The sequence below is a fragment of the Streptomyces sp. NPDC006012 genome (assembly GCF_042871185.1).
GTDB lineage: Bacteria > Actinomycetota > Actinomycetes > Streptomycetales > Streptomycetaceae > Streptomyces.
Genome location: NZ_JBIAIE010000008.1, coordinates 168962 through 280772 on the forward strand (window position 1 = coordinate 168962; position 111811 = coordinate 280772).

Genomic DNA, 111811 nt, shown 5'->3' on the forward strand with positions numbered 1-111811 from the left:
GCTCATCCGGCCGAGCAGCGCGCGCCCGCTGTAGCAGCAGTCGAGGATCACGACCGTCCGCCGGGCGCGCGCCCCGAGGTCCAGGACGGCCCGGCGCAGGTACTCGTAGCGCAGCGAGGTGTACTCGCGTTCGGGGTCGGAGTGCGTCAGCGCGAGGTACAGTTCGTCGGTGTGCGGGTCGGTCAGGCCGTGGCCCGCGTAGTACACGAGGAGGGTGTCCTCGGCCAGGCGGCCCTTCTCCCGTACGACATCCAGCACCTGATCGGTGCGCGACGGCTGCTCGATCACCGTGCAGGAGTCCTCGGGCAGCCCCCACACGGTGGGCTCCGTCAGCACCTCGCGCAGTCCCCGCAGATTGTTGGCGACCGCCGGCAGGTCTTCCAGTACGGCGTACTCGTGCACGCCCACCAGTACGGCCTGGGAAGAGGCCGGATCGGACAGCGCGACCACGACTAGGTGTCGTCTCCGTCCGCGGTGGACCCCACGGGGCCGGGGACGTCGCCGAAGCGGGCGAGAACCAGCTCGACCGTCTCCGGTGACGCGTCGTGGACCGTGACCACGACGCCGTCCCGCTCCAGGGTGATCTGCGGGGGCCGCGGGCGGGAGGACCGCCAGCCGGCCAGGGCGACGAGCAGCGAACCGAGCGCGAGGGAGTTGCTCACCACGACATTGACGACGTCCAGGCTCCCGCCGCCCATGGAGCCGGGTGCGACGGCACCGGACGTCGGAGCGAAGGTGACCTCGCCACGCAGTTCAGGATCGGCCGCGAGCCAGCGCTGCAAAGACGCCGTCAGCCCGCCGGAGGACGGTTGTTCCTCCCCGATGGTGATGCCGAACTCCATCCGCCCCGGCCCCCTTTTCCCTTGGTCGCCCGGCGTGGGCTCACCGATGCTCCATCGTAGAAGCCAACTCCGGCAAGGGTCTGCCGCTTCCTTGGCCGGCGCCCCGCGGGACGCATGCTGGGCGCCCGGACTGCTGGGCGCCTTCGAGCAACCATGAGCCGTGGTGTACATCTGCGTCACTCGGTACACTCGGACACATGACACAACCGCTGCCCATAGAGTCCATCCGCGATGTCCGGGCGCATCTGGCCGAGGTCGTGGAGCGGGCCGACCGGGACGACGTACCCACCGTCATCACCCGGCGCGGCAAGCAGGTCGCCGCCGTGGTGTCCATCGAGGTGCTGCGCAAGTATCAGCAGTGGGAAGAGCGCGAGATCAACCGGATCATCGACGAGCGCATGGCCGACCCCGCACCCGGCATCCCGATCGAGGACATCATGAGGGAGACGCTGGCGCGCAGTGAGTGAATACCGCACCGTCTTCCGACCCGAGGCTCAGGCCGAACTCCGCAAGGTCCCGCGAGACATGGCCCTCCGTATTCTGGCCAAGCTGACCGAGCTGGAAACCGACCCGCTGGGGTTCGACACCACCGCCCTCGTCTCACAGCCCGACCGCCGCCGCCTGCGGGTGGGCGACTACCGCGTGATCTACACGATCGACAACGGCGAGCTGGTGGTGTGGGTGGTGACCGTCGGGCATCGCTCCACCGTCTACGACGCCTGAACGCCCCTGGAGTCAGGTCAGAACATCTGGCGCGGGGTCGACGCGCGTGCCGTCGGACGAGGTGTTCCCGGAGTCGAAGCCGGAGCCGGAGTAGGAGGGTGAAGCGCCCGCGGGAAAAGCGGTTGCAGCCGCCTTCCGCACCCGGGCAGGGTGCGGTGGTGATCGTGACAGCGATCGTTCACGACCTGGTACGAGTCCGAGTCAGGGCATCGTCCGGGAACAGGACCTGAGGCCCGTCCCAGCGAGGAGTTTCTGTGCGCCCTTGCGACGCCCGGGCCGTCCGGGAGATCCCCGTGGCGGACCAGGAGGCCGGGCCTTACGGCATCGCGGCCGGCCCTGACGGGGCCCTGTGGCTCACCTTCGTGCACAGCGGTCGCATCGCGCGGCTCACCCTCGACGGCGAACTCAAGGAATTCCCCCTGGACTCGCCCGGCTGTCGTCCGTCGGTCATCGCCCCCGGGCCGGACGGGGCGCTGTGGTTCTCCCGGTCCCTGGACCACCGGATCGGCCGGATCACCACGGACGGCGAGACGGAATCCTGGCGCGTGCCGACGCCGGACAGCGGACCGTTCGGGGTCACCGACGGGCCGGACGGTGCGGTGTGGTTCACGCAGATGAACACCGACCGCATCGGCCGTATCACCACCGCCGGAGAGATCACCGAGTTCGCCCTTCCCGTCGAGGGCGCGTTTCCCTCGGCGATCACCGCGGGTCCCGACGGAGCCCTGTGGTTCACCCTCAACCAGGCGAACGCCATCGGCCGCATCACCACCGACGGCGACACCACCGTCCATCCGTTGCCCACCCCGGGCGCCGCTCCGGTGGGCATCACCAGTGACGGCGCCGACCTGTGGTTCGTCGAGATCGCGGCGGGCCAGGTCGGCAGGATCTCGACGGACGGTGACATCAAGGAATTCCCGCTCCCCGACCGCACGGCCAGACCCCACGCCATCGTCGCCGCCTCCACCGGGGACTGCTGGTTCACCGAATGGGGCGCGAACCGCATCGGCCACATCACCGCGAGCGGCGAGATCACCGAGTACGACCTGCCGACGCCGTCATCCGAACCGCATGGCATCACACTGGGCCCGGACGGTGCCCTCTGGGCGGCCCTGGAGACGGGAGCGGTGGCCCGCGTGGCACTGTGAGGGACACCGGGCCGGACGCCGCCTTGCCACCTTTATCGGTGGTGGCTTGGTTTTCCCTTCGGGTCACGCAGGAACGAATTGACCGGTCGGTTCTCCGGGTGGGACAAACCGGCCCGGAAATCGCCGTACACGGCGGGCAGATGATGGTACGCGAGCACCTGGCCGGCCACCACGGACCGCACATACTGATCCTGCGCATCGCTGTGGGCGTACGGCACGGATGAGAAATCCGGCTGATAAGCCTGCAGGTACGGGGCGACGGAGCCGGCCGCGTTCAAGCCTCCGCACGCTGTCGCTGGTCCCGCACCCGGGGACTCAGCCGGGCCGGACAGACCGGGAGGCTCAGTCCGGCCCGCAACCGGCGGCCCTGGAGGCAAAATCTCCAGGGAATCCTGGAGCCCGAGCCTGAACGCCTCCCGTCTGTTCTGCACGGCGAGATCCACCAGCTTCTGATTCAGGCCGTACCTCGCCGCGTTACGCAACCATTCTGCGAGATTTTGAGGCAGGACACCCACAGTCAGAGCATATCCACTTACCGTGTCCCTCTGCCTGAGAAAGCCAAGTATATAGCCCTTCTTCTGGTCATCCTCATATGACTTCGGAGGGTTCTTTCTCTTTCGAACCTTCTTACATTCATCCACTTCCTTCTGCGACACACCATACTTTTCCGCCCCACTCCCCCATCTGTCGATTGTTGGAGAAGGGATGGGTCTGGACTGCGCGGCACCAAAATCGGCCAACGTACGCTCAAGCGGGTCCTTCAACCATTCTTCAAGGATCCGCGTGATGTCACTTGGCGAAACTCGCCTACGGCCTTTCATGATCTCGGGATCAACGAGGTATCTCTCCGAGTTGGTCACCCATTTACTGAACGTCGGCAATTTCACCCCCTTTTCACTCCCGAACCGTTTCCGGCTCTTACCACTTTTATAAAACTCCTCCAGGAGGGCCTTCTTTCGGGCTTTGGAGTTTGGCATGTCCTCTCCTTACCGGTGCGCTTCATTCGTGCACGACAGGCACGAGACGGCGGCAGGCCGGGAAACCCCGCCGGCGTGATCATTATCGATCGGCGCGGGATGACAGCAGGCCGGATTCCGCCAAGGCGTCGCTCCCACTGCCACAACGGGTAGGCGCAGGTACTGATTCACCGGGAGCCACGGCCAGAAACGACGCAGGCGTCACGGTGGGCGGCGAGGCAAGAGGGCCAGCTTCCGCGCGCCACGTGCGTACGGACCCGGTTCACGATCATGGAAAAGCCTGGGCACCCATGGGACCCGCCCCCAGGGGAACCGCGTCCAAGGGACCTAAAAAATCACGGAAATTGGTCTAGCCCTTTCCTGGCTCGCCCGCCAGGGACGGGAGGTCGGCATGGCGAGAAGTACGCGCGATTGGTCCAGTCCAATCCTGTTCGACGCTCATTGACGTGGATGCGACAACGGGCTTTCTCTGGGACTGCACAGTCCAGCGCACCTGTCCGATGCCGACCACGGCGCCTCGGACAGGTACGCGCCCTACGACCGTCCCGTCATCGGGCGTCGGTGCACGGACACGCGACGCGGGATCCCGCTCCCGCCTCCCCACACCAAGGAGAACCGTGTTCACCAGATCCAGGTCGATCAGACCCAAGCCGGCCAGACCCCTGGCGTCTCCGCGACGGCGGTTCGTCGCCGCGCTCACCACTCTCGCCCTCGCTCTGGGCGGGCTGCTGGGCATCGCCACGCCGTCACAGGCGGCGGGCGCTCTCACCGCCTCGTTCACCAGCGCCGACAACGGCCCCTGGTGGAAAGGCACGTTCGTCGTCAAGAACAACAGTGGCGCACCGGTGACCGGATGGACCCTGGAGTTCGACCTGCCGGCCGGGGTCGCCATCAGCCAGCACTACAACGGGACCGCGACCGTGAACGGCTCCCACGTCACCGTCAGCAACGCCCAGTACAACGCCACTGTCCCGGCGAACGGCAGCACCGAGCCGTACAGCTACTGGTTCGTCGCCACCGGTCCGATCACCGCGCCGACCGGCTGCCTGATCAACGGCGACAAGTGCGACGGCAGCCCCGCCGCGCCCCCGTCCGCACCGGCCGGTGTGTCCGTGACCGGCACCACGGCCCGGACGGTGAGCCTGAAGTGGAACGCCTCGGTCCGCGGTGACTTCCCCGTGGCCGGGTACGAAGTGCTGCGCGGTGACGCCGTCGTGGCGGCCACGGCCACCACCTCCGCCACCGTCAGCGACCTGACCCCGGCGACCGGCTACAGCTTCACCGTCCGTGCCAAGGACACCCGCGGCAACCTCGGTACGCCGAGCGCACCCGTCACCGCCACCACCGTGGACCCGGCGACCGACCCCGTCCCGCCGACCGCCCCCGGCGGCCTGCGCGCCACCGCCGTCACCTCCAGCACCGTCGCCCTGGCCTGGAACGCGGCGACCGACAACAAGGGCATCGCCGCCTACGACGTGTACCAGGGCACCACGAAGGTCGCCACGGTGCCGGCGGACACCCTCACCACCACGGTCACCGGACTGTCCCCCGCCACGGCCTACGGGTTCACCGTCAAGGCACGCGACGCCGCCGACAACGCCTCCCCGGCGAGCAGCACCCTCACGGTCACCACCCGGGAGGCCGTCGGCGACGGCGGTTACGCGACCGTCGGCTACTTCGTCCAGTGGGGCATCTACGGCCGCCAGTACAACGTCAAGAACCTGGACACCTCCGGCGCCGCCGCCAAACTCGACGTGGTCAACTACGCCTTCGGCAACATCGACCCCGTCAACCTCACCTGCCTCAACGGCGTGGTCAAGGGTGTCTCCGGCAACCCCCAGGACCCCAACGAGGGCGAGGGGGCAGGGGACGCCGAGGCCGACTACGGCCGTGCCTTCGCCGCCTCCCAGTCCGTGGACGGCGTGGCCGACGACGGCTGGGGCAAGCTGCGCGGCAACTTCAACCAGCTCAAGAAGCTCAAGGCCAAGTACCCGAACCTGAAGGTCGTCATCTCCCTCGGCGGGTGGACGTTCTCCAAGTACTTCTCCGACGTCGCCGCGACCGACGCGTCCCGCAAGAAGTTCGTGAAGTCCTGCGTGGACATGTACATCAAGGGCGACCTGCCCGCGTACAACGGCGCCGGAGGACCGGGGGCCGCCGCCGGGATCTTCGACGGAATCGATCTGGACTGGGAGTGGCCCGGATCCCCCGACGGTCACCCCGGCAACCACTGGAGCACCGCCGACAAGGCCAACAACACCGCCCTGATCGCGGAGTTCCGCAAGCAGCTCGACGCGCTCGGCGGCGACCACAAGCTGCTCACCGCGTTCACCCCGGCCGACCCGAAGAAGATCGACACCGGCTGGGACACCTCGAAGATCTTCAGCGATCTGGACTACGCCAACGTCCAGGGCTACGACTTCCACGGCGCCGGCAGCGACAACTCCTGGGAGCCGAACCGCACCGGCCACCAGGCCAACCTGTACACCGACGCCCAGTCGCCCTACCCGAACGACTTCAGCATCGACGGTGCCGTGAAGGCGTACACCGACGCCGGTGTCAGCCCGCGCAAGCTCACCATCGGCTTCCCCTTCTACGGCCGAGGCTGGAAGGAGGTCGCCGACGGAGGGGCCGGCGGCGAGTGGCAGACCGCGAACGGCGCGGCCCCCGGCCAGTTCGCGGAGGAGGCGGGCACCCGCGGCTACCAGAACCTGATCACCAGCTACCCGGGCATGACCGTCGTCCACGACCCCCAGTCGATCGCCACCTACGGCTACACGGGCAACGGCGGCCAGTGGTGGTCCTTCGACGACACCTGGTCAATCGGAAAGAAAACGGAGTACATCAAGTCGAAGGGGCTGCTCGGCGGCATGATCTGGGAGATGTCCGGTGACACTCCGAGCGGCACCCTGATGAACGCCCTGGACTCCGGGCTCCGATAACACCCCGCCCCACCCGTTCATCGACACAGCGCCCGGCGGAGTCCCGCCGGGCGCCCTCGTCCTACGCGACCCCAAGGACACGGCAACGCAGCGAGGACGTCAGGCACGCCCCTGCTTCACCGCCGCCCCAGAGGCCCTGCACGCGCGAACGATGTGGTGCCCGTCGGTCTGCGATTGGGGCACGGTGGCCGTGAAGGGTCGGTGAGGTTGAACTGTTTCGGCGCCTCCTCCGTTGTGAGGCCAGGGGGATGGGGGATGGTCGGCCGAGGAGAGGCTCGCCCAGCATCATGTGCGGTTCCGATGTGAAGACCGGTGTCGCCACACCGCTGCCGAACCCGCTCGTCCGTTCTCGCTTGTTCCTTGCCTCGCCCACTCCCAGCCGGTTGCCGGCCTGAACTGCATTGTTTCGAGCAAAGGATGGAAAATGGCACCGACCTCCGCGCCCAGGGATTCCGGCTCGCAGCCAGAACCCCAGCCTCACCAAGGCTCCGCTGCCGCGCACTCTCAGGAGGAGAATTATAACTTTGCGAATTTTGTGCGTAGTTCGGGTGTGCTTAATGTTCCGCCGTCAAGGGCCGAGTCGGCTCACTCTCAGGCTGATCTGAGGGCCATACGGCAGTCCATGGATGTACCTGATGGCACCGGCCCTGGCTATCGGCTCGCCGACAACATACGATCCACACTGCCGAGCGCGCAGCCCGATGGGAGTGCGCACGCGGAATCCCGCACTCCCAGCACCGGCCCCGGCTACAACCTCGCCGACCTCATACGAGCCAGTTTGCTCAGGGAACAGAGCGGTATGAGTTCGGTCCGGGCTTCCCGTACGGATTCCGGTCCAGCCGCCGCCGACAAGACGTATGCAGCGCCGGCCCCGTCCAAGAAGGCGCGTGGGCGCTGACGGGAGTGTCCGGCAGACGGCCGCGCCCGGCGGTGTACCGCCGGGCGCCCTGCGTCGTGCCTGATCCCTACGCGAACTGGCGTATGAACGCCTGCCAGGTCTCGCGGGAGACGGTGAGGAGGGGACCGTGCTGGTGCTTGCTGTCGCGGATGGCTCGGCCGTTGCCGGTTGTGTCGGCGACCTCCACGCAGTTACTCTCCGGCTGGGAATACGACGACTTACGGAAGGGACTTTCGACCTCGGTCACGATGCGTCTTCCTTCAAGCTCCGCAGAATGCTCCGGATGAGCTTCGCGCTCGGCTCCGGTGCCAGTGCCGACGATCGTAGTAGGTCGTACATATTGGCGTAAGCAGTGAGGTCTTCGGGATCTTCGAGGACCGAGGTCCCTCTCAGGTTCTCCAGGGTCACCGCCTCGACCACCGGCTCGGAATCAAAGCTGAAGGCGGAGAAGTCCGAGGTCACAGCTCCAAGAACACCTGCACTGAACGGCAGTACCTGCACCGTGACGTTCTTCCGCCTGCCAACCTCAAGAATCGCGGCAAGCTGTTCGCGGTGAATCTCGACATCCACCAACGGGTGGGCGATGACTGATTCTCCAAGGACGGTGGAGTACGTTGCCCCACCCTCTTGGATCTTCGCCTGCCGACTTTCGCGTACCTTTCCCAACTGGGCGATCCGCTCCGGGGCGATGTGGTGAGGGTTTCCCCTGGCGATCGCCTCAGCGTAGGACAGAGTTTGCAGAAGCCCGGGGACCAGGACCGGCTGCCACTCCCGGATATAGGTCGCGTCGTCCTCCAGCGCGATGTGGTCGAGATAGTCCGCCCGCAGGTGTGCGGCATGCTCCAGCCACCAGCCCCGTCGCTTCGACTGACGTGCCAGATCCTCAAGCTTCTGCCGGACTCCCGAGTCATGCACCTCGTACGCATCCAGTAGCGCTCTGATTTCGAGCGGGCGAGCTGACACATGCCCGGTCTCGATGCGACTGACCCTGGTCTGATGGGCGGCGATCACCTCGGCGGCCTGGAGTTGGTCCAGCTTCGCCGCCAGTCGGTACGTCTTGAGCGCAGATCCAAGTCGCCTGCTGCGCACGGTCGGTCGTCCACTCACCGGCATTCCGGCCCCCTCTCAGTCGCAACGAAACTGTAGAGCATGCCGTCATCGAACATATATCCAACAGCATGCATGCACCTCATTCGATTGTGATTCGCCCACTTTCTAACTTAGCCTCATGGGCGCAAGGAGCTTGCAATTCTGCATCTTGACGGTCAGTCAGGAGGTACAGCACCCCCATGCCCGAAACCCAAACCTTCCGCGTCCCCAACCGCAGTGAGCACGTCCCCACCGCCCGCCACCGCATCCGCGAGACCCTCGCGGACTGGGGAATCACCGGCGCCGTCGCCGACGCCGTCACCCTCTCCGCGAACGAACTCTTCACCAACGCCGTGGCCCACTGCCGCACTTCCTGCACGGACGTCGAAATCACGCTCGCCCTCGATGGCCCGGTGCTGATGCTGGAGGTCTCGGACCCGGACCGGGATCTACTCCCCCGGCAGCACGACTCCGGGCCGGACGAGGAGTGCGGACGCGGGCTCGCGCTCGTAGCCGGGCTGGCGGCGGAGTGGGGCCACCGGCAAGAGGCACACGCCAAGTGCGTGTGGGCCCGGTTCACCGACGTGGAAAGGCTGGAAGGCGCCCATGTTCCGGCGGATGTATGACGCGCTCGCCCGCCTCCTCGGCCGACCACGCACCGATTGCCCCACGGCCGATCTCGTGGACCTCGCACAGGAGGTCAGAACCCCGGACCCGTACGTCTGGCAGCTGCCGAACCCGTACGACGCCCGCTGGCGCCGCTGGGCCAAACGCAGCCGCGCGGCCGGCCGGTATCTGCCAATCCCGCGCGAGGAAGAATGCTGGCAGGCGCCGGCCCGTACCCGTCCGCCGCTTTCCTGGCCGACCGACGACGACGTGGTACGGCCGTACATCCTCAGACCCTGATGCTCCGGCGACCGTCAACCACTGCCAACGGAACAGCGCCGCCACCGGGCCGCCGGCCAAAACCGCCCGGCGACCATGTCACGGCGGACACCCCACACCTCACGAACGACCGAATGGGCGACCCGCGCCCTGTCCGGACGGATTAGTCGACCAATTCCCCCACCGAGACGAATGGTCCGGGGACTGGCCGGATCCGGTGGACAGATAGTGGGACGCGACCCCAGGGTCACCGGTAAGGGACAGCAAATACTGGTTGTACGCATCGCTGTCGAGGGCCGGAGCGGATGAGGAATCCGGTAGGAACTCCTGTGGGAAGCCGACAGCGGATGAGGAATCCGGTAGGAACTTTTGTGGGAAGCCGGCAGCGTAGGCAGCCACGCCCGACGAGCCCAAACCGAACCCCGCGACGCCATCCTGCTGCGAATGTCCCTGCAATGCGCCGTAATCGACGTACTGATCCCAACCCCAATCTACCGGAGGAGGCGGAATGACCCACTCTGCCACCTGGGACGGACCGGCCTGGGATGCATCGGTATGACCGGATGCAGCGGGAAACTGAGCCGGCCCTGGGGCCAGGATCCCTTGACGCAAAATATCCAGGGAATCCTGGGCCCCGCGCTCTTGCGCCGCCCGCTTTTTCAGCCAATACTTGAGCGTGTCACGCGGGACGCGTTCAGCTCGCGCAAATTCTTCCAGCGAGCCACTTTGACCAAAAAACTTATCCAAATATTCCTTCTTCTCATCGTCTGTATATAACTTGACGGAGTGACCCCTGGCCCGCCTCTCCCGGCAATCATCCACCGCCTGCTGCGACAGACCATACTTACTTGCATTCTTCGCCCAACGCTGCACGGTCCTTTCAGTGATGGGATCGGGCTGCCCAGTGACGGGATCGCAATGATCGCGACCGAACTCGGCCAACGTTCGCTCCTCCAAGTCCGCCATCCACGCCTCAAGAATTCGCCTGATCTCGTCTGACGAAATTCTCTTATAGCGACTCCGGACCTTGAGGCCCGCACCACGTTTATTCGAGTTGGTTACCCCATAGTTGAAAGTTGACGGTACCAGTCCATTTTCTTCGGCAAATTCCCCCTGACCGCCTTTACCGCTGTCCACGGAACTCCTTGTGCTGCTCCAGGTAGACCTTCTCTTCTTCATCGGAATGTTCCATTTCTTCTCCTTGTTGGTGTGCGTGAAGGGCGCGCGACCCAGGAGGACGGGTCGCGAGGTCGTGTCGCTCACGACTTCAACGGGAGGGCGCCCGGTCTGGTTCACCGGGAGGCCGGGGCGGGGACGACGTCGGCATCGCGATCGGCAGCGAGGCCGGAGGACCACGACGACGTGGTACGGCCGTACGTCCTCAGACCTTGATGCTCCGGCGGACGCGCGCGATCACCTGCTGGGCGTCGGCCCCGAAGACGGCCGACTCCGCGAGGGTGTCCCAGACCCGACGGTAGAGAGCGATCGTTTCGGCATCGTCGAGCCAGAGTTCGGCGTGCCAGTCCTCTACGGTGACCAGGCGGTCGTCCAGCATGCAGAAGGAGTTGCCCAACATTAGATCCAGGTTGGCGTCCAAGGGCAGGATCCCCATGTGCACGGTGTCCATGCCCACCACGCCAAGCAGGCGGTCCAGTTGCGCCGCCAGTACTTCGGGTGGGCAGAGCCGGGCCCGCAGCACACTCTCATGCATGAGCAGGTTCAGCCGCTTGCCCGGACGGTACAGCCACTCCTGCCGTTTCATACGGGTCCGCACCGCGGTTTCCGTGTCCCGTGGGGAATTCAGCAACGCAGAGTGGCCCTCGAAGACGTGCCGAGCGTAGTCGGCCGTCTGAAGCATCCCGTTGATAGCGGCGTTGCTCAACGCGTGCATGGTCTGGGTATCAGAAACGAGGGAGTTCCAGGTTTCCTGGACCGGGCCGTGCCCTCTCGACAACTGGCGCCGCCAGGACCGGATGTGGCTCTCGAACCCCTTGAGACGACCCCGTAGTTCCGAAAAAACCACGGGCTGTCCCACAGCCTCTGCCCACGCCCGGAGGTCGTCGTCCGTCGGCGTCTGCCTGCCGTTCTCCAGCTTGCTGACCTTCGACTGCGGCCACCCCAGACGCTGGGCCAGGTCGGTACCGGTGAGCCGACCATCAGGACTCTCGACACGTAGTTCTCTGAGCCTTCGGCCCAGTTCCTCACGCGCTCTCTGGTAGTCCGTGCTCACCGGTACCCAATCTGGCTCCTACGCGTCACCGCTCATCTCAGCCGTGAACTGCTTCCACGGTACGGCGTGATGCCAAGCAGCATCCCGGATCATGGCGCAGCGCACCACCTCTGCCGGCTCCGTGATGAGGTCCACGTGCGTGAGCTGGTCGTCGTCATCGAACCGCAGGAGCGCGATGAGGCGGCTGTCGAACAGCCAGAAGTCCTCGACTGGGAGCCGGAGCTGGTCCGCGTCGGTGCGCCACATGTTGCGGATGTCTTCCCCGCTTGCGATGTTCCACCGGGCGCCCTCAAGGAGGTAGCGCTGACCGGTGGTGGCGGGACGGTCCACGATGCGTACCCGCTCGACCCGCTTCCCTTGCGCGGTCTGCGTACGCATCGTGTCGCGGAACGCCCTGGTAGCAGCGCCCACCTGCCAGTCCTCGATGACCTTCCCGGTCTCGATGAAACTCTCCCAGCGGTCGCTGGCCTCATCACTCGCGTACCGCCGACGGGTCTCCAACCGCCACGCGGTGTGCTCGAACTTGGTGAACAAGTTCCCGAACTCGTCCAGATCGATGGTGCGCACCTGCCGCCTCCGCTCCTTCGGAGTCCAGTCCACGAGCAGGTCCCTGGGGACCACGATCGCGATCTCTCCCTCCGAGCGGTGGTGAAGCTGTGCGATGTCCTCCGGGTCCGTGAGCGGAGGGCCATGCACGATCACCTCTCCGCTGTCCAAGTCCTCGTGCACGGAGGGGCATCCACCGCCATCACTCCCGGTCCCGTTGAACCGCAACCTGCGTGCCATATACGACCACCCCTGGATGTTGACGAAGTTCGCGCCCCCAGCATGTCGGTACCTCTGAGTGAAAGTTCATGCATCCAGAGTGACCGGAGAAGAATAATCGAGAATATTCCACACCTTGCGCACTTCCCCCCGCCTACGGTCATCACCCCAAGCCGAACCACTCGGCGAGCCCCCGGGAGACACCGTGACACCCATGGCGAACGCACAGCAGACGCACCCGCAGCACAAGCGCTCAGCACAGCTCCCCCGCGGCTTCGACGCATGGCTGTTGGACTGCGTACCCGCCCCCGGCTGCGACGTGTGTACCGCGAACTGGCGGCAGCTCCCCCGCAAGGAGTCCGGTGATCTCACCCTGGCCGCCCGCCACGCCACCGAGATCCGGGACCACACCTCGGGCGTGCACGGGCAGCCGTAGACCTGGCGGATCGCCCGACTCCCCCTCATGGACTCCCGCCTGTCACGGGCGGCGGCGGTCGGCCACGGCCGCGACAGCAGAGCAGGAAGGCACAGCGATGGTGAACGGAACCGACCTGTACGCGCTCGACATCGGCACGGCCTCGTTCGTGAAGGCTTGCGGCGGCCCCTGCACCGACGGGTGCGTGACGCTGGCCCGGATCGGCGAGGGCATCTGGGCCCTCGGCGACAGCAAGCGGCCCGAGGCCCAGCCCCTGAGGTTCACCCAGGCGGAACTGGACGCGGCCGGAATCGACCTGGCGCGGTTCGGCCTGCACGTCTGAGCCGACTCCGCCCTCCCCAACTGGTCCTGGCGTGCCCTCGGCAGGCCAGGACCAGCCGACTCCCCGATCCGCCGACGCCCCGAACTGGACGCCCCGTGCACCACCACGGCTACCTGTGGACCGGCCCGAAGGCCCGCTTCGACCAGGAGGCGCTGCGCCGCCCGCCGCATCCCGAGCCGCCGCCGGCCGGGAGCAGACCCGAGCTGATTCAGCGGTACCGCGAGGTGGTGGCGGAGTTCCCCAGGTCGGACCTGCCGCCGCTGGAGACGGCCTATTGGCTCGTCAAACCCGGTTCTCTGGTGCGGGGCAGCTGGCCGGAGCCCACGGCAGCGGCCGGGTGGCTGCGTGAGCGGCTGGCCGAGTACGCGTCCCGCTTCGCCGCCGAGGCCCAGCGCGACGACACGTACCGCGCCGCCCTCGTCGCCTCCGCCGTTCAGCGGCTGGCCTCGGGCGGTGACGTGTCGCTCGGCTTCTACCTCGAACGTCCCGCGTTTCTTTCCCTGGCCCTGGTCACCTGCGGCCCGAACCGAGCCAGAGCCGAACTACGGTGCCCGCTGGGCGAGTAGTCCCCTGTGCCCGTCGGCGCGCAGTCCCCGGGCCGGCGGGGGCGCGACCCGCGGTGTTCTCAGTGCTGCTCCGCCTGCCCGCGACGGGGATCGGGGCGGGGCAGCAGGCAGCCGGTGCGGTCCAGGTCCAGCTTGTTCCCCGGGGCGACGCACGTGGCCAGCCAGTACGTCTGTGTGGCGTAGCCGATTCCCTTGTGCGTGCTGATCGTGCCGTTCCGCGCCATCTCGCAGGGGTTGTCCAGCGTGCACTGGCCGCCGTCGTGGTTGCTGGTGTTGTTGATGCCCACGATCTGGCCGCCGGAGATCACGGGAGATCCCGAGGTGCCGGAACTGGTGTCGCATGCGGGCGTGTACCGCAGGACGTCCTCGGTGGAGTTGCCCGTCTCCAGGACCCGGTAGGCGAACTGGTCGAGCTTGCAGCTGAACTCCTGCTTCCAGCTCGCCGACACGACCCGGAGGTCCGCGCCGCGGGTCGGCCGCCGGTCGGAGACCGTCAGCGCTTTGACCCCGTGGTCCCGTTCCAGTTGCCGGTAGGTGGTCTCGACCTGGTAGAGGGCCATGTCCGTGCCGGTCATCGTGACGTAGAGGGCCTTGCTCGCGTGCAGTTGCACCGCGGTGTCACCGGTGCGGCCGAGCACGTTGAACAGGCGGTGGGAGGGTTGGTCCACCAGGACCTCGCCCGGCACCGGCCAGGCCCCTTCGTAGCAGTGGCCGTTGGTCATCACCATCGCCCGGTCATCGGGCTGTGAGGCGGGCATCCGGACGACCGCACCCGAACAGCCGTTGACCTCGGCCGTGCCGGTGAAGCCCGGTTCGTCACTCTGTGCGGCCGAACTCGTCGACCGTGCCGACGCGGTCACCGTCGTGGTCCCGGCGGAAGCGGCCAAGGGGCCGGACGGCGCGGCGGAGCCGGTCGGTGCGAGCAGCAGGAGACCGAAAAGTGCCGCGCCGAGCGGGGCGCCGATCTTGAAGCGACGTTGCATGGTGGCTCCTTGTCGTACGGGGGCGCTCATTGCACGCCGGGGCAGGTGCCGTTGGTCGTCCTGCCGTTCCGGAAGAACTCCAGGACCTTCGACACACAGGGAAGATGGGAAAGGGAGGAGTGCACGTCGTCCTGGACGGTCAGCAACCCGCCGCCGATCGCCTTCTGGGTTTCCTGGGCCTCGTTGAAGGGCGTGACAGTCTCATAGGTGTGGCCGGACAGCTGGAGCGGGCTGGTTCCCCGTTTCACCGGGGTGGGGGGAACCTTCAGGGGCCAGTCGGCACACCACGGGCTGAAGTAGGAACCCTTGAGGGGATCCGCGGTGCGACGCGCCTGCAGGGCACCCCACAGTCCGGAGAAGTCGGTGGGACTGGTGGCGCCGTTGCACAGCATCGCGTTGTACTGCAGGCCGTTCATGCCACCATGCGGAGTCTCGTAGCCGAAGGGGCGCCGCTTCGCATCCCCCGTGGTCTTCGGCAGGGCTTCGGGCAGTCCGCCCTCCAGCACGGTCACCAGGTCGATCGCCGACGTCACCCAGCCACTGGGAGTGCTGGAGGCGAGGCCGACCACCCAGTCGCCGTTCATCACCTCGTCGCCGACGACCCGGGGCTTGCGGTCCAGTTCGTCGCGGAGATCGGCCAGTTTCCGCGTGAGGGCGGCGGGGTCCGTGCCCAGGTGGTATTCCACATCGTGCCGGGCCAGCCACTGGGCGAAGCTGCCGTAGGGCGACCCGACCGCCTCGATTGCCGCGTCCATGGCGGAGTGGTCGAACACCGGCGGCAACACCGAGTCCAGCCACATGTGGCTGACCCGGTCGTCGAAGAGCGACCGGTAGGCGATGCCGACGGCGGTGCTGAACGACACACCGTAGTAGTCGATCTTCGGGGCGCCGAGTGCCTGCCGGAAGGAGTCGAGGTCCCGGGCGGCGTTCGCGGGGGTGAGCTGGCGCACGAACTCGGGGTCCTTCGCCACGCACCGCTGGTTGAACTCGGACTGCGCGTCGAACTCCGCCTTGATGCGCTCCCGCGGGCCGGCCGTGGGCGGTGCGTCCGGGGACTCTCCCGGATCGCACTCGATCTTGTCGCTGTAGCTGGCGCCCCGGTCGTCCATGCTGACGATGTCGTGGTCGACGGCGAGCGGGCTCAGGCCGGTCTCCAGCACGCCGGCCGGTGCCGAGACCTTGAGCAGGCCCGGTCCGCCCGTGCCGTACACCAGGGGAATGGTGTTCGACCCCGGCTTGCCGGCCTTGAGCCGGCTGACCGCGACGTTGATCTTGCGTCCCTGTGGTGTGGAGTAGTCCAGGGGGACAGTCAGTTGTGCGCACTCCGTACGGTCGTCCGGAATGGGCCAGTCCTTGGCGACGGTTGTGCAAGGACGCCAGTCCAGTGCTCCGGCGCCCTTCGAGGACGCCGGCGCGTCCTTCGGGACGGCGGACGCCGACGGGAGCAGCAGTCCGCTGAGCAGCACCGTCGACGCAAGCAGGGTGCCGCGGCGCAGCATGACAGGGGGTGGCATGGGAGAAGACCCTCCATGGGATGAGTCGTTCGCCTTCGATGGCGTACGGGGCCAATGTGGTGGGACCCCGTCTCCATGCCGTGGCTGTCAGGCATCGGGTACCGCTTCAATACGCCTCTGTCATGTATCAGTTGGGTGCGCGGCGGGGCGGCAGGCGCGGGCCGCCGCGCCCGACCGGGTCAGTCCCGCCGCCGCAACCGCCGAAACCACAGCAGCGCCGCCACGACCAGTGCGATCACGGCGGCGGTCTTCAGGCCGGAACTCGTGCTCAGGCCCGCGCCCGTACTGCCGGACGAGGAGTCGCCGGTGCTGGAGGGCGAGGCGGATCCGCCCCCGGCCGGTGCGGGCGCGTCCTGCACCGTCACCTCGCTCTGCTCGCCCTCGGTGCCGTACAGGAGCTTGGTGCCGTCGGCGGAGTAGGTCACGGACTCGCCCTGCCGCTGCAACGGCACGTCGAGCCGCTGCCGGCGCTTGATGCCGCCGTCCTTCCAGTCGTACAGGATGCCGCCGAGGTAGCCGCGCACCGCGAGTTGCGAGCCGTCCGGCGAGAACGCGGCGTCCGTCGCCCACAGGTCGACGGGTGCGACCGGCTTGAAGACGTTGGTGCCGGACGGCGACAGCTGCGCGGGGCCCTCGTAGAGGTGCCCGCCGTCCTCCTTCTTGTCGATGATGTAGACGCGCCCCGTCTTGGGGTGCACGGCCAGCGACTCGGCGTTGCGGGCGCCGTCCGAGTACGTCACCACGTACTGCGTGGCGCGGATCGTCTGGTCCTTCAGCTCCTTGGGCTCGGGCAGCCGGTAGATCCAGACGTGCGGCCACTTGCCGTCGAGGTTGTCGCCGATGTCACCGACGTAGATCTGGTTGCCGGGTCCGATGGAGATCGCCTCGACGTCGCGCGGGGAGCCGATGCCGCTGAGGCTCACCGTGGCGACGGTCTTCCCGGTGGCGCTGTCCACGGCGTAGATGTACGGCCCGTCGTCGCTGTCGTTGTGCGTCCAGTAGATGCCCGGGTGGAGGCGGGAGGCGGCGAGGCCGCTGGACTCGGTGATCCGCGGGTCCTTGATGGTGAACCCGTGGTCGCCGTCGGCCGCGGCGGCGGGCGGTGCCACGAGGGCACCCGTGAGCAGAGCCCCGGCGATGAGGGCCAACGAGAGACGCATGCCCCAAGCCTGCCATCCCGCCCCGGGGACGGCCCGGCGTGGTGGGCCTCACACCCCGTCGGGCACCGTGATCGACCATCATGATCGGATGCTCAGGCTCATGCCCGTCGGTGATTCCACCACGATCGGAAGTGCGGGCGAACACACATGGCGCTACCGGCTCTGGCGCCACCTGTGCGCGACCTACGGCGGCCCGTTCACCCTGGTCGGCCCGCGCGAGACGCTCTACGACAAGGCCGCGGACGCACCGGTCTCCCTCGCCTACGCCGACCCCGGTTTCCCCCGCGGCCACCTGGCCGGCTGGGGCGAGGGCTTTGTGCACCTGGCCCCGCTGATCGGCGAGGCGATACGGGAGGGGCGGCCGGACATACTCCTGGTGTCGCTCGGCCTGATCGACCTCGGCTTCTACACGGACGCCGAGCAGACGGACCGCAACGCCCGCGCCTTCATCACCGCGGCACGCGAGGCCGACCCGCGCATCCGGATGGTGCTGCTGCCGGTCGTCCCCAACATCCGCGCGCAGGCGGACGACCTCTTCGCGGACCAGGTGGCCCACTTCAACGTCCTGCTCGCGAAGACGGTCGCCGACCTCGACCGACCCGGCTCCCCCCTGCTGCTGGCCGAGCCGCCGCCGACGTTCGACATCCACTGCGACACCTACGACGGCACCCACCCGAGTCCCGACGGCGAGCACAAGATCGCGTCGGCGTTCGCGGAGGCGATGTGGCTGGGGTGGGGGGTGGGTGAGCGGTACGCGGGGGCATGAGCCCGGGCCCCGGCCGCGGTGGACACGGCGAGACCCCGCCCCGGTGTGGCGGCACCGGGACGGGGTCGGCGGGGTCGAACCGACGACTGCCGGTTCTACGGCTGCAGGATCTACGGCTGCAGGATCTACGGCTGTCAGTTCTGCGGCGTCGCGGGCCGCGGGTGCACCCGGACCCGGTGGGCGGTGACGTCCGCGGCGTCGACCAGCGCCACGCGGTGGTTGTACTGGATCGTGTAGAGCTTTCCGGCACCCTTGACCACGGTGTCGCCGGCCTTGAAGAAGTCGTCCGTGGAGACCGGCTTCCGGGTGGCGACGTACGCCTGGCCCGCGGGGATCGAGTACGCGCTCAGCGGGGCCACGGTGGAGGGCTTCAGGTCCGCCGGGTACTCGGACGGCTTCGGGTAGCCGGAGCCGTACACGTCGACCGGGGCGTCACCCGCCGCGCTGACCACCTTCACGCCGGTGGCGGGAGAGGTGTTGACGCCGCCCGGGTTGTAGAACCACACCTTCGCACCGGCGTACCAGATGGCCGTCCAGTCGCCGTTGACGTCCGCGACCACGAACTGCTGGCCCTGGGAGACGGTGCTGCCCCAGTCGCTGATCTCGTTCGTGCCCTTGGCGTCGCCCTTGTGCAGGCCGGGGTCGGTGAACACCGGCGCGTCCGTGCTCGGCCCGGTGCGTACGTACAGGAAGTTCGACGGCTCGGTCTGATCGGTGCACTCGGTGATCGCACCGGTCGGGTCGTCGTACGGGCAGACCTTGGTGGTCTGCTTGTTGGTGTCGAACTCGGGGTTGATCGTCACGGCGGAGCCGACCTGGCCGACCCCGTGCGGGGTGTCGTCGACCGGGGCGTCGAGCATGGCCATGAAGGAGTTCCAGTTCCAGTACGGACCCGGGTCCCAGTGCACGCCGGCGACGTAGTCGTCCAGCGGGCCGGGCACGTTGTCGTGGCCGACGATGTGCTCGCGGTCCAGCGGGATGTCGTACTTGTCGGCGAGGTACTTCACCAGGTTGGCCGTGTCCTGGTACACGCTCTGGGTGTACCAGGTGGCGCCGTGGGCGGCGAAGCCCTCGTGCTCGATGCCGAGGGAGTGCATGTTGAACCAGAAGTTGCCCGCGTGCAGGGGGACGCCCTGGTTGGGCACCATCTGGGTGACCCTGCCGTCGGCGGCCATGATGTAGTTCGCCGCATCGCCGTTGCCCGCCTTCTGGAAGGCGCTGACGGCGGAGTCGTAGGACGACTCCGTGTCGTGGATGACGATGTACTTGATGTCCAGGCCGTCGGAGGGGCGGTCGGCCGCCTGGTAGTTCGACGCGTCGGCCGGCAGGAACGTGCACGGCAGGTCGGACGGGCACTCGGCCTGCGGGGTGGTCGACGTGGCGTTCAGTTTCAGCCCTTGCAGCTGGCCGGAACTGGTCTTCAGCGACGGGTCGGAGTCCAGGTTGACCTTGTCGCCCTCCGCGGTCGTCCGCTTGGCGCCCTTCTTCATCTGCGCGAACACCCGGTCGGCGAACGCACCGGCCACCGCCTGGTCCGAGGAGCCGCTGTAGCGGGCGACCGCGCCGTACCAGGCGGCCGGGTCCGAGGACGTCTCGCCGGTCAACTCCTTCTGGTACGAGGCGAGCAGCGCCGCGCCGCCGAGGATGTTCGTCCGGGAGTCCTTCCGGAGCTTCTCGGGCGCGACGTCGAGGAGCTTCGCCGCCTTCGTCAGGGTGTGCATGGACGGGTTCGAGGCGGCTTCGCTGAGCCCGGCGCGACCGGCCTGGCCCGCCCCGCCGCCCGCCAGCATCTTGGGGGTCACGTCGGTGAGGCTCATGGGCCCGTATCCACCGGAGGTGTTGTACTGCCCCTCGTGCTGGTCCCACTGGGACTGCGCATAGGCGACGCCGAGCAGGACCGACTCGGGGACGTGGAATGTCGACGCGGCATCGGCGTAATCGGCTTGTTGGCCGGAATCGCCCGAATCGTCGGGGCCGGATGCCTGGGCTATGGCGGGCAGGGCGAACCCGGCCGCAGCCACCGCGACAACGGCTGCGAGCAGCTTCTTTCGCGATTTCCTTTTATGCAAGAAATTTTCCCCTTCGTGCTGGCGCGTCAATGGGTCCGGAACGTCTCACGCCGCCCTGCGAGAACACGCCCATCGCAGCGAAATTGATTAGACACCACTGGCCTCACAACGGGTCAACTGCCCCTTGGGTTCAGCTCTCCAGGGCATCCACACGGTTACTCACGCGCCGGAAAATGGGGCTGCCCAGCCCGTATGCAGCACTTGCGACAAAAATCTGCGTGGCCGGTGAATGGATCCCGACAGATTCTTCGCACGATGACCTGACGGCGACCACAGGAACGTAAACTCACCCACCCCGGATCTTCACAAAAGACCCGCAATTCGCTCCGCGTTCACATTCACGGACGCCGACCACCGGATTCCCACGGCCACCCGCCGGTCAGGTGCGGTTCCCTCCGTGTCCGGATCACCGTACGTATCGTTGTTCCGCGCGGCAGCCCCGCTCGTGGGGCGGCCGGGGAGGACCGCCACGATGACCGTCCTTGAAGACAGGATCGAGATGGCCGAGGAAAACTGCGGACTGACTCTGGACGGCATGTTCGAGTCGCTTGAGCGGACCACCCCCGAGGGCTACAAGGTCGAGATCGTCGAGGGCGCGGTCTTCATGTCGCCGCAGCGGGACACGCACTGGGAGATCATCCTGGACATCATCGAGCAGCTACGCGCCAAGTACCCCCGCATGCGCGTGAAGTCGGACGTCCGCATCGACTATCCGGGCCACCTCAACGGCTTCGCCTCCGATGTCACGCTGGTCGCGGAGGCGGCGGAGCAGACGCCCGGGGGCCTGTGGCGCTGCGGTGACGTCGAGTTCGTGGCCGAGGTCATCTCGAAGGGCACGGCCCACAACGACTACGGCCCCAAGAAGGCCGCGTACGCCGTCGCCGAAGTTCCCGTGTACCTGATCGCCGACCCGTACCAGGGCAAGTGCCACCTGTACACGCAGCCCAAGGACGGCGAGTACGTCAGTGAGCTGACCGTCTCCTTCGGAACGGACGTGGACATGACCGCCACGCCCCTCGGTCTCACCCTCGCCACGGACGAATTCCCCCGCGACCAGCGCCATCGCCCCTGACACCGCGGCACATCCACTTCCACGTGCTTGCATTGAGCGCACTCGAAGTCGTTGGCTTGGATGCCATGGAGTACACGCAGCTCGGACGCACTGGACTCAAGGTCAGCCGACTCGTCCTCGGCACCATGAACTTCGGCCCGCTCACCAATGAAGCCGACAGTCACGCGATCATGGACGCGGCGCTGGACGCGGGCATCAACTTCATCGACACCGCGAACGTCTACGGATGGGGCCCGAACAAGGGCCGCACCGAGGAGATCATCGGCAACTGGTTCGCGAAGGGCGCAGAGCGGCGCGACAAAGTGGTGCTCGCCACCAAGGTGAACGGCAACATGGCCGCGGAAGACCCGGCCTGGCCCAACCACGACAAGCTCTCCGCGGTGAACATCCGGCGGGCGGTGGAGGCCAGTCTGAAGCGGCTCCGGACCGACTACATCGACCTCTACCAGTTCCACCACATCGACCGGAACACTCCCTTCGAGGAGATCTGGCAGGCGATCGACGTCCTCGTCCAGCAGGGCAAGATCCTCTACGCCGGGTCCAGCAACTTCCCCGGTTACAAGATCGCCCAGGCCAACGAGATCGCCGAGCGGCGCGGCGGGACCATCGGGCTGGTCAGCGAGCAGTGCCTGTACAACCTCGCCGAGCGACGCGCCGAGATGGAGGTCATCCCGGCCGCCCAGGAATACGGCCTGGGCGTCATCCCGTGGTCGCCGCTCCAGGGCGGACTGCTCGGCGGTGTGATCAAGAAGGAGACCGAGGGCGGCAGACGAGCCACCGGGCGCACCGCGGACGTCCTCGCCAACACGGCCCAACGCGCGCAGATCCAGGCGTACGAGGACCTGCTCGACAAGCACGGCGTCGAACCGGGCGAGGCGGCGCTCGCCTGGCTGCTCACCCGGCCCGGCGTGACCGGCCCGATCGTCGGCCCGCGCACCATGGAGCAGTTGGAGTCGGCCCTGCGCGCCCTGGAGCTTGAGCTGTCCCGGGAACTGCTGGACGGGCTCGAAGAGATCTTCCCCGGTCCGGGTCCGTCCCCGGAGGCGTTCGCCTGGTGACGGGTCCCGGCGCCGAGCCGTAGGGCAGGCCGCAGGACAGTACGTCGCGGGCCGCGTCGCGGTGGCCGGCCGCGTGGGCGGTGGCCGGCCGTTCGCGCCGGCGGGCCGCGTCGCGCCGGCGGGCCGTTCCCGGTGCACGGCCGCGTCGCGGTGCCCGGCCGCGTCGCGGTGGCGGGCTACCTGCCGAGGGCCGCCGTCAGCGCCACCACCACGAACATCAGCACGAGCGCAACGGCCATGATCCGGTTCCGGGTTTTCGGGTCCACGCAGTCGAGATTAACCGGCCCCGCCGAGCGCCCAGCGGGCGACCGTCTCGTAGCGGGGCTGCTCACCGGCGACGCCGGACCTCGGCAGGTTGCTGCGGACCAGGACGAGGTCGGCCACCGTCCAGGTGCGACTGGTGAAGGCGGCGAGCGAGTCCAGGTACGGCTGGACGTCCGCGCCCGCCCGGTCCCGGGCGCGGGCCAGCGTCAGATGGGCCCGGTAGCGCCGGTGCTCCTCCATCGGCACGCCCGCCCTGCGCGCCGCGGCCTCCGCCCGCTCGGCCAGCAGGCGCAGCGCCGCCAGGTCGCCCCGGACCCCGGTCCACAGGGCCCGGCCGCCGCCGAACTGCCCGCCGCCCGCGAGGGCGAGCGGGAAGGGGGCGCCGCGGTGGGCCGCGCGCGCCAGGCGGGCCGAGAGGTCCGGTACGAGCGTGTCGTCGACCTCGCCGTAGAAGGCGAGGGTGAGGTGCCAGCCGGGGCGGCCGGTCCAGCGCAGTCCGTCCGCGCCGGGCAGTCCGCGCAGCCCGTCGGCCTCGACGGCCAGTTCACCGACGACGTCCGGAGGGGGCAGCACGGCGGCGAAGAGTCTCATGGCCTCACCCTCCCAGACGGGCGGGCGGGCGGGCGGGCGGGAGCATCATGGCGGCCATGGAACAGAGCGAGAAGATCACGATCAGGGCCGGACTGCCCGCCGACGTCCCGCTGATCCTCGGCATGTTCGACAGCGGCGTGGCCTGGCTGGCCGCCCGGGGCCGCACCGCGCAGTGGGGGCGGACCCCCTGGTCGGCAGATCCCCGGTCGGTGGCGATGGTCGAACGGTACGTCGCCGAGGGCGCTCCGTACATCGCGGAGTACGCGGGGGTCCCGGCGGCCACGCTCACCCTCACCGACGGGCCCGGGCCGTACGTCCGGCCCGCGGACGAACCCGAGCGCTACATCCACATCCTGGCCTCCGACCGCCGTTTCCAGGGCCTCGGCGTCGGGTCCGCCCTGCTGGCGCACGCGGCGGCGGAGACTCGACGCAGCGGGGTGTCGCTGCTCCGGGTGGACTGCTACGCGGGCGGTGACCGCAAGCTGGTCGCCTACTACGAGCGCCACGGCTTCACCCCGACCGAGTCCTTCACGGTCGGCCGGGACGCCTGGCCGGGGCAGACCGAGGCGGCCTGGCCGGGACAGGTGCTGGCCCGCAGGGTGACAGCGGCGGGCGGCGAGGCACGACCTCCAAGGACATGAGCGGGGCGGGCGGCAGGGGACCTCGAAAGACATGAGCGGGTACGAGTCGGCCCGTCCCCGGCGGGAGGTCACCCCGCCGGTGACAGTTCCGGCTCGGGCTCCGGCTCGGGGCGGACGAACCGCACGTGCGGATGGCCGTGGTTCCAGCCCATCGACAGGCGCAGCCCGCCCATCCGGACCAGCACCAGTCCGATGGCGGCGGCCGACAGCGTCGAGACGACGCCGCCGAAGAGGAAGCCGATCCGCGGTCCGTAGGCGTCGGTGATCCAGCCGACGATCGGGGCGCCCAGCGGCGTACCGCCCATGAAGACCATCATGAACAGGGCCATCACCCGGCCGCGCATCGCCGGGTCGCTGGCCATCTGGACCGAGGTGTTCGCGGTGACGTTGGTGGTCATGCCGAAGATCCCGATCGGGACCATGAGCAGCGCGAACAGCCAGTACGACGGGGCGAGCGCGGCCACCGTCTCCAGGGCGCCGAAGGCCACCGCGGCGGCGATCAGCAGCCGCAGCCGGGACGTGCCACGGCGGGCGGCGAGCAGCGCGCCGGCCACCGAGCCGACCGCCATCAGCGTGTTGAGGAGGCTGTAGCCGCCGGCACCGGCGTGGAAGACGTCGTCCGCGTAGGCCGAGAGCCAGACCGGGAAGTTGAAGCCGAAGGTGCCGATGAAGCCGACCAGGACGATCGGCCAGATCAGCTCGGGGCGTCCGGCGACATGGCGCAGGCCCTCCCGCAGCTGGCCCTTGCCCCGCGGGGTCCGCCGGGCGACGTGCAGTTCACGGCCGCGCATCAGCAGCAGTCCGGAGACGGGGGCGACGAAGGACAGTCCGTTGAAGAGGAACGCCCAGCCGGTGCCGACTCCGGTGATGAGGACACCCGCGACGGCGGGGCCGATCAGCCGGGCCGACTGGAAGTTCGCGGAGTTCAGGCTGACCGCGTTCTGCAACTGGTCCGGGCCGACCATCTCGGAGACGAAGGACTGGCGGGCCGGGTTGTCGACGACCGTGGCGAGGCCGGTGGCGAAGGCGGCGACGTAGACGTGCCACACCTGGACGTGGCCGGAGAGGGTCAGCGCGGCGAGGACGAGACCGGCGAGGCCCATCCAGGTCTGGGTGACGAGGAGGACGGGCCGCTTGGGCAGGCGGTCGACGAGGACCCCGCCGTAGAGACCGAACAGCAGCATCGGCAGGAACTGGAGGGCCGTGGTGACGCCGACGGCGGTCGAGGAGCCGGTGATGCTGAGCACCAGCCAGTCCTGGGCGATGCGCTGCATCCAGGTGCCGGTGTTGGATATGACCTGGCCGGCGAAGAAGAAGCGGTAGTTCCTGATTCCCAGGGAACTGAACATCGAGGACCGGCGGGCGGCGCCGCCGGCGGTGGAAGTGGTAGGTGCGGGGGCGGAAGCTGCTCCGGGTCCCGAACTCAAAGGTGTCCCCTCCTTACGACGAGCGTCACGCGGGTGCGCGGCACGCGATTACAGATTGGCGAGCTTCTCCAGTACGGGGGCGGCGGCGCGGACTTTCGCCCACTCGTCGTCGTCGAGTCCGTCGACCAGTCCGGCCAGGAAGGCGTTGCGCTTGCGGCGGCTTTCCTCCAGCATCGCTTCGGCCTGTTCGGTTCTGGTGACGACCTTCTGGCGCCGGTCCTCGGGGTGCGGCTCAAGCCGGACCAGCCCCTTGGCCTCCAGCAGGGCCACGATGCGGGTCATCGAGGGCGGCTGGACATGTTCCTTGCGGGCGAGTTCGCCCGGGGTCGCCTTGCCGCAGACGGACAGGGTGCCGAGCACCGACATCTCGGTCGGGCTCAGCGACTCGTCGACCCGCTGGTGCTTGAGCCGACGGGACAGCCGCATCACGGCGGAGCGGAGGGAGTTCACGGCGGCAGCGTCGTCGCCATGGGTAAGGTCCGGCATGTTCCTTAGAGTAACTCATTACTCTGACTAAAGACCAATGCCCGTGCACAGGATGCCCGTGACTCCGGCCACTAATCCAGGAGATCACTCATATGGGTGATGTGGATGCGGAACGTGACACACCACGCGCACGGCTGCAGCGACCCTCGACTGCATGGGGACCAGCGTGCTCAGCCTGCGGATAGACCACGACCTGCTGGAACGGCTCCGTCACCATGCCGCCAGGAGGGGAATGAGCGTCCAGGACTATGTGATTCGGACGCTCATCCGGGACGACTTCGACGAACGGTTCCAGACCGCCGTCGAGGAGACGGAGAAGTTCTACGGGGTCACCTGAGCCCGGACCGCCCGGGACCGGACTGTCCGAAAACGGGCCGGCATCCGGCCCGACCCGCCCGAGACCCGACCGCCCGGGCCCGACCCGCCCGAGCCGGGAGCGCCCGCGGCCGGCTCAGGTCAGGCCGAGCGCCGGCATCAGGTAGTAGAAGGCGAAGACCACCGAGACGACGTACATCGGTACGGGGATCTCCCGGCCGCGGCCGGCCGCCAGGCGCAGCACCACGAAGGTGAGGAAGCCCATGCCGATGCCGTTGGTGATCGAGTACGTGAACGGCATCATCAGCATGGTGACGAAGGCCGGGATCGCGATGGTGTGATCGGCCCAGTCGATCTCCTTGACCGAGCCCGACAGGATCAGGAAGCCGACCGCGAGCAGCGCGGGCGTGGCCGCCTGGGACGGCACCATCGTGGCGACCGGCGTCAGGAACAGGGCCAGCGCGAACAGCGCGCCGGTGACGACGTTGGCGAAGCCGGTGCGCGCCCCCTCGCCGACCCCCGCCGTGGACTCGACGAAGCAGGTGGTGGCCGAGGAGGAGCTGGCCCCGCCGGCGGCCACGGCGATGCCGTCCACGAAGAGGACCTTGTTGATGCCGGGCAGCTGACCCTGGGCGTCGGTCAGCTTCGCCTCGTCGCCGACGCCCATGATCGTGCCCATGGCGTCGAAGAAGCAGGACAGCAGGACGGTGAAGACGAAGAGGACGCCGGTCAGGACGCCGACCTTGCCGAACCCGCCGAACAGACTGACCTTGCCGAGGAGCCCGAAGTCCGGGGTGGAGACCGGGTTGCCCGGCCACTTCGGGGTGGTCAGGCCCCAGGAGGGCACCTTGGCGACGGCGTTGATGATCAGCGCGAGCACGGTCATCGAGACGATGGAGATGAGGATCGCGCCGGACACCTTGCGCACGATCAGCGCCAGGGTGAGCAGCGAGCCGAGCACGAAGACCAGCACCGGCCAGCCGTTGAGGTGCCCGTCCCCGCCGAGCTGGAGCGGGACGGTGGTCTGCGCGACGTCCGGGATGCGGCTGACGAAGCCGGAGTCGACGAGCCCGATCAGCATGATGAACAGGCCGATGCCGATGGAGATGGCCTTGCGCAGGCCGTAGGGCACCGCGTTCATCACGCGTTCGCGCAGGCCGGTGGCGACGAGCAGCATGACGACGAATCCGGCGAGGACGACCATGCCCATGGCGTCCGGCCAGGACATCCGGGGCGCGAGCTGGAGCGCGACGACGGAGTTCACGCCGAGGCCGGCGGCGAGGGCGATCGGCACGTTGCCGATCACGCCCATCAGCAGGGTGGTGAAGGCGGCGGTCACCGCGGTCGCCGTCACCAGCTGGCCGTGATCGAGGTGATGCCCGTACATGTCCTTCGCGCTGCCGAGGATGATCGGGTTCAGCACGATGATGTACGCCATGGCGAAGAACGTGGCGAAGCCGCCACGGACCTCGCGCGCCAGGCTGCTGCCGCGCTCGGAGATCTTGAAGTACCGGTCGAGGGCGCCGAGGACCGGCGCCCCGCCCGGCCCTTCCGGGGCCGGGACCTTGGCAGCTGCCGAGGTGGACATACGAGACCTCTTCACCAACGGACTCCCCCCACCACGTTGGAGTTTCCTACGAAAAGATACGGCCGGAGACAAACGGGTTCAGTATGAACGTATGAGGTTCTAGATCGCTATCCTCGCGCGTAGACCCGTGTGGCGACAGGCCACGGCGGAATGCGGCAGGCCACGGCGGAGTCCCCCGCGGGCTGCTCGTAAGCTGTGCGCATGGCCGCTCTCGATTCGGGAACCCCCAAGCACGAGGCACCGGAGCCCCTGGAAGGCCCCGTGGTCGCCACCATCACCGGCGGCACGATCATCTGGTTCGTCCTCTTCCTCGTCCAGCTCCCCTTCTACGGCTGGTTCGCCGACCACGGCCACACCTGGTGGCTGTGGACCTGCCTGACCGGCGGCGGCCTCGGCCTGATCGGCGTCTGGTACGTCCGCAGGCGGGACGCGGCGATCAAGCGGGGGGCGGGGCAGACGGCCGAGGCGGCCCCTACGGAGTGACCCAGGGGGCGACCCCAGGGAGTGAGTCAGGGAGCGGCCCACGGATGACCGAGTCCGGCCGCGGATGACGGGTCCGGCCACGGATGGCGGGTCCGGCCACGGATGGCGGGTCCGGCCACGGATGGCGGGTCCGGGCCCATCCCCGGGGCCGACCCCGCGAACCGGTCCGATCGACACGGCCCCGGAGTCCCGGCTTCAGCGCCGACGACCGTACCGCCGCGCCGAGGCCGGATCAGCCCCGCGGTTGGCTGTCAGCCCGCACCGCCCGGTCGAACCGGGCCGCCCAGTCGCGGAGCCGGTCGACCAGTTCGGCCGGTTCGAGCACCCGGAACTCGGTGCCGAGAGCGCCCAGGGCCAGGGCCGGCCAGTCCAGCGAGTCGGTGGTCATGCGGACCCGGCAGTGTTCGGCGTCCACCTCCTCGACCGTGGCCCACCGCCCGATCCGTTCCCGTACGGTCGCGGCCGGGGCATCCACCAGGGCCGCCACCCGGTACGGGCGCGGCAGGTTGCCGATCCCCGCGCGGACGAACTCCGCGGCGTCGGCGGCGGGCAGGGTGCGCGGGCGGAACGGAGCGCCGGTGCCCTGCGGCACCGTGAGCCGGTCGACCCGGAAGCTGCGCCAGTCCTGCCGGGTGAGGTCGTACGCGACCAGATACCAGCGGCGCTCCAGGCGGACCAGGCGGTGCGGCTCGACGTGCCGGTCGGTGCGGCGGCCGTCGGCGGGCGTGTAGACGAAGCGCAGTTGTTCGCTGTCCCGGCAGGTCAGCGCGAGTGTGGTGAGCACGCCCGGGTCGACGCCCGTCGGGGCCGGGGTGCCCCAGCCGGCCGGTACGGTCATCGCGCGCAGCGCCTCGACCCGGCGACGCAGCCGGGTGGGCATCACCTGCACCACCTTGGCCAGCACCCGGACCGAGGACTCGGCGATGCCCTCGACCGCGCCCTCCGCGGCGGTGTGCAACCCGAGGGCCAGGGCGACCGCCTCGTCGTCGTCGATCACCAGTGGCGGCAGCGCGGCGCCCGCGGCGAGCTGGTAGCCGCCGTCGACGCCGCGCTGCGCCTCCACCGGGTAGCCCAGCTCGCGCAGCCGGTCGATGTCCCGGCGCAGCGTGCGGACCGAGACGGCGAGCCGGTCGGCCAGTTCGGCGCCCGGCCAGTAGCGGTGGGTCTGCAAGAGGGACAGCAGTCGCAGCGTCCGGGTGCTGGTGTTCGCCATGCCTCCGATTCTCCCCTGGATTCAGGACAGAAACTGTCCGCTGTGGCCCCTACCGTCGTTGTCGACCGAGGAACACGGGACCAACCGAAGGCGGAAGACCATGACCGAGACCCTGAACCCGAGCGAGTCGGCGAGCCTCACCGGCGAGCGCGCCGACCTGCTGCGGACGCTGAACAAGCACCGGCACTTCCTGCGCTTCACCACCCGCGACCTCACCGACGAGCAGGCCGGACGGCGGAGCACCGTCAGCGCGCTGTGCCTGGGCGGCCTGATCAAACACGTCACCGCGGTGGAGCGGAGCTGGGTGAACTTCATCCTGGACGGCCCGTCGGCCATGCCCGACTTCTCCGCCATGACCGAGGCCGACTTCGCCGCGCGGGCCGACGAGTTCCGGCTGCTGCCCGGCGAGACGCTGGCCGGCGTGCTGGCCGAGTACGCGGCGGTGGCCGACCGGACCGACGAGCTGATCGCCCTCCTGCCCGACCTGGACGCGACCCAGCCGCTGCCGAACGCCCCGTGGTTCGAGCCCGGCGTCCGCTGGTCGGCCCGCCAGGTGCTGCTGCACCTCATCGCCGAGACCGCGCAGCACGCCGGGCACGCCGACATCATCCGCGAGGGCCTGGACGGCGCCAAGTCGATGGGCTGAACGGGGAGCGGGAGGGGGACACGATGAACGCCGCTGCGCCGATCCCGCCGGTCCTGGAGGCCGACCGCGGGATCGGCCGGGCGAGTGTCCGCCGGCTCGTGGATCCCCGGCACCCGGTGCTCCTACCACCGCACGACCCCGGGTCCTCCTCAGGTCGGATCTTCCGGCCCCCCGGCGGGTGAAGCCGCAAAACCGCACGTACCGTCGATTGCATGACGCACATCGACGCGGGCGCCGAACTCGACCCGGTGCACCCGGTACCCGTCCCGTCGACCCCCTCGACCGGTCTGACCAGTGCCGCAGTCGCCGAGCGGGTCGAGCGCGGCCAGGTCAACGACGTACCGGTCCGTTCCAGCCGTTCCCTGGCCGAGATCGTCCGCGCGAACGTCTTCACCCGCTTCAACGCGATCATCGGCGTCCTGTGGCTGATCATGCTGTTCGTCGCCCCGATCCAGGACGGCCTCTTCGGCTTCGTGATCCTGGCCAACACCGGCATCGGCATCATCCAGGAATGGCGTGCCAAGCAGACCCTCGACTCGCTCGCGGTCATCGGCGAGACCCGCCCGACCGTCCGCCGCGACGGCGCCGCCGTCGAGATCAGCACCTCCGAGATCGTCCTCGACGACCTCATCGAGATCGGCCCCGGGGACAAGGTCGTCGTCGACGGCAGGTGCGCCGAGGCCGACGGGCTGGAGGTCGACGAGTCCCTGCTGACCGGCGAGGCCGACCCCGTCGTCAAACACCCCGGCGACCCGGTCAGGTCCGGCAGCTTCGTCGTCGCCGGCGGCGGCGCCTTCGTCGCCACCAAGGTCGGCCGCGAGGCGTACGCCGCCCAGCTCGCCGAGGAGGCCTCCCGCTTCACCCTCGTCCACTCCGAGCTGCGCAGCGGCATCTCGACCATCCTCAAGTACGTCACCTGGATGATGGTCCCGGCCGCCGTCGGCCTGGTGATCACCCAGCTCGTCGTCAAGAACAACAACCTGAAGGACGCCGTCGCCCGCACCGTCGGCGGCATCGTCCCGATGGTCCCGGAGGGCCTGGTCCTGCTCACCTCCGTCGCCTTCGCGATCGGCGTGATCCGGCTCGGCCGCAAGCAGTGCCTCGTCCAGGAGCTGCCCGCCATCGAGGGCCTCGCCCGCATCGACACCGTCTGCCTCGACAAGACCGGCACGCTCACCGAGGGCGGCATGGACGTCACCGAGCTGCGCCCGCTCGGCGACAGCGACGAGACGTACGTACGCAAGGTGCTCGGCGCGCTCGGCGAATCGGATCCCCGGCCCAATGCCTCCCTCCAGGCGATCATCGACGCCTACCCGGACAGCGAGGACTGGCGCTGCGTGGAGTCGCTGCCCTTCTCCTCCGCCCGCAAGTACAGCGGGGCCTCCTTCAGCGAGGGCGGCGGCGAGAACAGCACCTGGCTGCTCGGCGCCCCGGACGTGCTGCTCACCGACGGCGACCCGGCGCTGGCCGAGACCGAACGGCTCAACGAGCAGGGCCTGAGGGTCCTGCTGCTGGCCCGCGCGGTGCGGGACCTGGACGACACCGACGTCGCCAAGGGCGCCCACGCCGCCGCCCTGGTCGTCCTGGAGCAGCGGCTGCGGCCCGACGCCGCCGACACCCTGCGCTACTTCGCCGACCAGAACGTCCGCGCCAAGGTCATCTCCGGCGACAACGCGGTGTCGGTCGGGGCGGTCGCCGCCAAGATCGGGCTCAGCGGGGCGACGGTGGACGCGCGCCGGCTGCCCGCCGAGCGGACCGAGATGGCCGACGCGCTCGACCGGGCGACCGTCTTCGGCCGGGTCACCCCGCAGCAGAAACGGGACATGGTCGGCGCGCTCCAGTTCCACGGGCACACGGTGGCGATGACCGGCGACGGCGTGAACGACGTCCTCGCCCTCAAGGACGCCGACATCGGCGTCGCGATGGGCTCCGGCTCCGAGGCGACCCGCGCGGTCGCCCAGATCGTGCTGCTCGACAACAGCTTCGCCACGCTGCCGTCGGTGGTCGCCGAGGGCCGCCGGGTCATCGGCAACATCACCCGGGTGGCCACGCTGTTCCTGGTGAAGACCGTCTACTCGGTCCTGCTGGCGCTGCTGGTGGTGTGCTGGCAGGTCGAGTACCCCTTCCTGCCCCGGCACCTGACCCTGCTGTCCACCCTGACCATCGGCGTCCCGGCCTTCTTCCTGGCGCTCGCCCCCAACCACGAACGGGCCCAGCCCCACTTCGTACGGCGGGTGATGCGCTACTCGATCCCCGGCGGGGTGGTCGCCGGTCTCGCGACCTTCGCTACGTACCTGCTCGCCCGGCACTACTACACCGGCCCGGACGCGCTGCCCGCGCAGACCAGCGCGGCGACCCTCACGCTGTTCCTGATCTCGATGTGGGTGCTGGCGATCATCGCCCGCCCCTACACCTGGTGGCGGGTGGCCCTGGTCGCCGCGATGGGCGTGGCCTTCCTGTTCGTCCTGGCGGTGCCCGCCCTGCAGAGTTTCTTCGCGCTGAAGCTGGTCGGGGTCACCATGCCGTGGACGGCGGTGGGCGTCGCGGTGATCGCCTGCGCGGTCCTGGAGTTCCTGTGGCGGTGGGTGGACCGCCGGGCCCGGGTCTGACCGTACCTCCCGGGCCGGACGGGGCCGGACGGGGCCGGAACGGAACGGGCCGCGCCCGGCCGATGACACCGACCGGACACGGCCCGAACCGCCGCTGCTACTGCACGTCGACCACTGCTTCAGACTTCAGGTCGACCACTGCTGCAGGTCGACTACTACCTCACGTCGACGTAGTCACCGGCGGCGCTGACCGCGGCGGTGTTCGTGGTGCCCGCGAAGCTGTAACGGTAGTAACCGTCGGCGGACGCCGTGACCGTGGTCTTCAGCGTGCCCGTGGAGCTGGTCTTGATGGTCTTCAGCGTGGTGTAGGTGCTGGAGCCCGCCTTGCGGAACTGGAGCTTGACCGGCTGCGAGGCGTAGCCCTGGTAGATGCTCCGGTCCCAGTTGGCCCGGGTCAGCTTGCCGGTGACCGTGAGGGTCCGGCCCTTCTTCACCGGCTCGGGCGAGGCGTCGGTCGTCAGCATGGCGTTGTGCAGCACCTGAGTGCTGGCGAGGTTGCCCTTGTCCGCCACGCCGACCTTGCTGATGTCGAAGGTGCTGGAGCCCGGGTTCTGGCCGTTGTACGCGATGGCCAGCGCCGCGCCCTTCCAGGTGCCCGCTTCCGTGTTCGCCAGGTCGCCCTCGCCGGGGTACACGTCGATCTTGCCGGTGCAGGCGGCGGTGGTGGTGGAGGTCACCTTGCACGTGGCGGGGTTGTCGCCGAACAGCATGTTGGTCGGCGTGTCGAACGAGCCGCGGTAGATGTAGGGGCCGGTGGCGAAGTCGGTGGCCGTGATGTCGACGTCCGCGCCGTGGGTCATCGTGTAGGTGGCCGTGAAGACGACGTGGCCGCCGATACCGAACTTGACCGACTTGGCGACCTTGAAGTTGGAGAAGGAGGCGTTCAGGGCGTACGGAGCGTCGGCGGCGGTCGTGGCGGCACGGAACGCGGCCTTGCCGGGGGTCGCCGAGTGCGCGGCCCGCAGGACCGCGGCGGCGTCCGCCTTGTACGACGAGTCGGCCGTGGCGGCGTGCGCGCCCGGCATGGCGAACGCGGACAGGGCCAGGGCGCCGGAGACGGCGGCCACGGTGGCACGAATACGCATGTGTGTTTCCCCAGTGGAGAAAAGGGCCCGGCGCCGGTGGTCCCTCGCGGTCCGACGTCGGCGCTGGGCGCAGTGATGGTGGAGTCTGCTGACTCCACGTCGTGAGATCAGCGAGCGGGGCGAAGGGTTGTAGGGGTAGATGAAGATTTTGTAAGCGCCTTACCCGCGCGCCCCGCCCTGCGCCCCACCTGTGCGTACCACCTCTGCGCTCGCCCGGCGCCCTCAGTCGAACCAGCGGTCCCGGGCCAACTCCTCCGTACGGGACGGGTCTTCCAGCAGCGCCGCCACCTCGAAGCGGCGCGGCCACTGCCCGGCCGCCCAGGCGAGACCCGCGGCCACGCCCTCCAGGGTGGCGGCGTGCAGCACGCCGTCGGCGGTGCGGCGCCAGTCGATCTCGACGCCGTCCACGACGAGTTCGTCGTGCTCGACGTAGGTGTCCGGGGTACGCGGGCCGAGCAGCACCCGCACCGGGTCCGGCACCTCGTGCTCGGTGCCCGCCGAGTCCACCTGCCCGGTGACGGACTCGCTCAGTCGCCGCACCTGGAAGAGGTCGGCCAGCTCCTCGGCCCGGGCGGGCCGCACCGGCAGCAGCGGGACACCGGAGGTGAAAGGCAGCAGATCGGGCGAGTCGACGACCACGGCGTCGGCCGCGTCCACCACCTCGGTCCGGCCGTCGACGACCGCCCGCAGCTCGTCCGGCAGGGTCACCTGTTCCGGGTCCAGCTCGGCCAGCGCGCTGTACAGGCCGTGCAGTTGGGCCGGGGTGACGGGCCGCTCCGGGTCGGCGAGCCGGTCCAGCAGCTCGGCCGCGCCGCCGGGCTCGTCGAGCAGCGCGGCGACGGAGGTCCGCACGCCCAGTGCCCGCAGCACCTGCTCGTCCTCGAAGCCGGTCGCGTCGGCCTCGTCGTACAGCCCGCGCAGCAGCGGGTCGCCGCCCGCGGCGAGCAGCCCGGCGGGCCGCCGGCCGGCCAGCACCGGGTGCCCGCGCAGCCACCAGGCGGTATAGGGCCGTACGACCTCGTGGGTGCCGTCGGGCAGCAGGATCCGCACCGGCTGGGTGAGCGCGTCGCGCAGCGGCGGGCGGGCGAGCAGGGCGAGGGCCTGCGGCCACTGGTCGTCGTCGACGAGGTCGAGGTCGCGCACGGCGACCAGTTCGGTGGCCACCGGCGGGACCGGGGTGTCCGGGAAGCGGTCGAGGATGTCCTCGCACCACACGTCCACGGCGTCCAGCAGGCCCGCGTCGTCCGGTTCGGCATAGTCGCCCTCGCGGGGCTCAAGCTCGTCCGGGTCGAGGACCACGTCCGTGGCCCGCACCAGCGCGAAGTCGGCCAGTACGCCGCAGGCGGCCAACGGCTGCCCGCCCCACTTCTCGGCCAGTTCCGCGTCCACGGCGGCCAGTTCGTCCGCGCGGACGACCCGGGCGAACGGGCTGCCGGGCAGCACCAGTTCACCGGCGGGGGCGAGTTCGCCGTCCTCGTCGGGCAGCGCCAGGGCGCCCAGCCAGGGCTCGTCGCCCGGTTCCAGGCCGGCGTCCCGGACCAGGGCGAGGACGGTGTCCGCCAGTTCCTCGGCGTCGAGGGCGTCCTCCTCCCAGGCGATGCCGCCGTCGTCGTCCAGGGAGGCGGCGACCGCGGCCCGTACCTGGGGCGTGGTCAGCACCGCGCGCGGGGTCGCGGGCAGCGCGCCGAGCTTCTCCAGGATCGGGTGCGCGGCGTCCGGATGGGCGACCTTCAGACCGAGCCGGGCGAGCGTGCCCGGGTCGATGCGGGCGGCGTCCGGGGTGGGCAGCAGCACCTGGCGGGGGCCGATGGTGGTACGTCCGCCCCCGAAGCCCTGGGCGGCGTCCCCGGCGAGCGGGACGGGCAGCCCGGACAGCCGGTCCGGGTCCACCCCGGCGAGGCTGTCGTAGAGCCGCCGCCACCAGTCGGGCTCCTTCTCCAGACCGGCCAGCCGGTCGATCGCCTCGGCGAGCGGGAGCCGGGCGACGCCCAGCGTGCGCAGTTCGACGCGGCGTTCGAGACCGGCGGGCAGCAGGGTCGGCAGCACCTCGGCCAGCACCCGTACGGTGTCGGCGCCCGCGCCCTCGACGATCTCGGCGTCCCGGGGCCGCAGCGCCTCGGACAGCGCCTCCGGCAGTTCCTCGGGCAGCGCCCCGGGCAGCTCGGCGTCCTGCTCGGCAAAGAGTGCGGCGGGCGGTACGGCGGGCGGCAGGAACGGCGTGCGCGGCAGCCGGTCGAGGATCGCCTGCCGCAGCCTGCCGTCGAGTTCGCCCTTGCCGAGGGGTCCCGGCACCAGGTCGATGACGCCTTCGGTCACCGGCCACCAGCCGGCGAGGAGTTCGGCGTACGCGTCCGCCGCGCGCTCGGCCAGGAAGTCGGTGAGCGGGCCCGGGGCGGCGTGCCGGCGGGTGGTGTCCAGCGGGAACGAGGCGATGAGCAGGGCGGGTACGCCGAGCGGTTCGTCGCTGGGGGTGGGCGCGTGCACGACGGGCGCAGTGCGCGGCCGGACCGGCCGCTGGTCCTCGTCCACGGGGACGGCCCAGGTCACCGACCAGTGCGGGCGCAGCCGTTCCTCCACCGGGCGGTCGGCGAGCAGGTCGGGGGTGAGCGGGCCGTGCGCTTCGGCGGTACGCCAGCGGGTCGTGCCCTCGCGGGAGTCCTCCACGACGGTGACGGTGCCCTCGTCGCGCCGGCGCAGGGTGCGCACGGTGTCCGTCTCGACGACGACTTCGGCCAGGCCGGGCAGGGCGAGCAGCAGGGCGTCGTCGACGGCGTTCAGGAGGCGTTCGGCGAGATCGGTGGCGGCGGCGTCGCGCAGCGGCAGGATCACGACCGTGTCGTACGGGTCGGGGGCGGTGCCCTCGGCGGGGAACGGGAGACGCAGCAGGGGCACGTGGCCGTCGCGGCGGCGGATCTCGTCGCCGAGGCCGGGGCTGCGCCCGGCGGTCTCGGCGGCCAGTTCGCGGGCCTCGGCGAGGGACCAGCGGACGCCGCCGTGGCGGCCCACGACGGCGGGCTCGTCGGTGACGGCGAGCACGGAGGCGAAGCCGACGCCGAACCGGCCGACGGCGCCGTGGGCGGCGTCGGCGGCAGCGGCGTCGGCGTCGCGTTTCGCGGAGGCGCGGAGGGTGGCGAGGGATTCGACGCCGGGTGCGTCCAGCGGGGCGCCGGTGTTGGCGGCGAACAGGACGCCGTCGCGCAGGGTGAGCCGGAGCCGGCCGGGCACCCGGGCGCGGGCCGCGGCGTCGGCGGCGTTCTGGGCGAGTTCGATCACGAGCCGGTCGCGGTAGCCGCCGAGGACGAGGTCTTCCTCCGCGTTGGCGTCCTCGCGGAAGCGGGCGGGGCTGGTGGCCCAGGCGTCGAGTACACCGCGGCGCAGACGGGCCGTGCCGAAGGGATCGGCACCCTCGGCCGCGGGCCGCACGAACTTGCTCACGTTAACTCTCCATCGTCGGCGTGACGACGAAGGTACCGCCTGCCGGGTACGGCTGCGCCATCTGTCCGGCGGCGGGCCACCGCCCGGCACCGGCCCGCCGCCGTCGGCCACTGCCGGGGAGCGCACCGGTCGCCGAGCCGTCCCTGAACCTCAGTACCCCGACGACGTGCGGGGGACGGACGGGAGCATCGGGGTACTGAGGGAACGGCCGATTCCCCGCCCTCCCCGACCGGGCGCGGCATGACCGCTACGAATGACCGAGTTCCGCTGTCTCCTCGTCGGGGACCGCCGGGACCGAACCCGAGTCCGGGGCCGGGCGCAGCGGGAAGGCGTCGACCCGCGTCTCGTCGATCACCGGGGCCGGCGGCTGGGGCGGCTTCGGCATGACCGCCGCCTCCGAGTGGCCGCCGCAGCCGTAGGAGAGGGCGACGATCCGGCCGTCCGCCGGGGAGAACTCGTTCGCGCACAGGCCGAACGCCTGGCCCAGGGAGCCGCCGATCGGAACCAGGAAGCCACAGCTGACGCAGGCCGCGGGCGCCGCCTGGGCCATGGGGGTCTGCGCGCCGAACGCCTCCTCCCAGCGGTCGGCGGCGACGTGCAGGCCGTAGCGGGACAGGACCCGGGCGCGGCGCATGCCCAGTTCCTCGGCGACGGACGCGATGGAACCCCGGCTGGGCGCCGTCGGGAGGTTCGCCGGGGCGCCCGCGGTGACCTCGGCGTCCTCCGCCTCCGCCAGTTCCGCCAGTTCCTGCGACACGGCGGAGTCCGCCGGCGGCTGGTCCTCGCCGGAGTAGCCGGGCTCCAGGCGCGGGTCCTCGGCCTCGGTCGGCAGGAGATCGCCGGGGCCCAGGTCGCCGGGGCGCAGGCGTTCGCTCCAGGGCACCCACTCGGGGGCGAGCAGCGCGTCGGAACCGGGCAGCAGGACCGCCTCGTCGAGCGTGACCACCTTGGCGCGGGAGGCGCGGGCCACGGTCACCGCCCAGCGCCAGCCGCGATAGCCCAGTTCCTTGCACTCGAAGAAGTGCGTGACAACACGGTCGCCCTCGGACACCAGTCCCGAGTGCTCGCCGACCACGCCGGGCGCGGCGGCCTCCTCGGCTGCGGCGCGGGCGAGGTCGACGGCCTCGGCGCACAGGCGGTCGGGGGTGCGGCTTCGCGTTGTCGCTGCGCTCACAGGTATCGCTTCTCTCCTACGCCGTCTCATGGGTGCGCTGCCGGAAGGCGGTGGAGCGGACGGAGCGGACCTGTGGGCCGCATCGACGCCCGCGTCCGATCGCGCTCGGACGCACCTCTGCCATCCATTCTGCGGGATGGCTGAGATACGCACGCTACCTGTTCGCGTGCCTTCGGCCTACACCGACGGCCGCTTCCCGGCCCCGCCGTGCCGTTTCCGGCCTGTCGGGCGGGGCCGGGAACCTCTGAGAAGCCCGTGAAACCCCGGGTGACTCCGGGAATCGCCGAGGAATCCCGGGGAGCACCGGGGAGCAGAGAAGGAATCGCGACGAATCCCGACGGACTTCGTGGAACTTCGGGCAAACACCGGGAAACAGCGAGGAGCCCCGGCGGGTCCCGGCCGCACCCCGCCGTCCGGGCGGCTCACCGACTGTGACGTCCCCGACTCGCGAGGGCGACCAGTGCTCGGGAAACGGATTCTCGGGGCACTATGAACGTCGTGGCAGCCGCGAGGTCGTCCCCGGGCACCACCCGCGTCGGCGGGGTCAAGGGGAGCAGGCGAGGTGGCGGTGCGGGCCGGATGGGCGGTGCCGCCCGCGTGGTCGGCCATGTCCTGCACGGCCCGGCCCGCTCCATCCGCAGGGCCACGAACGCGAACGGCGCCGGCGAGTCCGGGCTCGGCAAGCTGATCGAGTTGCACGCCGTCAACGGCGCCGGCGACGTGATGATCACCGTGGCGCTCGCCTCCACGGTGTTCTTCTCGGTGCCGACGGACGAGGCCCGCGGCCGGGTCGCGCTCTACCTCGCGATCACCATGGCCCCCTTCACCGTCCTGGCGCCGGTGATCGGCCCGCTCCTGGACCGGCTGCCGCACGGCCGGCGTGCCGCGATGGCCGCCGCGATGCTGGCCCGCGCCCTGCTGGCGCTGATCATCGCCGGGTCGGTGGCGACCGGCAGCCTGGAGCTGTACCCGGCCGCGCTCGGCGTGCTCGTGGCGTCGAAGGCGTACGGCGTGGTCCGCAGCGCCGTCGTGCCCCGGCTGCTGCCGCCCCGTTTCTCCCTGGTGAAGGCGAACTCGCGGGTCACCCTCGGCGGTCTGCTGGCCACCGGGGCGGCCGCGCCGATCGGCGCGGGACTGCACGCCATCGGCGACCCCTGGCCGCTGTACGGCGCCTTCGTGATCTTCGTGGCGGGTACGGTCCTGTCGTTCTCCCTGCCCCGGAAGGTGGACTCCGCCCGGGGCGAGGACACCGCGCTGCTCGCCGCGGGCGAGGAGCGCCTGCGCGGTCCGCGCCGCACCCGGGCGAGGCGTCCGGGGCTGCGCACGGTCGGCCCGGCGGTCACCCACGCGCTGGCCGCGAACGCCGCCCTGCGCTGCCTCTCCGGCTTTCTGATCTTCTTCCTCGCCTTCCTGCTGCGCGAGCATCCGCTGACCGGCGGGAGCGCGGCGGTGTCGCTCGGCATAGTGGGCGTCGCGGCCGGCGCGGGCAACGCGCTCGGCACGGCGGTCGGGGCCTGGCTGCGGAACCGGGCACCGGAGATCATCATCGTGACCGTGGTCGCGGTGGCGCTCGGCACGGTGGTGGTCACCACGGTCTTCTTCGGTGCGTTCCTGGTGGCCTGCCTGGCCGCGGTCGCCGGGTTCGCCCAGGCGCTGGCCAAGCTGTGCCTGGACGCGCTGATCCAGCGGGACGTGCCGGAGCCGGTGCGCACCTCGGCGTTCGCGCGCTCGGAGACGCTGCTGCAGATGGCCTGGGTGTTCGGCGGCGCCGTCGGCATCGTGATGCCGCTGAACGGCACCCTCGGCCTGGCGGTGGCCGCGGCCCTGGTCGCCGCGGGCTGGCTCACCACGCTGCGGGGCCTGCTCGACTCGGCCCGGCACGGCGGGGCGTCCCGGCCGCGAGTGGCGTAACGAAGCGGCGTAACGAAGCGGGCACGCCGCACCCCACATGGAAAGTCGGCCGAGGGCGCCCGATAGCCTTCGGCCATGACCATGCAATCCGCTCCGCGACGCCGCCGCGCCGTCGCCGCCGCCGGCGCCGTCTGCGCCGGACTGCTTGTCCTCACGGCGTGCGAGAAGCCGACCCCGATCGCCACGATCAGTGTCGGCACCAACTCGGTCAACTCCGAAGCCACCTGCTACAACGACGGCAAGGTCCTGGACCAGAGCACCCTCACCAAGTGCCTCCAGGCCACCGACATCAAGTCCATCACCGTGGACCCCGACGACACGGTCCGCCTCGGCGTCGACCCGAAGATCGCGGACAACAAGTGGACGATCCTGATGAACGGCCAGCCCCTCACCGACGCCAGCACCAAGACGTACCGCACGGTCCCCGGCAGCGTCTTCTTCAACGCCCAGTACGGCGCGCAGGGCAACTCGACCCTGGTGTCGATCAAGGAGGGCGACAAGGACGTCACGGGGCTGTGGAACTTCAAGCTGAAGAAGGCCTCCTGACCACGTCCGGGACACGCATCCTGGTGGCCACCGCGGTCCCCGCCGAACGGGACGCGGTGGCCCGGGCGCTGCACGGCACCGCCCGCGAGGTACACCTGCCGGGCGCCACGCTCCAGCGGATCGCCGGCCGCCACCCGTACGACCTGCTCGCCGCGGGCGTCGGACCCGGCCGCGCCGCCGCCTCCACCGCCGCCGCCCTCACCGCCGCGGCCCTGGACGGCACCCCGTACACCCTGGTCGTGTGCGCCGGGATCGCGGGCGGCTTCGGGTCCGCGGCCCCCGTCGGATCGCTCGTCGTCGCCGACGAGATCACCACGGCCGACCTGGGCGCCGAGACCGCCGACGGCTTCCTCCCGATCACCGGACTCGGCTTCGGAACCGTCAGCCACCGTCCACCAAATTCACTCGTACGGGCCGTGACCGCCGCGCTCGAAGCGCCCGCCGGGGCCGTGCTCACCGTCTCGACCATCACCGGCAGCACCGCCCGCGCCGACGCGCTGCGCGCCCGTCACCCCCGGGCGCTGGCCGAGGCCATGGAGGGCTTCGGGGTCGCCGAGGCCGCCGCCGCGCACGGGGTGCCCGTCCTCGAAGTACGCGCGGTGTCCAACCCGGTCGGTCCGCGCGACCGCGCCGCCTGGCGCATCGGCGAGGCCCTCGCCGCCCTCACCGAGGGCTTCGGGAAGCTCGCGCCCGTACTGGAGAGTTGGAACCCACATGAGCCCTGAGAGCCGACCGCTGCAGATCGCCTACTCCCCCTGCCCGAACGACACCTTCGTCTTCGACGCCCTCGCCCACGGCCGGGTCCCCGGCGCACCCGCCCTCGACGTCACCTTCGCCGACATCGACGTCACCAACGGCATGGCCGAGCGCGGCGAGTTCGACGTGCTGAAGGTGTCGTACGCGGTGCTGCCGTACATCCTCGGCGAGTACGCGCTGCTGCCCTCCGGCGGCGCGCTGGGCCGGGGCTGCGGGCCCCTGGTCCTCACCCGCGAAGCCGCTGACGGCGGGCTCACCGGCCGCACGGTCGCCGTGCCCAGCGAGAAGTCGACCGCGTACCTGCTGTTCCGGCTGTGGGCCGCGGACACCCAGCCGGACGGCGTCGGCGAGATCGTCGTGATGCCGTTCCACGAGATCATGCCGGCCGTCCGGGACGGCAAGGTCGACGCCGGACTCGTCATCCACGAGGCGCGGTTCACCTACCAGAACTACGGGCTGCACAAGCTCGCGGACCTGGGCGAACACTGGGAGGCCGGCACCGGCCTGCCGATCCCGCTGGGCGCCATCGTCGCCAAACGGTCGCTGGGCGCGGACACGCTGCGGCTGCTCGCCGAGTCGATCCACACCTCCGTGCACGCCGCCTGGCAGGACCCCGAGGCTTCCCGGCCGTACGTCATGGAGCACGCCCAGGAAATGGACCCGGCCGTCGCCGACCAGCACATCGGGCTGTACGTCAACGAGTTCACGTCCGGCCTCGGCGAGGACGGATACGCGGCGGTCCGGGGCCTGCTCACCCGCGCGGCGGCCGAAGGGCTCGTCCCGCCCCTCGGCCCGACCGCGCTCGCTTTCCCCTGACGCGCCCGATTTCCCCGGCCCGCCCGGTTTTCCCCGGGGGCGCCGCTATACGTCCAGCTGATCGGCGACCGCGCGCAGCAGCCCGCCGATCTGCTTACCGGCGGCCTTGTCGGGGTAACGGCCCTTCTCCAGCATCGGCGTGATGTTCTCCAGAAGGGTCGTCAGGTCCTGCACGATGGAGGCCAATTCGTCCGGCTTCTTGCGCTGGGCCGCCGCGACCGACGGGGTCGGATCGAGGATGACCACCGAGAGCGCCTGGTCACCGCGTTGACCGGCGACCACGCCGAACTCCACGCGTTGTCCCGGCTTGAGCGAATCGACTCCGGCGGGGAGAACCGAGGAATGGACGAAGACATCACCGCCGTCGTCACGGGAGAGAAAGCCGAAGCCCTTCTCGCTGTTGAACCACTTGACCTTGCCAGTCGGCAAAGCACACACTCCCTCGTTCGCTCCCGGACTGACCCCGGACGCCCTTGAACTGCCGTCGGACCACCTTACCGGGGGTCTCTCCAGCGGAACATGCCTTAAAACGGCACTGAGCCCCCATGCTCCGTGTGTGGCGCGATAGCGGCTCGGAGAAAACCCCTGGACGCCGTATCCAGGGGTGCCCGACTCCTCGTACGCACACTCGCACGCGCACGCGTACTCGCCGGAAAGCCACTTCGGAAAACAGCCCGTGAGAGCACTCGGGCGGGCCCGTCCGCGACCCGCCCGATACCAGGGCCAATGGGTCTTCGGGCGGGTGTCAGGACGTCGCCCGGCTGTTCCTTGGCACCGGGAACTACCCTGGTCCTGTGCGTGACAAAACCCAAGCGAATTCCGCCGCGCCCGGTGACGGACTGATCCGCGCCGGCGCCGTGGTCTTCTTCCTCGGCGCCGTGGCCACTCTCGTCACCGTGGCCCCGCTGTTCCTGGGCGCGAAGCCTTTTCCGCCGTACATGTACGGCTTGTGCATGCTCATGGGCGTCGGATTCCTGGTGGCCGGCGCGGGCGTCCTGCGGTCGGTCGCCGCGGGACGGCGTCAGGCGCGGGGCGCCTCGCGGTAACCGGCCAGCCAGCGCGGGAACGCGGACAGGTCGTCCAGGACGACGTCCGCGCCCGCGGTGTGCAGTTCGTCCGCGCCGCACGGACCGGTGGCCACCGCCACGGAGACCGCGCCTGCGGTGCGCGCGCCGCGTACGTCGCCGACGTGATCGCCCACGTAGACGCTCGCCCCGTGCTCGCGCAGCGCCTCCGCCTTGCGCTCCGCCCACAGGTCGCCGACGACCGCGTCGGGCTCGATGCCGAGGTGACTCAGGTGCAGCTTGGCGTTGGGCTCGTACTTCGCGGTGACCACGATCGCTCGCCCACCCACCGCACGCACCGCCTCCACCGCCTCGCGAGCACCGGGCATCGCGGGGGTCGCGGTGATGGCGATCGACGGGTACATCTCGCGGTACAGGTCGGACACCGAAACAATCTGCTCGGCCGGAAACCAGTTGATCAGCTCATCGGCAAGCGGCGGACCCAGCCGGGTGACGGCCAGATCGGCATCGATGAAGACCCCCGTCCGCTCCGCCAACGCCATGTAGCAGGCGTGGATGCCGGGCCGCGAGTCGATCAGGGTCATGTCGAGGTCGAATCCAACGGTGAGCACACGAGAAGTCATATGCGCCATTGTGCCCACCCCCCACATCCCACCCCCCGAAGGGGCGCGAGGAACTGCGCGACCAGCCACGACCCACCCGCACCGACAAACAACACAAGCCACCCCACGGCCCACGACCTCCGTCCCACCCCGCCACCCAACCCCGACAACCCCAACCCACACAGGGGCGCGAGGAACTGCGCGACCAGCCACGACACACCCGCACCCGACGAACAACACAAACCCCCCGAACCCAATCCCACCTCGCAACCCCACCCCGCAACCCCAACCCCCCAAAGGGGCGCGGGGAACTGCGCACCCAGCCACAACCCACCCGCACCCAAAAAACAGCACAAACCCCCAAAAACCAAACCCGCCCAAGCCCAGCGCTCAGCGAACCCGTTGGGAACGCCACACCACATACAACGCCGACCCCAAAGCCGCCGCCCGCACGACCCACGGCCACGTCTCGCCCAGCGCGTCGCTCATGTGCCCCTGCGCGATGGGAGCGCCCCAGCGGCCCTCGTTCCGGCCCCACAGCCAGACAAGCCCGCCCGTCAACGCCAGGCCGGGCACCACCATGACGGCCCATTTGCTCTCCGCCGGAGTGAGCCGACGGGAGCCGTAGGCGATGAGCCAGCCGAGGATCAGTGCGAACCAGTTGCCGAGCACCGCGCCGACGACGAGGGCCACGGCGGCGAGCAGGAGCAGCGGGTTGGTCCAGCCCCCGGCCGGACCGGGCAGGGACAGCCGGCGACGCGCCGACGAGCCGGCGGCCTCGGCGGCGGGCTCGGGCTCCGCTTCTCCGGTCTTCCGCTGCCCGGCCTTCCCGCCGGCTCCCTTCCCGGACTTGCCGCCGGCCTTCCCGGCCGTCTTGCCTCCGGCCTTCCCCTCGGCCCCCGGCCCCCCTTCCCCCTCTTCCTCTTCCGCTTCCTCTTCCTTCGGCGGCAGCTTGAGCAGTTCGGGGATCTCCACGCCCCCGACGAACCCGGGCACCTCGTCACCGGGCCCGAACGGGCTGTCGCCCACCCTCCACCAGTCGGGCCGGAGCGCGCCGTCGCCGAAGCCGCCCACCCCGGGGAACGGGATCGGCGCGGGAACGTCGGGGCGGTCCGGTGCCTCCGGTTCGGCCGGACGCGGCCGGGGCACGACCCGGCGCAGCCCCCGGCCCTTCTCCTTCTCCTTGGGCCCCCGCTCCCCCGCCCTGCCGTCGCGCGCGCCCTTGTCGCGGCCGAGCAGCCCCTTCGGCTCGGGGTCGCGCGGCGCGGGCTGCACGGGCACGGACGCGGGCGGCGGCTGCGGAACCCCGGTGTCCCCGCCCGCCGCCGCGACGACCTCGTCCGGCGTGCCCAGCCGGTCGAGGATGCGGCGGACGGCGGCGGGACTGTCCACGGAGGCTCTGGCCCGGTGCTGGTCGATCTCGTTGCGCAGCCCCGAGACCAGCCTCATCCGGGTGGCGGACGACAACTGCTGCTGCTGCGCCACGTCGCCGACCCGGCTCAGATACTCGAAGACGACCTGGTCGCTCTCGATCCCCACGAAGCCCCTCCGGGGGTTGGCGTAGTGAACCCCGACGGTTGACGTTACCGCGAGCCCCGCGCCGCCCGGGACGGCGGCCGGGTCACGGCGCACACCGACCCGCACCGTACGGCCGCGACCGGGGGCGACGCCGGTAACGTAAGTCAGATGAGCACCGAGGACCGTCCGGCGCCCCGTTCGCTCGCGGAAGCGCTCCGCGTGCGCGACGACGCCTCCCTGGCCGCGCTGCTGCGCAGCCGACCCGACCTCATCACCCCCGTGCCCACCGACCTCACCCAGCTCGCCACCCGGGCGGGCACCCGGGCCTCGGTCCTGCGCGCCCTGGAACGCCTGGACCTCTTCACCCTCCAGACGGCGCAGGCCCTGGCCGTGGCGCCGGACCCGGCGGGCTACGGCGAACTGCTGGGCCTGATGGCCGGCGACAGCGGTGACCGGGCCGTCGCCGCCGTCCTGCCCGGCGCCCTCGCCGTCCTGCGCGAACAGGCCCTGGTGTGGGGCGACGACGACCGGCTGCGCCTGGTGCGCACGGCCCGCGAGGTGCTCGCCCCGTCGGCGCAGCATCCGTCGCCGACCGGTCTCGGGCCGACCGTGCAGGAGGCCACCGCGGGCATGTCGCCCGGCCGGATCCAGGAGATCGTGGCGGCGGCGGGCCTGCCCTCGACCCATGACTCGGTCTCCGCCGTGGCCGCGCTGGCCGGCCTGTTCACCGACCGCGGGCGGCTGACCGCCGTGCTCGACCAGGCGCCGGAGGGCTCCCGCGAGGTGCTGGCCCGGCTCGTCTGGGGGCCGCCGTACGGGCAGGTCACCGCCGAGCCGGGCGGCCATCTGCGCTGGCTGCTGGACCGGGGCCTGCTGCTGCCGACGGCGCCCGGCACGGTCGTCCTGCCCCGCGAGGTAGCCCTGCACCTGCGGGCGGGCCTGGCCCACCGCACGCCCGCGGCGGCACCGCCGCCCGTGGAGCCGGCCGCGACGCATCCCGCGCAGACCGTGGACGCGACGGCGGCCGGGCAGGCGTACACCGCGCTGGCGACCGTCGAGGAGTTGCTGACGTACTGGGACGAGGGCGGCCCGGCGGTGCTGCGGGCCGGCGGGCTCAGCGTCCGGGACCTGAAGCGGACGGCCGTCGCCCTCGACGTGTCCGAACCGGTCGCCGCCCACTGGGTCGAACTCGCCTACGCCGCGGGCCTGCTGGCCTGCGACGGTGAGGCCGACGAGCGGTACGCGGCGACCCCGGCCTACGACGAGTGGCTGGAGCGGTCCCCGGCCGAGCGCTGGGCACGGCTCGCACAGGCGTGGCTGACGGCGACCCGGACGCCGGGGCTGGTCGGCGGGCGGGACGCGAAGGACCGTACGTTGTCGGCGCTGGGCCCGGGCCTGGACCGCTCCGCGACGCCCGAGGTGCGGCACCGGGTGCTGGGGCTGCTGGCCTGGCTGCCGGAGGGCGCCGCCCCGGCGCACGACGCGGTGCTGGCGCGGCTGCGATGGGAGCGTCCGCTGCGGGGCGCGACGGCGGCTGGGGCGCGGGACGGCGCCCGGCCGCAGAACGGTGACGACGACCTGCGCTCCCGGATCGCCCGCTGGACGCTGACGGAGGCGGAGCTGCTGGGCATCACGGGCCGCGGCGCCCTGTCGTCCCACGGCCGCGCGCTGCTCGGCACGCCCGCATTCGCCCACGGACCCGCGCCCGCTGTGAAGGGCAGCCGCACAGCCGACGGTGATCGGGCCGACGGGCCCGGGGACAAGCTGCCCGCCCACCACCGGCGGCGCCCGCCCGGCCCCCGCGACCTCCTCTCCCCGGCCGAGCAGTCGGCCGCGTACGCCGCCGCCGTCGGGCTGCTCGCCCCGCTGCTGCCCGAGCCGCTGGACCACGTCCTGCTCCAGGCGGACCTGACCGCGGTGGCGCCGGGGCCGCTGGAGAGACCGCTGGCCGCGACGCTGGGCGTGCTCGCGGACGTGGAGTCAAAGGGCGGCGCGACGGTCTACCGCTTCACGCCCGAGACCGTGCGCCGCGCCCTGGACGCCGGGCGGACCGCCGCCGACCTGCACGCCTTCCTCACCACGCACTCCCGTACGCCGGTCCCGCAGCCGCTGGCGTACCTGATCGACGACGTGGCGCGCAAACACGGCCGGCTGCGGGTGGGCGCGGCATCCGCGTACGTCCGCTGCGACGACGACGCCCTGCTGAACGAGATCCTCGCCGACAAGCGGTCGGCCGCGCTGCGCCTGCGCCGCCTGGCCCCGACCGTGCTGGCCACGCCGGCCGACCCGGCGACGCTCCTGGAGGGCCTGCGCGCGATGGGCTACGCCCCCGCCGCCGAGTCCGCCGAGGGCGATGTGCTGATCGCCCGCGCGCACGCGCACCGCACCCCGCCCAGGGCCGCCCCCGAGCCGGTCCCGGACGGGCCGCCCACCCCCGATCCGACCCTGCTGTCCGCGGCGATCCGCGCGATCCGCGCGGGCGACCTGGCCGCCACGGCTCCGCGCAAGCCCGCGGGCACCCCCGAGGCGGGCGGCGACCTGCCCCGCACCGGCCCGGCCGACACCCTGGCCACCATGCAGGCCGCCGTGCTGACCGGCGAGTCCCTGTGGATCGGGTACGTGAACGCCGAGGGCGCCGCCAGCCAGCGGGTCATCGCGCCCATCCGGGTCGAGGGCGGCTTCGTGACGGCGTACGACCACACGGCGGACGAGGTACGCACCTACCCGCTGCACCGGGTGACCGGGGTCGCGGAGCTGGCGGACGGCTGACCCGGCGGGCCCCGCGATCACCGGGCACTAGGGCACACTGGACGTTTGGCCGAGAATGAGGCCGTACGAAAGGGTGCCGCGCGTGAATGGTCCGCTGATCGTCCAGTCCGACAAAACCCTGCTGCTCGAAGTCGACCACGAGCAGGCCGACGCCTGCCGCCGCGCCATCGCGCCGTTCGCCGAGCTGGAGCGGGCACCGGAGCACATCCACACCTACCGGGTGACCCCGCTGGGACTGTGGAACGCGCGGGCCGCCGGGCACGACGCCGAGCAGGTCGTCGACGCACTCGTGCAGTACAGCCGCTACCCCGTGCCGCACGCGCTGCTCGTGGACATCGCCGAGACCATGGACCGGTACGGGCGGCTGACCCTGAGCAAGCACCCGGCGCACGGTCTCGTGCTCACCACCACCGACCGGCCGGTCCTGGAGGAGGTGCTGCGGTCCAAGCGGATCGCGCCGCTGGTCGGGACCCGGATCGACCCGGACACCGTCGCCGTGCACCCCTCCGAGCGCGGCCAGATCAAGCAGACGCTGCTGAAGCTGGGCTGGCCGGCCGAGGACCTCGCCGGGTACGTGGACGGCGAGGCGCACCCGATCGAGCTGCGCGAGGACGGCTGGGCGCTGCGCGCCTACCAGAAGCAGGCCGTGGAGAACTTCTGGCACGGCGGCAGCGGGGTCGTGGTGCTGCCCTGCGGCGCGGGCAAGACGCTGGTCGGGGCCGGTTCGATGGCGCAGGCCAAGTCCACCACCCTGATCCTGGTCACCAACACCGTCTCGGCCCGGCAGTGGAAGCACGAGCTGGTGAAGCGGACCACGCTGACCGAGGACGAGATCGGCGAGTACAGCGGCACGAGGAAGGAGATCCGCCCGGTCACCATCGCCACGTACCAGGTGCTGACCACGAAGCGGAAGGGGATCTACCCCCATCTGGAGCTGTTCGACTCCCGGGACTGGGGGCTCATCGTCTACGACGAGGTGCATCTGCTGCCGGCCCCGGTGTTCAAGTTCACCGCCGACCTCCAGGCCCGTCGGCGGCTCGGGCTGACCGCGACGCTGGTGCGCGAGGACGGCCGCGAGTCGGACGTGTTCTCGCTGATCGGGCCCAAGCGGTTCGACGCGCCGTGGAAGGAGATCGAGGCGCAGGGCTACATCGCGCCCGCCGACTGCGTGGAGGTCCGGGTGAACCTGACCGACACCGAACGGCTCGCGTACGCGACCGCGGAGACGGAGGAGAAGTACCGCTTCTGCGCCACCACCGACACCAAGCGGAAGGTCACTCAGGCGCTGGTGCGCCGGTTCGCCGGGCAGCAGATCCTCGTCATCGGCCAGTACATCGACCAGCTCGACGAGCTGGGCGAGCACCTGGACGCGCCCGTGATCAAGGGCGAGACGTCCAACGCGCAGCGCGAGAAGCTGTTCGACGCCTTCCGTGAGGGCGAGATCAGCGTGCTCGTCGTGTCCAAGGTGGCGAACTTCTCCATCGACCTGCCGGAGGCGACGGTCGCCATCCAGGTGTCGGGCACCTTCGGCTCCCGGCAGGAGGAGGCGCAGCGGCTCGGCCGGGTGCTGCGCCCCAAGGCCGACGGCCACCAGGCGCACTTCTACTCCGTGGTCGCCCGCGACACCATCGACCAGGACTTCGCCGCGCACCGCCAGCGGTTCCTGGCGGAGCAGGGCTACGCCTACCGGATCATCGACGCGGACGAGCTCCTCGCGGAGAGCTGAGCGGGACGGCTCCGGGGCGCGGGGCCACGTTCAGCACCGTGCGCGGCGCCGGACCCGTCAGCACCAGAACCAGCAGCGCCAGCCCCAGCAGCGGGTACGGCGCCGCCAACGGCTGTTGCCACCAGGGCAGCCGGAGGTCCAGGTCGCCCTCGTGCGGCAGCAGCCACATGGTGCGGGCGGTGAACACGGCCACCGTCAGCGCCGCGAGCCGGGTACGGCCCTCGGCGAGGAGCACGGCGGTCAGTGGCACGCACCACACCCAGTGGTGGGACCAGCTGACCGGCGAGACGAGCAGGGCGGTGCCCGCCGCCAGCAGGATCCCGTGCCGCTCGCGCGGCGCCCGCGCCGCCGCCCACAGCCCGGCGACGGCCACGGCGGCGGCCGGGAGCGCCCACGCCGGGCCCGGTGCCGGGTCGCCGGTCGCCCGCGCGATCAGGCCCAGCAGCGACTGGTTGTCGACGATCCAGCCCTTGCCGACGCGGCCGGTCTCGAAGATCCGCCCGGTCCAGAAGTCGACGCTGGCCGCCGGGAGCAGGACCGTCCCGAGGGCGACGGTCCCGGCGAAGGCGGCCGTCGCCGTCGCCGCCTCCCGCCGCCGGCCGGTCAGCAGGAGGTAGCCGACGAAGATCGCCGGGGTCAGTTTGATCCCGGCCGCCACGCCCAGGGCGAGCCCGCGGCCCCGGGCGCCCGGCGGGCGGGTGAGGTCCCACAGGACGAGGCAGGCGAGCGCCAGGTTGATCTGGCCGAACAGGACCGTCTGGAAGACCGGTTCGAGCCACAGGGCCAGCGCGGTGGCCGTGCACACCACCGGCAGGCGGACCGTGCGGCCCGCGAGGCGGACGGAGAGGGCGACGAGACCGGCGAGCAGGAGCGCGTTGCCCGCGAGGAAGGTCGCCTTCATGGCCGGGACGGGGATCCAGGTCGTCGGCACGAACAGGACCGCCGCGAAGGGCGGATACGTCGCCGGGAGCCGCCACTCGGTGACGGTGAAGCCGTACAGGTCGCCGCCGTGCAGGACGGCCTCGCCCTCGGCCCGGTAGACCAGCGCGTCGGCCATCGGGGCCCGTTGCACGATGCAGAGGGCGGCGAACGAGAGGAGGGACAGGGTCAGGAGGAGGTAAGGCGTCGCCGTCCGTTGTGCCACGGAGGCGAACCTAGGGGTTACTTACGGCGAACGCCCGCTTCCTCGCCGTATTCACCGAGGATGACGACGCCTATCGCCGCCTCGGCGAACACCTTGATGGCCCGCAGGGCACTGCCCAGGAGGTGGTGGTGGTCGCCGCCCGCCACGGCAGTGGCGCCGGCCGGGACGGCTGATGCTGGGTGGATGGTTGCTGCGCTCATGTCTCCATGGTTGCTCGTCCGGCCTAAGACCGGCATCGGTCCGCAGAGCCAATTCCAAAGCTTCTCGCATACCTCTCTGGAGGGACCCGCTCCCCTATGCCGGGTGGACGCGAACCCCTAGGGGACGTCCGTGAACGCCCAGAGGACCTTCACGAGACAGGTGAAGAACACGTAGAGGAGCCGTAGAGAACGAGGGGAAGGCGGAGAAGCCGAGCGGCAGACACACCTCGGTGTTCGGTTTTTTTCGGCCAGCCATGCAACGTTCTGGCGCGAATCTGCGTATGGACTATGGGGACAGTTGTACCGGACACATACAGATGTCCGACAACCCTTCCCCTGCGTCGGCGAGATTCCGGCGCGGAGGCTCGGACTCGTATCGGTACCCGCTGCGATGTCCGGACCGGCTGGGATCACTGCCCGTACGCAGAAGAGGGGTTGTCCGTGGTGCAGCAGCGCAGGTCTCCGTCACGGGGAGGGGGCAAGGGCCGCCGACGCGCCGGCCGACACAGCTCGCGCGTGCCGCGCACGCTGTTGCTCGGCGCACTCTTCGCCGTGCTGCTGACCACAGTGAGCGCGGTCCACTTCCGCTGGTTCGGCACGGGTCCCACCACGTCGTATGCCGAATCCGCCGGCAAGGGAGCGCACTCCGGCAGGTCTCCGTCCCCGAACCCGTCGCCCCGTGCCACGCCCCGGCGGACTCCGTCTCCGTCACCTTCTCGGTCGGCTTCCGCTTCCGTGTCGCCCAGCCACTCCCCGTCGCCCAGCGCCACCGTGATCAAGGTCCCCGCGACCGGCTCCGGCACCTTCGTCACCGCGCAGGCGGGCGGCTCGGTGGTCGGCCACGGTCCGAACCTGGTCCGTTACATGGTGCAGGTCGAAAAGGGGATAGACGTGTCCCCGATCCAAGCGGCGAACGAGATCGCCGACATCCTCGCCGATCCGCGGGGCTGGACCGCGGGCGGCTCGGCCTCGTTCCAGCTGGTGAGTTCGGAGCCCGCCCTCAAGATCAAGATCGCGACTCCGGGGACGACGGACTCGCTGTGCTGGGCAGGCATCCACCAGGACACCCAAGGCGAATACGACTGCGAGGTGCCCGGCGGGGTGATGGTGAATCTCAAGCGCTGGGTCCAGGGCTCGCCCACGTTCGACGGTCCGATCCACGATTACCGGGCGCTGATCATCAATCATGAGATGGGACACTCGCTGGGCCACCAGCACGAGACCTGCCCGGGTCCCGGGAAACCGGCCCCCGTGATGATGCAGCAGATAAAGGGCCTGAAGGGTTGCGTCGCCAACGCCTGGCCCTATGACAAGTACGGGCACTACATCGCCGGACCGCCCGGGTAGCGAGGCTCGACGCGCGCAGGGAGGCTCGACGCGAGGACGGCAGGGCGAAGCACCCGGAACCGGACGGTTAATCATTGGCGTCCGGCCATGCCTCCTGGCTAGGATCGCGCTCTTGCCCGCCTCCCGCCCGGAGTGCTGCCGCCCGGCCGGAAACCGGACGGCGCCCACAGTCACGCAGTCGCGCCGCCCGCGCACTGTCCGTGCAGCCGACCATGCAGCAGCCGACCGGAGGCACCGCATTGTCCACGCCCGCCCACGACCCCCTCGACACCCCCGCCGCGACCCCCGCAGGCGCCGCCACCGACACCCCCGCCGGTGACCCCCTCGCCCGGGAGAGCGCCCACCTGGCCGAGTCCCGCGCGGCCCTGCGCGCCATGCGCGAGGACGTCGAGTCCCTCGACATCAGTGACGTCACCGCGAACTGGGTCAACGCCGAGGTGCTCGCCGCGCAGATCGACGAGCGCATCAAGTCGCTGGCCGACCTCAGCGGCACCCCGCTGTTCTTCGGCCGCCTCGACTACCTGCACGCTCCGGGCGCTCAGGAGGCCGAGGGCGCGGCGGGCGAGCGGTTCTACATCGGGCGGCGGCACGTGCACGACGCCGAGGGCGACCCGATGGTCATCGACTGGCGGGCACCGGTCTCGCAGCCGTTCTACCGGGCGTCCAAGAAGGACCCGATGGACGTCGGGCTGCGCCGCCGCTTCGGCTACACCGGCGGTGACCTCACGGCGTACGAGGACGAGCGTCTGTCGGACCCCGCGGAGGCGGCGCGCACCAGCAAGCTGCTCCAGCAGGAGATCGAGCGCCCGCGCGTGGGTCCGATGCGGGACATCGTCGCCACCATCCAGCCCGAGCAGGACGAGATCGTACGGTCCGATCTGACCGGTACGGTCTGCGTCCAGGGCGGCCCCGGCACCGGGAAGACCGCCGTCGGCCTGCACCGTGTCGCCTATCTCCTCTACGCGCACCGCGAGCGGCTGGCCCGCACCGGCACCCTGGTCATCGGGCCGAACCGGTCCTTCCTCCACTACATCGAGCAAGTGCTGCCCGCGCTCGGTGAGTTGGCGGTGCGGCAGGCCACCGTGGACGACCTGGTCTCACACGTGGAGGTCCGCGGCACGGACGAGGCGACGGCCGCGCTGGTCAAGGGCGACGCACGGCTGGCCCAGGTGCTCAAGCGGGCCCTGTACGCGCACGTGACCCTGCCGACCGAGCCGGTCGTGGTGGTGCGCGGCTCGCGCCGCTGGCGGGTCGCGGCGTACGAACTTCAGGACATCGTGCGCGAGCTGCTGGCCCGCGACATCCGCTACGGGGCCGCCCGCGAGGCCCTGCCGCAGCGCATCGCGCACACCGTGCTGGTGCAGATGGAGCGCTCGGGCGAGGCACCGGACGACCGGGTGCAGGACGCGGTGGCCCGGAACAGCGCGGTGAAGGCGGCGGTCAAGGCCATCTGGCCGCCGGTCGAACCGGCCAAGCTGGTGCTGCGGCTGCTGACCGACGCGGACTTCCTCGCGGAGCACGCGGACGGACTGCTGTCTCAGGACGAGCAGAAGATCCTGCTGTGGACGAAGCCGGTGCGCAGCGTGAAGTCCGCCACGTGGTCGGCGGCGGACGCCGTGCTGATCGACGAGGCCACCGACCTCGTGCAGCGCACCCACTCGCTGGGGCACGTGGTGCTGGACGAGGCGCAGGACCTGTCGCCGATGCAGTACCGGGCGGTGGGCCGCCGCTGTACGACGGGCAGCGCGACCGTCCTCGGCGACCTGGCCCAGGGCACCACCCCGTGGGCGACCCGCAGTTGGGACGAGGCGCTGGCGCACCTGGGCAAGGCGGAGGGCGTGGTGGAGGAGCTGACCGCCGGTTTCCGCGTCCCCACGGACGTCATCGCGTACGCCTCCCGGCTGCTCCCGCACATCGCCCCGGGCCTCACCCCGGTCGCGTCGGTCCGGGAGAACCCGGGCTTCTTCGACCTGCGCACGGCCGACGGCACCGGTGAGGTGGTCGCGGCCTGCGAGGAGTTGCTGCGCAACGCGGGCTCGACGGGTCTGATCGCGGCCGACGCCCGGGTCCCGGCACTGGCCGAGGCGCTCACGGCGGCCGGGATCACCTACCTGGGACCGGGCGAGGAGACGACCCGGGAGACCCGGCTGACCCTGGTCCCGGCGTCACTGGCCAAGGGCCTGGAGTACGACTACGTGGTCCTCGACGAGCCGCAGGCGGTGGTCGACGGCGAACCCGACGAGCGCACCGGCCTGCGCCGCCTCTACGTGGCCCTCACCCGGGCCGTGTCGGGCCTGATCGTCACCCACACCGCACCGCTGCCGCCCCAGCTGGCCTGAACCCCAGCTACACACTGCACCTCGAACCAGACACTGTGCCGCTGCCTCCAATAGCTCCACAGCACGGGCAGCATGCGCACACACGCCTGCGACAGCGCGCTGTGAACCGTTCTCAGTCGAAAGACGTTGTTACACCTGGCGGAGGAGCCATCTGCGAAATCGATTCCAGGAGATTTTATGCCCGCAACGGACAGTCCCCTCGATCCTCGAATTCAAGAATTCCTTGACAGTTTCAATGAGCAAGTTCGGTCACTGACCGAGGCCGGCGATCTGGATCGACGGGGAGCGGAAAATCTCACGACCAGGTATCAAACGGTGGCCCGGGAGAGGCACAATGAGATTGTGGAGCTGATCCCGCAGATGGGTGTCAGTGACGCAATCTTCGAGGCCGGGAAGCGCTATGATGCCGACAATGTCGATAATCCCCACCTCAGAGGGCTTATGGCCCAGTTCTCGGATATGCGCGATCAAATCGTGTCGGGCCAGGAAGAAATAATCCAGCACATGGATCGAGGCCTGACGGCACAGGACGCTCTCTACGAGACGGAAATCACGCGCGTCGGCCGCGATCGATCCGCTGGATTTCGGGAGGATGTTGAGGCTGCGTTTTCTGCAGGCCTATATGAGACCAGAATCGATGCAGCGATTGCTCTCGATCACGCGCGTGATGCGGCATGGGTACGATCACTGGGAAACAACGCCCGTGCTGCTCGCGAGGATTCACCTCCTGACTACGTTCAGGACCGTCAGCAGGATCGGCGCTCCGATACACCCTGGGGGGCTCCCGCTCAGCCACCCACCTATGCTCCACCGCAACAGCCCCCTGCATACCAGCCCGATAACGCCAACGTGGCCCGTCATGCTGCAGGCCAGGGGCAGAACGACCAGCAGTCGGGGAATCGGTCCTCTCTTCGCCGATCGGCGAGAATCAGCTCCCATGGCACCGCCGGAGCCGGCACACCTCAATATGATCCGCAAAGCAGCAGTGCGTCTCGGTCATATCGGCAGGCCCCTTCGGGGCAGGGGCGTGGTCGCTGACAACCACATACGGCCGCCGTATACTTCAGCTGGATCGCGCAATTTTCCTCCTTCATGCCGACCATTCACTCAAGGTACCTGCCGGCGCAAATTGCCATTCCCGAGAATTACCTTCTCAGGAATGGTGACGGAGGTGAATGCTGGCCTCAATGATCACAACCGCCCTGCCGACTGCGCCGACCACACAAGGTCGCCCGGCTGCGGCGGGCCCTGGCCGGGGTGCCGCTGCCGCGGGCGGCCGAGGGCCGGCTGGTCACCCGGCCCCGGACGCCCGCCGGGCTCGAAGAACCGGCGGGTGGACTCCGCTGCCGAAGCCGATGTGCTCATTGTCCGGGCGCGACCCGCCACGACGTGGGACGAGTCCTCACCGGCAGCGAGGCATACCGACGACCGGCCCACCACAAGGCCGGCACCAAACCCCGGCGAACTGGTTGAAAAGCAAGCTCAGCCCCGTCGCAGAACCCGTCGGTGCCGCCTCAGAACCCGACAGCCCCATCGGTTTCGCCGGGTTCGTCCAGCGTCCTCCGCCATTCGGTCACCAGGCGGGTCGACACCGGGCCCGACCAGCCGGACCGGCGGGCCGCGCCGCCGATGTGGAAGGCGGTGATGCCGGCGGTGCGCAGGGCCGGGACGTGGTCGAGGCGCAGGCCGCCGCCGACCATGACCGTCGGCCCGTACCCCGGTTCCTGCTCGCGCCCGGCCTCCGCCACCAGGGTGGAGAGCCCGTCGTCGACACCGGCCGCCGAACCGGCGGTCAGGTAGGCGTCAAGACCGGGCAGGTCCGCGAGCTGCTTGCGCAGGGCGTCGCGGTCGGCGGCCCGGTCGATCGCGCGGTGGAAGGTCCACCGGCAGCCGTCCAGTGCGGCGACGATCCGCTCCACCGCCGCCAGGTCCGGTCCCCCGTCCGCGTCCAGGAAGCCGAGCACGAACTGGTCGGCCCCGGCACCGCGCAGTTCCCGGGCCACCCCGACCAGCCGGTCGACGCCCTGGGGCCCACCGGCCGCGAACCCGTCGGAGAGCCGCAGCATCACGCGCAGGTCGATGTCGACGGCGGCGCGGATCCCGACGAAGGTCGGCACCGACGGGGTCAGCCCGTCGGCCGCCATGTCAGTGACCAGTTCGAGGCGGTCCGCGCCTCCGGCCTGGGCGGCGACCGCGTCCTCGACCCCGAGGGCGAGCACCTCCAGGACTGCACGCGTGCTCATAGGACCCCTTTCCGACAGTGCTCCTTGGAACGACTACAGGTCTAGTCCAATTGAGGGTACGCCCGCCCGCCCCGGCCCCGCGAGATCACCCCCGCCGACCGGGACCGCGGGCCGCACCGGCGCGGGAGAATGCCCCCATGGCCGACCCCGAGATCCCCGAAGCCCCCGACGCCCTCGCCGCCCTCCGGATCCGCTGGACCCGCGCCCTGGAAGGAGCCCGCGGCACCGGCGGCGGCCCCGACCCGTTGCCGTACGCCGACGACCTCCTGGCCCGCTGGCAGGAGCCGCAGCGCCGCTACCACACGCTCGCGCACCTCACCGCGGTCCTGGACCACGTCGACGTCCTCGCGGAGCACGCCGTCGACATCGATGTCGTACGCCTGGCGGCCTGGTTCCACGACGCCGTCTACCGCCCCGACCACTCCGAGAACGAGGAGCGCTCGGCCCGCCTGGCCGAACGGGCCCTGCCGGAGGCCGGCGTCCCGGCGGAGGGGACCGCCGAGGTCGCCCGGCTGGTCCGGCTCACCGTCACCCACGACCCGGCCGCGAACGACCCCGACGGACAGGTGCTGTGCGACGCCGACCTCGCGATACTCGCCGCGCCGCCGGCCAAGTACGCCGCCTACACCGCGGCCGTCCGCGAGGAGTACCACTTCGTCCCGAACGACGCCTTCCGTCCGGGACGTGCCGCGATCCTGCGGCAGCTGCTGGAGCTGCCCCGCCTGTTCCGGACGCCGTACGGGCAGCGCACCTGGGAGGCGACCGCGCGCTACAACCTCACCGCGGAGCTCCAGCTGCTCACCGAGTGATGCCGGGTACCGGGAATGGCCCGAGCGGGGCGGGCGTTCTCCCCTGTTATGCCCGCACCGTCATACACCGCTCCCGTATGCCCCTCGCCGTACGCGTCCTCGGGCTGTCCGTCTTCGCCCTCGGCACCAGCGAATTCATGCTCTCCGGCCTGCTGCCGGCCGTCGCCGACGACATGCAGGTGTCGATCCCCCGGGCCGGGCTGCTGATCTCGGCCTTCGCCGTCGGCATGGTGGTCGGTGCGCCGCTGCTCGCCGTGGCCACGCTCCGGCTGCCCCGCCGCACCACCCTCATCGGACTGCTCGCCGTCTTCGGACTCGGCCAGGTCGCGGGCGCGCTCGCACCGTCGTACGGGGTGCTGTTCGCCTCCCGGGTGATCAGCGCGCTGGCCTGCGCCGGGTTCTGGGCGGTGGGGGCGGCGGTGGCCGTCGCCATGGTCGACGAGGGCGTACGGGCCCGTGCGCTCGCCGTGATGATCGGCGGGCTGTCCGTCGCGAACGTCCTCGGTGTCCCGGCCGGCGCGCTCCTCGGTGAACACCTGGGCTGGCGCTCGGCGTTCTGGGCGGTGGCGCTCGCCACCGTCGTCGCGCTCGTGGGCGTCTCGACGCTCGTGCCGCGCATTCCGCGGCCCGCCGAACGGCCGCGGCTGAGGCAGGAGTTGAAGATCTACGCGGACCGCCAGGTGCAGTTCGGCATCGCGCTGATCGCGCTCGCCGCGGGCGGGGTGTTCTGCGCGTTCAGCTATCTCGCGCCGCTGCTCACGGACGTGGCCGGGCTCGCCGACGGCTGGGTGCCGATCGTGCTCGCGCTGTTCGGGATCGGCGCCCTGGCCGGTACGACGCTGGGCGGCCGGATCGGCGACGCGCACCTCTTCGGGGTGCTGCTCACCGGGACCGCGGCCTCCACGGTGTTCCTCGTCCTCCTCGCGCTCCTCGGTCACGTCGCGGCGGCGGCCGTCGTCCTCTCCTTCCTCCTCGGCTGGTCCGCCTTCTACACCGCGCCCGCCCTCAACGCCCGGCTGTTCGACGTCGCCGCGGCGGCCCCCACGCTGGCCGGTGCCACCACCACGGCCGCGTTCAACGTCGGCAACACGGGCGGTCCGTGGCTCGGCGGCACCGTCATCGACGCCGGCTACGGGTACGCGTCCCCCGCCTGGGCGGGCGCCGCGCTCACGCTCACGGCGGTCGGCGCGGCCGGCGTGTCCCTGCGGCTGCACCGCCGTGCGTCCCTCTCCCGCGTCCTGTCCGCGTCCCGCGTCGTCACCGGCTACGACGCCGCCCGGCCGGAAAAACAGGTTTGTCCGCGGAGCCGATGACCTAGTCTGCGCGCATGCGTGAACTGGGTGGGGATCAGGTGGTCGAGGCCGTCGCGGGTTGCGTGGCGACGCTGCGCGCGGCGGTGGACCGGGACTGGACGGCGGTCAAGGCGGGGCCGCTGGACTGGAACTGCCGGCAGACCGCCGTGCACGTCGCGAGCGATCTCATCGCGTACGCCGGACAGTTGGCCGGGCGCGCGCAGGAGGCGTACGTGCCGTTCGACATCACGCTGGACGGCGAGGGCGACGAAGGCATGCCCGCCGCCGACAACGCCGGTGTCCTCCAGGTCATCGAGACCACCGGCGCGCTGCTCGCCGGCACCGTGCGCACCACACCGCGCGAGGTGCGCGCCTTCCACCCGTTTCCCTTCCGCAGCGCGGACCGCCAGGGCTTCGCCGCGATGGGCATCGCCGAGGTACTGCTGCACACGCATGACATGGCCACGGGTCTCGGGCTGGCCTACGAGCCGTCGGCGGACCTCGCCGAGTCCGTCCTGACCTGCATCTTCCCGCAGGTCCGGCCCGGCCCGGAGCCTTGGCCGACCCTGCTGTGGGCGACCGGCCGCGGCGAGTTGCCCGGGCGGGCCCCGGTCACCGGCTGGCGCTGGTGCAACAACCTCGTCATCCCCACCCCGCGGCTCACTCTCCAGGGCGTACGGCCCGCCGCCGCCCGCGATCTGCGGCTGGGCGGCGACGGCGGCTTCGACTGGATCGACGGCGGCCCGTACGAGGGCACCCGGGACGCCGCCGGAATGATGGCCAAGTCCTATGAATCCGGCGTCCACCGGCCGGAGTTCGGGCTGTTCGTCCTGGTCCGGCGGGAGGACGGCCGGGCACTGGGCGGCCTGGGTTTCCACTCCGCCCCGGACGAGGACGGCCGCGTGGAGATCGGCTACGACCTCGCCGAGGCCGCCCGCGGCCAGGGGTACGCGACCGAGGCGCTGACCGCGCTGGCCGCCTGGGCACTGGCCAGGGACGACGTGAACCTGCTGGTCGCCTGCGCGGAGCAGGACAATCTGCCGTCGCAGGGCGTGCTGAACCGGACCGGGTTCGTCCGCGCCGACACGGCGGAGGAGGAGACCGCACACACGGAGCACGGCATGGCCCGTTCGCTCCGGCTGTACCTCCGCCGCGGGACTGCCGGCCGGTCCGGCGGGTCGATGTAGACGGTCACGGCTGCCTCACGAGGACGGCACCCCGCCCGTGGCCCGTCCCAGCGAGCCGACCGCCGCGACCTTCACGCCCGCCTGGTGGCACACCCAGTGCGGGTCGGGTCCGAGTTCCGGTTCGACGTCCAGCGCGTGCGGATCGCCGGAGCCGCACACCGGGCACAGCGGCCAGCGCCCGTACCGTTCCAGGAGCGCGTCCTGCACGTCCTGCGCGACCAGCCCGGCGACGTAGGCCGCCCCGTCCGGCCACTGCTCGACCCACCAACGGCGCTGCACGACCGACTCCTCGACCAGCGAGACCACGTCCGAGTCGGCGACCTCACCCGCGACCAGATCGGCGAGCACCCGTGCCCGGGCCGTGTGCAGGGCACGTTCCAGTGGGCTGATGGGATCCATGGCGCCATTGTGCGGGGTCCCGCCCCCGCCACCAAGCGATACCGCGCCGCACGTCTCTCATCTCACGCCGCGCGCCTCACGACGCCCGTGCCTCCGACCAAGCACCTCCCGGCGCTCCCCACCCACGACTCCCGTCGCCCACCTCCACCCCTCATTCCCCATACGTCACTTCCCTCCCGCTGCCCATCACCGATCACCCATCTCCGGCGAGACGGGCGCTGCCGCAGTCTTGACCCCACCCACGAGCCGAAAATATCTTTCACGAGTGACCCAGGATGTGAAGGAAATTTTCGGCAGCCCTGGCAGCCCTGGAACCGCGCCGCCCGCCCCGGCCGTCCTCACCGCCAAGGTGCGCACCCTCGCCCCGTCCATGACCCGTTCGATGCAGCGGGTCGCCGAGGCCGTCGCGGGCGACCCGGCCGGCTGCGCCGCCCTCACGGTCACCGGCCTGGCCGAACTCACCGGCACCAGCGAGGCCACGGTCGTACGCACCGCCCGCCTGCTCGGCTACCCCGGCTACCGCGACCTGCGCCTCGCCCTCGCGGGCCTGGCCGCCCAGCAGCAGTCCGGCCGCGCGCCCGCCCTCACCACCGACATCGCGGTCGACGACCCGATCGCCGACGTCGTCGCCAAACTCGCCTACGACGAGCAGCAGACCCTCGCCGACACGGCCGCCGGCCTCGACACCGTGCAGCTGGGCGCGGCGGTCGCCGCGCTCGCCGCCGCACGGCGCACCGACGTGTACGGGATCGGCGCGTCGGGACTGGTCGCCCAGGACCTCACCCAGAAGCTGCTGCGCATAGGCCAGATAGCCCACGCCCACAGCGATCCGCACCTCGCCGTGACCAACGCGGTGCAGCTGCGCTCCGGTGACGTGGCCATCGCCATCACCCACTCCGGCTCGACGGGGGACGTCATCGAGCCGCTGCGGACCGCCTTCGAGCACGGCGCCACCACGATCGCCGTCACCGGCCGGCCGGACGGCCCGGTCACCCAGTACGCCGACCACGTGCTCACCACCTCCACGGCCCGGGAGAGCGAGCTGCGACCCGCCGCGATGTCCTCGCGAACCAGTCAACTCCTCGTGGTGGACTGCCTGTTCATCGGAGTGGCGCAGCGTACGTACGAGACGGCCGCGCCCGCACTGGCCGCTTCCTACGAGGCACTGGCCCACCGGCACCGCTGAGCGCCGGGTGCCCCGCGGGTTCCCCGGCAAGGACCGCGCCGTCGTCGGCTCGCGGGCGGCTCAGGGGCCGCCCGCTGCGCCGAGTTCTCGCTTCTCTGCTGCGCTCGCACACCCGAACAGGGGACCCCCGTTCCGCGCGCCCCTCGCACGGGGAATGCCGAACCACAGCCCGAACCGCAGCCCGAACCGCAGCCCGAGCCACAGCCGACTTCGCTCGCTCCACCCGCACCGCGCCGCCCGCCCGAAAAGCCCCGAACAGCGCACCGCACCACATGCCCGAAAAGCCCAGAACTGCGCCGCACCGCACGCCCCAAAGCACGGAAAGAGCCGCTCGCCATGACCTCCACGTCCAACCCCCGCCAGCTCCGCACCCAACTCGAAACGCTCACCACCGAAGCCTTCCGGCCGGAACTCGCGGACATCGACCGGCTGCCCACCCTGGAGATCACCCGGCTGATGAACGGCGAGGACAACGCCGTACCCGCCGCCGTGGCCGCCTGCCTCCCGCGGATCGCCGCCGCCATCGACGCGATCGCCGCGCGCATGGCCCGCGGCGGGCGGCTGATCTACGCGGGCGCCGGCACCGCGGGCCGCCTCGGCGTGCTGGACGCCTCCGAGTGCCCGCCCACCTTCAACACCGACCCCGCCCGGGTCGTCGGTCTGATCGCGGGCGGCCCCGCGGCCATGGTCACCTCCGTGGAGGGCGCGGAGGACTCGCCGGAACTGGCCCGCAGGGACCTGGACGCACTCGCGCTCACCCCCGACGACACGGTGGTCGGCGTCTCCGCCTCCGGCCGCACCCCCTACGCCGTCGGCGCGGTCACGCACGCCCGCGCCCTGGGCGCCCTGACCGTCGGCCTGGCCTGCAACGCGGACAGCGCGCTCGCGGCGGCGGCCGAACACGGCATCGAGGTCGTCACCGGCCCCGAACTGCTCACCGGCTCCACCCGGCTGAAGGCCGGCACGGCGCAGAAGCTGGTCCTCAACATGCTGTCGACGATCACGATGATCCGGCTCGGCAAGACGTACGGGAACCTGATGGTCGACGTCCGCGCCTCCAACGACAAGCTGCGCGCCCGCTCCCGCCGTATCGTCGCGCTGGCCACCGGCGCCGCGGACGAGGAGATCGAGCGGGCGCTGACCGAGACCGGCGGTGAGACGAAGAACGCGATCCTGGCCGTCCTGGCCGGTGTCGACGGCCCGACGGCCGCCCGCCTTCTGGAGGAGTCGGACGGCCATCTGCGTGCCGCGCTGGCGATCGCGGGCGACTGACCCGCAGGCTCGGGGGGTGCGCAACGACCCCGCCTCCACCGCCGCCATGCTGCTCCCCCTGGTCGGCGGCCCCGCCAACGTCACCTCCGTCGCCCACTGCATGACCCGGCTACGGCTGGATCTGGCCGACGCCTCGGCCGCCGACGAGGCCGGGCTGCGCGCGCTGCCCGGGGTGCTGGGCGTGGTGGTGGACGGGCCGTCGTACCAGGTGGTGCTGGGCCCGGCGGCGGTGACCGGCGTCACGACCGAGGTCGAACGCCTGATCACCGCCGCAACCCCGGCCACCGCACCGGGACCCGAACCCGCCGCCCCCACACCCGCCCCCACACCCGCACCCACCGGACTGGCCGCCCCGGACAGGACGACCGCCGCCGAACTGGCCGCGCGGGGCGCCGTACTGCGGGAGGAACGGCGCCGCCGCAACGCGACCCCGGTCAAATCCGCGCTGCGCCGCATCGCCGCCGTCTTCGTACCGCTGATCCCGGCCCTGATCGGCTGCGGCATCCTCGCCGGGCTGGCCGGACTGCTGGCCAACACGGGGGCGCTGCCCGGCCTGACCCCTGCCCTCACCGCCGTGGCCTCCGCCTTCATGGCGCTGATCGCGGTGTTCGTCGGATACAACACGGCGAAGGAGTTCGGCGGCACGCCGGTGCTCGGCGGGGCGGTGGCGGCCGTGGTGGTCTATCCGGGCGTGGCGCAGGTGACGGCGTTCGGCGTGCACCTGGCGCCCGGCCAGGGCGGGGTGCTGGGCGCGCTCGCGGCGGCGTTGCTCGGCACGTACGTGGAGAAGTGGTGCCGCGGCCGGGTCCCGGGCGCGCTGGACGTCCTGCTCACCCCGACGGTCACGGTCCTCACCGCGGGCCTGGTGACGCTGTACGGCCTCATGTACGCGGCCGGCGCCGTGGCCACCGCCATCGGCACGGCGGCGGACTGGCTCCTGGCCACCACCGGCGCGTTCGCCGGGCTGGTGCTCGGCGGCCTGTTCCTGCCCCTCGTCATGCTGGGCCTGCACCAGGCGCTGATCCCCATCCACACCACGCTGATCGAGCAGCAGGGCTACACCGTCCTGCTGCCCCTGCTGGCCATGGCGGGCGCCGGCCAGGTGGGCGCGGCCCTCGCGGTGTACGTCCGGCTGCGCCACGACGCCTCCCTCCGTACGACGATCAGGTCGGCGCTCCCGGCGGGACTGCTGGGCGTCGGGGAACCGCTGATCTACGGGGTGTCGCTCCCGCTGGGCAGGCCGTTCCTGACCGCCTGTGCGGGCGGTGCGGCGGGCGGGGCCTTCGTCGGCTTCTTCGCGATGCTCGGCGACAAGGTGGGCGCGACGGCCATCGGCCCGTCCGGCTGGGCCCTGTTCCCGCTCCTGGCGGGCAACCGGCCGCCGGCCCTGACGGCGGCGATCTACGCGGGCGGCCTGCTGACCGCGTATGTGACGGGCTTCGCCGCCACCTACGCGACGCTCCCGGTCCCGGCCCTCCGACCGGAACCGGACGGAACACCGCAACCGGACCGAGTAGCAGAACCGCACCGAGCAGCGGAACCGGACGGAGCGCCGGTCCCGAGCGGGGAACCCGGACCGAACGGGGAACCGGTCCCGAGCAGCGAACCGGCCCCCAGCAGCGAACCCGGACGACCGAGCGGCGTCAGCTGAGTGACCTCGCCGCCGCCGCGTCGTACGGCTTCAGCTCGTCGAACCGACCCGAGAGGACCTTCGCGGCCCATTCCGGGTCCTGGAGCAGGGCGCGGCCGACGGCCACCAGGTCGAATTCCTCCGCCTCCAGGCGGTCCAGCAGATCATCGATGGCCCTGACCGGCGCACCTTCGCCCACGAAAGCCCGGTTGAAGTCGCCGTGGAGGCCGACCGAGCCCACGGTGAGGGCCGGGCGGCCGGTGAGCTTCTTGGTCCAGCCGGCCAGGTTGAGGTCGGAGCCCTCGAACTCGGGGAGCCAGTAGCGGCGGGTGGAGGCGTGGAAGGCGTCCGCACCGGCCGCCGCCAGCGGGGTCAGCAGGGCCTCCAGTTCCTCGGGGGTCTCGGCGAGCCGTGCGTCGTACTGGTTGGACTTCCACTGCGAGTAGCGCAGGACGACGGGGAACTCCGCGGAGACGGACGCACGCACCGCGGCCACCACCTCCGCCGCGAACCGGGTACGGGCCACCAGGTCCCCGCCGTACGCGTCGGTACGCCGGTTGGTGCCCGCCCACAGGAACTGGTCGAGCAGATAGCCGTGGGCGCCGTGCAGTTCCACCCCGTCGAAGCCGATGCGCTCCGCGTCGGCCGCCGCCTCGGCGAAGGCGCCGATCACGGCGTCCAGGTCGGCCCGCGTCATCGCCTTGCCGGTGCCCTCGGTGCCGTCGAGCCGCAGCCCCGAGGGGCCGATCGCGGGGGCGTCCGGAAACGGCGGCCGGCCCGCCTCGCGGACCATCCCGATGTGCCACAGCTGGGGGAAGATCCTGCCGCCCGCCGCGTGCACCGCCTCGGCGACCCGGGACCAGCCCGCCAGTTGCTCCGCACCGTGGAACCGCGGGATACGGTCGCTCTCCCCGGCCGACTCGTGACCGACGTAGGTGCCTTCGGTGACGATCAGTCCGACCCCGGCGGCGGCGCGGCGGGCGTAGTACGACGCGACGTCCTCGCCCGGGATGCCGCCCGGGGAGAACGAGCGGGTCATCGGGGCCATCGCGATCCGGTTGGGCAAGGTGAGACCGTTGATCGCGATCGGACGGGAGAGAATCTGAGCCGCGCGGGAGGCGGACGTCGTGCTGACGGTCACGGGGGGCTCCTGGTGGGTTCGCGCGCTCAGCAGCCGCTCAACAGCCAGTGTGTGCGCACGCATTGTTAAAGTAACTGAAGTAACTGCCGTGCGCTGCACCACATTCCGACCGGACCACTCTGTGATCCGAAACACACCCCGCCTCAACGGGGCGGCTCGATCGCCCCCAGCAGACGGGCTTCCCGGTTCAACCGCCGCACCCGCTCCCGCAGCACCTCACCCGGCGCCGCCACCTCGGCGGACTCCGGCGGACAGTCCCACTCCCGCCCACCGCCCACGGGCCGCAACTGCACTGCGCCGCCCACGTGGTCCATGACCTCGCCGAGCCGCCCGTTCCGTACGTCGACGACAAACCCGCCGACCGCGGGCCGCTCCCCGCTCACGCCCCACCGCCCCGAGCCGCCCCCCGTAGCGCAGCCACCAGCCGCGCGGCCACCCCCAGATTGCAACGCCCCAGATCCACCAGGGCGTACGGCTCCTCCTGCCCGGCCGACAGCGGATCCACCCCGAGCCCCGGCAGGATGATGCCGACATCGCGCAGAGCCGAGCGCAGTTGCACCACCGCCTCCTCGGCCGACCGAGCCGCCCGCCACCCCTCCGCCGCACCCTTGGCACCCTTGGCACCCTGCGCCTCTTCCATCCCACGCCTCCACGCTGAGTTGGTGATTCGCAACACAGCGTGGCCGCCGGACTCCTAACCTGGCGAGACACCACACCTCAACAAGATCGGGTGTCGGACGGGGAGGAAATGCCATGCCCGGACCGAAGGACCTCGACCCGTCGTCGTCACCGCGCGCCCTGCTGGGCGCGGAGTTGCGGCACGCACGGGAGAGGCAGGGCCTCAGTCAGGCGCAGTTGGGCCAACGGCTGTTCGTGAGCGGATCGTTCATCGGACAGCTGGAGACGGGATCGCGGCGGATGCAGCAGGAGTACGCGGTGCTGCTGGACGAAGTCCTGGGAACGGCGGACTTCTTCACCCGCAACTGCGCGGCGTCGGCCAAGTCGAAATACCCGGAACACTTCGCGGAGGCGGCGGAGGCGGAAGCGAGCGCCACAGCGATCAGGCAGTACGCGCCTTTGCTCATCCCCGGACTGCTCCAGACGCCCTCTTACGCGGCTGCCGTCTGCCGGGCCTACCAGCCCACGGCGTCCGAGGAGACGATCGACAAACTGGTGGCCGCCCGGATGGAGCGGGCCCACATCCTCGACGATCCAACAGACCTCCTGTTGTGGGCGGTGATCGACGAGGCCGCGTTGCGCCGAGCGACGGGCGGGCGGGCGGTGATGGCGGAGGCCCTGCGGCACATCGCCGGCCTGGCCCGCCGGGGGCGCGTGATCGCGCAAGTGCTGCCCTTCGACGCGGGAGCGCACGCGGCGATGGAGGGGGCCATCAAGCTGATGGACTTCGAGGAAGCCCCTCCGCTGGTGTATTTCGAGGGAGTCGGCACCGGACGCCTGGAGGACGACCCGGCCATCGTCCGGCACCAGCGGTTCACGTACGAACTCCTCACGGCCTGCGCGCTCTCCCCGGAGAACTCCCTGGTCCTCATCGAGGCGATGGCGCAGGATTACGCGCATGAGGACCATCCCTGAGTACGACCTGACCGGGGCCGCCTGGTACAAGTCCAGCTACAGCGGCGGCAGCGGCGGCGACTGCCTCGAAGTCGCCCGCTGGCGCAAGTCGACGTACAGCGGCGGCGACGGCGGTGACTGCCTCGAAGTCGCGGACGGCAACCCCGCCCTCGTCCCCGTCCGCGACTCCAAGAACCCCCACGGCCCGAAGCTCGCGTTCCGGGCGGAAGCCTGGTCGGCGTTCATCGAAAACGTCAGCAGCCTGGGCGCTTGAGCCTCGGGCACCGAGCACCGAGCCCTCTTTGCAAGGAACGGGTGGAGGGACTCAACCCGCCCTCCCACCCTTGGAGTTGACTTGCAGCGACCGACTTGCAACGGACGGTGACAACGGTCTAGCGTCCCGCATAACGAATCAGCCCCCGCCAGGTGCGCCAACACCTGCGGGGGCTTAACCGACGAGATCGAACCACCAAAGAAAGCGATCCCGTGGCTGAAGCCAATGCTAGTGCTGCCCTCCTGTTCGCGCATCCGACCCCGCCCCCGATGGCCAATCCGGGTTACGGAAAGCGTGCGACTACCGACCAACTCCCGCGCACCAACCACGACTTCACGCACCTCCCGCCCCGCGAAGCGGCCATCGCCGCGTACGTCGACCGGCTCCCCGACGGCGCCGACATCTCCGTGAAGACGCTGGCCAACACGACGCCGTACGGCCAATGCGCACTCCGTACCGCGCTCAACCACCTTGTGGCGGCAGGCCACTTGAGGCGCGGCCGGGAACGGCTGGAGACCACCGCCGGCGGAACCCGCTGGATCACCCGAACGTGGTGGTCCAGGACCGCGCGCGACGACACCTGGTGGACGGCGTTCACCCGCGGCGACGTACCCGAACCCGGACAGCCCCCAGGACACCCACCGGCCCGGCCACCAGCAGACCCCCGCGGCCCCGTCCGGACCCGCGCCCACACCCTCCTCGCCGCCCTGGGCCGCACGGCCCCCGTGCTGTCGCTCTCCGCCGCCGACTGCGCGACGCTCGCGCCGCTCCTGGCGGACTGGTTCACCCGGGGCGCCACCGACGAGTCCGTACTCCGCGCCCTGACCGAGGGCCTGCCCACCCCGGTCCACCACCCCGCCGCCCTGGTCCGCCGCCGCCTGCTGGACAAACTCCCGCCCGAACCCGTACGACAGCCACCCCGCCCACCCCTCCGCCTCCTGGAATGCGCGGAGTGCGGGGTACCGGGACGCCCGGAGGCACTGCCGGGAGGCGTGTGCGGCGGCTGCCGCGGCGAACGCGCCCCCGCACAACCCCGTACGCCCCTGCCCGTTCCCACAGTCCACGCCCGCGCGGACGAGATCCGCGCTGCGATGTCCCCGAAGCAACGAGAGAGGACACCTGTATGACCGCTCCTACGGTCCGCCGGCTCCCCCCAGGGGCACGATGGAGGAGAGGAGGCAACACCATGACCCCCAGCACCACCCCCGAACACCCTCAAATGCCCGTCGAGGACTTCCAGGAACTGGCCGACGCAGCCCCCGACGGCGTACGCCTCGAACTCGTCGACGGCCGAGTCCACACCAAAGACCCCCTCAGCGTCGAAGAATTCGAGGAACTGGAACGCCGGGCACCGGAAACCGTCCGACTGGAGTACATCAACGGAAAACTAGAGGTCAAGGCAGTGCCGGACGGCAACCACGGCGAGATCTTCATGTGGCTGCTCCGCCAGTGCATGCAGCAGCGCCCCGAGCTGAACCTCATGCCCGAACGGGGCGTCAAGGCCGAGGCATACCGCAAGGGCCGCGCCCGCACGGACGGGTTCCTGGCACCGGTGGGCCACTTCAGGAGTCACGGCGAATGGTCCGCCCCCGAAGGCGCTCTCATGACCGTGGAGATCACCTCCCACGACCGCGACACCGACCAGCGCGACCGCATCGACAAGCCCGTCGGCTACGCGGCGGCCGAGATCCCCGTCTACCTCCTCATCGACCGCGACAACAACACCGTCGTCGTCTACAGCGAACCCAAGGACGGCCGCTACCAGCAGACCCAGTCGTACCCCTGGGGCACGACCGTCGAACTCCCCGCCCCGGTGGGCATCACCCTCGACACCGAAAAGCTCAGGGACTACGCCGACTGAAACGACGCACGGGCACGATCCGGGTCGCAATGTCCCTGAAGCAACGAGAGAGGACACCTGTATGACCGCTCCTACGGTCCGCCGACTCCCCCCAGGGGCACGATGGAGGAGAGGAGGCAACACCATGACCCCCAGCACCACCCCCGAACACCCTCAGATGCACGTCGAGGACTTCCAGGAGCTGGCCGACGCAGCTCCCGACGGCGTACGCCTCGAACTCGTCGACGGCCGAGTCCACACCAAAGACCCCCTCAGCGTCGAAGAATTCGAGGAACTGGAACGCCGGGCACCGGAAACCGTCCGACTGGAGTACATCAACGGAAAACTAGAGGTCAAGGCAGTGCCAGACGGCAACCACCGGGAGATTCTCATCTGGTTGCAGGAGCAGTGCATGCAGCACCGCCCCGACCTGCGCGTCTACGGCGAATCCGGCGTCAGAACCGAGGCATACCGCAAGGGCCGCGCCCGCACGGACGCAGCCGTCGCCCTCAAGGGCCATTTCAAAGGGCACGGCGAGTGGTCCGCGTCCGAGGGCATCCTCATGGCTGTCGAAATCACCTCCCACGACCGCGACACCCACCAGCGAGACAGAGTCGACAAGCCCGTGGGATACGCAGCGGTCAGCATCCCCGTCTACTTGCTCATCGACCGTGACCACACCACCACCGTCGTCGTCTACAGCGAACCCAAGGACGGCCGCTACCGGCAGACCCAGTCGTACCCCTGGGGCACGACCGTCGAACTCCCCGCCCCGGTGAGCCTCACCCTCGACACCGAAGAACTCAAGGAGTACGCGGGCTGACGCCATGCCCGTCGAGAGCTGGTGGCGGTGGAGCATGAGCCAGCCGTAGGTTCGCTCGACCGGCTGTCGTGAACCGTGGGACGACCTGATCCGTTGTGTCTTGGAACGCCGCAGAAGACTCGACCAGGAGGGACCACCGTGCCACGACCAACAGCCGCCGAACTCCCTGAAGAAGAAAAGGAGTTCTGGGAGGAAACGAGAGATGTCGTTTACAAAAATGATCAACGGAATGCGACAAGAAAGAATACACACGAGCTGGCGGAAGCATGGGAACGCGGATACCGTTCCGGACTTAAAAATCACCGGGCCACATACTCCGAGATTCATGGCTACGACAGGTCCGTGCAGGCGTTGGCCAATACGGCACTTAAGAATCACGAGATCTACTGGAATCCCGATCTTTGGGTCCATCACATGCACCGGGCGGGCTACGAGTTCGGCGCTCTGGAGAAGGAATACGGATCGCGGGACGCTGCCCTGCAGGAGAAGATAGACAGGTTGTGGCAGCCAGTTGATCGTCCTGCGCGGCCTGAGAGTGATGCGACCCTGGCCGTGCGGCGTACCGCGAACCGCTTCGCCACGTGGCTCAGCGAGATAAAAGGGATCGCCCAGAACCGCGATACCCGCGACGCTCGTGCCGCCGGAGCGCCGCTGGGCAGCGGCGGTGCTGCCGCGGAATCGACCGAACGGCTGTTGCCGTCGGCCGCCTCAGTGGCTTCCCTCCTCCCGGAGGGAACCGGCACGCAGTGGTCGCGGCCTGCTCCGCCCACTCAGGGGCAGTCGGCGGCCACCCCGCGCCACATTGCCCTCGATCTCGGACGCGCCCGTAATACGAGATCCGCCCGCTGAAGGGGCAGGAAAGAAACCCACCCACCGCTAGCGTGCCGGGCCCCCCGCGCCGCGCCCCCGCCCCGAAGGCTGGGAGTTACCCCGGTGGACCGGGGTAAGGTTACCCCTTTCCACCTGGCCCTCCGGCCGCGGCGGAGCGCACTGATAAGGCGACATGGTGACGGGTGGCCGAGGCGCGGCGGCCATATGACTCTGCTGGCTCTGCCGCACATCAGCACCCCGATGCAATTCTTGATACCTCTGATACATCTTCGTGTAATTTTGCCATCGAGCGGGATCCTGCCTGACGGAATCTCTCGCCCGCCTTGCCTCGTTGTAAAGATCCTGCGTCGCAGGCGGCGGCTCCGGGGGCGACGCGTCGTTCCAGGACGGGTAAGGACTGCTGTTCCAGTCCTGGGAAAATTTCCGAAAATTCTCTGAGTCCGTCTTCTTATTCCTGGCCCACCACTCGGCATAAGACCAGAGATTTCCGTCTGCCCCTGCGTGTTCGGTGTGCCGCCCGGACCGCGCGTACCACTCGGCATACTGGTGACGAAACTGCTCATATTCCGATGCCCGGCCTTCTCTGGCATTCTGCGTCGCCGCACGGACTTTCTCCGGCGTCAGCGCCCATTCCAGTCTCCGCCCCACTTCCCGTACTTCCGGCGCCGCCAGCAGATTGTCCGCAGACCCGATCAGCCGGTCGTGCGCATCGGGCCCGTCCGGCATGCTGAACACGTCCGCACCGCCGATGTACAGGGTGGATATCCCTTTGTAGTGGATGATTTCCTGCTGATCGCGGAACGCCACCTCGCGGAGAGTGGCCAGGACGTCGATCCCTCCGGGTACGTTCGGCATGGAGTACCGCGCGTATTCCCCCTCATCGACCCAGAGAGGTTTGGGTCCTGCCGGATCCCTGTCCCGGCTGGAACTGACATACACCGTGTCTCTGTGGTTGTTCTGGTAGTACTGGATACTGGAGGGAACTTTATCGCTTTTATTCTCGAACCCGTCCCTGAAGACAATTCCGAGGCCGCGCTCCCTCGTGTGAGTCTCGAAGCGGTACAGCGGATCGCGGTCCAGCCTGTGAGCGATCTGATAGTCGGCAGCCGGTCCGCTGTTGGCCACCGTGAGATATATCGGAGCGACGCCATATCTGGATTCCCCGGAACCCACCGTATCCACCGGGTTCGACCCGACCATCCTCCCGGGAAAGGCGTCCCATGCCCTCCGGAAGTCCTCCGGGGTACTCTCGAAGCCCTCATAGGAACCCCCGGAATCGCTGTCTGCCGCCGAGCCGAAAGATCTGGCCGGGGAGTAATCGTCCCGCGCCCGCTCCACCATCCGAGAGTCACTCCTCCTGTGTTCGGGCAGGTGACAGCGCAGAAGTCACCACTGAGTCCGACCGGCCCTACGTCCAGCTTCCACTTGCTTCCAGTTTCTTCCACCTTCTGAAACGGCTGAAAATCACGACCGGTTCACCAGCCCCAAGCCCTGGCTAGGGCGTCTCAAGCGGCGACGACAATGATCACGAGGGGGTTCCAGGTTCGGTTTCGGCCTCGCGCCGTACCGCGTCGGCGACCGTGTCACGGACCTCGCCCTTGCACGGGGTCCGCCCCGGACCCTCGAAGGTGCGCGAGAACAGGGGCTCGTCCCAGACCCTGTTCGTCATGGCCGCGAGGTGGATGCCCTGGCGGATGATCTCGGCCGCGCTGATCCCCCGCCGTTTGGCGGCCTCGTTGATGATGGCCAGATCCTCGGAGTCGGCGTGGACGTTGGTGCGCTTCATGGACATGCACCAACGTTAGCCATGTACCGGATTGACCCAGGTCGTGGCGGTCGCATGGCCGCTTGCTGCCGGGCGGGCCGCCGGAAACGCCCGAGGGCGGCACCCCTGTCGTCGACAGGAGTGCCGCCCTCGGAACGGAAAGGACAGGCTGATCCGGAGGATCAGAAGTCCATGTCACCGCCCGGCATGCCGCCCGGAGCGGCCGCGGCGGCCTTCTCCGGCTTGTCGGCGATGACGGCCTCGGTGGTGAGGAACAGCGCGGCGATGGAGGCGGCGTTCTGCAGAGCGGAACGCGTGACCTTCGCCGGGTCGATGATGCCCTCGGCGACCAGGTCGACGTACTCACCGGTCGCGGCGTTCAGGCCGTGACCCGGGGTGAGGTTGCGGACCTTCTCCACCACGACGCCGCCCTCAAGGCCGGCGTTGACGGCGATCTGCTTGAGCGGGGCCTCCAGGGCGAGCTTGACGGCCTGCGCGCCGGTCGCCTCGTCGCCGTCCAGCTCCAGCTTCTCGAAGACGTTGGTGGTCTGCAGCAGGGCCACGCCACCACCGGCGACGATGCCCTCCTCGACGGCCGCCTTGGCGTTGCGCACGGCGTCCTCGATGCGGTGCTTGCGCTCCTTCAGCTCCACCTCGGTGGCGGCACCGGCCTTGATGACGGCCACGCCGCCCGCGAGCTTGGCCAGGCGCTCCTGGAGCTTCTCGCGGTCGTAGTCGGAGTCGCTGTTCTCGATCTCGGCGCGGATCTGGTTGACCCGGCCGTTGACCTGCTCGGAGGAGCCGGCACCGTCGACGATGGTGGTCTCGTCCTTGGTGATGACGACCTTGCGGGCGCGGCCCAGGAGGTCCAGGGTCGCGTTCTCCAGCTTGAGGCCGACCTCCTCGGAGATGACCTCGCCGCCCGTGAGGATGGCGATGTCGCCGAGCATGGCCTTGCGGCGGTCGCCGAAGCCCGGGGCCTTGACGGCGACGGACTTGAAGGTGCCGCGGATCTTGTTGACGACCAGGGTCGACAGGGCCTCGCCCTCGACGTCCTCGGCGATGATCAGCAGCGGCTTGCCCGACTGCATGACCTTCTCCAGGAGCGGGAGCAGGTCCTTGACGGAGCTGATCTTGGAGTTGGCGATCAGGATGTACGGGTCGTCCAGGGACGCCTCCATACGCTCCATGTCGGTCGCGAAGTACGCGGAGATGTAGCCCTTGTCGAAGCGCATGCCCTCGGTGAGCTCAAGCTCAAGACCGAAGGTCTGCGACTCCTCGACGGTGATGACGCCTTCCTTGCCGACCTTGTCCATGGCCTCGGCGATCAGCTCGCCGATCTGGGTGTCGGCGGCGGAGATGGAGGCCGTGGAGGCGATCTGCTCCTTGGTCTCGACGTCCTTCGCCTGCTCCAGCAGGGCGGCGGAGACGGCCTCGACGGCCTTCTCGATACCGCGCTTCAGGGCCATCGGGTTGGCGCCGGCGGCGACGTTGCGCAGGCCTTCCTTGACCAGGGCCTGGGCGAGGACGGTCGCGGTGGTCGTACCGTCACCGGCGACGTCGTCCGTCTTCTTGGCGACTTCCTTGACCAGCTCAGCGCCGATCTTCTCGTACGGGTCCTCCAGCTCGATCTCCTTGGCGATGGAGACACCATCGTTGGTGATCGTGGGGGCGCCCCACTTCTTCTCAAGGACGACGTTGCGGCCCTTGGGGCCGAGGGTGACCTTGACGGCGTCGGCGAGCTGGTTCATACCGCGCTCAAGGCCGCGCCGCGCCTCCTCGTCGAACGCGATGATCTTGGCCATGTGAAGTGGTCCCTCCAGGACTGGGGGTGATTCCAACGGACCGCGCCCGCGCCCGCGACGGACGGCTCGCCAGCCTCGTGGTTCCTTGCCCCACTTGGCCTGCGGGCCTCACCGACCCGGTCCTTCGTTGTCACTCTCACCTTCAGAGTGCTAACGCCAATGATTAGCACTCGGGTGGGTCGAGTGCAAGACGCGCCCGCGACTCGGGCACCAAGGGGTGGTGGTCGGGTGACAGATGGAGGTGGGCACGCCCGCGTGGCGGGGACCAAGGCGTGGTGGTCGGGTGACGGGTGGGACGGACGGCTTCCGGATGAAAGCGGACGGCTTCCGGCATGTCGGGGGGACGCTCAGCCGTGCGCGAACACGCGTCGGCGCGCCCGGGCGGCGACGGGAACGGGCGGTAAGGCGGTAAGGCGGTAACCGGAACGACGGCAACCGGAACAACGACGGGAACGGGTGACGGAACGACACGGGGAACGGGTGACGGAACGACACCGGAAACGGGTGACGGAACGACACGACACCGGGAACAGGTGACGGAGCCTGCGCAGGACATAAGGACATAAGCAAACGCAGGACATAAGGACATGGCGAAGGGCCCGCACCCGTAAGGTGCGAGCCCTTCGCGACAAGAAAATTCAGGCGGTGACGCGAACCATGTCGGCCTGCGGGCCCTTCTGACCCTGCGAGATCTCGAACTCGACCCGCTGGCCCTCTTCCAGGGTGCGGTAGCCGTCCATCTGAATGGCGCTGTAATGGACGAAGACGTCCGCACCACCGTCGACCGCGATGAAGCCGTACCCCTTCTCCGCGTTGAACCACTTGACGGTGCCCTGAGCCATGCCTAACTCCCCTATTACTGGCCCTTGCACAGATCCGCACTTCGCGGACCCGGGTCAGACCTCACCCCCCAAGGTTGGGGGCGTGCGCCGGAACGCGTCGACCGCGGCTGAATGTATCTGTCCAACTGCCGTCTGCAACAGGTCAATCGGACGAGAAATCTGGACGTACCCGGTCGGGAATCTCCCGAGAATTCCGCAGAATTCCGGGCAAGTCGGGCTCCATGAAAGGAGTAAAAGCCACAAAAAACGCGCACAGATTGGCGACTTCTTGCGGGGCGCGCGGAATGATTCCGGGGCCCGTGCCCCGGGCGTGGGGCTCGCGTTCCCCAACTCTACCGCGCTCAACCCCACTGAATTGTCCCCTCCGCTTCTCTCACGGAGGGGGCAATCCGATGAACAGCCGGTGATATGCGTTACCGAAAGTAATGAGGGGTCAGCCGCCGGCCACGGCCGGGATGATGGAGACGCCCGCGCCGTCCGGGGTGACGGTCTGCAGGCCCTGCTCGAAGCGGACGTCGTCGTCGTTCACGTACACGTTGACGAAGCGGCGCAGCTGGCCCTGGTCGTCCAGGACCCGGGCGGCGATGCCCGTGTGGTTCTTCTCCAGGTCGGCGATCACTTCGCCGAGGTTGGCGCCGTCGGCGCTCACCTCGGCCTGACCGCCGGTGTAGGTACGCAGGATGGTGGGGATTCGAACGGTGACGCTCATGCGGTGTGACCTCCGGTCGGGTGCACAGGTGGTACGGCGAGGAAGGGAAGAGGGAGGGTGAGGCGGAAGGGGCGTGACGGGCTCCGGACGGTGCCTGGGGCGCGGCCTCGGCCAGGATCGGCCGACGACGCGCCGCCAGTCACACGCAGCCGGCCAGTCGTACGGAGGCGTCCGGTCGTACGGAGGCGTCCGGCCCTGCGGAGCCGTCCGGCCGTACGGAGCCGCCGGTCATCCGAGGCCGGCCTCTCGGAAGGAGTCCAGGTTCGGACGGATGGTGGCGGTCAGGCCGGTGTCGGCCACCGCGTCGAGGGTCTTGAGGCCGTCGCCGGTGTTGAGGACGACCGTGGTGAGCGCGGGGTCGAGGACGCCGTTCTCGATCAGCTTCTTCGCCACGCCCACGGTCACCCCGCCGGCCGTCTCCGCGAAGATGCCCTCGGTCTGCGCCAGCAGCCTGATCGCGTCGACGATCTGCTCGTCCGTGACGTCCTCCACGGTGCCGCCGGTGCGGCGGGCGATGTCGAGGACGTAGGGGCCGTCGGCCGGGTTGCCGATCGCCAGCGACTTGGCGATGGTGTTCGGCTTCTGCGGCCTGACCACCTCGTGCCCGGCCTTGAACGCGGCCGACACCGGCGAGCAGCCCTCGGCCTGCGCGCCGAAGATCTTGTACGGCCGGTCCTCGACGAGGCCCAGCGCGATCAGCTCCTTCAGCCCCTTGTCGATCTTGGTGAGCTGGGAGCCGGAGGCGATCGGGACGACGATCTGGTCGGGCAGCCGCCAGCCGAGCTGCTCGCAGATCTCGTAGGCCAGGGTCTTGGAGCCCTCCGCGTAGTACGGCCGCAGGTTGACGTTGACGAAGCCCCAGCCCTCGCCGGCCGGGTCGCCGATCAGCTCGGAGCAGAAACGGTTCACGTCGTCGTAGGTGCCCTCGATGCCGACGAGGTCACCGCCGTAGACCGCGGCCATGACGACCTTGCCCTGCTCCAGGTCGTGCGGGATGAACACGCAGGAGCGCAGGCCCGCGCGGGCGGCGGCGGCGCCGACGGCTCCGGCCAGGTTGCCGGTCGAGGAGCAGGAGAGGGTCGTGAAGCCGAAGGCGCGCGCCGCCTCCAGCGCCTGGGCGACCACCCGGTCCTTGAAGGAGTGCGTCGGGTTGCCGGAGTCGTCCTTGACGTACAGACCGCCGGTGACGCCCAGTTCGCGGGCCAGGTTGTCGGCCTGGACCAGCTTGGTCCAGCCGGGGTTCAGGTTGGGCTTTTCGGCCACGTCCGCGGGGACGGGCAGCAGCGGCGCGTAGCGCCAGATGTTCGCGGGTCCCGCTTCGATCGTGCGGCGCAGTTCCTCGGTGTCGTACGCCGAGTAGTCGTACGCGATCTCCAGCGGGCCGAAACACTCCTCGCAGGCGAACACCGGGCCGAGGGGCACCCGGTGACCGCATTCGCGGCAGCTCAGGGCAGCGGCGGGACCGAGATCGACAGACGGATTCGCGGTGCTTGCAACGGTCTGCACAGCCATGTGAGGCGAGGCCCTTTCTCCTCATCTTCCCCACGACGCATCTCGCCGTGAGACGGAATTGGCACCTTCCCAAGCCGGGAGCCTCGCGAAGACGATCGGATTGCGCTGCGATCAGTACGAGTACCGACTGGAGGGTTGCCGGGGCTTCATCGGGCCGTATCCCTCTGCCCCTCTGGATGAGCTGTATGCGGTTGTGTACACCGATGACCCCCGACATGCGATGGTCATCCGCGTTGTTCAAGACTGTAACCGAAGGCCAGGACAGTTGAGATAGTCGTCCGAACCGCGAGACGTATCACACACGCACCGGGTGTGATCACGACAGTGAGGAGCCGCCGACCGTGCTGGAAGAAGTGGAACGCTGGCTGGCCACCCGCTCCTGGTCCGTGACCGACCGCCCACTGCACAAAATACTCGCCGCGAAACAGCGCACGGGCCAGTCGGTGTCCGTGGTGCTCCCCGCGCTCGACGAGGAGGAGACGGTCGGCGCCATCGTCGCCGCCGTCCGGCGCGACCTCATGCTGCGGGACGTCCCGCTGGTCGACGAGATCGTCGTCGTCGACTCGGGGTCCACCGACCGCACCTCCGAGGTGGCCGCCGCGGCGGGCGCCCGGGTGGTCCACCGCGACGACATCCTGCCCCGGCTGCGCGCCGTCCCCGGAAAGGGCGAGGTGCTGTGGCGCTCGCTGCTGGTCACCGGCGGGGACATCGTCTGCTTCGTCGACGCCGACCTGCGGGACTTCTCCTCCGACTTCGTCACCGGGATCGTCGGCCCGCTGCTCACCGAGCCGGACGTCGACCTGGTCAAGGCCATGTACGACCGCCCGCTGGCCGGCGCGGCCGGACAGGGCGGCCGGGTCACCGAGCTGATGGCCCGCCCGCTGCTCAACATGCACTGGCCGCAGCTGGCCGGTTTCGTGCAGCCGCTCGGCGGTGAGTACGCGGCCCGCCGCTCGCTGCTGGAGCAGCTGCCGTTCCCGGTCGGGTACGGCGTCGAGCTGGGCATGCTGGTCGACGCCCTGCATTTGGTGGGCCTGGACGCGCTCGCCCAGGTCGACGTGGGCGTGCGCAAGCACCGGCACCAGGACGGGCAGGCGCTCGGCCGGATGGCCGCGGCGATCTACCGGACCGCGCAGCTGCGGCTGGCCCGCGGACACCTCGTACGGCCCCGCCTCACCCAGTTCGAGCGGGGCGAGGACGGTTTCGAGCCGCGCACCCACTCGGTGGACACCGAGGAACGGCCGCCGATGGTGGAGATCGCCGAGTACGCACGACGCCAGGTCGCGTGAGCGGGAAAAACTGACCGTATACGGTCGCTGACTGACCGCAACCGTACGTTTGAGCGTTTCCGGGCCGGGCTAGGTTGAGGCTTATGGCTTCCACACAGGGTGCTGCCCAAGTGCTGGTCGCGTCCAACCGCGGCCCGGTCTCGTACGACGTCCGGGAGGACGGCACGCTGACCGCCAGGCGGGGCGGCGGCGGGCTGGTCTCCGGGCTCTCGGCGATCGGACCCGAGGCGGGCGCGCTGTGGGTGTGCTCGGCGCTGTCCGACGGCGACCGGGAGGCGGTGCGGCGCGGGGTGGGCGAGGACGGCGTGCGGATGCTCGCCGTCCCGGCCGACGTGCACGCGGACGCGTACAACGGCATCGCGAACTCGGTCCTCTGGTTCGTCCACCACATGCTGTACCAGACCCCGCTGGAGCCCGTCTTCGACGCGGAGTTCCGCCGTCAGTGGGCGTCGTACGAGACCTACAACCGCGCGTTCGCCGAGGCGCTGGCCCAGGAGGCGGCCGAGGGCGCCGCGGTGCTGGTGCAGGACTACCACCTGTGCCTGGTGCCGGGCATGCTGCGCGAGTTGCGGCCGGACCTCAGGATCGGGCACTTCTCGCACACGCCGTGGGCGCCCGCGGAGTACTTCCGGATGCTGCCGGACGACATCAGGGCACAGCTGGTGCGGGGGATGCTGGGCGCGGACCGGCTCGGCTTCCTGACCTGGCGCTGGGCGCGGGCGTTCATGGAGTGCGCGCAGGCGTCGGACCCCGGCGTCCGGCGGTTCGGGGCCGAGGCGGGGCCGCGGGGTCTTGAGCACGCGGCCGGCCCCCAGGTGTCCGCCCGCAGGACCGTCGTCGACGTGCACGGCCTCGGTGCCGACCCCGAATTCCTGCGCGCCCGTTCGCACGAGGCGGACGTCGAGGAGCGGATGGCGGCCCTGCGCGCCGAGATCGGCGCGGGGCGCCGGACGATCGTGCGGGTCGACCGCACCGAGCTGTCGAAGAACATCGTGCGCGGGCTGCTGGCGTACCGGCAGCTCCTCGACGACCGCCCCGACTGGCGCGAGCGGGTCGTGCACGTGGCCTTCGCCTACCCCTCCCGGCAGGACCTCGCCGTCTACCGGGACTACACGGCCGAGGTGCGGCGGCTCGCCGAGGAGATCAACTCCCGCTACGGCACGCCGGGCTGGACTCCGGTCGTGCTGCACGTCAAGGACGACTTCGCCCGCTCGCTGGCCGCCTACCGGCTCGCCGACGTGGCCCTGGTGAACCCCATCCGGGACGGCATGAACCTGGTCGCGAAGGAGGTGCCGGTCGTCTCCGACAGGGGCTGCGCACTGGTGCTCTCCCGGGAGGCCGGGGCCTACGAGGAGCTGGGCGAGGACGCGCTCGCCGTCAACCCGTACGACATCGGGGACACGGCGGACGCCCTGCACCGGGCGCTCACGCTGCCGGCGGATGAGCGGGCGGAACGGACGAAGCGGCTTGCCGCGGCGGCTACGGCGTTGCCGCCGGCGCGATGGTTCTTGGAGCAGTTGCATGCCCTCCAGGCCGGGGGGCCTGGCCGGGCCGGCTGAGTGGTGCGGTGCGCTGCCGCTGCGGGGGCGGGTCGGGCGTGGTGGGGTGTGCCGTCGTGCTTCGGGTGCGGGCCGGATGTGGCTGGGCGCGCAGTTCCCCGCGCCCCTTACGGGGGCGCTGCCACCGGCCCGGCGGGTCACGGGCCGCCGCCTTCCCGTGCCGGGGCGCGTCGTCGTTTTTCGGGCGCGGGCCGGCCGTGGCTGGTCGCGCAGTTCCCCGCGCCCCTTGCCGGGGCGGTCGTGCGGGTTTTCTTGCGGCTGTCGGGGGGTGATCGGTCAGGGCAGGTGTGTGGACAGTGCCCTCAGGAGTCGTACGACGCCCGCCGGGCCGTCCACCACCAGGTCGGCGCGTTCGGCGAGTTCGGTCACCTCGGTGCTGCCGCTGCACACCAGCAGACCGGGCACGCCCTCTGAGCGGAGCTTGTCGACGGCCGCGAAGGCGGGCAGGTCGCCGAGGTCGTCGCCGCCGTACAGGACGGACCGGGCGCCGATCTCGCGGACGTACTCCAGCAGGGCCACGCCCTTGTCCATGCCGGGCGGGCGGAGTTCGAGGACCAGACGGCCGGGTTCGACGATCAGGCCGTGCCGGGCGGCGAGTTCGGCGAGCGGTCCGCGCAGGGCCTCGAACGCGGCCTGCGGGTCCGCGGCGCGTCGCGTGTGCACGGCGACGGCTCGCCCCTTCTCCTCGATCCAGGTGCCCTGCCAGGCGCCGATCCGGTCGAGGAAGCCGGGCAGTTCGGCGCGGACGGCGGCCACGCCGGGGTGCGGGGCGGGGGCGCTGACGGTGCCGCTGACCCCTTCCCAGCGTTCGGCGCCGTAGTGGCCGAGTACGACGAGGTGTTCCAGGCCCGGTACGCCCGCGAAGCCGCCGTGCCGGACCGCCACCCCGGCGGGCCGTCCGGTGACCACCGCGACGGCGGCCACCTTCGGGGCGAGGGCGGCGAGCGCGGGCACGGCATCCGGGTGGGCGCGGGCCCGCTCGGGGTCGGCGACGATCGGCGAGAGCGTCCCGTCGAAGTCGAGCCCGATCACCGCGGAGCGCGGCCGGGCGAGCAGTGCCGCGAGCCCGTCCCGCCCGGCCGGGGTCACTGGCGTGGGAAGCGCGTCCTGCGGGTCGGTCGAGTCCGTCGAATCCGTTCGGTTGCCCATACGGCGTACCTATCCCGGGAAGGCTGTGCGCACGCATGCCGGGCGCGGGCGGTCCGCACACACGGCACCCCCGAGGCCGGAACTCACCGGGGTGTGGCAGCGCCCCCGCAAGGGGCGCGGGGAACTGCGCGACCAGCCACGACCGCCCCGCACCCGAAGAACGACGATGCGCCCCGGCACGGGAGGGCGTGGGTCCGTGACCCGCCGGGCCGGTGACAGCGCCCCTTTAAGGGGCGCGGGGAACTGCGCGACCAGCCACGACCGCCCCGCACCCGAAGAACGGCGACACCCCCCGGCCTAGGAGGGACGTGGGTTCGAAACCCACTGGGTCGGCGGCAACGTTCCGCACACGCGCCCGCGAGGGCAACCGGTCTCAGCGCTGAGCGCGGCGCGTCTCGCGGATCCGGCGCAGGCGGTTGACCGTGACCGGGTCGTGGGCGAGGGCGCGGGCGTCGTCCAGCAGGGCGTTCAGGAGCTGGTAGTAGCGGACCGGGGCCAGGCCCAGTTCCTCGCGTATCGCCCGCTCCTTGGCGCCGGGTCCCGGAAAGCCCCGGCGTTCCAACGCGAGGATGGCCACTTCGCGTCGGCCCAGTTCATGGCGGCCCAGTTCGTGGCGGTCGTCCGGTTCCATGGGGGAAAGGTAGCGCCAGGCACCGACAGCGGCCCGGCCGCAGGCCCCGTACCGGCGCTTTTTCTAAAGGTCTGGACCACGTAAGTGGACTAGACCTCTTGCGGGTCCGAGGTCCACACTGTTCCCCGTGAGACATGTCATCGCCCTCGACGTGGGCGGCACCGGGATGAAGGCCGCCCTGGTCGGGGACGGCGGCGAACTGCTCTACCAGGACCGCCGCGCGACCGGCCGCGACCGCGGGCCCGAAGCGGTGGTCGAGGGTCTCCTCGGCTTCGCCGAGGAGCTGCGCGCGGAGGGCGTCGGGCGGTTCGGGGAGCCCGCGGTCGCCGCGGGCATCGCGGTCCCCGGCATCGTCGACGAGGCGGGCGGCGTCGCCGTCTACTCGGCCAACCTGGGCTGGCGCGACGTACCGCTGCGCGACCTGCTCGCCGCCCGGCTCGGCGTCCCGGTCGCGCTCGGCCACGACGTGCGCACCGGCGGCCTCGCCGAGGGCCGGATCGGCGCCGGCCGGGGCGCGGACCGCTTCCTGTTCGTGCCGCTGGGCACCGGCATCGCGGGCGCCATCGGCATCGACGGCCGGGTGGAGGCGGGCGCGCACGGCTTCGCCGGCGAGATCGGCCACATCGTCGTACGGCCCGGCGGCACCCCGTGTCCCTGCGGGCAGCGCGGCTGCCTGGAGCGGTACGCCTCCGCGGCGGCCGTGAGCGACGCGTGGGCGGCGGCGAGCGGCCGGCCCGGCGCGGACGCCGCCGACTGCGCGAAGGCCGTCGCGTCCGGCGACCCGGACGCCGTACGGATCTGGCAGGAGGCGGTGGACGCGCTGGCCGACGGGCTGGTCACCGCGCTCACCCTGCTGGACCCGCGCACGCTGATCATCGGTGGCGGGCTCGCCGAAGCCGGGGAAACGTTGTTCTCGCCGCTGCGGGACGCCGTCCGGCGCCGCGTCACCTTCCAGAAAGTCCCCTCGCTCGTCCCCGCCGCGCTCGGCGACACCGCCGGCTGCCTCGGCGCGGGGCTCCTCGCCCGGGATCTCCTCGAAACCGCTGACCCTTCGGAGGTAACCGCCTGATGGCCCTCAGTACCGTTCTTGCCGGTGCCCGGGTGGTACTGCCCACCGGGATCGTGACCGACGGCCGCGTGGCCGTCGAGGGCACGCGGATCGCGGCCGCCTCCCCCGCGGACGCCGAAGTGATCGACGTACGGGGCCACTGGGTGGTGCCCGGCTTCGTCGATCTCCACAACCACGGCGGCGGGGGCGCCTCGTTCGCCGGCACGGCCGACGAGATCCTCACCGCCGTCCGCACCCACCGGCTGCACGGCACCACCACGCTCGTCGCCTCCACCGTCACCGACGACATGGACTTCCTGGTCAAGCAGGCCGGGCTGCTGGCCGAACTGGCCGAGCAGGGCGATCTGGCCGGGATCCACTTCGAGGGCCCGTTCATCTCGCCGTGCCGCAAGGGCGCGCACTCCGAGGAACTGCTGCGCGATCCGGACCCGGCCGAGGTGCTGCGGCTGGTCGAGGCGGGCCGCGGCTGGACCCGGATGATCACCCTGGCCGCCGAGCTGCCGGGCGGCATCGACTCCGTACGGCTGCTGGCGGAGCACGGCGTGATCGCCGCCGTCGGCCACACGGACGCGACGTACGAGCAGACGAAGGAGGCGATCGACGCGGGCGCGACGGTCGCCACCCACCTGTTCAACGCGATGCCGCCGCTCGGCCACCGCTCCCCCGGCCCGGTCGCCGCCCTGCTGGAGGACGAACGGGTCACGGTCGAGCTGATCAACGACGGCACCCATCTGCACCCGGCCGCGCTGGAGCTGGCGTTCCGGCACGCGGGCGCCGGGCGGGTCGCGTTCATCACCGACGCGATGGACGCGGCCGGGAGCGGCGACGGCCGCTACCTGCTCGGCCCGCTGGAGGTCGAGGTCAGCGAGGGGGTGGCCCGGCTGGTGCAGGGCGGCTCCATCGCGGGCTCGACCCTGACCCTGGACCGCGCCTTCAAGCGGGCGGTGACGGTCGACCGGCTGCCGGTCGAGGACGCGGTGACGGCGCTGTCCGCGAACCCGGCCCGGCTGCTGGGCCTGGCCGACCGGGTGGGGTCCCTGGAGCCCGGCAAGGACGCCGACCTCGTCCTCCTCGACGACAACTTCGATCTCAAGGGCGTGATGCGGCGGGGCGAGTGGGTGGTCGCTCCCCAACTGCCCTGATCCGTCCACCGGTCAGCGCGTCGGCGAGGTGCCCGGGACCGTCCGCGGTCTGGGCCCCTCGCCTTCTGTTTGGCATGATCGTGACGAGACGCACCGCACACGTCAGCACCTCAGCACGTCAGCACGTCAGCACGTCAGCACGTCAGCAGGGCGGACGTCGGCACGGCACAGGTCAGCACGGCACGAGGGAGGTCGGCCCGGGTGATCCTCACGGTCACGCTCAACACCGCTCTCGACCTCACCTATCGCGTGCGCTCACTGCGTCCGCACGCGACGCACCGGGTGTCCGCGGTCGACGAGCGGCCGGGCGGCAAGGGCGTGAACGTGGCCAGGGTGCTCGCGGCCCTCGGCCACGAGGTGACGGTCACCGGGTTCGCCGGCGGCGGCACCGGCCGGGAGGTCCGCGAACGGCTCGCCGACACCCCCGGCGTGCTGGACGCGCTGGTCCCGATCGCGGGCGCGACCCGGCGCACAGTCGCCGTGGTCGACGAGCGCAGCGGCGACACGACCCAGCTGAACGAGCCAGGCCCGCAGGTCACCGCCACCGAGTGGGCCGCGTTCCAGGAGGCGTACGCCGGTCTGCTCGGGCCGGCGTCGGCGGTGGCGCTGTGCGGCAGCCTGCCGCCCGGGGTGCCGGTGGGGGCCTACGCGGGCCTCATACGGGCCGCCCGGTCGGCCGGTGTGCCGGTGCTGCTCGACACCAGCGGGGAGCCGCTGCGGCGCGGGGTGGCGGCCCGTCCGGACATCGCCAAGCCCAACGCCGGGGAACTGGCCGAGCTCACCGGCTTCCACGAGCCGTTGCGCGCGGCCCAGGACGCCCGGCGGCGCGGCGCCCACGCGGTGGTCGCCTCGCTCGGCCCGCAGGGTCTGCTCGCCCACACCGCGGACGGCCACTGGCGGGCCGCCCCGCCCGCCACCGTGACCGGCAATCCCACCGGCGCCGGCGACTCGGCGGTGGCGGGCCTGCTGTCGGGCCTGGTGGAGAACCTCCCCTGGCCGGACCGGCTGGCCCGCGCGGTCGCCCTGTCGGCGGCCACGGTGGCGGCGCCGGTGGCGGGGGAGTTCGACCGGCCGACGTATGAGGAGATGCTGTCGCAGACCGACGTCAGCGTGTCGGCGTGAGGTCCGTGGCAACGGCAAGAACGGAAGAAACAGCGAAGGCCGTGTGAGCCCGCTCGCGCGGACTTACACGGCCTTGGCGTCCTGCGTTCTCGGTTCAGTGGAAAGCCGCAAGGCACACACAGCCGCACTCGCACTCGCGTACGACGTACCGCCCTGCCGACGCATCCGCCTACCAGTCGGGCTTCTGCCCCTCCTGGAACAGCGCCAGCTGGTCCAGATTGAAATGGCAGGCGTCTCCCTGACCGCAGGTGACGGCCACCGTGTTCGACCCCTTGTCGAGCTGGACCGAGACGTAGGAGCGGTACCAGGCGTTCCAGTCGCCTTCTTTGCCGTAGTTCTTCAGGTCCGCCTTGTAGCTCATCGGCTTGCCGTTCACGACGGTCGTCGCGCTCGCGGCGCCCTTCTCGGCGTTGGCGTAGCGGATCCACAGGTCGTACGTGCCGGCCTTGGGCACGTCGACCTTCCAGCTCACCGAGGCCCCGGGCTGCGTCATCTGTTCGACGTACTTGCCGCCGGCTGCCTTGGCCCCGGTGTACTGGGTGCCGACCTGGGCACCGCCCGCGAGCGCCAAGGCCGCCGCGTCCTGCACGCCCGGCTCGGTGCCGGCGCTCTCCGAGGGACCGGACGAAGCCGACTCCCCGGAGCCGGAGCCGTCCGTCGCGGCGGAGGCCGAGGGCGTGTCGCCGCCCTTGGCGTCGTTCGAGTTGCCGTTGAACATGGCGATGCTGATGCCGATGACCACCGCGGCGACCACCGCGATCGCGCCGATCAGCAGCCCCCTGGTGTTCGGGCCGCGGCCGTTTCGGCCACCGCCGCCGTACGTGGGCTGCCGGGTGGCCGGGCCGCCGCCGGGGAAGGTCTCCGGGGCCTGGTAGTGGGCGTTCGACTGACCGTAGGCACCCTGCTGCTGCACGGGCGCGGTCTGGTCCCCGTAGCCGGCCGGGGGCTGCTGGCCGTAGGGGGCCTGCTGGCCGTACTGGCGCTCCCCCACCGAGCGCACCCTGTTGACCGAGTTCGGGTAGCCGTAGCCACCGGACGGCGGCTGGGCGCCCCTGGCCTGCCCGTCGGCGTACAGATAGCCGAACGGGTCGTCGTCCTCGGGCGTGCTCGCGCCGTTGTCGCCGGGCGTCATGCCTAGTACTCCTCAACAGGTGCGGGCGGATGCGGTACGGGTAGTTGGAGACGGGTGGTGAACAGCGAGCCTACCCGCTCTCACTGGGCCGAACGGGTGGCCCGATCTGCTTCAACCCACTGACCTGCACTCATCCGGCTCGCCTGTGTTGTTTGGGACGAGATCGTTTCTCGACGTACATCCGCTCGTCAGCGGATTTCAACACCTCGTCCGCAGTCATGCCGCAGTGCGCCCAGCCGATTCCGAAGCTCGCGCCGACCCGCACGGCCCGGCCCTCGGCCCGGATCGGCTGGATGATCTCGTTGCGCAGGCGTACGGCGAGGTCCTGGGCGTCGGCCTTGCCGAGGCCGTCGGCCAGGATGACGAACTCGTCGCCGCCGAGCCGGGCCACCGTGTCGCCGTCGCGCACGCCGCGCGACAGCCGCCGCGCCACCTCGATGAGGACGGCGTCGCCCGCGTTGTGCCCGAACCGGTCGTTGATCGACTTGAAGCCGTCGAGGTCGCAGAAGAGGACCGCGAGTCCCTTGGTGCCGTCGTCGCGGTCGCCCTCGGGCGCGACGACGTGCACATGGTGGTCGAAGCCGTCGTAGCCCGCCGCGCCGGAGGGAAAGTCGAAGCCGTGACCGTTCACGTCGTAGGCAGGATGGCCGTACGCGGCGTCCAGCGACTCCAGGTCGTCGACGTGCGTGGGGCGGCGGCACAGGCGGGAGGAGAGCCGCGCACGCAGCTCGGCGGAGTTCGGCAGGCCGGTGAGGGAGTCGTGCGAGGCGCGGTGGGCGAGCTGCAGCTCGCGGCGCTTGCGTTCCTCTATGTCCTCGACGTGGGTGAGCAGGAAGCGGGGGCCGTCGGCGGCGTCCGCGACGACGGAGTTGCGCAGCGACACCCAGACGTAGGTACCGTCCCGGCGGCCCAGCCGCAGCTCCGCCCGGCCGCCCTCGGCGGAGGTGCGCAGCAGCGTGCCTATGTCCTCGGGGTGGACGAGGTCGGAGAAGGAGTAGCGGCGCATCGCGGAGGCCGGGCGGCCCAGCAGCCGGCACAGCGCGTCGTTGGTGCGCAGGATGCGGCCGTGCTGGTCCCCGCCCAGCTCGGCGATCGCCATCCCGGAGGGCGCGTACTCGAACGCCTGCCGGAAGCTCTCCTCGCTCGCGCGCAGCGCCTGCTGCTCCCGCTCCAGGCGGACCAGGGCGCGCTGCATGTTCGCCCGCAGCCGGGCGTTGCTGATCGCGATGGCCGCCTGGAACGCGTACATCTGGAGGGCCTCGCGGCCCCAGGCGCCCGGGTGCCGTCCGTTGCGCGGCCGGTCCACGGAGATCACGCCGAGCAGTTCACCGGAGCCGCCGCCCTGCGCGCCGGGCGTGTTCATGGGCGCGAACAGCCGGTCGGCGGGGTGCCACTCGTCCTCGAAGCGGGGCTCGGGCCCGTCGGTGAACCACTGCGGGACGTCGTCGTCGTCGAGGACCCAGCCCTCGGTGTGCGGTATGAACCGCAGGTCGCCCCAGGACTCGCCCATGCGCAGCCGGCGCTCCCAGGACTCCCGGGAGCCGACCCGGCCGGTGATCAGGGCCTCGGCGGCAGCGTTGCCGGAGAAGGCGGCGACCACCAGGTCGCCGTCGGTACGTACGAGGTTGACGCAGGCCATTTCGTACCCGAGGGCGGCGACGGCCCCGTCGGCGACGGTCTGGAGGGTGTCCGCCAGGCTGCGGGCCGTGTTCATGTCGGCCATGGCCTGGTGCAGTTGCCGGAGGGAGGCAAGGCGGACGTAGGGCTCCGACTCGGTCTCCATGCTCGCCCTCCCCCCGAGACCTCGCAGTGAATCAAGGGTTCTGTTCGGCGTTATCTCTTCCGTGGTGCCCTTGCAGCTTCACCGCCACTGAATCACAGCGCGCTGCCCACTCGGTACACAGGGTCAACAATTCATGGCCCTTGTGACTCAAGTCACAGAAGATCATCAACCGTCGGGAAGAGTCCCGGTGTTCTTCGTCCCCTGGTCCTAGGACCAGGCTCGGGCGCAGGCCCGATGCGACGGACCCGGAGCGAAGATTAGCGTTTCCACCGTGCTGAACACTCCTTCGCCGCGCTCCACCGCCGTCCCCGGGCATGCTGAGGGGGTGAGCAACGACGAGTTCCGGGCTGCCATGTCCCAGCTGGCCGCGGGCGTGGTCCTGGTCACCGCGCAGGAACCGCCGCTCGACCCGGACGACCCGACGGCGCCGGCCGGCGAGGACGCCGGAATGACGGCCACGGCCTTCCTGTCCGTGTCCCTGGACCCGCCGCTGGTCCTGGTCAGCCTGCGCGCGGGCTCACGCATGGACGACCTGCTGGCCGAGCAGCCCCTGTGGGCGGTCTCCGTGCTCTCCGAGAGCCAGCGGCACATCGCCGGCCGGTTCGCCATGAAGGGGCGCATCAGCGACCGGCTGCTGTTCGAGGACATTCCCTACGCCCGCGGCGCGGTCTCCGACGCGCCCCTGGTGCGCGGCGCCCTCGCGACCCTGGAGTGCCGCACGCAACAGGTGGTCCCGGCCGGGGACCACACGCTGGTGGTCGGCCGCGTACTGACCGCGGAGGTGCCCAGCGCGGACGGGGGGCCGCTGTTGTACTTCCGGGGGCGGTACCGGCGACTGGGCTGAGAACAGGGCCGCGGGTAGCACCGCCACCGGCCCGCCGGACCTCACAGCGGTGCGATGCTCAGCCGGGACAGGCGGTCGTCGGGGGCGATGACGATGTCGATGGCCGCGATCCGGTCGCGTACGAAGGTGAAGGTCAGGACCCGTTCCGGACGGCCGTCCACCAGCATCACCAGGCCGGGGGCCCCGTCGACCAGGGCCACGCGGGTGAGATGGGACAGGTGCGAGAAGCGCGTCGCCCCGGCGACGACCCGCGCCGTGCCCGTCGTCACCCCGGCCGCGCTGCGGGCCACCACGTCCGGGTCGAGCACCGCGAGCAGCCCCTCGAAGTCGCCGCCGCGCGCCGCGGCCAGGAACGCCTCCACGACCTTCCGCTGCCGGGTCAGGTCGGTGCCCGGCGCCGGGGCGCCCTGCACCCGCCGGCGGGCCCGGCTGGCGAGCTGACGGGCGGCGGCCGGGGTGCGGCCGAGAATGCCCGCGACCTCCTCGAACGGCACCGCGAACAGGTCGTGCAGCACGAAGGCCAGGCGTTCGGCGGGCGTGAGGGTTTCGAGGACGACGAGGAGGGCGACGCCGACCGAGTCGGCGAGCACGGCGTCCTGTTCGGGTCCCGCGTCCGCGACGGCGACCGGCGGGCCGGACTCCAGGGGCTCCTCGGCGCGGGACCTGCGGGAGCGGAGCATGTCCAGGCAGACCCGGCCGACCACGGTCGTCAGCCAGCTGCCCAGGTTCTCCACCCGGCCGGCGTCGGTACGGCTCAGCCGGAACCACGCCTCCTGCACCGCGTCCTCGGCCTCGGCGGCCGACCCGAGCACGCGGTGGGCGACGGCCCGCAGCCGGGGCCGGTACACCTCGAAACTCCGGGCCAGGGCATCGGCCTCACCCACGCCGGCACCTGCGCCCGTGCCCACGCCCGCGTGCCCGTGCCCCGTCCCGTGTTCGCTCATCCCTGGCCACAGCCCCTCGTGCGTCGTCCGTCGTCCGTCATTCGTCATCCGGCGTGAAGATCGCCTCGCCCGTCATGGAGAGGGCGTACCTGCCGTCATGGAGACGGCGTACAGAGAGGTGACGTACGGCGGGACGGAGATGTGACACGGGGGCCCGGCTCAGTTCGTCCAGTCCCGGCCGGACCTGCCGCGCTTGGTCTGGGAGCGTTCCTTCTTCTCCCGCAGCCGCCGCTCGTTGATCCCGCGCGGGATCCGGGTCGGTTTCCGGGGCTTGGGCGGCGGCGCGGTCGCCTGGGCGAGCAGGGCCGCGAGGCGCACCGCGGCGGCCTCGCGGTTGCGCCACTGGGACCGGTGCTCGGACGCCCGGACGGTGAGCACGCCGTCGCTGAGCCGGTCGGCCAGGCGCCGCAGCGCGCGGTCCTTCCACACCTGGGGGAACGCCTCGGTCCGGGCCAGGTCGAAGCGCAACTCGACCTGCGTGTCGCTGGTGTTGACGTGCTGCCCGCCGGGCCCCGACGAGCGTGAGAAACGCCACATCAGCTCGGCCTCGGGGAGCGAGACGGAGCCACGGATGAGGTAAGGACCGGACATGCTCTCCATGGTCGCCTCATCGTCCGCCCCGCGTCACCCCAATTTGCCGGAGCCGGCGACTGGGCCAAGGAGGGTAAAAAAGGTAAAGGGATGCGGAACCTCCTGGACCCCCCTTGGCGTTCTTCCCGGTGAGGGTAGCTTCGTCCCCAGTACGAAGCCGTAGGTAAGCAACGAGGGAAGGGACTCCCAAACCATGGCTGTAAGCCTGTCCAAGGGTGGCAACGTCTCGCTCACCAAGGAGGCTCCGGGCCTGACCGCCGTCACCGTGGGCCTCGGCTGGGACGTCCGCACCACCACCGGCACGGACTTCGACCTGGACGCCTCCGCGATCGCGGTCAACACGCAGGGCAAGGTCTACTCGGACGCCCACTTCGTCTTCTTCAACAACAAGCAGACCCCGGACAACTCGATCGTCCACACGGGCGACAACCGCACCGGCGAGGGCGCGGGCGACGACGAGGCGATCAACGTCAACCTCGCCGCCCTGCCGGCCGACATCGACAAGATCGTCTTCCCGGTCTCCATCTACGACGCCGAGAACCGCGGCCAGAACTTCGGCCAGGTCCGCAACGCCTACATCCGCATCGTCAACCAGGCCGGCGGCGCCGAGATCGCCCGCTACGACCTCTCCGAGGACGCCGCCACCGAGACGGCCATGGTCTTCGGCGAGCTGTACCGCAACGGCGCGGAGTGGAAGTTCCGTGCGGTCGGCCAGGGCTACGCGTCCGGTCTGGTCGGCATCGCCCAGGACTTCGGCGTCAACGTCTGAGCCACACCGTGCCCGGCCGGTCCCGACCGCGTTGTTCCGCGGTCCGGGACCGGCCGCGCCCGTTCCGGGGGGAAGCCCATCAGGGCCCGGCTCCCCTCTGACCCCGCACTCACGCCTGCGCCGTGACCGGAGCCCGGCCGGACACCCCGGCACCGGGCCATCGATCCATCACCGGCCCACCCGACCGTCGACCCGTCGCTGGGCCGCCCGCCCGTCGAGCGACCCGCCACCGACCCCACCCGACCGTCGAGGGCCCCGTCACCGACCCCACTCGGCCGTCGAGCGACCCGTCACTGCCCCACCCGGCCGTCGACGCGCTCGCGCAACAGGTCGGCGTGCCCGCAGTGCCGGGCGTACTCCTCGATCCTGTGCACCATCAGCTCCCGTACCGCGAACCCGTCCTTCCCCAGTCGCTCGCCCAGATCCGGGTGCTCGGCCAGCGCGGCGTCGGTCGCGGCCTGTTCGCGCGCCAGGGCGGCGTACGCGGCATCCACCTCGGCCTGCTCGGCGACGGCCCCGTCGAAGTCCCCGCCGCCCGCACCGCCCGCATCACCCTCGCCACCAGGGCCACCCTCGCCGTCATCGCCACCAGGGCTGGCATTTCCGGCATTTCCGTCAGGGCCATACAGTTTCGGCAGCGGCTCGCCGTCGCCGATCCAGTTGCGCCAGTCCCGCTCCACCTCGGCGAGATGCCGGACCAGGCCGAGCAGCGACATCGTCGACGGCGGCACCGACCGCCGGGCCAGCTGCTCCGCGTCCAGACCCTCGCACTTCATCAGCAGGGTCATGCGGTAATTCGCCAGAAAGTCCTGAAGTGTGGCGAGTTCGCCGTCCGGACTGACACCATCGCCGCCGCGAGGGTCTTTGTCCGGATCAACCCACATGTCCGGATAGGTGGTCGCCTCGCTCCAGCGTGCGCTTCGGTCATCCATGCACCCCATGGTCGTGCGTGCGGACGCGCGCCCACCAGCCCCCGGACGACGTCCGCCGACGGCGCCGACCTGCGCGATGACGGGTACCACTGCAGGTAATGAGAAAGTTATGTGCATCATTAATGTTCGGCGAAATCTTGCACAACCTTCCGCCTGCGATGTGCGTCTGGTTAACGCAAGCCCATCAAGAGGTTAATGAACAGGAGTCCAGAACGTGACCGTGCGTTCCTTTGCCCGCCGGATTCGGCCGCGAGTCGAGCGGGAGGCGGCCGAGCGGGTGTGGCAGCTGCGCACCATGCGGCGGCGCCGGAGAGCAGCGGTCACGGACCCGGTGCTGCGCCCGGTCGCGGTCCGCGGCCAGCGGCTCTACGGACGGGTGGTGACCCGGTTCAGCGCGGCCGAGGCCGCCGCCGAAAACCTCGGGCTGGTCGTCGCCGCGCTGGAGAGCGAAGGCATCCCGTACTTCCTGGTGCCGGCCTCCCGCACCCGGCACACCGTCGGGGTGAACGCCGTCGACCGGGAGCGCTTCCTCACCGCCCTGGAGACGCAGAACGCGGGCAAGGCGGTGTTCATCGGCAGGCCACTGCCCGGCGGGAAGCTCAAGTATCCCGCGCTGTTCCTGGACGGCGTGCTGCCTGCCCCGCTGCGTACGTCGCCCGCGCTGCGGATCGGTGAGAACCATCTCGGGCCCGCGGGCCAGCTGCTCGCCGGGCCGGAACTCGCCTGCGACGTCGAGTTCTGGGAGGACGGGGCCGCGCTCCTCGCCTCCGACGACGGGCCCCGGCGGCTGGCCAAGGTGCAGCCGCAGGCGTCCGAGGACGTCTTCGCCGAGTCGCTGATCGCGCCGCGCAACAACGGCCTCACGGACGTCCTGCCGGCGTCCGAGCAGCAGCCGGCCACGGTCCGCGTCGGCGACCGGGAACTGCCCACCTTCGCCGCGCTCACCCTGCCGGCCGTGAACGAGGTGACCTTCCCCGTCGACGTCGTCTACACCTGGGTGGACGGCGAGGAACCGGCGATGCGCGCCAAGCGGGCCCAGTACCAGGACCGCGGCACCGTCGAGATCCTGGACAAGGAGACCAACGCCTCCCGCTACACCAGCCATGACGAGCTGAAGTACTCGCTGCGCTCACTGGCGATGTACGCCGACTTCGTCCGCCACATCTACCTCGTCACCGACGGCCAGAAGCCGCACTGGCTCGACGACCGGGCCGAGGGGATCACGGTCGTCGACCACCGCGACATCTTCCCCGAAGGCGTCCTGCCGGTGTTCAACTCGCACGCGATCGAGACCCGGCTGCACCACATACCGGGTCTTTCGGAGCACTACCTGTACTTCAACGACGACGTGTTCGTCGGCCGCCGGGTCACCCCGGAGCACTTCTTCCACGGCAGCGGCCTCATGAAGATCCCGGTGTCCCCGCTCAAGATCGGCATCGGCAAGCCGCACGCCGAGGAGACGGCCACCAACTCCGCCAGCAAGAACGTCCGGCGGCTGCTCCTCGAAAAGTTCGGCCGGATGACGACGAACAACTTCATGCACACCCCGCTGCCGCAGCGGCGCGACGTGCTCCAGTCGCTGGAGGGACTCTTCCCCGAGGACCTCCGCCGCACCACGGCGTCCCGGTTCCGCGCGCCGCAGGACATCGCCCTGACGGCCCCGCTGCTCTACCAGTACTCGCTGATGACCGGCCACGGCGTGCCGGGCAAGTTCGGTTTCCGGTACGTCAACATCAGCCGTCCGGACGCCGAAGCGCGCCTGGCCGACCTGCGCCGTACCCGCCGCTTCGACTTCTTCTGCCTCAACGACGTCGACGTACCGCCCGAGGAGCGGGAGCAGGTCGGCATCCGCATGGGCGAGTTCCTGGAGGACTACTTCCCGTTCCCGAGCCCCTACGAGAAGCAGAGCTGACCGGAACATGCCCATGGATATCCGCCACCGCCTCGCGGCGCCCGGCGGCCTGCGGGCCGTCCGGGACGTGCTGCTCCGCCTCCGGCTCAGGCTGGCGGCACGGCTGTGGACCCTGCGCGCGGCCCGGGCCCGCAGGCGCCTGCGCCGCGCCGTCCCCGGGCTGCGCCGGATCACCTGCGGGACGGCACGGCTGTACGGACAGACGGTCGCCGGCTACACCACCACCGAGGCCGCCGAAGCCGACCGCGAACGGGTCTGCGCCCTGCTGGAGGCGATCGGCGTCCCGTACTTCCTCGTCCCCGCCGAGCACGGGTACGGGTACGGCACGCCGCGGCAGGTGATCGGCGTCGAGGAAACCCACCGCGGCCAAGTCCTCGCCCGGGCCGCGCAGCACTTCGCCCGCACCGCCGCATACGTCGGCCCCGTCGGTCCGGACGACGAGGTGACGACCGCGGTGCTGTGGGCCGACGGAAAGCTGCCCAAGGCGCTGAGGCGGGCCAGGGTGCTCCGTACCGGCGTGGTGCGGCTCGGCCCGGCCGGGCAGGTCCTCAGCGGTCTTGAGGCGGGGTGCGACATCGAGTTCTGGCGTCACGGCCGGGACCTGGGCACCGCCCCGGACGCGGATCCCTCCTGGGTCACCGTGCCCGGCGGCCGGCTGACGGACGTCTTCGGCCCGGCCCTCGTCGCGCCGCGCCGCAACCGGGTGTCCGAGGTGCTGCCGGTGGCGGCGCAGCAGCCGGCCTCGGTGGCGACCGGCCGCGGTCGCGTGCCGACGTTCGCGCCGTTCGCCGAGCCGGGCATCGACGAGGTGCCCTTCCCCGTCGACGCCGTGTACACCTGGGTCGACGGGGACGACCCGGTGCTGGACGCGAAGCGCCGTGCCCACCAGGCGGTCTCCGACAACTCCATCGCCCCGCGCGAGACCGGCGCCTCCCGCTACACCAGCCACGACGAACTGAAGTACGCGCTGCGCTCGCTGGAGATGTACGCCGGGTTCATCCGGCACGTCTACCTGGTCACCGACTCCCAGGTCCCCGCCTGGCTGGACCCGGACGCGGAGGGCCTGACCGTGGTCGACCACCGGGACATCCTCCCGGCCGACGCCCTTCCCGTCTTCAACTCGCACGCGATCGAGAGCCGACTGCACCACATACCGGGTCTTTCGGAGCACTACCTCTACTTCAACGACGACGTCTTCATCAACCGCCCGGTGCGCGCCGAGCACTTCTTCCACGGCAACGGCATCGCCCGGATCCCGCTGTCCCCGCTGAAACTCGGCGTCGGCGCCCCGCACCCGCTGGAGCCCGCGCCGAACTCCGCGGGCAAGAACACCCGCGAGGTCATCCGGCGCTTCCACGGCAGATACATCACGCACAAGTCGCTGCACACCCCGCACCCCCAACTGCTGTCGGTCATGAACGAGATGGAGGGCCTGGCCATCGAGGAGTTGCAGCGGACCTCTTACTCCCGCTTCCGCTCCACCACCGACGTGGCTCCGGCGTCCACGCTGCACCACCACTGGGCGATCGCGACCGGCCGGGCGGTCCCGGCCGACTACCGCTTCCGCTACGTACAGTTGGGCACCCCGGACATGCGGCGGCGCCTGGCCCGCCTCGCGGCCGGGGAGGACGTCGACTTCTTCTGCCTCAACGACGTGGACACCGCCCCGGAGGCACGGACCGCGGCCCGCGCCGCCATCCGCGGCTTCCTGGAACGCAAGTACCCCTTCCCGAGCCGCTTCGAGTCAGAGCGCGGGACCGTACCGCGCCCGTCCGCGGCGCCGTCCGCGGAGCGCCTCCCGCAGCCCCCGGGCATCGCGTCCCGGACATAGGGTTTTGCGTATGCCGCTGACCTACATCACCCTCTCGTCCCACCGTGGTATCGCCCTCACCTCGCTGCGGCTCGACTCGACTTACGCCGGTCTGCTCGAAGGCGCACCGACCAAGCACGTCAACGACCGCATCATCGAATACCGTCTGCGCGAGGCCCGGGACGCCTACCCGGGCCGGCCCGTCCACCTCGTACCTCCCCCACGCACCCAAGGCGACAGGACCGCACTCCGTGGCGAGCCCGTGGAGAACCTGCCCGCCGTCGTCTGCATCGGCGCCTTCGACTCGAAGGAGATCGATCCCGCGCACAATTCGGGCTGGTACTCCTCCGCCCTGGTCGTCGTATGGTTCCAGGACACTCCGGACATTCCGTCCAACGACAACGCTCCCGCGGCCCTGCGTGACATCCCCTGGGACGAAGTGGCCCAGGATTTCGAGGACTGAGCCGGGGAGGCGGCCAGGCACCTGGGAAGCGGTCACGGCACCGGGAAGTGGCCACGGCAGGGAATCGGCCACGGCTCTGTCCGGGCCCGGAGTCCGGTAGGACGACAGCCTCCAGCACGACCACCCCGGGCCCGAAGTCCAGCCGGACGACCGCCTCTGACACGATCACCCCGTGCTCGACATCGGCTACGCCCTCTCCAACCGCTTCCCGGACCCGCCGCAGACGGACTACCGGCGGGCGGACGTCCACGCGCTGCGGTACGACCTGTTCTGCGGCGACGTCTATCTCGCGGACACCGAGACCGACCGCGAGTTGTCCACAGCCTGGGGATGGGTGCCGGTGCTCGACTTCGCCTGGGCACTGTGCGACATCGCGGAACGACTCGACCGGGACCCGGCGGGCTCACGGGCCGCGCGGCCACAGCGGGCGGAACTGGACTTCACCGAGTCGACCGACCGCATGTTCTTCGAGCGCCGCTTCGGCTGGGTGGACATCGCGGCCGACTGGATGCCGGCCGAGGAGTCCCCGCTGTCCTTCTCCCACACCGAACTGCGCCGCGAGGCACGGGACTTCCTGCACGACCTGATCGCCGACCTGACCGACCTGCACGAGTCCCTGGCGGAGAACCCGGCCGTCTGGACGCTGCAGGCCCGCTACCCCCGGGTGCCCTGAGCCCGGCGACGGGGCCCGCCGGTCCGTACTACCCCGACCGGGGTACCAAGCAGGCCGAGCGGCGTCGGCCGCGGTTCGACAGTGCCCCGAAGGGGCACGGGGAACCGCGGCCGACCACGACTCAGCCGCAGCCGCAGCCGCAGCCGGACGACGACGCTTCGTGCCCCTCCAACGGAGCGCTCGGCTCAGTCCAGCACCCGGATGCCCAGTTCCGCCGCCAGCAGCGGGGCCAGGTCCAGCAGCTGACCGGTGTCGAGCACCGCGCCGGACATGCGGTCCACCCCGCGGGCGATCTCCAGCGGAGCGGCGCCCCGCAGGTCCACGTCCGTGAGGGTCGCCCCGCTGAGGTCCGCCCCCTTCAGCGCGCAGTCGACGAACTCGACCCGCTCCAGACGCGCTCCCCCGAAGTCCGGTTCGACCAGGACACAGCTCTCGAAGACGACGTCCTTGAGTCTGGCCGTCCGCAGATTCAGGTAGTCGATCTTGCCGCCGCGGATCAGCACCCGTTCCAGCACGGCGCCGTGCAGCTGGGTGCCGCCGAGGCGGGCGTCGCGCAGCTCGACATCGCGCAGCGTCGCCTCGGCGAGGTCCGTGCCCACGCCCCGGATGCCGGTGAGGGAGCTGTCGAGGATCCGGGCCTTGCGCAACCGCGTCTCGTCCAGCGCGCACCCCGATAGCGCGCAGTCCATGAAGCGGGCACCCGCGCCGTCCTGGCCGACCAGGTCCGCCTCCCGGAACGCGACGCCGTCATAGTCCCCGTCCGGCTCCAACTCCTGTCCGTCGTACGGCTCCAGCGGCGGCAGCCGCAACTCGGGGCGGCGGGCCGCCCGTACCTCGCCGCTCCGGCCCGGCCCACCGGACCCACCGCCGTCTCCAGTCGCTCTCCTAGCCATCCGCCCATGCTGCACCACACCTCTGACAAACCGCCCTGACCTGCGACGACACCACCGATGTCACATTCCGGCCGACTCGCCCAGTCCTATGTCCACGAGTACTCGCAACACCGTCGCGGGCCGCCGGGCCCGAGGGAGGACACCAGCCATGCAGCCCATGCGGCGCATCACCGTCGTCGGCGGCGGCTTCGCCGGTCTCACCGCGGCCATCACCGCCGCGGAGGCAGGCGCCAAGGTCACCGTCCACGAAGCGCACCACACCCTCGGCGGCCGGGCGCGCACCGCCGAGGGCCCGTACCGGACGAACGAGGGCCCGCACGCCCTGTACAGCGGCGGCCCGCACTGGACCTGGCTCAAGCGGCGCGGACTGCTCGGCCCGCTCGCTCCCCTCCCGGCGCGGGAGGCGGCCCGGCTGCGGCTGCGCCACCACGGGGTGCTGCGCCGTACCCCGCCGTTCGCGATGCTCAAGCTGCTGCGCCCCGGTGCCCCGGCGGCCCCCGTCGACCGGGACTTCCTGAGCTGGGCGACGAAGGTGGCGGGCGAGGAGGGCGCACTGGCCGCCGCGCACTACTCCGCCGTCGCCCTCTTCCACCACGATCCGGGCGCGCTGTCGGCCGCCTTCGTGCAGGAGCGCCTGCGCCGGGCCGCCCGGCTGCCGCCGGAGGCGCACTATCCGCGCGGCGGCTGGGCGAACGTCGTCGACCGGATGGCCGCGCGGGCCTGGAACCTGGGGGTACGGATGGAGACGCTGTCCCGCGTCGACACCCTGCCCACCGACACACCGGTGATCGTCGCCACGTCGCTCGCCGCCGCCCGCCGGCTGCTCGGCGACGACACGCTGGTCTGGCCCGGCGGGTGCACGGTCCTCGTCGACGTGGCGGTGCGCACCCGGCGCGGTGACGCCTTCGCGGTGTCGGATCTCGACGCGCCCGGCTGGCTGGAACGGTGCACCGCCGCGGACCGCTCCCTCGCCCCCGCCGGTGAGCAGTTGGTCCAGGGGCAGATCCCGATCGGGCCGGGCGCGTCCCGGGCGGACGGCGTGGCCCGCGCCGAGGAACTGCTCGACCTTGGCTTCGGGGGCTGGCGCGGGCGGGTGACCTGGCGGCGGGAGGCGGTCGCGAGGGGCCGTACCGGGGCCCTCGACGTGCCGGGCACCAGCTGGCGCGACCGGCCCGGCATCGACCGCGGCGACGGCGTGTACCTCGCCGGGGACCAGGTCGCGGCGCCCGGCGTCCTGTCGGAGGTGTCCTTCAACAGCGCACTCGCCGCCGCGTCACTGGCCCTCGGCCACCGCGCGCTCGGCCTCCGGCGGGCTTGACCTCAAGCGTGCTTGAGGTCGAAGAGTGGGTCCGCGCACGGAAACCGGTGCACGTGGGGCAGCGCAACGAAAGAAACCCCCGTAAAGCCCTCGAACCACCAAAACCGCTGAACCCTCTGCACCCACTGCACCCACTGCACCCACTGAAACCACCGGATCAACGATGGGGAGCCCATGCACGCCATCCGCCTGCACGCCTTCGGCCCGGCCGAGAACCTGGTCCACGAGGAGGTCGCCGACCCAGCCCCCGGACCGGGCCAGGTCCGCATCGCCGTGGCCGCCGCGGGGGTCCACCTCCTCGACACCTTCCTGCGCCAGGGGCACCGGGGCCCGCTGCCCGAGCCGCCCGCCCTGCCGACCGTCCCGGGCCGTGAGGTGGCCGGTGTCGTGGACGCGCTCGGCGAGGGAGTGGCCGGGCTCTGGCTCGGCCGGCGCGTGGTGGCCCATCTCGGATCCGTCCCCGGGGGCTACGCCGAGCTGGCCGTCACCGAGGTCGACCGGGTCCACGACATTCCGGAGAACCTGGACTGCGCCGAAGCGGTCGCCCTGATCGGCACGGGCCGTACGGCGATGGGGATCGTGCAGTTCGCCGAGCTGGACCCGGACTCGGTGGTCGTCGTCCCGGCGGCGGCGGGCGGCATCGGCACGCTGCTGGTGCAGTACGCGCGGCACGCCGGAGCCACGGTGGTCGGGCTGGCGGGCGGACCCGAGAAGGTCGCGCGGGTACGGGCGAACGGCGCCGACATCGCCGTCGACTACACGGATCCCGGCTGGCCGGCCCTGGTCCGCGCCCAGTTGGGCGGGCGACGGGCGACGGTTGTCTTCGACGGGGTGGGCGGGGACGTGGCCCGGGAGTCGGTCGCGCTCCTCGGTGACGGCGGCCGGCACATCGTCTTCGGCTGGTCGGCGGAGGGCATCGGCGCGGGCCGCGGCCACCTCGTCGAGGGCGTCTCCGATCAGATACTCGGCCCGGTGATGCTGGGCCGCGCGGGCGGCGCCAACCCGGTGCGCACACTGGAACTGCGCGCCCTCGCCGAGGCCGCCGCGGGACGGCTGCGCCCCGCCGTCACCCGATTCCCGCTCGCCGCGGCGGCCACCGCCCACCGGGCGCTGGAGACACGCGGGACGGTTGGCAAGGTGGTCCTGGAACCGTGACCGGCCCGAGGCCGTGCCTGCCACAAGGCCCTACCGGGTCAGTCTTCCGGCCGACCCGCGTTGCCGCTACCTCCTCTTCGCCTTGGTCGTCCCCCCTCGCTGAGCAGCAAGAATTCGGGTTATGGTCTGCTCGGAATCGACCGTTAGATCAACCTGGCCCGTCGGCCGCGGCCCCTGCGGGAGAGTCTGGTGAGCGGCCCGCGCAACTGCCGCGTTGGCGTCGACGCTCGGCAGAGTCTGGTGAGCGGCCCGTGCAACTGCCGCGTTGGCATCGACGGCAGGGGAGGACACCGGGGCGGGCGGCCTGGGTTTCGGGGGGTTGTCGAGCGTGCTGATCAATGCGGTGCTCAATTGCCGCGCCCGATTCGCATCACCTGCTTGAGCCGCTTTTGTCAGCTCCTCGGCCAGACTCGCTACCGACCGCCCGTCCCTCCACTCCGGCCTGGGCTCGTTCGCATGGGTGCCGAGCCTGCTGTTCGACGCCGTGCTCAATTGCCCAGCCGGATCGGATACCGAGCCTTCGTCCTGCGGCATCGACCGCGACGGTTTCAGGCGACCTTGGGGATCCTGGTCTCTCATCTGCTTCACCCCTCCTTTTCTCTGCTGCCGACGGTATGGAAGGGGAAACGGCGCTGCGTTGCAGGAGGTTCAATACCTGCGACGGTGCCCATGCACTCCTGAGCACGAGCCCCACTCTTGGATCCGTCCGGGTCGTCCAGCAACTGGAGGAGTTGCGCCGGCTGCTTGAGCGGCACAGGGAGTATCCACCGGTACGGGAATACCTGGTGCGCTTCGATGACACGCGCAGAGCGAGAATGCTGCTCCTGGCCGATCTGATCCCGTCGTCATCGGGAGGCACCTCCGCATAAGGCCCACCACCCCCACCCCCGCCGACCCTGAAGCGTGGAACGCCTACCTCGCGGAGGGCAACGCCAAGCAGGCCCGCAAGCGCGTGGCCGCCGACGTGCTGTTGCGTGATGCCGCCGGGCGCGTCCTCCTGGTGAACCCGAACTACAAGCCCGGCTGGGACCTGCCCGGAGGGATGGCGGAGGCGAACGAGCCCCCGGAGGATGCGGCAAACCGGGAACTGATCGAAGAACTCGGCTTGCGGGTGACCGTGCGGGGGCTGCTGGTGGTCGACTGGGTCGCCCCGCACGGCCCCTGGGACGATCAGCTCGCGTTCATCTTCGACGGCGGCACCCTCGATGGCAGTACGGCTCCCGCGTTGCGGCCCCGGGACGAGGAACTGTCCGAGGCTGTTTTCATCGAGCCCCATGAGGCGTTGCGCCGGGTCGGTGACCGTATGCGGCGACGGCTCACGGCCGCTCTGGACGCGGTGACGGATGGCCGCCCCCGCTACCTCCGCGACGGCGTACCCGTGGCATAGACCCGTCGGCGACGTATCAACCCCGTGCGGCCCTCCATCACGGTCGCCCCCGGGACCCGCCATCGGCCTGGGACTCCGTCGTCGCCGGACCTATCACCCCGCCCCCAGCCCGCCCAACGCCCCGTCCGTGAGCCGATACACCGTCCACCCGTCCCGCGCGGACGCGCCGAGCGCGGGTCCTCCAGGTGGATGCCGTGGACGCCGCGCGGCGCCCTGTTGGTCGGTGTTTCCAGTAAGGCGGTCATGATGTGCTGTCCTCCTCGTGGTTGGGGTGGGTCGACCCACGGGCGCCCGGACTTTCCCGGGCTGAGGACCGGGGTCGGGGCAGGTCGCCGGTCCGGGTCCTGCCCGTACCAGCAGTCTTCGCAGTAGCCCCTCTCGTGAAGATGCGTGGACACCTGCGCCTGCCGCTCCTTCGGGCTTTCCGCTCCGGCTGCCGACCGCCATCAGTCGCCGTCATAGCAGAGCAGCGAGACGAAGAAGGCCGTGACCGCAAGGACGTAAAGCAGTTGCCCTGCGACCATCCGCCGTCCGATCCGGGAGCGTCGGCGGGACGGACGGGTGGCGTCCTTCAACGCCTCGTCCAAGTCGTCAAGGATCACCGGTCCGCCCGCTTCACGGTGAGTTCGGCCCAGCAGCGTTTCCCCCACGGGCGGGATGCCGGGCCGAGCCGGTCGTAGCCCCATCGGTCGCTCAGTGCCTCGATGAGCAGGAGCCCGCGCCCGCTCTGTTCTTCAGCGGACGGCGTGAGCAACTCGGGAAGGCGGTGGGGGGTGCGGTCGACGACCGCCAGATACACCCGCTCGTCGCTGGGCCGGTCGATGATGATCCGCACGGTGGGACCCCGGGCATGGCGGACCGCGTTGGAGACGAGTTCGGCCATCACCAGTGCTGCGGCCCTGGTCACTTCGTCCCCAAGGCCCCACGCGGCGCACGCGGTGCGGACCAGGCCACGGGCCAGGGGTGCCGTCTGTCCGGTGCGGGGATGGGTTTCGCTGTAGCCGGGATGCCCGTTCGGGCGGGGTCTGGTCGTCGTCATCGTCATGGATCACGCCTTGGGCAGGGGTCGGGGGCACCGCGCCGGTACCCCCGGGAGTCGAGAGCAGAAGGGACCGGCACACGGTCGTCAACCGTCGGCTGCGGATCACCGAACGGCCGGTAATCACTCAACTCCTCTGCGCACAGCGGGGTAAGGGAGCAGAGTGGAGGCAGGGTTGAACTGGTTGAACACAGCTCGGGGGTTTCGATGGCACGACGATCGCGCACGCCGAACACAGCCCTCGCGGGCCTGATGCAATCGGAGGAGATCGGAAACGCGCAGCTGGCGCGGCGCACGAACACCGTCGGGAAAGAACTCGGGATTGTTCTGCACTACGACAAGTCGAGCGTGTCGCAGTGGCTCGCCGGCAGCACGCCGAAACCGCGAGCGAGGCCCGCGATCCTCGAAGCGCTCTCCCGGCTCGCCGGCCGCCCGGTGACTTCCGCCGAAGTCGGCTGGGGGGACGATACGGCCGAGGAGCGCGACGTAGTTTCCGGAGTGATGGCGCTGAGCCGTGCGGACATGGACCCGGGCCGCCGCAACGTGCTGACCGCGGGCATGTACGCCGCCACGCTGGTGGTGCCCTCCTACAACCAGGTGACCGGGGAGCTCGACCAGCGGGTGAAAGAAGCCAGTGCGGGGCGTGCTCTCCGGATCGGAATGAGCGACGTCGAGACCGTGCGGAAGATGACGGACAAAGTCGCCGACATCCTGGACGAGATCGGCGCCGGTCATGCCCGGCCGATGGCGGCGGCGTTCATCACGAACACCATCGGCACGTACCTGCGCGCGGATGCCACGGACCAGGTGCGCAAAGCGATGCTGGCAGCTGTCTCGGACTTCGTGTACCTCACGGGGTGGATGGCGATGTACGAGACGAAGCAGGGGCTCGGGCAGAAGTACTACCTGCGGGCCCTCGACCTGGCCGGCGCGGGCGAGGACCACGTCACCTACTGCCGCACGCTGCGCGGCATGTCGTTGCAGGCGTCCCACCTCGGTTACGGCCCGAAGGCGCTGGAGCTGGCGGACGCCGCTGCCGAAGCCGCCCCGGCGTCGGGGCCGCGCCTGACGGCGTTCCTGCGCGGGCAGCAGGCCGCCGCCGCCGCGATGACCGGCGACCGGCACACCGCCCTCACCCGGCTCCGCGAGACCGAGACGGCACTCGCCCAGGCGGACAACCGGCGGGACGCCGTGGGCGGCTACGACGAGGCGGCCTACCACTTCCACGAGGCCCATGTCCGATGGTCGCTCAAGGACGGGCCGGGCAGCGTCAAGGCCCTGCGCCGCTCGAACACCGCACGCAACCCGCAGGAGCGTCAGGGCCGCGTGCACTGCCTCGGGGTGATCGCTCAACGGCAGATGTCCCTGCGGCACGTTGAGGCCGCGTGTGCCACCTGGCACGAGTTCCTGGACGAGTACCAGATGATCAGCTCCGCGCGAGGGGACGAGCACCTGCGCACCCTGCGCACCGGTCTCAAGCCGTACGCCTCGCTGCCGGCCGTGCGCACCCTCGACGAGCGGGCACGCGAGGTCTCCCGGTTGAAGGCGGCCTGACCCGGTTACAGGTTCAACGACAGCCGGCCTTCCGCTTGTGCACGGCTTCGACGAGCGGTTGCACGGTGTCTGTCTGCAGGAGGACAGGATGCGTGTGGGAATCACCGGTCACCGCGGACTGAGCACAGAAGTCAAGGAGCGCGTGCGGGTGCTCCTGGCGGATGCGGTGCGCGGGTACGACGCTGCGGAGCTGGTGGCGGTCTCCTGTATCGCGGACGGACCCGATGCGTGGTTCGCCGAAGCGGTTCTGTCCGCCGGTGGACGCCTTGAGGTCGTCGTCCCGGCCACCGAGTACCGCGACAACTTGCCGGAGTGGCACCACTCCACGTACGACGCGCTGATCTCCCGCGCGAGCGAGGTGCACGAGACCGGCATGACCGCGTCCGACTCCCAGGCGCATATGCACGGCTCCGAAATCCTCGTCGGGCTCGCTGACGAGCTGGTGGCCGTGTGGGACGGGAAACCTGCATGGGGGCACGGCGGCACCGCGGACGTCGTGGCGTACGCCGAGCGGAACGGTGTCCCCGTCCGGGTGATGTGGCCGGAGGGTGCATCGCGCTGATCGGCACTCGACCGAGGGTGCTGCTCGGCGACTTCTACCGCTCTCTGCTCACCCGCGCGCCATCCGCTCAGGTGACACGCGTGTGGAGCGACCGTTTCCGATCCGAATGGAGCACCCCTTGACCGCGGCAACCGACCTGCGCCTCTACGGTCACGCCGACCTCCCCGACATCCGGCAAACCCTCCTCCACGTGCACGCCGACGCCTATGCCGACCGGATTCACGAGGAGTTCGTACAGCGTTTCCCGTGGTTCGTGGACCACTGGGGCGGCCGTGCGGGGTTCGCCTGCGTGATCGCCTACGAAGGCGGTGAGCCGGTGGGCTTCACCTACGGGTCTCCGGCCGAGCCAGGCCGGGAGTGGTGGCGTGAGTACCTCGATCCCGCGCCGGCGGACGCGTCGACGTTCGCCGTGTCGGAGCTGATGGTGCGGCCGAAGTGGCGCAAGAGGGGCTTGGGCGAGCGGCTGCACACCGCCCTGTTCGACGGCCGTGGCGAGGCCATGGCCGTGCTCACCGTCGACACGAAGCGGCCTCGTCTGCAAGCGATGTACGAAGGGTGGGGGTGAAAGCTGCTACAGATTTTCTAGTCATTCATAGTCACTTATGGTCGTGTATCTCGAATATCTTGGTCTGGTGAAGCTTTCGGAGTGGGCGCGGCAGCAGGGCGTGAGCTACCAGACGGCTTGGCGGTGGGTGAAGGACGGGAAGATGCCCGTCCCTGTTCGTCAGGCGCCGTCCGGGACGTGGCTGGTCGACGAGGTCGCCGTCCAGCCGTCCGGGCGGGTGGTGGCGTACTGCCGCGTGTCGTCCGCCGATCAGAAGACCGACCTCGATCGGCAGGCGGCCCGGGTGGTGGCCGGCGCGAAGGGGCTGGGTCTGGCCGTCGCCGAGGTCGTCACCGAGGTCGGCTCGGGACTGGACGGGCGGCGCCGCAAGCTGCACCGCCTGCTGTGCGACCCGGACGCCACGGTGGTCGTGGTCGAGCATCGTGACCGGCTGGCCCGGTTCGGCGTCGAGCACCTCGAAGCCGTCCTGTCCGCTTCCGGGCGGCGCCTGGTCGTCCTCGACCCCACCGAGACCACCGATGACCTGGTGCGGGACATCACCGAGGTACTGACGTCGATGTCCGCCCGCCTGTACGGGCCTCGTGCGGCGAAGAACCGTGCCGCCCGCGCGCTGGCCGTGGCGACCGGCGAGGACGCCGAGTGAAGAAGTTCCGGCCGCAGCCCGGTTTCGTGGTCCAGGCTTACCGGTTCGCCCTGGACCCGAACACCACCCAGGAGCACGCGCTGCGCTCACACTGCGGCGCCGCGCGTGCCGCGTACAACTGGGCTGTCGGCTGGGTGACCGCCTCCTGGTGGCAGCGCCGCGCGGAGAAGAGCTACGGCATCCCTGAGGAGCAGCTGACCCAGTGGCGGCCATGGTCGCTGCCGTCGCTGCGGAAGGCGTTCAACCAGGCCAAACACACCGACCTGAGGTTCGCCTCCTGGTGGGGAGAGAACTCCAAGGAGGCATACAACACCGGCCTGGCGAACGCTGCTGCCGCGTTCGACAACTACGCGAAGTCCAGACAGGGCAAGCGGCGCGGCCGTGCGATGGGCATGCCGTGTTTCAAGTCTAAGCGGAAGGCACGCCTGTCCTGCCGGTTCACGACCGGCACGATCCGCCCGGACGCCGACGGCCGGCACGTGACGCTGCCGAGGCTGGGCACGATCCGTACGCACGAGCCCACGGTGAAACTCCTCGCGCGCGTCCAGACCGGGACGGCCCGGATCCTGTCCGCGACCGTGCGGCACGAGCGGGGGCGCTGGTTCGTGTCGTTGCAGACCGAGGTGAAGCGCGACCTCGAACACGTGGCGCGACCAGACGTGGCGGTCGGCATCGACCTGGGGGTGAAGACCCTCGCGGTGATGGCCGACAGCACCGGCGAGATCCGCACCGTGCCCAATCCCGGGCACTACGACCGGGCGCGTCAGCAGCTGCGCCGCGCGTCCCGCGTTGTCTCCCGCCGCCAGGGCCCCGACCAGCGCACCGGACAGAAGCCCTCGAAGCGGTGGGAGAAGGCCAACGCGACCCGCAACCGGGTTCACCACCGGGTGGCGAACCTCCGCGAAGACGCCCTGCACAAACTCACCACCGCCGTGACCGCCGACTACGGCACCGTCGTGGTCGAGGACCTCAACGTCGCCGGGATACTCCGCAACCGGCGCCTCGCCCGCAGGATCGCCGACGCCGGATTCGGTGAGATCCGCCGCCAGCTCACCTACAAGACCCGCCAGCGCCACGCCACCCGCATCATGGTCGCCGACCGCTGGTACCCCTCCTCCAAGACCTGTTCCGGGTGCAGCACGGTGAAAGCCAAGCTGCCGCTGCACATCCGGACATACAAATGCGACGCCTGCGGCCTGGTCGCCGACCGGGACGACAACGCCGCGCTCAACCTCGCCGCCCTCGCAGCAGCCGCAGCAACTGGTACCGGAGTGGCCGGAGACCAGGACACCGCCCCGGCGGTGCCGAAGCCTCGTGGAGCCGACCACAAGACCCGCACCACCCGCCCCCGCCGCAAGGCGGAGGCGGGGCGGGCAGGTGGCGCAACCCTGCCGCACCAGCGGCAGACGGAAACGAGAGACCGTACTCAAGCCGAAGCCCTCACGTTTTGGTGATGTGACGGACCTTCCGGGCAGAAACACCCGGAATACTGAGACCCGACTACGGTCTCGGCAACGGTTACGGAAAGATCGGTGAACAACAGCCGTTCCCCGACTCGCCCCGGTACGCGGTGATGCTCCGCGATCTACGCTGACCCTCCCCGTTCGTACACGCCGGACTGGGCGCCACCCCGGGCAAGCCCCCCTATCACCCCGCCCCCACCCCGCCCAACGCCCCGTCCGTGAGCCGATACACCGTCCACCCGTCCTGTGCGGACGCGCCCAGCGCCCGGTAGAAGCCGATCGCGGGCTCGTTCCAGTCCAGGACCGACCACTCCAGGCGGGCGTAACCGCGCCGTACGCAGATGCGGGCCAGTTCGGTGAGCAGGGCTCGGCCGTGGCCGGCGCCGCGGGCCTCCGGGCGGACGTACAGGTCCTCCAGGTGGATGCCGTGGACGCCGCGCCAGGTCGAGAAGGTGAGGAACCAGAGCGCGAAGCCGACCGGATCGCCGGTCGTGTCGTCCACGGCCAGGTGGGCGAAGACGGCCGGGTGCGGCCCGAACAGCGCCTCCCGCAGTTGTTCGGGGGTGGCCCTGGCCTCGTCCGCGGCCTTCTCGTAGACGGCCAGTTCGCGGATCAGGGCGTGGATGACGGGGACGTCGGCGGGGGTCGCGGGGCGGATCACGCGCGCCTCCCGGCCACCAGGTCCGCCAGCCGGGCCAGGCGGGACGACTCGGTGCCCGGGCGGAGCCGTTCGCGCCGGTCGGCGGCGCGGTAGGTGGCGTACATGCCCTGGACGCCCAGCCAGCGCAACGGTTCCGGCTCCCAACGGCGGACCTTGTGGTTCACCCAGGGCAGGTCCGTCAGCGGGGTGCGGCCGGCCTGGCCGGAGTCGAGCCGGACCAGGTCGCACAGGGTGCGGGCGGCGAGGTTGGCGGTGGCGACGCCGGAACCGACGTAGCCGCCCGCCCAGCCCAGGCCCGTCGTACGGTCCAGGGTGACGGTCGTGCACCAGTCGCGCGGCACGCCGAGGACACCGGACCAGGCGTGTGCGACGCGCAGGCCCGCGAGCGACGGGAAGAAGCGGACGAGGAGGTCGCGGAGGGCGTCGACGGTCGCCTGCTGGGTGCGGCCGTCGTTGTCGGTGCGTGAACCGAAGCGGTAGGGGACGCCCCGGCCGCCTAGGGCTATCCGGCCGTCGGCGGTGCGCTGGGCGTACATGTAGGCGTGCGCCAGGTCGCCCAGGGTCTCCCGGCCGTCCCAGCCGATCTCGGCCCACTGCTCGTCGGTGAGCGGCTCGGTGGCGATCATCGAGGAGTTCATGGGCAGCCAGGTGCGCCGCTGGCCCTTCAGCCCGGCGGTGAAACCCTCGGTGCAGCGCAGCACGTAGGGGGCGCGCACGGTGCCGTACGGGGTGACGGCGTGCCCCTGGCGGATCTCCGTCACCGGTGTCGACTCGTGGAGGGTGACGCCCAGCGCCTCGACGGCCGCGGCGAGGCCCTTGACGAGCTTGGCCGGGTGCAGCCGGGCGCCGTGCGGGGTCCAGGTGGCGCCGACCGCGTCGGCGACCCGGATCCGTTCGCGGGTCTCGCGGGCGTCGTACAGTTCGCGGTCGCGTTCGCCGTAGGACAGCTCATGGGCGTGGAACGCCTTCAGCCGGGCCAGTTGGGCGGGGGTGGTGGCCACTTCCAGCACGCCGCCCCGGTGCAGGTCGGCGTCGATGCCCTCCGCCTCGGTGACCGCGACGACCTCGGCGACGGTGTCGTTCATGGCGCGTTGCAGGCGTACGGCGGCCTCGTGGCCGTGCAGCCGGGCGTAGCGGTCGCGGCCCGCGACGCCGTTGTAGAGCCAGCCGCCGTTGCGGCCGGAGGCGCCGTAGCCGCAGAACTTCTGCTCCAGGACGGTGATGCGCAGGAAGGGGGCGGCCTTCTTCAGGTAGTAGGCGGTCCACAGTCCGGTGTAGCCGCCGCCGACGATCGCGACGTCGGCGGACGCGTCGCCGGTCAGGGGCGCGCGGGCCGTGGGCAGGCCGTCGTCCGCGTACCAGAAGGAGATGCCGCCGTTGACGGCACTGCTTGCCGAGTCGCTCATGCGCGGACGTTAGCTCCTGGGGGCGGTCAGTGTCTCCTTCGGATTCCGTGCTTTTCCGCGGCCCCTGACCAGCGGACGGCAGGCGAGGCCGATCAGCAGGGACAGCAGGTGCCCGACGTCGGTGAAGGTGGCGCCGGTGACGAACGGCAGCAGGAAGAAGATCAGTACGGCGGCCAGGTACCCGTACCGCCAGGGTGGCGCGATCCGGTAGGTGAGCACGCCCACCACCCCGGTCAGGGCGTAGCTGACGCCGACGTCGAGGGTGTCGGCGGCCCGCTGCGGGGCGGCCCCGACGTCGATGGCGTGCAGCAGGGTCAGCTCGCTGATCACGGTGGCCAGCACGTGCGCGGCGACGCAGACCACGAGCCAGCGCAGGGTGCCGAGCCAGCGTTCGGCCTGGGCGTGGAAGACCGTGTACAGGGCGGCGTACGGCAGCCAGTGGTCGCCGTCGATCCACATGGCGCTGGTGATCAGCACCCGTACCGGATCCCGGGACAGCTCGTGGATGTTGGTCGAGCGCCGCCGCAGGAACTCCTGCTCGAAGCCCGGGGGCATGTAGTGCAGGGCGACGGTGGTGGCGAACAGGATCAGCAGCCAGGCGTAGGTTCCCGGGGCGCTGCGGACGTAGGCCGCTGCCGCCCCGGGAACGCGGAGAAATCGGATGACCCGGTTCACACACGTCAGTATCGTCGGCGAGGTGATCGAAGTGCCTGGCGAGCTGGCCGCCTCGCAGCAGAAGTACAACGGCGCGGCAGGGCGTGCCTTCATCGCACAGCTGCCGGACCGGGCCGAGGAGTTCCTGCGGCGCTGGGAGCTGACGGTGGACGGTCCGGCCATGTACGGGTGGTGCGCGCTGGTCCTTCCGGTGGTGCGCGCCGGGGGGACACCGGCCGCGCTGAAGCTCCAGCCGTACGACGAGGAGAGCGCGGGTGAGCCCGAGGCGCTCAGGATCTGGGACGGCGACGGGGCGGTTCGGCTGCTGGAGCACGACGGGCCGACCTGCACGCTGCTGCTGGAGCGGCTCGACGAGGGCCGGGTGCTGAGCGACCTGCCGGACGCCCGGGAGGCGGTGCGGATCATCGGCGGGCTGCTGGCCCGGCTGACCGTGGTGCCGGCCC

At 70.7% G+C, this 111811-nt stretch carries 108 protein-coding genes and 1 riboswitch (2 of these 109 cut by a window edge); of the genes, 59 read left to right on the forward strand and 49 right to left on the reverse strand.

Going from position 1 to position 111811, the window contains the following annotated elements; translation table 11 throughout:
* Positions 1-450 carry the start of a caspase domain-containing protein gene (locus tag ACFYPJ_RS17465; RefSeq protein WP_389017232.1) on the reverse strand. The gene continues 1101 nt to the left of window position 1, outside the view, so only the first 450 of its 1551 coding nucleotides appear in the window; it begins with the start codon at positions 448-450; its stop codon lies beyond the left edge, outside the window.
* A 2-nt stretch (positions 451-452) separates the two neighbouring features.
* On the reverse strand, positions 453-842 hold the full coding sequence (locus tag ACFYPJ_RS17470; RefSeq protein WP_389017235.1) for a hypothetical protein: 390 nt from the start codon (positions 840-842) through the stop codon (positions 453-455).
* A 197-nt stretch (positions 843-1039) separates the two neighbouring features.
* Here ACFYPJ_RS17470 and ACFYPJ_RS17475 point away from each other — a divergent pair, with 197 nt between their 5' ends.
* From ACFYPJ_RS17475 to ACFYPJ_RS17485, 3 genes are all read left to right on the forward strand, one after another.
* Positions 1040-1309 (forward strand): type II toxin-antitoxin system Phd/YefM family antitoxin, encoded by a 270-nt coding sequence (locus ACFYPJ_RS17475; RefSeq protein WP_389017238.1) that lies wholly within the window; start codon positions 1040-1042, stop codon positions 1307-1309.
* A complete protein-coding gene (locus ACFYPJ_RS17480) occupies positions 1302-1565 on the forward strand; it encodes a type II toxin-antitoxin system RelE/ParE family toxin (RefSeq protein WP_389017241.1) in 264 nt (87 codons plus the stop codon). The genes ACFYPJ_RS17475 and ACFYPJ_RS17480 overlap by 8 nt, the downstream gene beginning before the upstream one ends.
* A 254-nt stretch (positions 1566-1819) precedes the next feature.
* Positions 1820-2713 carry a virginiamycin B lyase gene (locus ACFYPJ_RS17485; RefSeq protein WP_389017244.1) on the forward strand — a complete coding sequence of 298 codons (894 nt, stop codon included), beginning with the start codon at positions 1820-1822 and terminating at the stop codon, positions 2711-2713.
* A gap of 32 nt (positions 2714-2745) precedes the next feature.
* Here the strand turns inward: ACFYPJ_RS17485 and ACFYPJ_RS17490 are convergent, their stop codons facing one another.
* Positions 2746-3690 carry a hypothetical protein gene (locus ACFYPJ_RS17490; protein WP_389017247.1) on the reverse strand — a complete coding sequence of 315 codons (945 nt, stop codon included), beginning with the start codon at positions 3688-3690 and terminating at the stop codon, positions 2746-2748.
* A 638-nt stretch (positions 3691-4328) separates the two neighbouring features.
* On the opposite strand from ACFYPJ_RS17490, the gene ACFYPJ_RS17495 reads away from it, so the two are divergent.
* Entirely contained in the window at positions 4329-6632 is a 2304-nt protein-coding gene (locus ACFYPJ_RS17495; RefSeq protein WP_389017579.1) for a glycosyl hydrolase family 18 protein, read from the forward strand.
* A gap of 965 nt (positions 6633-7597) precedes the next feature.
* Here ACFYPJ_RS17495 and ACFYPJ_RS17500 read toward each other — a convergent pair.
* Positions 7598-7777, reverse strand: coding sequence for a DUF397 domain-containing protein (locus ACFYPJ_RS17500; RefSeq protein ID WP_389017250.1), 180 nt, complete (start codon positions 7775-7777; stop codon positions 7598-7600).
* Positions 7774-8643 (reverse strand): helix-turn-helix transcriptional regulator, encoded by an 870-nt coding sequence (locus tag ACFYPJ_RS17505; protein ID WP_389017253.1) that lies wholly within the window; start codon positions 8641-8643, stop codon positions 7774-7776. Before ACFYPJ_RS17505 ends, ACFYPJ_RS17500 begins: the two co-directional genes overlap by 4 nt.
* 176 nt (positions 8644-8819) lie before the next feature.
* Here ACFYPJ_RS17505 and ACFYPJ_RS17510 point away from each other — a divergent pair, with 176 nt between their 5' ends.
* Positions 8820-9245 (forward strand): ATP-binding protein, encoded by a 426-nt coding sequence (locus ACFYPJ_RS17510; protein WP_389017256.1) that lies wholly within the window; start codon positions 8820-8822, stop codon positions 9243-9245.
* Complete coding sequence (locus tag ACFYPJ_RS17515) at positions 9238-9525, forward strand: hypothetical protein (protein WP_389017259.1); 288 nt, start codon at positions 9238-9240, stop codon at positions 9523-9525. The genes ACFYPJ_RS17510 and ACFYPJ_RS17515 overlap by 8 nt, the downstream gene beginning before the upstream one ends.
* A 99-nt stretch (positions 9526-9624) precedes the next feature.
* On the opposite strand, the gene ACFYPJ_RS17520 is transcribed toward ACFYPJ_RS17515, so the two are convergent.
* From ACFYPJ_RS17520 to ACFYPJ_RS17530, 3 genes are all read right to left on the reverse strand, one after another.
* Positions 9625-10767, reverse strand: a complete 1143-nt coding sequence (locus ACFYPJ_RS17520; RefSeq protein ID WP_389017262.1) for a hypothetical protein — start codon at positions 10765-10767, stop codon at positions 9625-9627.
* A gap of 118 nt (positions 10768-10885) precedes the next feature.
* Complete coding sequence (locus ACFYPJ_RS17525) at positions 10886-11734, reverse strand: helix-turn-helix domain-containing protein (protein WP_389017265.1); 849 nt, start codon at positions 11732-11734, stop codon at positions 10886-10888.
* Between the two features lie 18 nt (positions 11735-11752).
* On the reverse strand, positions 11753-12520 hold the full coding sequence (locus ACFYPJ_RS17530; RefSeq protein WP_389017268.1) for a DUF6879 family protein: 768 nt from the start codon (positions 12518-12520) through the stop codon (positions 11753-11755).
* A gap of 193 nt (positions 12521-12713) precedes the next feature.
* Between ACFYPJ_RS17530 and ACFYPJ_RS17535 the strand changes: the two genes are divergently transcribed.
* The 3 genes from ACFYPJ_RS17535 to ACFYPJ_RS17545 all read left to right on the forward strand — a co-directional run bounded on the left by ACFYPJ_RS17535 (position 12714) and on the right by ACFYPJ_RS17545 (position 13823).
* Positions 12714-12935, forward strand: coding sequence for a hypothetical protein (locus ACFYPJ_RS17535; protein ID WP_389017271.1), 222 nt, complete (start codon positions 12714-12716; stop codon positions 12933-12935).
* A 97-nt stretch (positions 12936-13032) separates the two neighbouring features.
* A complete protein-coding gene (locus ACFYPJ_RS17540; protein WP_389017274.1) occupies positions 13033-13257 on the forward strand; it encodes a DUF397 domain-containing protein in 225 nt (74 codons plus the stop codon).
* 95 nt (positions 13258-13352) lie between these two features.
* Positions 13353-13823 (forward strand): hypothetical protein, encoded by a 471-nt coding sequence (locus tag ACFYPJ_RS17545; protein WP_389017276.1) that lies wholly within the window; start codon positions 13353-13355, stop codon positions 13821-13823.
* Between the two features lie 59 nt (positions 13824-13882).
* Here the strand turns inward: ACFYPJ_RS17545 and ACFYPJ_RS17550 are convergent, their stop codons facing one another.
* The 3 genes from ACFYPJ_RS17550 to ACFYPJ_RS17560 form a co-directional block, all read right to left on the reverse strand.
* Positions 13883-14806: a serine protease gene (locus ACFYPJ_RS17550; RefSeq protein WP_389017278.1), complete on the reverse strand. Its 924-nt coding sequence runs from the start codon at positions 14804-14806 to the stop codon at positions 13883-13885.
* 26 nt (positions 14807-14832) lie between these two features.
* The gene (locus ACFYPJ_RS17555) at positions 14833-16320 is read right to left on the reverse strand and encodes an alpha/beta fold hydrolase (RefSeq protein WP_389017280.1); all 1488 of its coding nucleotides are present in this window, start codon (positions 16318-16320) and stop codon (positions 14833-14835) included.
* A 179-nt stretch (positions 16321-16499) separates the two neighbouring features.
* Positions 16500-17480 carry a WD40 repeat domain-containing protein gene (locus ACFYPJ_RS17560; RefSeq protein WP_389017283.1) on the reverse strand — a complete coding sequence of 327 codons (981 nt, stop codon included), beginning with the start codon at positions 17478-17480 and terminating at the stop codon, positions 16500-16502.
* 88 nt (positions 17481-17568) lie between these two features.
* Here ACFYPJ_RS17560 and ACFYPJ_RS17565 point away from each other — a divergent pair, with 88 nt between their 5' ends.
* Positions 17569-18246: a GDSL-type esterase/lipase family protein gene (locus ACFYPJ_RS17565; RefSeq protein ID WP_389017286.1), complete on the forward strand. Its 678-nt coding sequence runs from the start codon at positions 17569-17571 to the stop codon at positions 18244-18246.
* Positions 18247-18380: 134 nt separating this feature from the next.
* Here ACFYPJ_RS17565 and ACFYPJ_RS17570 read toward each other — a convergent pair whose 3' ends face one another.
* Positions 18381-20267: an N-acetylmuramoyl-L-alanine amidase gene (locus tag ACFYPJ_RS17570; RefSeq protein WP_389017289.1), complete on the reverse strand. Its 1887-nt coding sequence runs from the start codon at positions 20265-20267 to the stop codon at positions 18381-18383.
* Positions 20268-20787: 520 nt separating this feature from the next.
* Between ACFYPJ_RS17570 and ACFYPJ_RS17575 the strand changes: the two genes are divergently transcribed.
* Both ACFYPJ_RS17575 and ACFYPJ_RS17580 read left to right on the forward strand, forming a co-directional pair.
* Positions 20788-21387 (forward strand): Uma2 family endonuclease, encoded by a 600-nt coding sequence (locus ACFYPJ_RS17575; protein ID WP_389017292.1) that lies wholly within the window; start codon positions 20788-20790, stop codon positions 21385-21387.
* Between the two features lie 65 nt (positions 21388-21452).
* On the forward strand, positions 21453-22445 hold the full coding sequence (locus ACFYPJ_RS17580) for an aldo/keto reductase (protein ID WP_389017295.1): 993 nt from the start codon (positions 21453-21455) through the stop codon (positions 22443-22445).
* A gap of 276 nt (positions 22446-22721) precedes the next feature.
* Here the strand turns inward: ACFYPJ_RS17580 and thpR are convergent, their stop codons facing one another.
* Positions 22722-23300 carry an RNA 2',3'-cyclic phosphodiesterase gene (thpR, locus tag ACFYPJ_RS17585; RefSeq protein WP_389017298.1) on the reverse strand — a complete coding sequence of 193 codons (579 nt, stop codon included), beginning with the start codon at positions 23298-23300 and terminating at the stop codon, positions 22722-22724.
* 56 nt (positions 23301-23356) lie between these two features.
* Here thpR and ACFYPJ_RS17590 point away from each other — a divergent pair, with 56 nt between their 5' ends.
* Positions 23357-23941 carry a GNAT family N-acetyltransferase gene (locus tag ACFYPJ_RS17590; protein WP_389017301.1) on the forward strand — a complete coding sequence of 195 codons (585 nt, stop codon included), beginning with the start codon at positions 23357-23359 and terminating at the stop codon, positions 23939-23941.
* A 68-nt stretch (positions 23942-24009) separates the two neighbouring features.
* Here ACFYPJ_RS17590 and ACFYPJ_RS17595 read toward each other — a convergent pair whose 3' ends face one another.
* A complete protein-coding gene (locus ACFYPJ_RS17595; RefSeq protein WP_389017304.1) occupies positions 24010-25368 on the reverse strand; it encodes an MFS transporter in 1359 nt (452 codons plus the stop codon).
* A gap of 48 nt (positions 25369-25416) precedes the next feature.
* Complete coding sequence (locus tag ACFYPJ_RS17600) at positions 25417-25854, reverse strand: MarR family winged helix-turn-helix transcriptional regulator (RefSeq protein WP_389017307.1); 438 nt, start codon at positions 25852-25854, stop codon at positions 25417-25419.
* Positions 25855-26008: 154 nt separating this feature from the next.
* On the opposite strand from ACFYPJ_RS17600, the gene ACFYPJ_RS17605 reads away from it, so the two are divergent.
* Entirely contained in the window at positions 26009-26191 is a 183-nt protein-coding gene (locus ACFYPJ_RS17605; protein WP_376532558.1) for a ribbon-helix-helix protein, CopG family, read from the forward strand.
* A gap of 114 nt (positions 26192-26305) precedes the next feature.
* Here the strand turns inward: ACFYPJ_RS17605 and ACFYPJ_RS17610 are convergent, their stop codons facing one another.
* Positions 26306-27757 (reverse strand): NCS2 family permease, encoded by a 1452-nt coding sequence (locus ACFYPJ_RS17610; protein WP_389017311.1) that lies wholly within the window; start codon positions 27755-27757, stop codon positions 26306-26308.
* Positions 27758-27958: 201 nt separating this feature from the next.
* On the opposite strand from ACFYPJ_RS17610, the gene ACFYPJ_RS17615 reads away from it, so the two are divergent.
* Positions 27959-28240 (forward strand): DUF2530 domain-containing protein, encoded by a 282-nt coding sequence (locus ACFYPJ_RS17615; protein ID WP_389017314.1) that lies wholly within the window; start codon positions 27959-27961, stop codon positions 28238-28240.
* Between the two features lie 232 nt (positions 28241-28472).
* On the opposite strand, the gene ACFYPJ_RS17620 is transcribed toward ACFYPJ_RS17615, so the two are convergent.
* Complete coding sequence (locus ACFYPJ_RS17620; RefSeq protein WP_389017317.1) at positions 28473-29453, reverse strand: helix-turn-helix transcriptional regulator; 981 nt, start codon at positions 29451-29453, stop codon at positions 28473-28475.
* 100 nt (positions 29454-29553) lie between these two features.
* Between ACFYPJ_RS17620 and ACFYPJ_RS17625 the strand changes: the two genes are divergently transcribed.
* Complete coding sequence (locus ACFYPJ_RS17625; protein ID WP_389017320.1) at positions 29554-30099, forward strand: DinB family protein; 546 nt, start codon at positions 29554-29556, stop codon at positions 30097-30099.
* Positions 30100-30311: 212 nt separating this feature from the next.
* Positions 30312-32708 carry a cation-translocating P-type ATPase gene (locus tag ACFYPJ_RS17630; RefSeq protein ID WP_389017322.1) on the forward strand — a complete coding sequence of 799 codons (2397 nt, stop codon included), beginning with the start codon at positions 30312-30314 and terminating at the stop codon, positions 32706-32708.
* 155 nt (positions 32709-32863) lie between these two features.
* Here ACFYPJ_RS17630 and ACFYPJ_RS17635 read toward each other — a convergent pair whose 3' ends face one another.
* The 3 genes from ACFYPJ_RS17635 to ACFYPJ_RS17645 all read right to left on the reverse strand — a co-directional run bounded on the left by ACFYPJ_RS17635 (position 32864) and on the right by ACFYPJ_RS17645 (position 38402).
* Positions 32864-33793: a hypothetical protein gene (locus ACFYPJ_RS17635; RefSeq protein ID WP_389017325.1), complete on the reverse strand. Its 930-nt coding sequence runs from the start codon at positions 33791-33793 to the stop codon at positions 32864-32866.
* Positions 33794-34015: 222 nt separating this feature from the next.
* Entirely contained in the window at positions 34016-37228 is a 3213-nt protein-coding gene (locus ACFYPJ_RS17640) for a sacsin N-terminal ATP-binding-like domain-containing protein (protein WP_389017328.1), read from the reverse strand.
* A 247-nt stretch (positions 37229-37475) separates the two neighbouring features.
* Entirely contained in the window at positions 37476-38402 is a 927-nt protein-coding gene (locus ACFYPJ_RS17645) for a DUF3027 domain-containing protein (RefSeq protein WP_389017331.1), read from the reverse strand.
* A 498-nt stretch (positions 38403-38900) separates the two neighbouring features.
* Here ACFYPJ_RS17645 and ACFYPJ_RS17650 point away from each other — a divergent pair, with 498 nt between their 5' ends.
* The 4 genes from ACFYPJ_RS17650 to ACFYPJ_RS17665 all read left to right on the forward strand — a co-directional run bounded on the left by ACFYPJ_RS17650 (position 38901) and on the right by ACFYPJ_RS17665 (position 42431).
* A complete protein-coding gene (locus ACFYPJ_RS17650; RefSeq protein ID WP_389017334.1) occupies positions 38901-40313 on the forward strand; it encodes an MFS transporter in 1413 nt (470 codons plus the stop codon).
* 75 nt (positions 40314-40388) lie between these two features.
* The gene (locus tag ACFYPJ_RS17655; protein ID WP_389017337.1) at positions 40389-40859 is read left to right on the forward strand and encodes a DUF2771 domain-containing protein; all 471 of its coding nucleotides are present in this window, start codon (positions 40389-40391) and stop codon (positions 40857-40859) included.
* Positions 40829-41584: a futalosine hydrolase gene (locus tag ACFYPJ_RS17660; RefSeq protein WP_389017340.1), complete on the forward strand. Its 756-nt coding sequence runs from the start codon at positions 40829-40831 to the stop codon at positions 41582-41584. Before ACFYPJ_RS17655 ends, ACFYPJ_RS17660 begins: the two co-directional genes overlap by 31 nt.
* Positions 41574-42431, forward strand: a complete 858-nt coding sequence (locus ACFYPJ_RS17665; protein WP_389017343.1) for a 1,4-dihydroxy-6-naphthoate synthase — start codon at positions 41574-41576, stop codon at positions 42429-42431. Before ACFYPJ_RS17660 ends, ACFYPJ_RS17665 begins: the two co-directional genes overlap by 11 nt.
* A 45-nt stretch (positions 42432-42476) precedes the next feature.
* Here the strand turns inward: ACFYPJ_RS17665 and ACFYPJ_RS17670 are convergent, their stop codons facing one another.
* Positions 42477-42860 (reverse strand): cold-shock protein, encoded by a 384-nt coding sequence (locus ACFYPJ_RS17670; RefSeq protein WP_389017346.1) that lies wholly within the window; start codon positions 42858-42860, stop codon positions 42477-42479.
* A 365-nt stretch (positions 42861-43225) separates the two neighbouring features.
* Between ACFYPJ_RS17670 and ACFYPJ_RS17675 the strand changes: the two genes are divergently transcribed.
* Positions 43226-43477: a hypothetical protein gene (locus ACFYPJ_RS17675; protein ID WP_389017350.1), complete on the forward strand. Its 252-nt coding sequence runs from the start codon at positions 43226-43228 to the stop codon at positions 43475-43477.
* Here the strand turns inward: ACFYPJ_RS17675 and ACFYPJ_RS17680 are convergent.
* Both ACFYPJ_RS17680 and ACFYPJ_RS17685 read right to left on the reverse strand, forming a co-directional pair.
* Positions 43453-44088: an HAD family hydrolase gene (locus tag ACFYPJ_RS17680; RefSeq protein WP_389017353.1), complete on the reverse strand. Its 636-nt coding sequence runs from the start codon at positions 44086-44088 to the stop codon at positions 43453-43455. The two genes, ACFYPJ_RS17675 and ACFYPJ_RS17680, sit on opposite strands and share 25 nt — an antisense overlap.
* A gap of 360 nt (positions 44089-44448) precedes the next feature.
* Complete coding sequence (locus ACFYPJ_RS17685) at positions 44449-45597, reverse strand: hypothetical protein (RefSeq protein ID WP_389017356.1); 1149 nt, start codon at positions 45595-45597, stop codon at positions 44449-44451.
* A 147-nt stretch (positions 45598-45744) separates the two neighbouring features.
* Here ACFYPJ_RS17685 and ACFYPJ_RS17690 point away from each other — a divergent pair, with 147 nt between their 5' ends.
* On the forward strand, positions 45745-48345 hold the full coding sequence (locus ACFYPJ_RS17690) for a helicase-associated domain-containing protein (protein WP_389017359.1): 2601 nt from the start codon (positions 45745-45747) through the stop codon (positions 48343-48345).
* A gap of 82 nt (positions 48346-48427) precedes the next feature.
* Positions 48428-50071, forward strand: coding sequence for a DNA repair helicase XPB (locus ACFYPJ_RS17695; protein WP_389017362.1), 1644 nt, complete (start codon positions 48428-48430; stop codon positions 50069-50071).
* Here ACFYPJ_RS17695 and ACFYPJ_RS17700 read toward each other — a convergent pair.
* Positions 50037-51128, reverse strand: a complete 1092-nt coding sequence (locus ACFYPJ_RS17700; protein WP_389017582.1) for a glycosyltransferase 87 family protein — start codon at positions 51126-51128, stop codon at positions 50037-50039. The two genes, ACFYPJ_RS17695 and ACFYPJ_RS17700, sit on opposite strands and share 35 nt — an antisense overlap.
* A 104-nt stretch (positions 51129-51232) precedes the next feature.
* Entirely contained in the window at positions 51233-51415 is a 183-nt protein-coding gene (locus tag ACFYPJ_RS17705) for a hypothetical protein (RefSeq protein ID WP_389017365.1), read from the reverse strand.
* Between the two features lie 735 nt (positions 51416-52150).
* Here ACFYPJ_RS17705 and ACFYPJ_RS17710 point away from each other — a divergent pair.
* From ACFYPJ_RS17710 to ACFYPJ_RS17720, 3 genes are all read left to right on the forward strand, one after another.
* The gene (locus ACFYPJ_RS17710; protein WP_389017368.1) at positions 52151-52762 is read left to right on the forward strand and encodes a DUF3152 domain-containing protein; all 612 of its coding nucleotides are present in this window, start codon (positions 52151-52153) and stop codon (positions 52760-52762) included.
* A gap of 212 nt (positions 52763-52974) precedes the next feature.
* Complete coding sequence (locus tag ACFYPJ_RS17715; RefSeq protein ID WP_389017371.1) at positions 52975-55101, forward strand: HelD family protein; 2127 nt, start codon at positions 52975-52977, stop codon at positions 55099-55101.
* A 177-nt stretch (positions 55102-55278) separates the two neighbouring features.
* Positions 55279-56139 carry a hypothetical protein gene (locus ACFYPJ_RS17720; protein WP_389017374.1) on the forward strand — a complete coding sequence of 287 codons (861 nt, stop codon included), beginning with the start codon at positions 55279-55281 and terminating at the stop codon, positions 56137-56139.
* 476 nt (positions 56140-56615) lie between these two features.
* Here ACFYPJ_RS17720 and ACFYPJ_RS17725 read toward each other — a convergent pair whose 3' ends face one another.
* Positions 56616-57344 carry a copper homeostasis protein CutC gene (locus ACFYPJ_RS17725; protein ID WP_389017377.1) on the reverse strand — a complete coding sequence of 243 codons (729 nt, stop codon included), beginning with the start codon at positions 57342-57344 and terminating at the stop codon, positions 56616-56618.
* A 137-nt stretch (positions 57345-57481) separates the two neighbouring features.
* On the opposite strand from ACFYPJ_RS17725, the gene ACFYPJ_RS17730 reads away from it, so the two are divergent.
* From ACFYPJ_RS17730 to ACFYPJ_RS17740, 3 genes are all read left to right on the forward strand, one after another.
* On the forward strand, positions 57482-58153 hold the full coding sequence (locus ACFYPJ_RS17730; protein WP_389017379.1) for a hypothetical protein: 672 nt from the start codon (positions 57482-57484) through the stop codon (positions 58151-58153).
* Between the two features lie 77 nt (positions 58154-58230).
* Positions 58231-59466 carry a Cmx/CmrA family chloramphenicol efflux MFS transporter gene (locus ACFYPJ_RS17735; RefSeq protein WP_389017381.1) on the forward strand — a complete coding sequence of 412 codons (1236 nt, stop codon included), beginning with the start codon at positions 58231-58233 and terminating at the stop codon, positions 59464-59466.
* Positions 59467-59480: 14 nt separating this feature from the next.
* Positions 59481-60632: a GNAT family N-acetyltransferase gene (locus ACFYPJ_RS17740; RefSeq protein WP_389017384.1), complete on the forward strand. Its 1152-nt coding sequence runs from the start codon at positions 59481-59483 to the stop codon at positions 60630-60632.
* A 15-nt stretch (positions 60633-60647) separates the two neighbouring features.
* Here the strand turns inward: ACFYPJ_RS17740 and ACFYPJ_RS17745 are convergent, their stop codons facing one another.
* Complete coding sequence (locus ACFYPJ_RS17745) at positions 60648-61031, reverse strand: hypothetical protein (protein WP_389017387.1); 384 nt, start codon at positions 61029-61031, stop codon at positions 60648-60650.
* A 265-nt stretch (positions 61032-61296) separates the two neighbouring features.
* On the opposite strand from ACFYPJ_RS17745, the gene ACFYPJ_RS17750 reads away from it, so the two are divergent.
* The 3 genes from ACFYPJ_RS17750 to ACFYPJ_RS17760 all read left to right on the forward strand — a co-directional run bounded on the left by ACFYPJ_RS17750 (position 61297) and on the right by ACFYPJ_RS17760 (position 65140).
* Positions 61297-62217 carry a MurR/RpiR family transcriptional regulator gene (locus ACFYPJ_RS17750; protein WP_389017390.1) on the forward strand — a complete coding sequence of 307 codons (921 nt, stop codon included), beginning with the start codon at positions 61297-61299 and terminating at the stop codon, positions 62215-62217.
* Positions 62218-62553: 336 nt separating this feature from the next.
* Positions 62554-63489: an N-acetylmuramic acid 6-phosphate etherase gene (murQ, locus tag ACFYPJ_RS17755; protein ID WP_389017393.1), complete on the forward strand. Its 936-nt coding sequence runs from the start codon at positions 62554-62556 to the stop codon at positions 63487-63489.
* 46 nt (positions 63490-63535) lie between these two features.
* Positions 63536-65140, forward strand: coding sequence for a PTS transporter subunit EIIC (locus tag ACFYPJ_RS17760; protein ID WP_389017585.1), 1605 nt, complete (start codon positions 63536-63538; stop codon positions 65138-65140).
* Here ACFYPJ_RS17760 and ACFYPJ_RS17765 read toward each other — a convergent pair.
* The 3 genes from ACFYPJ_RS17765 to ACFYPJ_RS17775 all read right to left on the reverse strand — a co-directional run bounded on the left by ACFYPJ_RS17765 (position 65133) and on the right by ACFYPJ_RS17775 (position 66900).
* Positions 65133-66260: an NADH:flavin oxidoreductase gene (locus tag ACFYPJ_RS17765; RefSeq protein ID WP_389017396.1), complete on the reverse strand. Its 1128-nt coding sequence runs from the start codon at positions 66258-66260 to the stop codon at positions 65133-65135. The genes ACFYPJ_RS17760 and ACFYPJ_RS17765 overlap by 8 nt on opposite strands.
* A gap of 143 nt (positions 66261-66403) precedes the next feature.
* Positions 66404-66643, reverse strand: coding sequence for a hypothetical protein (locus tag ACFYPJ_RS17770; RefSeq protein ID WP_389017399.1), 240 nt, complete (start codon positions 66641-66643; stop codon positions 66404-66406).
* Complete coding sequence (locus ACFYPJ_RS17775; protein ID WP_389017402.1) at positions 66640-66900, reverse strand: hypothetical protein; 261 nt, start codon at positions 66898-66900, stop codon at positions 66640-66642. Before ACFYPJ_RS17775 ends, ACFYPJ_RS17770 begins: the two co-directional genes overlap by 4 nt.
* A gap of 113 nt (positions 66901-67013) precedes the next feature.
* Here ACFYPJ_RS17775 and ACFYPJ_RS17780 point away from each other — a divergent pair, with 113 nt between their 5' ends.
* The 6 genes from ACFYPJ_RS17780 (at position 67014) to ACFYPJ_RS17805 (ending at position 71618) form a co-directional block, all read left to right on the forward strand.
* A complete protein-coding gene (locus ACFYPJ_RS17780) occupies positions 67014-67853 on the forward strand; it encodes a helix-turn-helix domain-containing protein (RefSeq protein ID WP_389017405.1) in 840 nt (279 codons plus the stop codon).
* Entirely contained in the window at positions 67837-68106 is a 270-nt protein-coding gene (locus ACFYPJ_RS17785) for a DUF397 domain-containing protein (RefSeq protein ID WP_389017408.1), read from the forward strand. Before ACFYPJ_RS17780 ends, ACFYPJ_RS17785 begins: the two co-directional genes overlap by 17 nt.
* A gap of 269 nt (positions 68107-68375) precedes the next feature.
* The gene (locus tag ACFYPJ_RS17790) at positions 68376-69233 is read left to right on the forward strand and encodes a hypothetical protein (protein WP_389017411.1); all 858 of its coding nucleotides are present in this window, start codon (positions 68376-68378) and stop codon (positions 69231-69233) included.
* 59 nt (positions 69234-69292) lie between these two features.
* Entirely contained in the window at positions 69293-69967 is a 675-nt protein-coding gene (locus tag ACFYPJ_RS17795; RefSeq protein WP_389017414.1) for a Uma2 family endonuclease, read from the forward strand.
* 124 nt (positions 69968-70091) lie between these two features.
* Positions 70092-70769 carry a Uma2 family endonuclease gene (locus ACFYPJ_RS17800; RefSeq protein WP_389017417.1) on the forward strand — a complete coding sequence of 226 codons (678 nt, stop codon included), beginning with the start codon at positions 70092-70094 and terminating at the stop codon, positions 70767-70769.
* A 138-nt stretch (positions 70770-70907) separates the two neighbouring features.
* A complete protein-coding gene (locus ACFYPJ_RS17805; protein WP_389017420.1) occupies positions 70908-71618 on the forward strand; it encodes a hypothetical protein in 711 nt (236 codons plus the stop codon).
* 27 nt (positions 71619-71645) lie between these two features.
* Here the strand turns inward: ACFYPJ_RS17805 and ACFYPJ_RS17810 are convergent, their stop codons facing one another.
* From ACFYPJ_RS17810 to thrC, 6 genes are all read right to left on the reverse strand, one after another.
* Positions 71646-72725, reverse strand: coding sequence for a hypothetical protein (locus tag ACFYPJ_RS17810; RefSeq protein ID WP_389017423.1), 1080 nt, complete (start codon positions 72723-72725; stop codon positions 71646-71648).
* Between the two features lie 400 nt (positions 72726-73125).
* Positions 73126-73392 (reverse strand): CopG family transcriptional regulator, encoded by a 267-nt coding sequence (locus ACFYPJ_RS17815; RefSeq protein WP_389017426.1) that lies wholly within the window; start codon positions 73390-73392, stop codon positions 73126-73128.
* A gap of 155 nt (positions 73393-73547) precedes the next feature.
* Entirely contained in the window at positions 73548-75170 is a 1623-nt protein-coding gene (gene groL, locus ACFYPJ_RS17820) for a chaperonin GroEL (protein WP_389017429.1), read from the reverse strand.
* 638 nt (positions 75171-75808) lie between these two features.
* Complete coding sequence (locus ACFYPJ_RS17825) at positions 75809-76012, reverse strand: cold-shock protein (protein ID WP_004986573.1); 204 nt, start codon at positions 76010-76012, stop codon at positions 75809-75811.
* Between the two features lie 433 nt (positions 76013-76445).
* Positions 76446-76721, reverse strand: coding sequence for a MoaD/ThiS family protein (locus ACFYPJ_RS17830; RefSeq protein ID WP_389017432.1), 276 nt, complete (start codon positions 76719-76721; stop codon positions 76446-76448).
* A gap of 228 nt (positions 76722-76949) precedes the next feature.
* On the reverse strand, positions 76950-78233 hold the full coding sequence (thrC, locus tag ACFYPJ_RS17835; protein WP_389017435.1) for a threonine synthase: 1284 nt from the start codon (positions 78231-78233) through the stop codon (positions 76950-76952).
* Between the two features lie 18 nt (positions 78234-78251).
* Positions 78252-78416, reverse strand: a riboswitch (SAM riboswitch).
* A gap of 158 nt (positions 78417-78574) precedes the next feature.
* Between thrC and ACFYPJ_RS17840 the strand changes: the two genes are divergently transcribed.
* Positions 78575-79522, forward strand: a complete 948-nt coding sequence (locus tag ACFYPJ_RS17840; RefSeq protein WP_389017438.1) for a glucosyl-3-phosphoglycerate synthase — start codon at positions 78575-78577, stop codon at positions 79520-79522.
* A gap of 83 nt (positions 79523-79605) precedes the next feature.
* Positions 79606-81081, forward strand: a complete 1476-nt coding sequence (locus tag ACFYPJ_RS17845; RefSeq protein ID WP_389017441.1) for a trehalose-6-phosphate synthase — start codon at positions 79606-79608, stop codon at positions 81079-81081.
* A 276-nt stretch (positions 81082-81357) separates the two neighbouring features.
* Here ACFYPJ_RS17845 and otsB read toward each other — a convergent pair whose 3' ends face one another.
* Together otsB and ACFYPJ_RS17855 are read right to left on the reverse strand one after the other, a co-directional pair.
* Positions 81358-82230: a trehalose-phosphatase gene (gene otsB / locus ACFYPJ_RS17850; RefSeq protein ID WP_389017444.1), complete on the reverse strand. Its 873-nt coding sequence runs from the start codon at positions 82228-82230 to the stop codon at positions 81358-81360.
* Between the two features lie 373 nt (positions 82231-82603).
* Entirely contained in the window at positions 82604-82861 is a 258-nt protein-coding gene (locus tag ACFYPJ_RS17855) for a DUF3263 domain-containing protein (RefSeq protein WP_389017447.1), read from the reverse strand.
* A 127-nt stretch (positions 82862-82988) separates the two neighbouring features.
* On the opposite strand from ACFYPJ_RS17855, the gene ACFYPJ_RS17860 reads away from it, so the two are divergent.
* The 3 genes from ACFYPJ_RS17860 to ACFYPJ_RS17870 all read left to right on the forward strand — a co-directional run bounded on the left by ACFYPJ_RS17860 (position 82989) and on the right by ACFYPJ_RS17870 (position 86194).
* Complete coding sequence (locus ACFYPJ_RS17860) at positions 82989-83930, forward strand: ROK family protein (RefSeq protein WP_389017450.1); 942 nt, start codon at positions 82989-82991, stop codon at positions 83928-83930.
* Positions 83930-85072 carry an N-acetylglucosamine-6-phosphate deacetylase gene (gene nagA / locus ACFYPJ_RS17865; RefSeq protein WP_389017453.1) on the forward strand — a complete coding sequence of 381 codons (1143 nt, stop codon included), beginning with the start codon at positions 83930-83932 and terminating at the stop codon, positions 85070-85072. Before ACFYPJ_RS17860 ends, nagA begins: the two co-directional genes overlap by 1 nt.
* Positions 85073-85273: 201 nt before the next feature.
* Complete coding sequence (locus tag ACFYPJ_RS17870; RefSeq protein WP_389017456.1) at positions 85274-86194, forward strand: 1-phosphofructokinase family hexose kinase; 921 nt, start codon at positions 85274-85276, stop codon at positions 86192-86194.
* 169 nt (positions 86195-86363) lie between these two features.
* Here ACFYPJ_RS17870 and ACFYPJ_RS17875 read toward each other — a convergent pair whose 3' ends face one another.
* Together ACFYPJ_RS17875 and cdgB are read right to left on the reverse strand one after the other, a co-directional pair.
* Positions 86364-87326 carry a carbohydrate-binding protein gene (locus tag ACFYPJ_RS17875; protein ID WP_389017459.1) on the reverse strand — a complete coding sequence of 321 codons (963 nt, stop codon included), beginning with the start codon at positions 87324-87326 and terminating at the stop codon, positions 86364-86366.
* Between the two features lie 130 nt (positions 87327-87456).
* Positions 87457-89109, reverse strand: a complete 1653-nt coding sequence (gene cdgB / locus ACFYPJ_RS17880) for a diguanylate cyclase CdgB (RefSeq protein ID WP_389017462.1) — start codon at positions 89107-89109, stop codon at positions 87457-87459.
* A 271-nt stretch (positions 89110-89380) separates the two neighbouring features.
* On the opposite strand from cdgB, the gene ACFYPJ_RS17885 reads away from it, so the two are divergent.
* Positions 89381-89953 (forward strand): flavin reductase family protein, encoded by a 573-nt coding sequence (locus ACFYPJ_RS17885; RefSeq protein ID WP_389017465.1) that lies wholly within the window; start codon positions 89381-89383, stop codon positions 89951-89953.
* A 41-nt stretch (positions 89954-89994) separates the two neighbouring features.
* On the opposite strand, the gene ACFYPJ_RS17890 is transcribed toward ACFYPJ_RS17885, so the two are convergent.
* Positions 89995-90837 carry a sigma-70 family RNA polymerase sigma factor gene (locus tag ACFYPJ_RS17890; RefSeq protein WP_389017468.1) on the reverse strand — a complete coding sequence of 281 codons (843 nt, stop codon included), beginning with the start codon at positions 90835-90837 and terminating at the stop codon, positions 89995-89997.
* A 219-nt stretch (positions 90838-91056) separates the two neighbouring features.
* Positions 91057-91497 (reverse strand): alternative ribosome rescue aminoacyl-tRNA hydrolase ArfB, encoded by a 441-nt coding sequence (gene arfB / locus ACFYPJ_RS17895; RefSeq protein ID WP_389017471.1) that lies wholly within the window; start codon positions 91495-91497, stop codon positions 91057-91059.
* Positions 91498-91681: 184 nt separating this feature from the next.
* Here arfB and ACFYPJ_RS17900 point away from each other — a divergent pair, with 184 nt between their 5' ends.
* On the forward strand, positions 91682-92257 hold the full coding sequence (locus tag ACFYPJ_RS17900; RefSeq protein ID WP_020940795.1) for a TerD family protein: 576 nt from the start codon (positions 91682-91684) through the stop codon (positions 92255-92257).
* 290 nt (positions 92258-92547) lie between these two features.
* Here the strand turns inward: ACFYPJ_RS17900 and ACFYPJ_RS17905 are convergent, their stop codons facing one another.
* Positions 92548-93198 carry a DinB family protein gene (locus ACFYPJ_RS17905; RefSeq protein WP_389017587.1) on the reverse strand — a complete coding sequence of 217 codons (651 nt, stop codon included), beginning with the start codon at positions 93196-93198 and terminating at the stop codon, positions 92548-92550.
* A 205-nt stretch (positions 93199-93403) separates the two neighbouring features.
* Here ACFYPJ_RS17905 and ACFYPJ_RS17910 point away from each other — a divergent pair, with 205 nt between their 5' ends.
* The 4 genes from ACFYPJ_RS17910 to ACFYPJ_RS17925 all read left to right on the forward strand — a co-directional run bounded on the left by ACFYPJ_RS17910 (position 93404) and on the right by ACFYPJ_RS17925 (position 98047).
* Entirely contained in the window at positions 93404-95101 is a 1698-nt protein-coding gene (locus tag ACFYPJ_RS17910) for a stealth family protein (protein WP_389017474.1), read from the forward strand.
* 7 nt (positions 95102-95108) lie between these two features.
* A complete protein-coding gene (locus ACFYPJ_RS17915) occupies positions 95109-96932 on the forward strand; it encodes a stealth conserved region 3 domain-containing protein (RefSeq protein WP_389017477.1) in 1824 nt (607 codons plus the stop codon).
* A gap of 10 nt (positions 96933-96942) precedes the next feature.
* Positions 96943-97374: a hypothetical protein gene (locus tag ACFYPJ_RS17920; protein ID WP_389017480.1), complete on the forward strand. Its 432-nt coding sequence runs from the start codon at positions 96943-96945 to the stop codon at positions 97372-97374.
* Positions 97375-97546: 172 nt separating this feature from the next.
* The gene (locus tag ACFYPJ_RS17925; protein WP_389017483.1) at positions 97547-98047 is read left to right on the forward strand and encodes a hypothetical protein; all 501 of its coding nucleotides are present in this window, start codon (positions 97547-97549) and stop codon (positions 98045-98047) included.
* A 185-nt stretch (positions 98048-98232) separates the two neighbouring features.
* Here ACFYPJ_RS17925 and ACFYPJ_RS17930 read toward each other — a convergent pair whose 3' ends face one another.
* A complete protein-coding gene (locus ACFYPJ_RS17930; RefSeq protein ID WP_389017486.1) occupies positions 98233-98940 on the reverse strand; it encodes a pentapeptide repeat-containing protein in 708 nt (235 codons plus the stop codon).
* A 157-nt stretch (positions 98941-99097) separates the two neighbouring features.
* Here ACFYPJ_RS17930 and ACFYPJ_RS17935 point away from each other — a divergent pair, with 157 nt between their 5' ends.
* From ACFYPJ_RS17935 to ACFYPJ_RS17945, 3 genes are all read left to right on the forward strand, one after another.
* Positions 99098-100258, forward strand: a complete 1161-nt coding sequence (locus ACFYPJ_RS17935; protein ID WP_389017590.1) for an NAD(P)-binding protein — start codon at positions 99098-99100, stop codon at positions 100256-100258.
* Between the two features lie 174 nt (positions 100259-100432).
* The gene (locus ACFYPJ_RS17940) at positions 100433-101413 is read left to right on the forward strand and encodes a zinc-binding dehydrogenase (protein ID WP_389017489.1); all 981 of its coding nucleotides are present in this window, start codon (positions 100433-100435) and stop codon (positions 101411-101413) included.
* Between the two features lie 865 nt (positions 101414-102278).
* Positions 102279-102800 carry an NUDIX domain-containing protein gene (locus ACFYPJ_RS17945; protein WP_389017593.1) on the forward strand — a complete coding sequence of 174 codons (522 nt, stop codon included), beginning with the start codon at positions 102279-102281 and terminating at the stop codon, positions 102798-102800.
* A gap of 446 nt (positions 102801-103246) precedes the next feature.
* Here ACFYPJ_RS17945 and ACFYPJ_RS17950 read toward each other — a convergent pair whose 3' ends face one another.
* The gene (locus tag ACFYPJ_RS17950; RefSeq protein ID WP_389017491.1) at positions 103247-103387 is read right to left on the reverse strand and encodes a hypothetical protein; all 141 of its coding nucleotides are present in this window, start codon (positions 103385-103387) and stop codon (positions 103247-103249) included.
* An 11-nt stretch (positions 103388-103398) separates the two neighbouring features.
* Entirely contained in the window at positions 103399-103845 is a 447-nt protein-coding gene (locus tag ACFYPJ_RS17955) for an ATP-binding protein (protein ID WP_389017494.1), read from the reverse strand.
* A 201-nt stretch (positions 103846-104046) separates the two neighbouring features.
* Here ACFYPJ_RS17955 and ACFYPJ_RS17960 point away from each other — a divergent pair, with 201 nt between their 5' ends.
* The 5 genes from ACFYPJ_RS17960 (at position 104047) to tnpB (ending at position 108617) form a co-directional block, all read left to right on the forward strand.
* Positions 104047-105393 (forward strand): hypothetical protein, encoded by a 1347-nt coding sequence (locus tag ACFYPJ_RS17960; protein ID WP_389017496.1) that lies wholly within the window; start codon positions 104047-104049, stop codon positions 105391-105393.
* Positions 105394-105481: 88 nt separating this feature from the next.
* Positions 105482-105955: a hypothetical protein gene (locus tag ACFYPJ_RS17965; RefSeq protein ID WP_389017499.1), complete on the forward strand. Its 474-nt coding sequence runs from the start codon at positions 105482-105484 to the stop codon at positions 105953-105955.
* 118 nt (positions 105956-106073) lie between these two features.
* A complete protein-coding gene (locus ACFYPJ_RS17970; RefSeq protein ID WP_389017502.1) occupies positions 106074-106520 on the forward strand; it encodes a GNAT family N-acetyltransferase in 447 nt (148 codons plus the stop codon).
* A gap of 67 nt (positions 106521-106587) precedes the next feature.
* A complete protein-coding gene (locus ACFYPJ_RS17975) occupies positions 106588-107163 on the forward strand; it encodes an IS607 family transposase (RefSeq protein WP_389017504.1) in 576 nt (191 codons plus the stop codon).
* Positions 107160-108617 carry an IS607 family element RNA-guided endonuclease TnpB gene (gene tnpB / locus ACFYPJ_RS17980; RefSeq protein WP_389017506.1) on the forward strand — a complete coding sequence of 486 codons (1458 nt, stop codon included), beginning with the start codon at positions 107160-107162 and terminating at the stop codon, positions 108615-108617. The genes ACFYPJ_RS17975 and tnpB overlap by 4 nt, the downstream gene beginning before the upstream one ends.
* Before the next feature lie 193 nt (positions 108618-108810).
* Here the strand turns inward: tnpB and ACFYPJ_RS17985 are convergent, their stop codons facing one another.
* The 3 genes from ACFYPJ_RS17985 to ACFYPJ_RS17995 are packed head-to-tail and all read right to left on the reverse strand — an operon-like array spanning position 108811 to position 111368.
* Positions 108811-109287 carry a GNAT family N-acetyltransferase gene (locus ACFYPJ_RS17985; protein WP_389017508.1) on the reverse strand — a complete coding sequence of 159 codons (477 nt, stop codon included), beginning with the start codon at positions 109285-109287 and terminating at the stop codon, positions 108811-108813.
* The gene (locus ACFYPJ_RS17990; protein ID WP_389017511.1) at positions 109284-110693 is read right to left on the reverse strand and encodes an NAD(P)/FAD-dependent oxidoreductase; all 1410 of its coding nucleotides are present in this window, start codon (positions 110691-110693) and stop codon (positions 109284-109286) included. The genes ACFYPJ_RS17985 and ACFYPJ_RS17990 overlap by 4 nt, the downstream gene beginning before the upstream one ends.
* 9 nt (positions 110694-110702) lie before the next feature.
* Complete coding sequence (locus ACFYPJ_RS17995) at positions 110703-111368, reverse strand: rhomboid-like protein (RefSeq protein ID WP_389017514.1); 666 nt, start codon at positions 111366-111368, stop codon at positions 110703-110705.
* Between ACFYPJ_RS17995 and ACFYPJ_RS18000 the strand changes: the two genes are divergently transcribed.
* Positions 111355-111811 carry the 5' portion of an aminoglycoside phosphotransferase family protein gene (locus ACFYPJ_RS18000; protein ID WP_389017517.1) on the forward strand. 458 nt of this gene lie beyond the right edge of the window, so the window shows 457 of its 915 coding nt (coding positions 1-457); the start codon lies at positions 111355-111357; the stop codon falls past the right edge of the window. The two genes, ACFYPJ_RS17995 and ACFYPJ_RS18000, sit on opposite strands and share 14 nt — an antisense overlap.

What these genes read in the sequence shown, in the direction of transcription:
- ACFYPJ_RS17540 (WP_389017274.1), top strand. Translation starts at nt 13,033, where the DNA reads ATGGTGAACGGAACCGACCTGTACGCGCTCGACATCGGCACGGCCTCG.
- ACFYPJ_RS17745 (WP_389017387.1), bottom strand. Translation starts at nt 61,031, where the DNA reads ATGGATCCCATCAGCCCACTGGAACGTGCCCTGCACACGGCCCGGGCA.
- ACFYPJ_RS17705 (WP_389017365.1), bottom strand. Translation starts at nt 51,415, where the DNA reads ATGAGCGCAGCAACCATCCACCCAGCATCAGCCGTCCCGGCCGGCGCC.
- ACFYPJ_RS17630 (WP_389017322.1), top strand. Translation starts at nt 30,312, where the DNA reads ATGACGCACATCGACGCGGGCGCCGAACTCGACCCGGTGCACCCGGTA.
- ACFYPJ_RS17580 (WP_389017295.1), top strand. Translation starts at nt 21,453, where the DNA reads ATGGAGTACACGCAGCTCGGACGCACTGGACTCAAGGTCAGCCGACTC.
- ACFYPJ_RS17740 (WP_389017384.1), top strand. Translation starts at nt 59,481, where the DNA reads ATGCGTGAACTGGGTGGGGATCAGGTGGTCGAGGCCGTCGCGGGTTGC.
- ACFYPJ_RS17620 (WP_389017317.1), bottom strand. Translation starts at nt 29,453, where the DNA reads ATGGCGAACACCAGCACCCGGACGCTGCGACTGCTGTCCCTCTTGCAG.
- ACFYPJ_RS17515 (WP_389017259.1), top strand. Translation starts at nt 9,238, where the DNA reads ATGTATGACGCGCTCGCCCGCCTCCTCGGCCGACCACGCACCGATTGC.
- ACFYPJ_RS17590 (WP_389017301.1), top strand. Translation starts at nt 23,357, where the DNA reads ATGGAACAGAGCGAGAAGATCACGATCAGGGCCGGACTGCCCGCCGAC.
- ACFYPJ_RS17535 (WP_389017271.1), top strand. Translation starts at nt 12,714, where the DNA reads ATGGCGAACGCACAGCAGACGCACCCGCAGCACAAGCGCTCAGCACAG.
- ACFYPJ_RS17720 (WP_389017374.1), top strand. Translation starts at nt 55,279, where the DNA reads ATGCCCGCAACGGACAGTCCCCTCGATCCTCGAATTCAAGAATTCCTT.
- ACFYPJ_RS17555 (WP_389017280.1), bottom strand. Translation starts at nt 16,320, where the DNA reads ATGCCACCCCCTGTCATGCTGCGCCGCGGCACCCTGCTTGCGTCGACG.
- ACFYPJ_RS17635 (WP_389017325.1), bottom strand. Translation starts at nt 33,793, where the DNA reads ATGCGTATTCGTGCCACCGTGGCCGCCGTCTCCGGCGCCCTGGCCCTG.
- murQ (WP_389017393.1), top strand. Translation starts at nt 62,554, where the DNA reads ATGACCTCCACGTCCAACCCCCGCCAGCTCCGCACCCAACTCGAAACG.
- ACFYPJ_RS17845 (WP_389017441.1), top strand. Translation starts at nt 79,606, where the DNA reads ATGGCTTCCACACAGGGTGCTGCCCAAGTGCTGGTCGCGTCCAACCGC.
- ACFYPJ_RS17530 (WP_389017268.1), bottom strand. Translation starts at nt 12,520, where the DNA reads ATGGCACGCAGGTTGCGGTTCAACGGGACCGGGAGTGATGGCGGTGGA.
- ACFYPJ_RS17625 (WP_389017320.1), top strand. Translation starts at nt 29,554, where the DNA reads ATGACCGAGACCCTGAACCCGAGCGAGTCGGCGAGCCTCACCGGCGAG.
- ACFYPJ_RS17715 (WP_389017371.1), top strand. Translation starts at nt 52,975, where the DNA reads ATGCAGCAGCCGACCGGAGGCACCGCATTGTCCACGCCCGCCCACGAC.
- ACFYPJ_RS17575 (WP_389017292.1), top strand. Translation starts at nt 20,788, where the DNA reads ATGACCGTCCTTGAAGACAGGATCGAGATGGCCGAGGAAAACTGCGGA.
- ACFYPJ_RS17505 (WP_389017253.1), bottom strand. Translation starts at nt 8,643, where the DNA reads ATGCCGGTGAGTGGACGACCGACCGTGCGCAGCAGGCGACTTGGATCT.
- ACFYPJ_RS17610 (WP_389017311.1), bottom strand. Translation starts at nt 27,757, where the DNA reads ATGTCCACCTCGGCAGCTGCCAAGGTCCCGGCCCCGGAAGGGCCGGGC.
- ACFYPJ_RS17565 (WP_389017286.1), top strand. Translation starts at nt 17,569, where the DNA reads ATGCTCAGGCTCATGCCCGTCGGTGATTCCACCACGATCGGAAGTGCG.
- ACFYPJ_RS17915 (WP_389017477.1), top strand. Translation starts at nt 95,109, where the DNA reads ATGCCCATGGATATCCGCCACCGCCTCGCGGCGCCCGGCGGCCTGCGG.
- ACFYPJ_RS17470 (WP_389017235.1), bottom strand. Translation starts at nt 842, where the DNA reads ATGGAGTTCGGCATCACCATCGGGGAGGAACAACCGTCCTCCGGCGGG.
- ACFYPJ_RS17775 (WP_389017402.1), bottom strand. Translation starts at nt 66,900, where the DNA reads ATGGAAGAGGCGCAGGGTGCCAAGGGTGCCAAGGGTGCGGCGGAGGGG.
- ACFYPJ_RS17655 (WP_389017337.1), top strand. Translation starts at nt 40,389, where the DNA reads ATGACCATGCAATCCGCTCCGCGACGCCGCCGCGCCGTCGCCGCCGCC.
- ACFYPJ_RS17905 (WP_389017587.1), bottom strand. Translation starts at nt 93,198, where the DNA reads ATGGGGTGCATGGATGACCGAAGCGCACGCTGGAGCGAGGCGACCACC.
- thpR (WP_389017298.1), bottom strand. Translation starts at nt 23,300, where the DNA reads ATGAGACTCTTCGCCGCCGTGCTGCCCCCTCCGGACGTCGTCGGTGAA.
- ACFYPJ_RS17510 (WP_389017256.1), top strand. Translation starts at nt 8,820, where the DNA reads ATGCCCGAAACCCAAACCTTCCGCGTCCCCAACCGCAGTGAGCACGTC.
- ACFYPJ_RS17815 (WP_389017426.1), bottom strand. Translation starts at nt 73,392, where the DNA reads ATGTCCATGAAGCGCACCAACGTCCACGCCGACTCCGAGGATCTGGCC.
- ACFYPJ_RS17965 (WP_389017499.1), top strand. Translation starts at nt 105,482, where the DNA reads ATGCGTGTGGGAATCACCGGTCACCGCGGACTGAGCACAGAAGTCAAG.
- ACFYPJ_RS17690 (WP_389017359.1), top strand. Translation starts at nt 45,745, where the DNA reads ATGAGCACCGAGGACCGTCCGGCGCCCCGTTCGCTCGCGGAAGCGCTC.
- ACFYPJ_RS17790 (WP_389017411.1), top strand. Translation starts at nt 68,376, where the DNA reads ATGGCCAATCCGGGTTACGGAAAGCGTGCGACTACCGACCAACTCCCG.
- ACFYPJ_RS17830 (WP_389017432.1), bottom strand. Translation starts at nt 76,721, where the DNA reads ATGAGCGTCACCGTTCGAATCCCCACCATCCTGCGTACCTACACCGGC.
- ACFYPJ_RS17615 (WP_389017314.1), top strand. Translation starts at nt 27,959, where the DNA reads ATGGCCGCTCTCGATTCGGGAACCCCCAAGCACGAGGCACCGGAGCCC.
- cdgB (WP_389017462.1), bottom strand. Translation starts at nt 89,109, where the DNA reads ATGGAGACCGAGTCGGAGCCCTACGTCCGCCTTGCCTCCCTCCGGCAA.
- ACFYPJ_RS17725 (WP_389017377.1), bottom strand. Translation starts at nt 57,344, where the DNA reads ATGAGCACGCGTGCAGTCCTGGAGGTGCTCGCCCTCGGGGTCGAGGAC.
- ACFYPJ_RS17900 (WP_020940795.1), top strand. Translation starts at nt 91,682, where the DNA reads ATGGCTGTAAGCCTGTCCAAGGGTGGCAACGTCTCGCTCACCAAGGAG.
- ACFYPJ_RS17665 (WP_389017343.1), top strand. Translation starts at nt 41,574, where the DNA reads ATGAGCCCTGAGAGCCGACCGCTGCAGATCGCCTACTCCCCCTGCCCG.
- ACFYPJ_RS17920 (WP_389017480.1), top strand. Translation starts at nt 96,943, where the DNA reads ATGCCGCTGACCTACATCACCCTCTCGTCCCACCGTGGTATCGCCCTC.
- ACFYPJ_RS17490 (WP_389017247.1), bottom strand. Translation starts at nt 3,690, where the DNA reads ATGCCAAACTCCAAAGCCCGAAAGAAGGCCCTCCTGGAGGAGTTTTAT.
- ACFYPJ_RS17990 (WP_389017511.1), bottom strand. Translation starts at nt 110,693, where the DNA reads ATGAGCGACTCGGCAAGCAGTGCCGTCAACGGCGGCATCTCCTTCTGG.
- ACFYPJ_RS17955 (WP_389017494.1), bottom strand. Translation starts at nt 103,845, where the DNA reads ATGACGATGACGACGACCAGACCCCGCCCGAACGGGCATCCCGGCTAC.
- arfB (WP_389017471.1), bottom strand. Translation starts at nt 91,497, where the DNA reads ATGGAGAGCATGTCCGGTCCTTACCTCATCCGTGGCTCCGTCTCGCTC.
- ACFYPJ_RS17550 (WP_389017278.1), bottom strand. Translation starts at nt 14,806, where the DNA reads ATGCAACGTCGCTTCAAGATCGGCGCCCCGCTCGGCGCGGCACTTTTC.
- ACFYPJ_RS17855 (WP_389017447.1), bottom strand. Translation starts at nt 82,861, where the DNA reads ATGGAACCGGACGACCGCCACGAACTGGGCCGCCATGAACTGGGCCGA.
- ACFYPJ_RS17825 (WP_004986573.1), bottom strand. Translation starts at nt 76,012, where the DNA reads ATGGCTCAGGGCACCGTCAAGTGGTTCAACGCGGAGAAGGGGTACGGC.
- ACFYPJ_RS17785 (WP_389017408.1), top strand. Translation starts at nt 67,837, where the DNA reads ATGAGGACCATCCCTGAGTACGACCTGACCGGGGCCGCCTGGTACAAG.
- ACFYPJ_RS17730 (WP_389017379.1), top strand. Translation starts at nt 57,482, where the DNA reads ATGGCCGACCCCGAGATCCCCGAAGCCCCCGACGCCCTCGCCGCCCTC.
- ACFYPJ_RS17930 (WP_389017486.1), bottom strand. Translation starts at nt 98,940, where the DNA reads ATGGCTAGGAGAGCGACTGGAGACGGCGGTGGGTCCGGTGGGCCGGGC.
- ACFYPJ_RS17780 (WP_389017405.1), top strand. Translation starts at nt 67,014, where the DNA reads ATGCCCGGACCGAAGGACCTCGACCCGTCGTCGTCACCGCGCGCCCTG.
- ACFYPJ_RS17700 (WP_389017582.1), bottom strand. Translation starts at nt 51,128, where the DNA reads ATGGCCGACGCGCTGGTCTACCGGGCCGAGGGCGAGGCCGTCCTGCAC.
- ACFYPJ_RS17795 (WP_389017414.1), top strand. Translation starts at nt 69,293, where the DNA reads ATGACCCCCAGCACCACCCCCGAACACCCTCAAATGCCCGTCGAGGAC.
- ACFYPJ_RS17960 (WP_389017496.1), top strand. Translation starts at nt 104,047, where the DNA reads ATGGCACGACGATCGCGCACGCCGAACACAGCCCTCGCGGGCCTGATG.
- groL (WP_389017429.1), bottom strand. Translation starts at nt 75,170, where the DNA reads ATGGCCAAGATCATCGCGTTCGACGAGGAGGCGCGGCGCGGCCTTGAG.
- ACFYPJ_RS17940 (WP_389017489.1), top strand. Translation starts at nt 100,433, where the DNA reads ATGCACGCCATCCGCCTGCACGCCTTCGGCCCGGCCGAGAACCTGGTC.
- ACFYPJ_RS17560 (WP_389017283.1), bottom strand. Translation starts at nt 17,480, where the DNA reads ATGCGTCTCTCGTTGGCCCTCATCGCCGGGGCTCTGCTCACGGGTGCC.
- thrC (WP_389017435.1), bottom strand. Translation starts at nt 78,233, where the DNA reads ATGGCTGTGCAGACCGTTGCAAGCACCGCGAATCCGTCTGTCGATCTC.
- nagA (WP_389017453.1), top strand. Translation starts at nt 83,930, where the DNA reads ATGGCCCTCAGTACCGTTCTTGCCGGTGCCCGGGTGGTACTGCCCACC.
- ACFYPJ_RS17475 (WP_389017238.1), top strand. Translation starts at nt 1,040, where the DNA reads ATGACACAACCGCTGCCCATAGAGTCCATCCGCGATGTCCGGGCGCAT.
- ACFYPJ_RS17935 (WP_389017590.1), top strand. Translation starts at nt 99,098, where the DNA reads ATGCGGCGCATCACCGTCGTCGGCGGCGGCTTCGCCGGTCTCACCGCG.
- ACFYPJ_RS17605 (WP_376532558.1), top strand. Translation starts at nt 26,009, where the DNA reads ATGGGGACCAGCGTGCTCAGCCTGCGGATAGACCACGACCTGCTGGAA.
- otsB (WP_389017444.1), bottom strand. Translation starts at nt 82,230, where the DNA reads ATGGGCAACCGAACGGATTCGACGGACTCGACCGACCCGCAGGACGCG.
- ACFYPJ_RS17875 (WP_389017459.1), bottom strand. Translation starts at nt 87,326, where the DNA reads ATGACGCCCGGCGACAACGGCGCGAGCACGCCCGAGGACGACGACCCG.
- ACFYPJ_RS17680 (WP_389017353.1), bottom strand. Translation starts at nt 44,088, where the DNA reads ATGGCGCATATGACTTCTCGTGTGCTCACCGTTGGATTCGACCTCGAC.
- ACFYPJ_RS17760 (WP_389017585.1), top strand. Translation starts at nt 63,536, where the DNA reads ATGCTGCTCCCCCTGGTCGGCGGCCCCGCCAACGTCACCTCCGTCGCC.
- ACFYPJ_RS17600 (WP_389017307.1), bottom strand. Translation starts at nt 25,854, where the DNA reads ATGCCGGACCTTACCCATGGCGACGACGCTGCCGCCGTGAACTCCCTC.
- ACFYPJ_RS17735 (WP_389017381.1), top strand. Translation starts at nt 58,231, where the DNA reads ATGCCCCTCGCCGTACGCGTCCTCGGGCTGTCCGTCTTCGCCCTCGGC.
- ACFYPJ_RS17800 (WP_389017417.1), top strand. Translation starts at nt 70,092, where the DNA reads ATGACCCCCAGCACCACCCCCGAACACCCTCAGATGCACGTCGAGGAC.